Raw genomic sequence first — 110594 nt, forward strand, 5'->3', positions numbered from 1 at the left:
GCGTCGCGCCGAGCAGTGCGGCCATCCCGCCCAAGCCGACCGGCACCGCGCCCTGCATCGCTCGCCCACGCAGCTTGAGCAGCCGCGCCGTGGTTGGCAAATCGATCGCGCCGGCCGCGCACAAAGCGGTATATTCGCCCAGCGAATGGCCAGCGACAAAATCGGCGACCTCAACGATACGGATGCCGCCTTCGCGCTCCAGCACACGCAGCGTGGCAATGGCATTGGCCATGATCGCGGGCTGGCCGTTTTCGGTGAGCGTCAGCTCATCCTCGGGCCCTTCAGTCATCAGCCGGAACAGGCTCTGGCCGATCGCCTCGTCGACTTCCTGGAACACTTCGCGAGCATGCGGGCTAGCGTCGGCCAGCGCCTTGCCCATGCCGACGGCCTGGCTGCCCTGGCCGGGAAAAATGAAAGCGCGCATGGTCTCTCCCTGCTCGGCGCATTGAGCGGGGCTCGTTAGGCGCGGTCGGGCGGGCTGGCAAGCGGCGGGCGGACGAGGAGCATCGTCGGGCTGGGAGAGAACAGGCGATGGCGGAGCGCGCCGGGCACGATTGCTTCAAGGCCTATGGCACGGAGTACGCCGCCGGCGACGGTGGGCGGTGAGGGGTAGCGATCGACGATCGGCCAGCTCGCTGGAGCCTTGCCCTCCTCAACGAGGTGCAGGCCTGTTGCGGGCCCGGGGGCAGCGTTGCGCAGTTTGGCGAAGTTGAGCGGGATCGCGGCGCGGCGCACGGTAACGGGATCGGCCACAATAACGTCTTGCGGATGCTGCGCCGCTGCGATCACCAGCGCCTCGACATCCCAGCGCGGATGGCGGTTGATCAGCGACAGGAAACCGAAATTGACCGCCACGAGTGCTGCCACGATGGCCCACCGCCACCGCGGCGATAGGTGCTCGAGCGACAGCACCACCCACAGTACTGCCGCGACAGCGGGAAGCGTGAAATAGCGCGGATTGAGCACCAGCTTATGGGCCAGCACCGCGACCAGCAAAAAGTCGGTGACCGCCATGGCCGACAGCACGACGAGCGCACTCGGGGCGAGCTTGCTCAGCCGTCGCCCCGCCAATGCACCTGCCGCGATCAACGCCCAGAACAGCAGCCCGAAATCGTCGTTGATCAGCAGCACCAGCAGCGGGTCGATCGCGGGATGGAGGAGGAAATTGCCCTCCAGGTTCGCCGCGCGATCGATATGTTCGTCATGGTGGAACGCAATGTCGTAGCGGCGCAGCGGGTGGCCGGTCATGATGCCCTGGAACAGGGCCTCGGCGCCCAGTACCAACGCGATTCCGATGCTAGCCGCGATGAGCACCTCGCGCCGCACCGGTCGGCCCCATAGGACGACGATTGTCAGTCCAGCTAGCGACAGCACCGCCGTCTCCCGCGACAGGATCGCCAAGCCGAAGCACAGTCCGGCAAGCACCCCCTGCCTCAATCCCGCTCGGCCGGGCGCCGCTTCGCCGAGCAGCCAGGCGCCCGCGATCAGCGCCACGGCTTCGGTCAAATCGATCCCGACGATCGATCCAGCCACCGCTACCATCGGCATCGTGCCGACCAGCAGCGCGGCAATCCACCCGGCTCGCGCGCCTGCCATCCGCCGCGCGAAAAGCGCCACGATGGCGACGAACGCGGTGTACCACAGCAACGCCGTCACCCCGAACGCCGCCATCCCCCGCCCCATCGTCGCCAGCACGCCGGCAAAGGTCAGCATCAACGGAAAGCGCGTCGACCAGTGATTGTCGCCGGCAAAGGGCGGCGCATCGAGCCAATGGATCGCTCCGGTGTAATAGAGCGAGTCGTCCGACGCGATGAATCCCGTCCACCCGATCGCCAGCGCGGCGGCAATCAGCGCCAGCACGCCGATCGGAAACCAGGGTCGGGCGGTTTTGGTCATCGCAGCGGTTGTAGCGAGAACAGGTGCAGCGCCGGTTAACCGGGCAATGCCGCTTGCCTTTTCCCTCGTTTCCGCTAAGGGCGCCGCTTCCGTTGCACGGGCATGCTCTTGCGACGGCATACGAAGACAGACGACAGCCGGAGGGGTCAGCGCATCGGGCGCTGGTCAGCGATCGGCCAAAGATGAGGCAAAACATGGCTCTATACGAGCATGTGTTCCTTGCGCGCCAGGATCTGGCACAAGCGCAAGTGGACGCGCTGGCGGAAACCGCCACCAAGATTATCGAAGACAATCAGGGCAAGGTCGTCAAGACCGAGAGCTGGGGCCTGCGCAGCTTGGCGTACAAGATCGCCAAGAACCGCAAGGCGCATTACGTGATGCTCGAATTCGACGCGCCCGGCGACGTCGTGGCTGAGCTCGAGCGCCAGACCCAGATCAACGAAGACATTATCCGCTACATGACGATCAAGGTCGACGCGCTTGAAGCCGGCCCGTCCGTAATGATGCGCAAGGGCGATCGCGACCGTGAGCGCCGCCGTGACCGCGATGATCGTGGCGACCGGCCTGAGCGTCCGCGCCGTGACCGCGAAGAGATGGAGACCTATTGATGGCCCGCCCGTTTTTCCGCCGCCGCAAGAGCTGCCCCTTCTCCGCCAAGGACGCGCCGCGCATCGATTACAAGGATGTCCGCCTGCTCCAGGGTTTCGTGTCCGAGCGCGGCAAGATCGTGCCGTCGCGCATCACCTCGGTCAGCGCCAAGAAGCAGCGTGAGCTTGCCCAGGCAATCAAGCGCGCCCGCCATCTGGGCTTGCTGCCCTACGTCGTGAAGTAAGGAGCAGGCCCATGGAAGTCATTCTGCTGGAGCGCGTCGAGAAGCTCGGCGCCATTGGCGACGTGGTGAAGGTGAAGGACGGCTTTGCCCGTAACTTCCTGTTGCCGCGCAAGAAGGCGCTGCGTGCCAACGAAGCCAACCGCAAGGTGTTCGAGGCGAACCGTGACCGCATTGTCGCCGAGAATGCCGAGCGTCGCACCCATGCCGAGGCCGAAGCCAAGGCAATCGACGGCGCCACCGTCACGATGATCCGCCAGTCGTCCAACACCGGCCAGCTCTACGGCTCGGTCGCGGTGCGCGACGTGGTCGAGGCGCTTGAGGCTGACGGTCACAAGGTTGCCAAGTCGGCCGTTGTGCTCGACAAGCCGATCAAGACGATCGGCCTGTTCGACGTGAAGGTGGCGCTGCACCCAGAAGTCGCTGTGACGATCAAGGTCAACGTCGCGCGCTCGCCCGAGGAAGCCGAAATGCAGGCCGCGGGCGTCAACGTGATGGAAGCGATGTTCGAAAAGGACGAGGCCGGCTTTACCGAGGATTACGATCCCAATGCCGAGCCCGGTGCGACTGCCGAAGTACCGGCTGGCGACGCCGCCTGATCGATCGACAGATCGTTATGATCAAGAAAGGCTCCGCCACCCGGCGGGGCCTTTTTTGTTAGCGTCGTGCTTTTAGGGAACGACGGTGAACGCCGCCACCATCAGCGCGGCGGGGACTGCCAGGCAGACGATCGGCAAAAACTTGCTCATCGGCTCTCTCCTCGCGGCGAGGGGCGCCGCATAAAGGGTTAACGACCGGCAACGACGAAAGTTGCGTCACCGGGTTAACGCGCGAGCGCGGCTATTTCCTTCCGAATAATTTTTCGATGTCGCCGTGCGCCAGCTTTACCCAGGTCGGGCGACCGTGATTGCACTGGCCGGAATGCGGCGTGACTTCCATTTCGCGGAGCAGCGCGTTCATTTCGGCGACCGAGAGCACGCGGCCGGCGCGGACCGAGCCGTGGCAGGCCATCGTCGCGGCGACATGGTCGAGCCGCTCCTTGAGGCTGAGCGCTTCGTCATAAGCGGCGAGCTCATCGGCGAGGTCGGTGACGAGGCCGTGGATATCGCCTTGCCCCAACGCCGCCGGTACTGCCCGGACCAGCATCGCGCGCGGGCCGAAGCGATCGAGATCGAGGCCGAACTCGGCCAGTTCGGCAGCGCGCGCTTCGAGACGATCGCAGGCGGGCTCATCGAGCTCGACCACTTCGGGCAGCAGCAACGCTTGTGACGCAACGCCGCCATTCGCCATCGCCTTGCGCAGCCGCTCGAGCACCAGCCGCTCATGCGCGGCATGCTGATCGACAATGATCAAGCCGTCGGCGGCTTCGGCGACGATGTAGGTCTTGGCGATCTGCCCGCGCGCGACGCCGAGCGGGAAATCGGTGCGGTCGGGGATGGGGGCTGCTGCGGGTTCGGCGCGGGCTTGTGGGGGTGGCGAGAAGAAGGCGGGACGGCGGTCGTGGACTGTGGGAATCCCCCAGCTGCCATCTCCGCCGCTATTCGTCATGCCAGCGAAAGCTGGCATCTCTGGGGGCGGAGCGTCTGGCCAGCGATCCCAGCTTTCGCTGGGATGACGGGGGTCGTCGGGATGACGAGGGTCGCCGGGATGACGAGGGGGCTCGCTCGTCCACATCGCCATGGCGTCCGCTGCCGGGCGCTGGGCGCTGCGATGGCCGCCCGCGTCGAGCGCGTGGCGCAGGCCGGAGACGATCAGCCCGCGCACCAACGCCGGGTCGCGGAAGCGTACTTCGGTCTTGCCCGGGTGGACGTTCACATCGACTTCGCTCGCCGGCACATCGAGGAACAGCGCCACCACCGCGTGGCGATCGCGCGCCAGCATCTCAGCATAAGCGCCGCGCACCGCGCCGACGAGCAAACGATCCTTCACCGGCCGGCCGTTGACGAACAGATATTGGTGATCGGCAATGCCGCGATTAAAGGTCGGCAAACCCGCAATGCCGCCCAGCCGCAGCCCTTCGCGCGCCAGATCGACCGGCACGCCATTGTCGACCAGCAGCGGATCGACGATCGCGGCGACGCGGTCGGGCAGATTGTCGGTCGCCGCAACGTTGAGCGACAACCGCCCGTCATGCTGAAGGCTGAAGGCGATGTCGGGCCGCGCCATGGCCAGCCGTTTCACCACGTCGAGGCAAGCGGCATATTCCGAGCGCGCGCTGCGCAGGAATTTGCGGCGCGCCGGGACGTTGGCGAACAGCGCCTCGACACGTACCCGCGTGCCGGGCGGGATCGCTGCAGGCCCCTCGCTTGCGAGCGCGCCGTTGTCGACCGTGCGCGCCCAGCCTTCCGCGCCGCGCACCCGGCTCTCGATCGTCAGCCGCGCGACGCTCGCGATCGACGGCAGCGCCTCGCCGCGAAAACCGAGCGTGGTGACCGCTTCGATCGCCTCGTCGGGCAGTTTCGAGGTGGCGTGCCGCTCCAGCGCCAGCGCCATCTCGTCGGGCGCCATCCCGCTGCCATCGTCGGTCACTTCGATCAGCTCGGTGCCGCCCGCAGCCAGCCGCACCGCGATCCGCGACGCGCCCGCGTCGATCGCGTTTTCGACCAGTTCCTTGAGCGCGCTGGCCGGCCTTTCGACCACTTCACCGGCAGCGATACGATTGACGAGATGTTCCGGCAGGCGGCGTATTGACATGGGGGTGACTCTAGACCAAGCGGCGGCATTCCGCGACCCGCGTCATCACATCAAACCAGCATGTGGGGTTCCCTACATTCTGATGACCGGGAGAGGAATAGGCTCGCCGCCGGGACATAAGGGGTAACCGCGGCCAGAGACGGGACGGTAGATGGTTTTTTCGCGGTTTTTCAATTTGATGTCGCACGATATGGCGATCGACCTCGGCACGGCGAACACGGTCGTCTATCTCCGGGGGCGCGGCATTGTCCTCAACGAGCCGTCGGTGGTGGCGGTCGAGACGCTGAACGGCGTTAAGAAAGTCAAGGCGGTCGGTGACGACGCCAAGCTGATGATGGGCAAGACGCCCGAGAGCATTCAGGCGATCCGGCCGCTCCGCGACGGCGTGATCGCGGATATCGACGTCGCTGAGCAGATGATTTCGCACTTCATCCGCAAGGTGCATGGCGGCCAGCGGCGCTTCATGCGCTGGCCGCAGATCGTGATCTGTGTGCCGTCGGGCTCGACCAGCGTTGAGCGTCGCGCAATCCGCGATGCCGCGTCCAATGCCGGCGCCAGCCAGGTTTTCCTGATCGAGGAGCCGATGGCCGCTGCGATCGGCGCTGACATGCCGGTTACCGAACCGATCGGCAGCATGGTTGTCGATATTGGCGGCGGCACGACCGAAGTCGCGGTGCTCTCCTTGCGCGGTCTCGCCTACACCACGTCGGTCCGCGTCGGTGGCGACAAGATGGACGAAGCGATCGTTTCCTATGTCCGCCGCAACCACAATCTGCTGATCGGCGAAGCGACCGCCGAGCGAATCAAGCAGGAAGTCGGCGTCGCCAAGGCGCCGCCGGACGGCATCGGCCAGACGATCCACATCAAGGGCCGCGACCTGGTGAACGGCGTGCCCAAGGAAATCCAGATCAACCAGGGCCAGATCGCCGAGGCGCTGAGCGAGCCGGTCGCGACCATCGTCGAGGGCGTCCGCGTCGCGCTGGAGAACACCGCGCCTGAACTGGCGGCGGACATTGTCGATCAGGGCATCGTGCTGACTGGCGGCGGCGCGCTGCTGCGCGGCATCGATGAAGTGTTGCGCGACGAAACCGGCTTGCCGGTGACGATTGCCGACGATCCGCTGATCTGCGTCGCCCTTGGCACGGGACGCGCGCTGGAAGACCCGGTCTTCCGCGGCGTTCTGCACAGCGCCTAGCCGCGGCAGCGCAGCATGGCGGCGCCCGCCCCTCGCCGCCCGGGATTTTCCCGGCGCGCTCAATGGGGGTTGTTCTGGGGCTATGTCTTCCTGGTGGCCGGCTCGCTGATCGCCGCGGGCATGCTGGCGCTGGCGACGTTCGACCCGAGCACGTTCGGCGCGCTGCGATTGGCGGTGAGCGAAGTGACCGCACCGCTCTCGACCGGTGTCGCGATGGCGGGATCGGCGATCAATTCGACGCCGGCGGTGGTGTCGGACTATTTCCTGGTGCGCACGCGCAACGAAGAGCTGCGCAAAGAAATCGACGACATGCACGCGCTGATCGTGCGGGCGCGCGCGATCTCGGTCGAAAATCGCCGGCTGAAGCGGCTGATGCGCACGTACGATCAGACCGTCGATCCGGTCGCGACGGCGCGGCTGGTGAGTTCGTCGGCGTCGAGCACGCGGCGCTATGCCATCCTCAACGCCGGGTTCCGCCAAGGTGTCCATGCCGGGCAGCCGGTGCGCGGGCCTGATGGGTTGATCGGCCGCATCCTCGAAGCCGGTCCCGATACCGCGCGCGTGCTGCTGCTGGGCGACCCCGAGAGCATCGTGCCTGTCCGCCGCACCCGCGACGGCCTCCCCGCCATCGCGTCGGGCCGTGGCGACGGCCTGCTCGAGATCAAGGCGGCGAACCTCGCCGATGGCAGCTTCAAGGAAGGCGATCTGCTCGTCACCTCGGGCACGGGCGGCATTTACGGCCCCAATATTCCGGTCGCGACGGTGATGAGCCGCACGCGCGACACCGTGCTCGCCAAACCGCTCGAAATCCCCGATTCCTTCGATTACGCGCTGGTGCAGAAAGCCTATCTCCCCGCCGCTGCCGCGCCCGAGCCCAAATCGGACCAGAAGCCGTGAACCAGCGCATCCGCGGCGCCTTTGACGATGACGAACCAACGCTGCTTTATCGGCTGATCCCGGCGCTGTCGGTCATGGCGGGATCGCTGACGACGATCGTGCCCGTGATCGCCGGCATCGGCTTGCTGCCGCCGTTCGGGCTGTTGATGCTGCTTGCCTGGCGCCTCTCGCAAGCCGAAGCGATCGCGATCTGGGCAGCGCCGTTGCTCGGGCTGTTCGACGATCTGGTGAGCGGCCAGCCGACCGGCTGCTCGATGCTGTTGTGGAGCTTGTGCTTCATCGCGTTCGATCTCGTCGACCAACGGCTGGTGTGGCGCGATTTCTGGCAGGATTGGGCGTTGGCAGCCGGCGCCCTCGCCTTTTGCCTCATATTGGGGCGATTGGTGGCAAGTCCGCTCGGCGCGCATGTTGATACCGTACTCCTCGCGCAAATTCTGGTATCATCGCTGCTGTATCCCGTGATCGTCAGGCTCGTTGCCTGGATCGAAAGAACGCGCGACCCGGCATGAACCGCCCGACCAAGATCATTACCGAGGCAAGCCAGTCGTACAGCTTCAGCCGGCGCGCGATCGTGCTCGGCTCGGCGCAGGGCGCGGTCGGGCTGGTGCTGGCGGGGCGGATGGCGTGGCTGTCGATCGCCGAAAATGAGCGTTACCAGACGCTTGCCGAGAGCAATCGCATCAACCTGACGCTGATGCCGCCACGCCGCGGCTGGATCGTCGATCGCCACGGCACGCCGATTGCCAACAACCGCACCGATTTCCGCGTCGACATCATCCCCGATCGGCTCGAGAAAAAGGGCCGAGTGTTGACGCTGCTCCGCTCGATCCTGTCGCTGAGCGAGGAGGATGTCGATCGCATCGAGCTCGACCTGAAGCACGCCGCCGGCTTCCAGCCCGTGCAAGTCGCTGACAATCTCAGCTGGGACCAATATGCTGCGGTCAGTGTCCGCTTGCCCGAGCTGCCCGGCGTTCAGCCCTCGCGCGGCTTTTCGCGCAGCTACCCCACTGGTGCTGCGGTCGCCCACCTGACCGGCTATGTCGGCGTCGCCTCGCCGGAATTGTTCCGCAAGCTGAAGGACCCCCTGCTCGTCACGCCGGGGTTCAAGATCGGTAAGGACGGGCTTGAAAAGGCGCTGGAGCCGCAATTGCGCGGCGTGCCCGGTGCCAAGCGCGTCGAAGTCACGGCCCGCGGCAAATTGGTGCGTGAGCTCGCCAGCCGGCCCGACCGCCCCGGCATGACCCAGCGGCTCACGATCGATGTCGGCCTGCAGGAATATGCAGCGCGGCGCATGGGCACCAATTCGGGCTCGTGCATCGTCTTCGATTGCACCACTGGCGAGATGTTGGCCATGGTCAGCATGCCGGCCTACGACCCCAACAGCTTTTCGGACGGGATCAGCCATTGGGAATGGCAGATGCTGTCCGACAACGACCATGTGCCGCTGATGAACAAGGTGCTGCAGGGGCTTTATCCGCCGGGCTCCACCGTCAAGCCGATGAACGCGCTGGCGTTGCTCCAGGCCGGCGTGAAGCCCGAGGAGCGGATCAATTGCACCGGGGTGCTCCGCGTCGGCACCGGCCAGTTCCACTGCCACAAGCGCCATGGCCATGGCCCGCTCGATATGAAGAACGCGGTCATGCAGAGCTGCGACATCTATTTCTACGAAATGGTGCGCCGGCTCGGCTATGATCATATCGCCCCCGTTGCTCGCGCGATGGGGCTGGGGCAGAAATTCGATCTGCCCTTCTCGTCCCAACGCTTCGGCACCGTGCCCGATTCCGCCTGGAAACAGCGCAAATACAAGGCCGACTGGACCGTCGCCGACTCGCTCAATGCCTCGATCGGCCAGGGCTATGTGCTGGTCAATCCGCTGCAGCTGGCGGTGATGGCCTCGCGCCTCGCCTCGGGCCGCGCGCTGACGCCGACATTGCTGATGGACGAGGTTCACCGCAATGCGCCGTCGATGGGCTTCGATCCTGCGCATATCGCGCTGGTCCGCGAGGCGATGTACGGCGTCGTCAATCTCGGCGGCACGGGCGGCGCGGCGCGGATGCAAGTGCCCGGCGTCGCGCTCGCTGCCAAGACCGGCACCGCGCAGGTGCGCCGCATCACCCAGGCCGAGCGCAATTCGGGCGTGCTGAAGAACGGCCAGCTGCCCTTCAAGCTGCGCGACCATGCGCTGTTCATCTGTTTCGCACCCGCCGACAATCCGCGCTACGCCGCCGCGATCGTGCTCGAACATGGCGGCCACGTTGTCCGCGAACTCGACACGCCGGGCATCGGCCGCGACATCATGACGTATCTGTTCGATCGCGATCGCGCGATGGCAGCGCTGGCCGCCGTCGAGCCGAGCTGGGGCGGCGACATCCGCACACGGATGACGGCCGAAGCAACCGCTTATCGCGCCGCGCAAGCCAAGGTGACCGCGCCAGGCGCCGCCGACGCGACCGAGACCAATGTCGACGCCGCGACCGAATCCGATGCGGTCAACGCGGCGTCCGAAGCGAGCAACGCCACCGCCAGCGAGCTCGCCACCAATTCGAGCGACGGCGGCGTCGCGGCGGATGGCTCGCCCGAGCCGCAGGACGACCCGCGATGAGCGGCTTCAGCGTCGTCCCCGCGCCACTCGCGCAGCTCCCCTGGCGGATCATCCTGCTGGTGCTGGCGATCGGCTGTTTCGGCCTGCTCGTCATGTATTCGGCCGCCGGCGGCAGCTTGCGCCCCTGGGCGTTGCCGCAGGGCATCCGCTTCTTCGCGTTTCTGGCGGGCGCGGTGGTGCTGTCGCGGGTGCGCGAGAGCTTCTGGGCCTCCGCTGCCTTCCCGGCCTATGGCATCCTGGTTTTCCTGCTCGTGCTGGTCGAGGCGATCGGCAGCATTCGCGGCGGTGGGCAACGCTGGCTCGATCTCGGCATCATTCGATTGCAGCCTTCCGAGCTGATGAAGCTCTCCATCCTGCTCGCGCTGGCCCGCTTCTATGAAGTGCTGCCGCCCAACGAAATCCGCCGCTTCGGCGCGATCTGGCCGGCGGCTTTGCTCATCGGCATTCCCGCAGCGCTGGTCATGCACCAGCCCGATCTCGGCACCGCGCTGATGATCTGCGCGGGCGGCGCGGCGGTAATGTTCCTGGCGGGCGTGCCGATCCGGCTGTTCGCGGGTGGCGCGCTGGCGCTGGCGGCGGCGGTGCCGCTTGCGGTGAATTATGTGCTGCACGGTTATCAGCGTAACCGGATCATGACGTTCCTCAACCCCGATCTCGACCCACAAGGCACCGGTTATCATATCAGCCAGTCGAAAATCGCGATCGGATCAGGCGGCATTTTCGGCAAGGGCTTCCTGCACGGCACGCAGAGCCACCTCGATTATCTGCCCGAAGGCCAGACCGACTTTGCCTTCGCGACCATGGCCGAGGAATGGGGGCTGCTCGGCGGCTGTCTGCTGATCCTCGCGTATTTCGCGATCATCATCTGGGGCATCAACGTCGCGCTGCGTGCCCAGAGCCGCTTTGCCCGGCTGGCGGCGGGCGGCATTGCGTCGACGCTGTTCTTCTACGTCTCGATCAACCTGGCCATGGTGATGGGCCTCGCGCCCGTCGTTGGCGTGCCGCTTCCGCTAATCAGCTTTGGCGGATCGTCGCAGATGACGATGCTGCTGTGCCTGGGCATCCTGATGTCGATCGACCGCCAGAACCGCGAGATCGTGCGCTTCTAGCCGAGGCACCAGCAGCGACGCCAGGCCCGCAAAACCCATTTGCAATCGCGCAAAACCGGTGCTAACGGCCCGCTTCCGATCGCGACCCGGCCCTCGCAGCGCCGGCGCCCGCTCCCGGAATGGACGCATAGCTCAGTTGGTAGAGCAGCTGACTCTTAATCAGCGGGTCCTAGGTTCGAGCCCTAGTGCGTCCACCACCTTTTCTGCCGGAATCGTTAGATCTTTCTCCGTCGATCATCGGCTAATGCGACTTGTGCTGACAAGCCATTCCGACAAAACGAGGGCCGACATACGTATCCGCTGTATCGCGATATACCCATTGCGTGTGATACATTACTAGGGCACTTTTGCCTCATTAATTTGGGGAGAGATCATCATGCGCCGCCTTGTCCTAGCCGCTTTGCTTGCCACCACCGCGTCGATCGCCAGCGCCGCGCCGACGCCCAAGGAGCAGCTGATGGTCGCGCCCGCCGGTGCGCGGCATTACACCATCAGCTCGGCCGCCGGGAAGCATGGCGATGTGTGGGCGTGGCAGCTGCCCGACGGGCGGGCGGCCTATCGCATGTCGATGTCGCTGCGCGGCTGGATCACCGAGACCGATGAGGTGGTCACGCTTGACGCCACCAAGCGCCCGGTGAGCTATGTCATTCGCGGCTATACCGACACGGGCGAAGCGACCGAGAATTTCAGCGTCGACAAGGCCGGCATCGCGCATTGGACGACGGTGATCGACAGCGGCGCGGCGCCGTTCGGCGCTAAGCGGTACAACACTTATGGCGGGCCGCCGCTCGCCAATGAGTTCGACATCAACGCGCTGGTTGCGGCCGGCCCCAAGGGTATCGATCTCCTGCCCGGCGGCCATGCGTCGATTTCGGTCGGGCCATCGACGGAGATTCAGGGGCCGCAAGGCGCCAAGACGGTCAAGCTCGCCTTTGCGACCGGCTATGGCTTCACCCCCGCCCCCTTCTGGCTCGATGCCGACAATCATTTCTTCGGCGTCGCCGGCGTCGTCTCGTTCCTGCCCGAAGGCTATGAGGCCAATGGGCAGAAGCTGAAGGAAATCCAGGACAAGGCGACCGCCGACATGGTGCGCGACATTGCGCATCGCTTTCTGACGCCGGCCAATCGCACGGCAACGCTAGTCGATCACGTCCTGCTGTTCGATTCGGTCGCGGGGCAATATCTGCCAGATCGCGCGGTATTGATTGCCGATGGCAAGGTGGCAGCGGTCGGTGCGGGCGGATCGATCGCCGCGCCGGCGGGGGCCACCGTGATCGACGGACACGGCAAGACGCTCACCCCCGGCCTGTGGGACTCGCACCAGCATGTCGGTGACGACTGGAACCTGCTCCAGAATGTCGCGACCGGCATGACCAATTATCGCAGCCCCGGTTCGGCGATCGACGATGCGCTCAGCATCTACAAGCGCCGCGCCTCGGGCGATCTGCTCGCGCCCGACGGCAAGATTTCGGTGATTATCGACCGCAAGGACCCGCTCGCGGCGCAAGGCGCACTGACGGTCAGCTCCGAGCAGGAAACCATCGCCGCGGTCGACAAGATCAAGGCAGCCGGCCTGTGGGGCGCCAAATTCTACACCTCGATGAACCCCGCCTGGATCGCGCCGGGCGCTGCGGAAGCGCACAAGCTCGGCCTGCACGTCCATGGCCATGTGCCCGCCGGCATGCGGCCGCTCGATGCGGTGCGCGCGGGCTATGACGAAGTGACGCACATCAACTTCATCATGATGCAGGCGATGCCGCAGGACGTGGTCGACAAGTCGAACACCGCCGCGCGGCTGGAAGGGCCGGCGAAATACGGCAAGGACGTCGATCTCGATTCGCCGGCGATGACGGCCTTCTACAAGGAGCTCGCCGAACGTCACACGATCATCGACCCGACGCTGACCGTGTGGGAGCCGCTGATGACCTCTGACGGCAGCGCGATCTCGCCCGAATATGCCGATTTCACCGAGGTGTCGCCACCCGCCGTGGTGCGCGGCTGGAAGATCGGCGGCTATCCGCTGTTCGGTGGCCTGACGCGCGACGATTTCCGCAAGAGCTTCGCGAAGATGGTCGGGCTGGTCGGGCGGCTGCATCAAGCCGGCGTGCCGATCGTGGCGGGCACCGACGGCTATGGGCTGGAGCTGGTGCGCGAGTTGGAATTGTATCAGCAGGCGGGGCTGACCAACGCGCAAGCTCTGCAAACCGCGACGATCGTCCCAGCGCATATGACGGGGATGGACGACCGCACCGGGTCGATCGCGGTGGGCAAGACCGCCGACATCATCCTAGTCGATGGCGATGTGTCGCAGAAGCTCGGCAATCTGCGCCACGTCGAGACGGTGTTCCTCGATGGCTACCGTCTCGACGCACAGGCGCTGCGCCAGGCCAGCGGGTTGAGCGGCATGCCGAAATAGCGGGGGAGCGCCCCGCTATTTCCCCTCCACCACCGCGCGCGCGGCATCGAGCCGCGCGGCATAAGCGGTCAGCACTTTGGCGATGCGGCCGGCATAGGCGTTCGCGTCGTCAAAGCGGCGCTCCTCGATCGCCTCGCGCACGCCGGGCAATGTCTTGGCGCCATAGCCGGTGAAGCGGCCCGGCGCGTAGACCATGTTCTTGTACCAAGGCCGGAACGGCAGGCCGGTATCGTCGAGCAGCAGCTGATCGACATCGCGGAGCAGCGCGTTGAGCTTCTCGCGCCGGCTCGCGTCGAGGTCGGCACCATGCTTGGCAAACGCGGCATCGTAGGCGCCCGCGCTGCGCTTCAGGGTCGCGACCGCATTGTCGAGCGCGGCAAACTCGAAATACGGTGTCGTTGGCTTGGCCGGAGGCGCGGCGACCGGGTGGAGCGGATCGCTCGCGGCGCCGAACGCGCCGGCTTCGCGCAGCGCCGCGAGCTTGGCATCCTGCTCGCGCCGCTCGCTCGCCAGACGCTTCACCTCGTCGAGATACGTCCCCACCGTCGTGGCGAAATCGCCGAAGCGCTGCGGCGGCGTATCGGCATCGGCGATGCGCAGCACGACGCGCCCGACCGTCTTTGACAGCACCGTGCCATAAACCAGGCCCGGATCGTCGAACGTCGTCATGTGGTAATAGCTGTCGTAGATCGAGTGATATTCGCCGCCGCTCTGCTCCTCGCCGCCATAAGCAATGTTGAGCGAGGGCAAGCCGAGATGCTGGAGAAACGCCGAATAATCGGAGCCCGAGCCGAGCGCGCCCAACGGCATGTCGCCGCCCTTCTCGGCCGCTTCGAGGGCGGCGCGCGATACATTCTCGCCCTCGGCGGCGCCGGCGCGCGTGCTGGCGCGCAGCCGCTCGAGCACGCTGACCTTGGCTTCGGGATCGGTCACGTCCGCTGCGACCTCGCTGATTAGGTGCTGGAAGTCGTGGCTGCCTTCCGCGCTCAGCGTGCCGCGATGATTGCCGTCGGTGTTGATGTAGATGACTGCCTTGGCCTTCAGCTCGTCGGCATGCGCCTCGGCCCATTCGGTCGAGCCGATCAGGCCCGGCTCTTCGGCATCCCAGCTCGCATAGACGATCGTGCGCGCCGGCCGCCAGCCGCTCTTGGCGAGCTGGCCAAGCGCCTTGGCTTCGGACATCAGCGCGACATTGCCCGACAAGGGATCCTGCGCGCCGAACACCCAGCCGTCATGGTGATTGCCGCGCACCACCCATTGGTCGGGATATTTCGCGCCTTTCATCACCGCGATCACGTCGTAAATGGGTTTGAGCGTCCAGTCGGACTTGACCGCGAGGTGCACCTTCACCGCGCCATCACCGCCGATATGGTACGTGAAGGGCAAGCCGCCGCGCCAGTTATCGGGCACGCGCTCGCCGCCCAATCGGCTGAGCAGCTTCGAGGCATCGCCATAGGACATTGGCAGCACCGGGATTTTGAGGACGACCGGCGAGGTTTCCTTGGTCAGCCGTTGCGCGCCTTCGGTTGCGCCGACGCCGGGGGTCAGCGGATCGCCCGGAAAGGTCGTCATATCCTCGACCGAGCCGCGCTGCACCGCGGTCGAGGGCCGCGAGTCGCCCTTGGGATAGGGGTCGGACGCGCCATAGCCATCCTGCGCCGGGTCCGAATAAATGATACAGCCGACCGCACCATGCTCCTGCGCCAGCTTGGGCTTCAACCCGCGCCAGCCGGCGCCGTAGCGCGCGATGGCGATCTTGCCTTTCACGTCGATGCCGCGCCGCGCGAGCGCTTCATAATCGGCGGGGAGGCCGTAATTCACATAGACAAGGTCGGCGGTGACATCGCCGTCGCCTTGGAACGCGACATAAGGCGGCAGCGCGTTGGCGGTCTTACCCGATGTATCGTCCTCGGGGATCGCCGGCTCCTGCCCGCCCAAGGGAATATGCTCGGGCGCGACCAGCTCGACGGTTGTGGAAATCGGCGTTGGGTAGAGCACCTGGAACGTGTCGATCCGCGCGTCCCAGCCCCAGGATTTGAACAGCGCCAGCATCATCTCGGCATTGGCTTTGTCGTGCGGCGAGCTGACATGATTGGGCTCCGACGTCATCGTCTTGAGCCAGCCCAATTGGTCCTGCGCGCTAATCGCGGCATCGAAGCGCGCTTCGAGCGATTTGCCCGCCGGGGCGGCGGCAACCCCTGCTCCCGCCAGCGCCCCCGCCACCGCCAAAGCCGAAACCGCACCGATCAATTGCCGTACCTGACGCATCGCTGATCCCCTGTTGAACTATTGTTGCTTGTTAAAGGTTAGCCCGCTGCGGGCCGCTCGCGCAACATCGCTGCGAGCGTGGCGACGTCGTCGCCCGCCACGCCCGCCAACCGCGCTTCGAGCTTGCGGAACGCGGCGAGCACCTCGCGCCCCGCTGGTGTCAACCGCGCGCCCCGCCCTGCCCCGCCGCCGGCGGTTGCATCAACGAGCCGATCGCGCCAGCAGCGGTTCATGCTGTCAACGAGCAGCCAGGTCTTGCGATAGCTCATCCCCATGTCGCGCCCGGCAGCCGAAATCGAGCCGGTGCGATCGATCGCTTCGAGCAAATCCGCCTTGCCCGGCCCCATCGCGGCTTCGGCCCCGCACAATATCTGCGCCTTGAGTTTCAACGGCCCGATCTGCATCCTAGCTCTCCCCGCCCAATCGGCACTCGCGACGGCTGACCGCCGTCGATATAGCGCCTTTTCACGCTCGCTATCAGGAAACGTCCATGCCGCTCTATGAAATCAACGGCGTCAGGCCCTTAATCGACCCAGATCGGGTGTGGATCGCACCGAGCGCCGACCTGATCGGCGATGTGCGGCTGGCGGCGGGCGCGAGCGTGTGGTTCGGCGCCTGCATCCGCGCCGACAACACGCCGATCATCGTGGGTGAGGACAGCAACATCCAGGAAGGCGCGATGCTGCATTCCGATCCCGGTGCGCCGCTGACGGTAGGCGCGCGCTGCACGATGGGCCATCACGCGGTGCTCCACGGCTGCACGATCGAGGATGATGTGCTGATCGGCATTGGCGCGATCGTGATGAACCGGGCGGTGATCGGCGCGGGCAGCATCGTCGGTGCGGGCGCGCTGGTGACCGAGGACAAGGTCTTCCCGCCCGCCAGCCTGATCGTCGGCGCGCCCGCCAAGGCGGTGCGGACGCTCGACGCGCAGGCCGCGGCGATGCTGCGCGTGTCGGCCGCGCATTATGTCGAGAAAGCCAACGCCAACCGCACTGGCTTGAAGCGGATCGATTGAGCCAATCAGCCTCCACCCGTCATCCCCGCGCAGGCGGGGATCCATTCGGGCCGCCCGATCTCGCGATGACCAACCGCAGCGGCAATGGATTCCCGCCTTCGCGGGAATGACGGATGGCTATCGACAACATGGACACCAGCGCTGGACAGCCGGATCGGTTGCGGTATGAAACGTGCCCATGAGCCTGCCGCCTTTATTTGATCGCCTGCGCCTGCCCGTCATCGGGTCGCCGCTGTTCATCGTCTCGGGTCCGGAGCTGGTCATCGCCCAGTGCAAGGCGGGGATCGTTGGGTCTTTTCCCGCGCTCAACGCGCGGCCGCAGACGATGCTCGACGAATGGCTTCACCGCATCACCGAAGAGCTTGCCGCGTGGAACCGCGACCATCCCGGCCGGCCGGCGGCGCCTTACGCGGTCAACCAGATCGTCCACAAATCGAACGACCGGCTCGAGCAGGACGTGGCGACCTGCGCCAAATGGCAAGTGCCGATCGTCATCACCTCGCTTGGCGCACGCGAGGATCTCAACACCGCCGTCCATGGCTGGGGCGGCATCACGCTGCACGACATCATCGACAATCGCTTTGCCAAGAAGGCGATCGAGAAAGGCGCGGATGGGCTGATCGCGGTGGCAGCCGGCGCGGGCGGCCATGCCGGGCGCCAATCGCCCTTCGCGCTGATCCAGGAAATCCGCCAGTGGTTCGATGGGCCGCTGGCGCTGTCGGGCTCGATCGCCACGGGTGCGGCGGTGCTGGCGGCCCAAGCGATGGGCGCAGACCTGGGCTATATCGGCTCGGCGTTCATCGCCACCGAAGAAGCCAATGCCGACCAGCCTTATAAGGACGCGATCGTCGCCTCAGGCGCCGCCGACATCGTCTATTCGAGCCTGTTCACGGGCGTGCACGGCAATTACCTGCGCAGCTCGATCGAGGCGGCGGGGCTCGACCCCGACAATCTGCCCGAAGGCGACGTCACCAAGATGAATTTCGCGTCGGGCGGCAACACCAAGGCGAAGGCATGGCGCGACATCTGGGGATCGGGTCAGGGCATCGGCGCCATCGACAAGGTGCAGCCGGTGGCGGCATTGGTCGACAAGCTGGAAGCGGAATATCGCGATGCCCGCGCGGCGCTCGCCGGCAATCGCTGGGCGGGTGCGTTGGGAACGGCGTAAAGGTCTCTATCCTCCCCCCGCCAGGGAGTGCGAGGTTGGATTGCCCCCGGCAATCCAAGCCCATGCCGGGGGGCATGGGCGACCTTGCACGGTGTCGCTGCAGGCGACGGAGGGCGAGGATCCCAACGGCCGCCTCGACAACCTCCCCCTCCGTCACGCTAAAGCGTGCCACCTCCCCCTAGCGGGGGAGGATGGGAGTTTCACAGGCTCCCCGCCAGCCGTTCCAGCATCACCCGCACCGGGCTCGCTTCGGGCACCGGCAGCGTCTGGCCTTCGTCGAGCATCGCGGTGCGGCGGAACAGGTCCATGCTGGTCAGCACCAGTTCGCGTGCCTTGTCGGGCAGCGACTGGACGAGCGCCATGTCGCTTTCGGGTGCGGGACCCAGGCGGCGCGCGGGATCGAGTGCATCGCGCGGCGCCATTTCGCCGGCGGCAACCGCGCGCTGGGTCAACAGCCACGCGATGACGTGCATCAGCCGCGTCGTGACCTTGAGCGACTCGCACGAAAAGCCGACGCGCGCCATCGGCAACAGAGTGTCGCGCTCCGCTCGCCCAGCTTCATCGAAATAAGCGCGCGCCTCGTCGGCAAGCAGCATCGCATCGACGTACAAGGCGTCGATCAGGTGGCGATGCAGTCGCGACTCGGCTTCAATGACCCCCATCCCTTCTCGCTGCCAGAATCAGACGCGGCTGGAAACGGGCGATAACGCTGCCCGATCCCGCGCAGCGTCCCGTATCGGCGCGGTAACCATCTTGTCGTCAGGCAATGATGTCGGGGACGAGCATGTCTTCGAGCAACGCGATCTCATCACGCAGGCGCAGCTTGCGCTTCTTCAGCCGCGCGACTTGCAGCTGGTCGATCGATCCCTGCTCGTCGAGCGCGCCGATAGCGGCATCAAGGTCGCGATGCTCGACCTTGAGCAGCTCGATTCGCTTGGCGATCAGGCGCTCATCCATGGCTTTTTCCTGCGGCCCCGCGCTGCCGAACACAAGGGGGTAGCTTGGCCATCCGGCGCGCAAGCGGATCGCGCGCGCGCGCGCCAGGCCAGCCGCCGCGAATTCACGCCGGGCCGATCCGCGCTAACCAACTTCGCTAGCGACTTTGCTATCGGTTCGTGATTTACTTCACTCACTGGCGGCATTTCCCGCCAGTCAACAGCCAAGGAGGTTTACTCCATGCACAGCGCTCATCTGACGGCTCTTGAAGCCAAGCATGCGCAAATTGACCGACAGATCGCCACCGAATCGCAGCGCCCGCTGCCCGATGCGATCGTGCTGGCTTCGTTGAAAAAGCAGAAACTACGCGTGAAGGAAGCGTTGTTCGCGCAATAGCTTGCCGGTGATCCGGTAAATCGCGCCGACGGCTCGCCCCGAGCGAGCCGCCGGCGATACCGGCAAGATCAGCGGCGCGGCAGGATGGGCTTGACGAAAATCGGCGTCTGCGTGCCCCCGCCAACCGGCTTGCGCGCCATGCGGGGATCGATATCGCGCTCGAACGCGATGCCCACGCGTCCCGCTGCGGCCCAGGCAACGCGGCCCAACACCCAGCCGATGCCGCGCACGTCGATCTCGACCGGCGTACCGATCGCCAGCGGCTCGGTCACTTCCGCCATCAAGCCACCGGCCGACAAGTTGCGCACGCGCACCTGCGTTTCCTCGGTCCGCCCGAACAAGCGGAATTGGGCCATGAGAAACAAGCTGTCCCGCGCCGTGCGCTGCGAAGCGACATCGTCGGCGGGCACGAGCCCATGCGGTTTGCCGTAGAACTGATCCATCTGGCTGCCTGATTTGCTCCGATTTCTACGGGCAATCTAGAACAGAAAATGGTATCCAAAGCCTTACCGATCGCGCCGGATCGGCCGGATTTTCAGTCCTCGCGCGATATTTTTTCCTGCCGCTCGTGGCGTTCCTGCGCTTCGACCGTCATCGTCGCGATCGGCCGGGCTTCCAGGCGACCGAGTGAAATCGGCTCGCCGGTCACTTCGCAATAGCCATATTCGCCTTCGTCGATGCGGCGCAGCGCCGCTTCGATCTTGGCGATCAGCTTGCGCTGACGGTCACGTGTGCGCAGCTCGATCGACCAATCGGTCTCGCTCGATGCGCGATCGGTAAGATCGGCCTCGCGCAGCGATTCTGTCTGCAGCTGCGAGAGCGTGCCTTGCGCTTCCGCAAGGATATCGTCTTTCCATTTCAGCAGCTTGGCGCGAAAATATTCAAGTTGCCGTGGATTCATGAATGGTTCGTCGGGGCTCGGCCGATACCCGTCTTCGGCTTGGAACGCTTCACCCGACACGCTGTCACCCGGCTCGCTGATCTGCTTGTAAACCGACGCCATACCTCTCCCCTCACGTGCCATGTCCGCAGCCGTGGGGGCCGATGACATCGCCGCTCACTGGTCGCGCCTATAGCCACGCGCCCGGCGATCCACAAGCAACCCCGATGCAGGGGCTGCCGGTCATAAAAACTACTCGACTGATGGAGCTTGGCGCGCATTTCCGTCCCACCACGGCACGTTAACCATAAGTCGAGCGATCACTGCCCGCCAAAAAGACCAAAGCATGGTGAATTGATGGTTAACAGCGTTGAACTTAACGCTTTGTTTCGTCCTTTTGCGGATATGAGCACGATTGGCGAACAGCTTTACTCGGCGAGCGCCAACCGGTGAACATGGCGAGAGATTATTAGCATGTCAGTGCGGATGGCCATGGCGAAACTTTGCGCTTGCGCTTGCGGCGGGGCGGTGATCGGCGGCGGCGCCGTGCACCTGACCGAGCGCGCGCGGGCAACAACGCATCATGGCTATACGCATGTCCGCCGAATCGTCACGACCACGACGACAGCGCGGCATCCTGTGTCGCGCGTGCGCCGCGTCGTCACCACGACGACCCGGAGCGCCTGCGCGCCGGCCATTGTGCAATTGACCAGCCAGGGCACCCCCGTTCCGCTTCCCCCCGTTTACAGCGGTGTCGGATCGAGCGGCGAATTCCCGGTGACCGGCAGCGGCGGATCGAGCGGCGCGGTGCTGATCGGCGGTTCGGGCGGCTTTGGCGGATCGAGCGGGTTCTTCGCCGGCGGCTTCTTCGGTGGCGGTGGCGGATCGGGCGGTATCGTCGTTTCCTCGACGACCAGCACCGGCGGCTTTGCCAGCTCGGGCACGTCGTCGGGCACGACCTCCAGCGGCACCTCGAGCGGGACCAGCAGCTCGAGCGGATCGAGCGGCATCAACATCAACATCTCGTCGACCTCGAGCGGCGGCGGCACGTCGAGCTCGACAAGCTCGGGCGGGTCCTCGACCTCGTCGAGCACTGGCGGTTCGAGCACGGGCGGGTCGTCGTCTTCGACCAGCTCGGGCGGCTCCGGCGGATCGGGTGGATCGTCGACCTCGTCGAGCACCGGCGGCTTCTCGTCGGGCAGCACGTCGTCGAGTTCGTCGGGATCGATTTCCTCGGCCAGCGGCGGCTCGGGTGGATCGTCGGGCTTTATCTCCTCGGCGAGCGGCGGCAGCAGCAGCTCGGGCAACGTCTCGTCCTCGTCGAGCGGCAACGTGTCGTCCTCGTCTTCCTCGTCGGGCAATGTGTCGTCATCGGCATCGTCGAGCGGTAACGTCTCGTCGTCCTCGTCGACGTCATCCTCCTCGTCATCGAGCGGCAACATCACCTCGTCGGCGTCGTCCTCGACGAGCAGCTCGTCCTATGGCTCGTCGAGCGCGGGCTGGAGCACGTCGAGCGGCATCACCAGTTCGGGCATGTCGAGCACCTCCAGCGGCGCAACCGGCTCGACCGGCGGCCCGCCCGCCGACGTGCCCGCGCCGCCGATGATGCTGCTGTTCGGCCTGGGGGCGAGCGGCCTGGTCGCCCGCAAGCGGCTGGCGAAGAAGGCGGCGGCGGCGGTCTAACCTTCAAGCGAGTGACGCGGGCTTGCGCGGGGCATTGCGCCTCGCCATAGCCCGTCGCCATGCACGACATCCGTTCCATCCGAAACGATCCCGAAGGTTTTAGGGCTGCGCTGCGGCGTAGGGGGTATGAGCTCGATACATCGGCTCTGGGTCTTCTCGACACGGTGTACCGCAACGTCACCACGGAACTTCAAACCGTCCAAGCCCGTCGAAATGAGATATCTCATGCGATTGGAACAGCGAAGGCGGCCAGAGATGAGCATAAAGCTCAGTCGCTGATGACAGAGGTTGTCGCATTAAAGAGGCAACTGGCTGAGCTGGAGGAAAAGGAGCGACAAGCAGAAGAGAATTTGAGGGATACATTATCTTGGCTCCCTAACCTCCCCCTTGCCGACGTACCCGACGGCGCGGATGAGAACGACAACCTGCTGATCCACGAACGCGGCACCCTGCCCGCCTTCGATTTCACCCCCGCCGAGCACGACGCCATCGGCACCGCGCTCGGCCTCGACTTCGAGACCGGCGTTGCGCTTGCCGGCGCGCGCTTCACGCTGATCCGCGGTGCCGCCGCCAAGCTACACCGCGCGCTCGGCCAATTCATGCTTGACGTGCTGGCCGAAGAGCATGGCTATGAGCAGGTCGTGCCGCCGCTGCTCGTCCGCGACGAAGCCGCGTTCGGCACTGGGCAGCTACCCAAATTCGCCGAGGACCTGTTCAAGACGACCGATGGCCGCTGGCTCATCCCCACCGCCGAAGTCAGTCTGACCAACATCGTCCGTGAGCAAATCCTGCCCGAGGAAGCCCTCCCCCTTCGTTTCACTGCCCTCACCCCCTGTTTCCGCTCCGAAGCAGGTGCTGCGGGCCGCGATACGCGGGGCCTCATCCGCCAGCACCAGTTCGAGAAGGTCGAAATGGTCTCGATCACCACGCCCGACCAGTCCGAAGCCGAGCATGAGCGGATGACCGGGTGCGCGGAGGACATTCTCACACGCCTTGGCCTGCCCTTCCGCCGCATGAAGCTATGCACTGGCGACATGGGCTTCTCCGCCGCCCGCACCTATGACCTCGAAGTCTGGCTGCCCGGTCAGGGCCGCTATCGCGAAATCTCCAGCTGCTCGACCTGCACCGATTTCCAGGCGCGGCGGATGAATGCGCGCTATCGCCCGGCCGAGGAGAAGCAAACGCGCTTCGTCCACACCCTCAACGGCTCGGGCCTCGCGGTCGGCCGCACGCTCGTCGCGGTGATCGAGAATTATCAGCAGAAGGACGGGTCGGTCGCGATCCCCGAAGCGCTGCACCCTTATCTCAAAGGTCTCAACCGGCTGGAGCCTGCGTGATGCGCATCCTGCTCACCAACGACGATGGCGTGAACGCGCGCGGCATGGCGGTGCTGGAAGCGATTGCGCGCGAGCTGTCCGACGACATCACCATCGTCGCGCCGATCGAGGAGCAATCGGGCAAGAGCCGCTCGCTCACCATCACCCAGCCCGTCCGCCTGCGCACGCTCGGCGAGCGGCGCTTCGCCGTCACTGGCACGCCGACCGATGCGGTGATGATGGCACTCGCTCATGTCATGAAGGATGCGCCGCCCGACTTGATCTTGTCGGGCGTCAATCGCGGCGCCAATCTGGGCGAGGATGTGAGCTATTCCGGCACCGTCGCCGCGGCGATGGAAGGCGCGCTCGCCGGCATCCGCTCGATCGCGCTCAGCCAGCGCGAGGCAGTGCGCGGCAGCGGCGACCAGGTCACGTTCGATTGCGCCGAGGCATGGGGCGCCAAGGTGTTGCGGCCGCTGATCGAGGCGCCGCTCGCGCCCCGCAGCCTGGTCAACATCAATTTCCCGCCGGTCGCGCCGGACGAGGTGGTAGGCGTCAAGGTGGTCAGCCAGGGATTGCGCGATTATGGCGGGCTCAAGCTCGTCGAAGGCGTCGATCCGCGCGGCTACCCCTATTTTTGGTACGGCCTGCGCCGCGTCGCGCACACGCCCGCCGCCGACACCGACCTGGAGGCGATCGAGCAGGGCTACGTCACCGTGACGCCGCTCCATCTCGACCTGACACACCGCGACTCGCTTGATATGCTGCGCGGCATCTATCGCTAGCGGGAGGAGCGAGGGGGGATGGCATTGACCGGAAGGAGATTGGCGGGCCTCGCGCTGTCATTGCTGATCGGCGGCTGCATCCCCAATCAGGACTATCAGCCGCCTGACGCCCCGCCCCCGCCCGATCGACCCCAAGGCCGCACCCCCGAGCGCCTCGTCCCGCCCGATTTCGGGCCCGATCGCGGGGATGAGGGCGATCGGTCCGCGCCGCTACCCGCGCCGCGCCAGCCCTGGGAAATGCGTGCGGTCACGCCCGATGCGCAGACGGTTGCCGATGGCGACTATATCGTCCAGCCCGGCGATACCTTGCGCAGCATCTCCGCCACCACCGGCGCCGGATCGGAAGCGATTGCGCGCGCCAACGGCATCGCCCCGCCCTTCGTGATCGCGGTGGGTGAGCGGCTGCGGATCCCCGGCGGACGCTACCACCTCGTCCATGCCGGCGAGACGGGCATTGCCATCGCACGGGCTTATGGCGTGCCCTGGTCGCGGATCGTCGACGCCAATGAGCTGGTCGAGCCCTATGTGCTGCGCGCCGGCATGCGGCTGCTGATCCCCGGTGAGAGCAGCGCGTCGGCTGGCCCGCCGCCGCTCGATCTCGGCAGCGCGACACCCGGAAAAGACGATCGCTCGCTTGGCCTCATCATCGACGACATCGTTACCGGCGGCGAACCCGCGATCACGCCGGGCGAGCGGCCGACGCGCGCCAGGACCTCCCTTGCCCATCTGCCCCCGCCCGATGTGCCGATTTCGACCCCCAGCCATTTCAACGGCGCGTTCACCTGGCCGGTCGACGGCACGGTCGTGAAGCGCTTCGGTCGCGCCAGCACCGGCGAGCGCAATGACGGGATCAAGATCGCCGTCCCGCTCGACACGCCGGTCAAGGCCGCGGCGGACGGCGTGGTCGCTTATACCGGCGATGGCGTCGCGGGCTTGGGCGGGCTCATCATCGTCAAGCATGGCGATGGCTGGACCACGGTCTACGGCCATGCGGCGCGCGTGCTCGTCGAGCGCGGCCAGAGCGTGAAGCGCGGCCAGGTGATCGCGCGATCGGGCGAAACGGGTTTCGCCGACCGGCCCGAGCTGCATTTCGAGCTGCGCAAAGGCCGCACCCCGGTCGATCCGCTGAGCGAGCTGCCGGCGCGCTAACGTTGCGCATTGCCCCCGCTTTGCCCTAAGCGCGGGCGCGTGATGACCAGCTATTCGTCCGATCTGCTGCGCCTGCTCGATGAGCGCGGCTATATCCACCAGCTCACTGATGCGGCGGGGCTGGATGCGCTCGCCGTCAAGCAGGTCGTGCCCGGCTATATCGGGTTCGACGCGACCGCGCCCTCGCTCCATATCGGCAGCCTGGTGCAGATCATGATGCTGCGGCGGCTGCAACAGGCGAGCCACAAGCCGATCGTGGTAATGGGCGGCGGCACGACCAAGGTCGGCGACCCATCCGGCAAAGATGAGAGCCGGCGGTTGCTCGACGATGCCGCCATCCAGGGCAATATCGCCTCGATCCGCCGGGTGTTCGAACGGTTTCTCACCTTCGGCGACGGCCCGACCGACGCGATTATGGTCGACAACGCCGATTGGCTCGACGCGCTCGATTACATCCCGTTCCTGCGCGATGTCGGCCGGCACTTCACCATCAACCGCATGCTGAGCTTCGATTCGGTGCGCCTCAGGCTCGATCGCGAACAGCCGCTGACCTTCCTCGAATTCAATTACATGATCCTCCAGGCTTATGATTTCCTGGAGCTGTCGCGCCGCGTCGCCTGCCGGTTGCAGATGGGCGGATCGGACCAATGGGGCAACATCGTCAACGGCATCGAGCTCACCCGCCGCATCGACGGCACCGAGCTCTACGGCCTGACGACGCCGCTCATCACCACGGCGGATGGCGCCAAGATGGGCAAGACGGCAGCCGGCGCGGTGTGGCTGAACGAAGATCAGCTCTCGGCCTATGATTATTGGCAATTCTGGCGGAACACCGACGATCGCGATGTCGGGCGCTTCCTGCGCCTGTTCACCGATCTGCCGCTCGATGAGATCGCCCGACTGGAAGCGCTCGAAGGCGCCGAGATCAACGACGCCAAGAAGCGCCTTGCCGACGCCGCCACCGCGCTGTGCCGGGGCGATGCTGCCGCTGCCGAAGCAGCAGAGACCGCGCGCAAGACCTTTGAGGAAGGGGCGGCCGGAGATGCCTTGCCGACGCATCAGGTGAGCGGCGGCTCGATCAGCGTGGTCGATGCCCTGGTCGCGCTGGGCCTGGCCGCTTCGAAGGGCGAAGCCCGCCGGCTGATCAAGGGCGGCGGCGCGCGGGTCGAGGGCGAGCGGGTGGAAGATGAAGCGGCGGTCGTGACGCTGACGGACGCACCCGTGCGCGTCTCGGCGGGCAAGAAGCACCATGGGTTGCTGACGCCGTCATAATACCGAGTTTTTCGGCAAACAGCCTTGCCCCTGGGCGACGGGATTTGCGACCGACCGCCAACACTAAACCATCGCAAACACGGCATTAATCACGTCTGTTGCCCACCGCTTCACGGCTCGCCCCCTAGCGTCGCCATGGGCCAGCAAGGGGACCAGCACCATGGCGACGCGGGCCGCGTTGGCGTTTTCCGATGACCGGACCCTCGTCCGCGATGAGGTCCATTACCGCGCCCGCGCGATCGGCAGCGACGGGCACCCGTTCACGCTGCTGATCGTCAATATCTCGGCGATGGGGCTGATGGCGCGGTGCGAGACGCCGATCGCGGTCGATGAACGGCTGCGCGTGGTATTTCCGGTCATCGGCGGGGTGATGGCGCAAGTGCGCTGGTCGCTCGGCGGCCGCATCGGCTGCGAGCTCGATCAGACGATCGCGCTGGCGGATTATTACGAGCTGCTCGCGGTGCTGTTGAAGGGCCGTTGATTACCCCGACCGTAGCAGCGCCACCCCCGCCTCGCGCTCGAACAGATACAGCGCCACCCGCGCCGCTTGCCCGCGCGGCCCATCCAAGCCGCCATCGCGATCGATCAGCAGACGCGCATCGTCATTGGCGATCGGCAGCAGCGTGTTGAGCTGTTCCTCGCTGGCCAACCGAAACCGCATCTCACCCGATTGCCTAGTGCCGAGCAATTCGCCCGCGCCGCGCAGCCGCAAATCCTCCTCGGCGATGCGGAAGCCGTCATTGGTCTCGCGCATCAACGCCAGCCGCGCGCGCGCGGTTTCGCTGAGCGTGTTGCCGCGGATCAGCAGGCAGTTCGACTTGCCGCTCCCCCGCCCCACGCGTCCGCGCAGCTGGTGGAGCTGGGCCAGCCCGAAGCGATCCGCCGCCTCGATCACGATCAGCGTCGCATTGGGCACATCGACGCCGACTTCGATCACCGTCGTCGCGACCAGCACGCCGGTGCGCGCGCCCGCGAACGCCGCCATCACCGCGTCTTTCTCCGGCCCCTTCATTCGGCCATGGACGAGCCCCACCCGGTCCGCGCCAAACCGCGCGCGCAGCACCTCGGCGCGCGCCTCGGCAGCGGCGAGATCGGTCTTTTCGCTCTCCTCGACCAGCGGGCACACCCAATAGGCCTGGCCGCCGTCGCTCAGATGCCGGCCGAGCGCATCGATCACTTCGGGCAAGCGATCCTCGGACACCACGCGCGTCTCGATTGGCTGGCGGCCCGGCGGCATTTCGTCCAACCGGCTGACATCCATCTCGCCATACATGGCGAGCGTCAGCGTGCGCGGGATCGGCGTCGCGGTCATCGCCAGCAGGTGCGGCGGGTGCTGGCCCTTCTCGGTCAGCAGCATCCGTTGTGCCACGCCGAAGCGATGCTGCTCGTCGACGATGACGAGGCCGAGGTCCTTATAGCCGACCGCTTCCTGGAAGATCGCATGCGTGCCGATCAGGATGTCGATCGAGCCATCGGCCAGCCCCATCAGCACGCTCTCCCGCGCCCGACCCTTGTCGCGCCCGGTCAGCACCGCGACGTTGACCGGCAGCCCGGCGAGCAGCGCGCGGACGCTGTCATAATGCTGGCGCGCGAGGATTTCGGTCGGCGCCAGAAACGCGCCTTGTGCGCCCGCTTCGACCGCGATCAGCAGTGCCATCACCGCGACTAGTGTCTTGCCCGAGCCGACATCGCCTTGCAGCAAGCGCAGCATCGGCTGGTGCTGCTGGAGATCGCCCTCGATTTCGGCGATCGACCGCCGCTGCGCGCCTGTCGGCTGATAGGGCAGGTTGAGCATAGCGCGCAGCCGCCCGTCGCCGACGAGCGCCCTGCCCCGCCGCGCGCGGTTGGACGCGCGCACCAGCATCAGGGCGAGTTGATTGGCGAACACCTCGTCATAAGCGAGCCGCTCGCGCGCCTTCATATCGGCGGGGTCGGCATGCGCGCGAGCGAGCGCCTGGCGCCAGGCGGGCCATTCGTGCCGCACGAGCAGACCGGGTTCGATCCACTCCGCCAGCTGTGGCGCGCGCGCGATCGCCTGCTCCGCCATCTGGCCGAGCCGCCGCGAGGTGAGGCCTTCGGACAGCGGATAGATCGCCTCGCGCTCGGGCTGATCGGCGGCCTCGTCGAGCGGCAGGACGTAGTCCGGGTGGACGATCTGCAAATCCTGGCCATAGCTGTCGAGCCGGCCCGAGACACGCCGCGGCTCGCCCAGCGGCAACAGCTTCTTCACCCAGCCGGCATTGCCGCCGAAATAGACCAGCGTGACGTAATTGCCTTGGCGGTCGGTCGCATGCACCCGCATCGGCCCGCGCCCGGCGCTCTGGCGATAATCGACCGGCGTCAACGTGATCGCGATGGTGCGCCCAACATCGCCCACCATCAGCTCGTCGCGCGGGAGCCGATCGATGAACCCCGTCGGCAAGTGGAACGCGACATCGACCGCGCGCCGCAACCCCAGCCGCTCGAGCGGCTTGGCAAGGCCGGGTCCCACGCCCTTCAGCGCGGTCACTTCCGCGAACAATGGATTGAGGATTTCGGGCCGCATGGCTAAGTGGGCTTTACTCGCTGCCGTTCGGGCTGAGCCTGTCGAAGCCCTGCTCTTCTTTAGAAACAAGAACGGCCCTTCGACAAGCTCAGGGCGAACGGGGCGGGATGTTCAGTCAGCCGAGGTGCCTGCAAAGCGCCGTCGGCCAATTGTCGTTGGAGCCGATGGACCGCGAAACCCGATTGAAGCGCCTGGGCTATCGCGCCTGGCATCGTGGCACCAAGGAAGCCGATTTGCTGATCGGCGGCTTTTTCGACGCGCATGCCGCGACCTGGACCGATGCCGAGATCACGCTGTTCGAGGCGCTGCTCGAAGAGCAGAACGTCGACATCATGGCCTGGGCGATGGGCACGCAAGCCGTGCCCGATCGCTGGGCCGGCACGGTGATGGCGGCGCTGAAGACGCTGAATTACGTGCCGATCGCGGAATAGCAGCCAGCCTCTTTCGTCACCCCGGACGTGTTCCGGGGTCCACTCATCAACCCGTACCGTCAGGAGTGAAGCGCGGTAGACCCCGGAACAAGTCCGGGGTGACGGCCTGAAAATAATGACAGACCTCTCCAAAATCCTCTCCGCCAAGACCTCGCTGACGCTGGCCGGCGTGCCATCGGGCTTTCTCCCCTGGCTGCTTGCCGACCTCGCCCGTGCGGCACCGACCCGCGCGGTGTTCATCGCGGCGGACGAGGCGGAGATGCGCGGCATTGCGCAGACCGCGGCCTATTTCGCGCCCGAGATCGAGGTCATCACCTATCCCGCCTGGGACTGCCTGCCCTATGACCGCGCTTCCCCCACGCTGCGGGTGATGGCCGAACGCGTCGCAGCGCTGCACCGCTTGCAGGCGCCGGCGAAAGGCGGTCAGCTCGTCCTCACCACCGCCAATGCCGCCACCCAGCGTACGCTGACGCCGTTCCGCATTCGGCAATTGATCGCCAAACTTGCCCCCGGCGAGCGCATCGGCCGCGATCGGCTGGCGGCGTTGCTCCAGGCCAATGGCTATCTCCGCGTCGAGACGGTCGCCGATGCCGGAGAATTCGCCGTACGCGGGGGGATCGTCGATCTGTTCCCCTCGGGCGAAGAGCAGGGCCTGCGCCTCGATTTCTTCGGCGACGAGATCGAATCGGTCCGCACCTTTGACCCCAGCGATCAGCGCACCACCGGCCGCGTTGACGGCTTCACGCTGCTCCCGGCTTCCGAAGCTTTGCTCGATGAGGACAGCGTCAAGCGCTTCCGCACCCGCTATCGCGAGCGCTTCGGCGCCACCGCGACGGGCGATCCGCTCTATCAGGCGGTGTCCGAGGGGCGGCGGCTGGCCGGCATGGAGCATTGGCTGCCGTTGTTCGAGGATCGGCTGGAAACGCTGTTCGATCATCTCGGCGACGACGCGCTGATCGTGCGTGATACCGGCGTCGCCGCCGCGGTCGAGCAGCGGCTGGAAGCGGTCGAGGATTATTACAGCAACCGCATCCGCGCCGCGACCAGCGACCCGGGCAGTTACCGCCCGCTGATGCCCAACATGCTTTATCTGAGCAGCGAGGAATGGGCCGAGCGGCTGGTATCCTCTCGCGCGCACCTCGCAACCCCGTTCCACGAGCCTGACAGTGCGACCGTACTCGATTTCGGCGTCGACGGCGCTCGCGATTTCGCGCCCGAACGCGCCGGGGCCGAGAATATCTACGAGGCCGTCGTCCGCCATCTCGCCAGCCTGCGCGCGCAAGGCCGAAAGCCGGTGCTGGCGAGCTATTCGCTCGGCTCGCGCGAGCGGCTGGCGGGATTGCTCAAGGAGCACGGCCTGTCCGGCGCGGTGATGGCCGATGGCTGGCAGGACGCGCTGGGCGCGGTCGACCCGACCGCAGCCGGGACGCGCGGGACCTGCGCCCTCATCGTCCTCCCCCTCGATCACGGCTTCACCACCCCCGATGTCGCGTTGCTCACCGAGCAGGACATGCTCGGCGACCGGCTCGTCCGCCGCACCAAGCGGCGCAAATCGGCCGACGCGTTCCTCGCCGAGCTCGCCACCCTCACTCCCGGCGATCTCGTCGTCCATGTCGAGCACGGCATCGGTCGCTATATCGGCCTGACCTCGATTCCCGTCGGCAACGCCCCGCACGATTGCGTCGCGCTCGAATATGCCGGCGGCGACAAGCTCTACGTGCCGGTCGAAAATCTCGACGTCCTCTCGCGCTACGGCAGTGATGAGGGCGCGGCGCTCGACCGGCTCGGCGGCGAGGCGTGGCAGCGGCGCAAGAGCCGGATGAAGGAGCGGATCCGCGAAATCGCCGGCGAGCTGATCGCGATCGCCGCCGAGCGCGCTTTGCGCCCCGGCGAAATCGCCGAGCCCGATGCGAGTGGTTACCCCGCCTTTGTCGATCGCTTCCCGTTCGAGGAAACCGACGATCAGGACCGCGCCATCGCCGATGTGCTGGAAGACCTTGCCGCCGGCAAGCCGATGGACCGCCTCATCGTCGGCGATGTTGGCTTCGGCAAGACCGAGGTCGCGTTGCGCGCCGCCTTCGTCGCGGCGATGGCCGGGCTGCAAGTCGCGGTCGTCTGCCCGACCACGTTGCTCGCGCGCCAACATGCGCAGAATTTCAGCGCGCGGTTCGAGGGCTTCCCGATCCGCATCGGCCGCCTCTCCCGCCTCGTTTCCGCTGCCGAAGCCAAGGCAACACGCGATGGCCTGGCCGACGGCACGATCGACATCGTGATCGGCACCCATGCCGTGCTCGCCAAATCGGTCGAGTTCAAGCGCCTCGGCCTCGTCATCGTCGATGAGGAACAGCGCTTCGGCGTCACCCACAAGGAGCGGCTGAAGGCGCTCAAGACCGATGTCCACGTCCTGACGCTGACCGCCACGCCCATTCCGCGCACGCTGCAAATGGCGATGTCGGGGCTGCGCGAGCTGTCGGTCATCCAGACCCCGCCGGTCGACCGGCTCGCGGTGCGCACTTATGTGATGCCGTGGGACCCGGTCGTCATCCGCGAGGCGTTGCTGCGCGAGCATTATCGCGGCGGCCAGAGCTTCCTCGTCACCCCGCGCGTCGCCGACCTGCCCGATATCGAGGAGTATCTGACCAAGGAAGTGCCCGAGGTCCGCTATGTCGTCGCGCACGGCCAGATGGCGCCAAGCGAGGTCGAGGAGCGGATGTCGGCGTTTTACGACCGCAAGTTCGAGGTGCTGGTGTCGACCACCATCGTCGAAAGCGGGCTCGATATCCCCAGCGCCAACACGATGATCATCCACCGCGCCGATCGCTTCGGCTTGGCCCAGCTCTATCAGCTGCGCGGCCGCGTCGGGCGGGCGAAGACGCGCGCTTATGCCTATATGACGACCCCCAAGGACCGGATCATCACCGAAACCGCCGAGAAGCGGCTGAAAGTGCTGTCAGATCTCGAATCGCTCGGCGCCGGCTTCCAGCTCGCCAGCCACGACCTCGACATTCGCGGCGCGGGCAATCTGCTCGGCGACGAGCAATCGGGACATATCCGCGAAGTCGGCTATGAACTTTATCAGTCGATGCTCGAGGAAGCGATCCTCGAAGCGCGCGCCGGTGGCCTTGCCCAGCGGCCGCGTGATTTCTCGCCGCAGATCACCGTCGATGCGCCGATCCTGATCCCCGACGATTATGTCCCCGATCTCGATCTGCGCATGGGCCTCTATCGCCGCTTGAACGAGATCGACGAGCCCCAGGGCCTCGAAGCGTTCGCCGCCGAGCTGATCGATCGCTTCGGCGCGCTGCCCGATGCGACCGAGAATTTGATCCGCCTGATCGAAGTGAAGCTCCACGCCCGGAAAGCCTGCATCGCCAAGCTCGATGTCGGGCCGAAAGGCGCGCTGGTCAGCTTCCACGACGACCAGCCACCCAATGTCGAGGGCCTGCTCGCTTATGTCGCGCGGCTGGGGGCGATCGCCAAGCTGCGCCCCGACAGCAAGCTCGTCATCGCGCGCGCCTGGGGCGATCCCAAGGAGCGTCTCAATGGCGCGCTGCAACTCGCAAAAGGGCTCGCCAAGGCCGCCGGCTGATTGAATTTGCTTGATGATTCGGAACGTTGTATCCTGCTTTGCACAGGGTTGGAGGGGCTCGAAAGATGCAACCTGCGCTCAACGATCGATGGGGAGCCTTGGCGCGATCGCTGCCGCAGCTGATGCAGGCAGTGTCCATCGATGAGGCGGTTGAGGTCGTCCGCAGCGTCGGCCGCGCGATCACCGGGGCGGATGGCATCGCGATCGTCCGCCGCATCGGCGATCGCAGCGCCTATGTCGCCGAAGACAGCGTCGCCCCGCTTTGGGCCGGGCGCGATTTTCCGCTGAACGAGTGCGTGGCCGGCACGACAATATTGCGCAACCAGCCGATCCTGGTGCCCGATATCGAACGGTCGGACGATGTCCCGCTGAACCTTTACCTCTCTACCTATGTCCGGCGGATGGCGGTTTATCCCTTTGGGCTCGATGAGCCGGTCGGCGCCATCGCTGCCTATTGGCGCAAGTCAGGCCCGATCGAAGATGAAACCGCCACGCTGCTCGGCGCGCTCGCCAAGGCGATGGGCGGGGTGTTCCAGACGCTGTTCATTCTGGAAGAGGCAAAGGAGCAGGCGGCGCGGGGGAAACGGCGGGCGGTGAGTTAGCGCTTTACCGGGCAATCAGCCGCACGAGCTCGTCCGCATCCACCGCCGGGCTGCACAGAAAACCCTGATAATATTGGCAGCCTTCCTTGGCGAGCAGGTCGAGCTGCGTTTCGGTCTCGACCCCTTCCGCAATCACGGTCAGGCCGAGCGCGCGGGCCATGTCGATCACGCCGCGCACCACCACGCGGTCGCGCGGGGAGCCGGCGATATCCTGCGCGAGCTTCTTGTCGATCTTCAGATAATCGAGCGGCAGGGCTTTCAGATAAGCGAGGCTCGAATAGCCGGTGCCGAAATCGTCGATCGCAACGCGCAGCCCCGCAGCGCGCAGCACGCCGAGCAGACGCGCCGCCGCGCCGAGATCGCCGATCAGGCCGCTTTCGGTGATTTCGACGGTCAATCGCCCGCGTGGGAAGCCGCTCGCATCGACCCGATCGAGGAAGATGTCGGCAAAGCCCGGCCGCGCGACATCGGCGGCGGTCAGGTTGATCGCCAGGCGCAACTCGCGCAAGGGCGCCGGCCAGCGCGCTGCCGCGGCCAGCGCCCCGCGCTGGATATGGTCGGAGAGCGCAATGGCGAGCTCGGCGCGCTCGGCGGCGGCGAACAGCGTCTCGGCACCCAGGGCGCCAAAAGCCGAATGCTCCCACCGTACCAGCGCCTCGACGCCGACAATCGCGCCCGTCGCAATCGCGACTTGGGGTTGGAACAGCAGATTGATCTCGTCCTGCGCGATGGCGTGGCGCAGATCGACCGCGAGCGTATCGAGCGAGGCGGCATCGGGTGCGCCGCCGCGGCGCACCACCATCGTCGCGCTGTCGGACGCGCGCGCTTCGGCCAAGGCCTCGCCGGCGCGAGCGAGGAGCGCATCGGCATCATCGCCGGCGCGCGCGGTGGCGAGGCCGATGCGGCAGCCCATCACCACCATCTGCCCGCCGGCGATGAACGGCCGTGCCAGCGCCTCGGCGATGCGGCTGCCGGCCAGCTCGGCCTTCGCCGCCGGTGCCGCCGTCGCCACGACGAAGTCGGCCCCCGTCGTCCGCACGGCGACGAAATCGGGATCCAGGATCGCCGCCGCAGCCTCGTTGATCCGCTGCAATGCGGCGCGGAGCAGCGCGTCGCCCATCGCGCGGCCATAAGTGGTGTTGACGATGTCGAACCGGCTGAGACTGACGATGATCGCGTGGAGTTCGCCCTCGCCCGCTGCCAATCGCTCGCTTAGCCAGTCGCGCGCGCTCGTGGAGTCGCGGCGCAACGTCATTGCGTCCGCAACGAGCGTGCGCGCGGTCGGCACGTCGATCAGCCGCTCGATCAGCCCGTCGATCCGGTCCGCCGCCGCATCATATTGCACGTGCAACGCGAGCCGGCCCAACGCCTCGGTATCGAGCGCGATCGCCGTCGACCCCTGATGCCGCGCCTTGCCGATCGCGCCCAGCACCGCGCGGCGCTGATCGCGCGACAGCCGCGCCAGGGCCGCGCGCGGCGGCGGATCGTCGTCGACCTCGAGCAAGGTCGCGAGCGCGGGCGTCAGCCGCAGCTGCTTGCCGACCAGCCGCCAGCCCAGCGCCATCGCCGGCAGCACGCGGCGACGATCGGGCACGGTGCGCTCGGCATGGCGCGCGGCGAAGCGCAATGCCTCGATCAGCTCGGCCTCGGTATGCGGACTGGCGAGGAAATGCGTCGCGCCGGCATCGAAGAAAGCGCCGATGCGCGGCGTATCAGGCCGGGAGACGAGCACGAGCAACGCTGCGCCCCGCGCCGCCGCACCCTCGCCCAGAACCGCTGTCGCCGCGAGACCATCGCCAAGCGCACCCCGCGCATCGACCACCGCCACGCGCGCGCCGCTGGCCGCAAAACGCTGTGCCGAGGCCTCCGCGCGGCGCGCCGCAACCACTTGCCAGCCGGCGCCCGCCGCAAGCGCCGCAAGCTCGTCACGCTGGCGGAAGGAAAGCAAAAACAAGGGCTCGCCCCCGCCGACCGGCATCTCTGCGGCAACCGGGGGCTTCAGGTCTTCAGGCACCATCGGCCCGGTCTAGGGCGTCTCTCGGCCAGCGGCAACGCCTGCGCGACCAAGCGCGCTCTTGTCTGGCCCCGGCGAAGCGCCTAGCTCAGGCGCACGATGAGCTGCGCTGCTCCCCTGATCGACACTCATGGCCGCACGATCCGCTATCTGCGCGTCTCGGTGACCGACCGGTGCGACTTGCGCTGCCGCTATTGCATGGCGGAGGAAATGACCTTCCTTCCCCGCGCGCAGATCCTGAGCCTGGAGGAACTGGCGCTGATCACCGAGCGCTTTATCGCGCGCGGCGTGACCAAAGTGCGGCTGAGCGGCGGCGAACCACTGGTCCGACGCGACGTAATCGAGCTGGTGCGTCGGCTCGGCCGCCATGTCGGCCACGGCCTCGACGAACTCACCATGACGACCAACGGCACGCGCCTTGCGCAGCATGCCGAGGCGCTGGCCGATGCCGGCATCCGCCGTATCAATGTCAGCCTCGACAGCCGCGATCCGGCAACGTTCCGCCACATCACGCGGCATGGCGATATCGCGCAGGTGCTTGAGGGCATCGCGGCGGCCAAGGCAGCGGGGCTGCGCGTCAAGATCAACATGGTCGCGCTCAACGGCCTCAACGATGGCGAGATCGGCGACATGCTCGCCTGGTGCGCCGACGAGGGCCTCGATCTGTCGCTGATCGAAACCATGCCGCTCGGCCAGATCGACGAGGATCGCGCCGATCGCTTCCTGCCGCTGACCAGGGTCTTTGACGATCTCGCCGCGCGGTTCCCCCTCGTCCGCGACGATCACCGCACCGGCGGCCCGGCGCGTTATTGGCAGGTCGAGGGCAGCGAAACCCGGCTCGGCCTGATCTCGCCGCTCACCGCCAATTTCTGCGACGGCTGCAATCGCGTGCGCCTCACCACCGAGGGCAAGCTCTATATGTGCCTCGGCCATGACGACCAGGTCGACCTGAAGACGGCGCTGCGCAACGAAGGGCTCGCCGCCGTCGATGCGCTGCTCGACGAAGCGATGCGGCTCAAGCCCGCCCGCCACGATTTCTCGGTCGCGCGCGGCGCCGGCCCTGCGGTTAGCCGCCATATGAGCGTTACCGGCGGATGAGGTCGTTCGAGCGCCGCGCGCTGCTCGCGTCGCCCACCGACGCGGCGCATGAAGCGGCGACGGCGTTGCGCGAAACGCATGAATGGGCGCCGCTCGACCAAGCCGATGTCGTCATCGCGCTCGGCGGCGACGGCTTCATGCTGCAGACATTGCACATGATGCTGGAAAGCCGGCGGCCGCCGGTGCCGGTGTTCGGGATGAACCTCGGCACCGTCGGCTTTCTGATGAACGAATTTCGCGACTTCGGCCTCGATCAGCGCCTCGCCATGAGCAAGGCGTTCCAGGTCCGCCCCTTGCGGATGACCGCCGAGACGATCGAGGGCGAAATCCACACGCTGCCCGCGATCAACGAAGTCTCGCTGCTGCGCGAAACCCGCCAGACCGCCAAGCTGGAAGTGACGGTGAACGAGCGCGTCGTGCTGCCAGAATTGGTGTGCGACGGCGCGCTGGTCGCGACGCCGGCGGGATCGACCGCCTATAATTTTTCGGCGCAGGGCCCCATCCTCCCACTCGATTCAGCGCTTATGGCGTTGACGCCGATCAGCCCCTTCCGCCCCCGGCGCTGGCGCGGCGCGATTTTGCCCGACAAAGCGCGCATCTCGTTCCGCGTGCTCGAAGCCGCCAAACGCCCGGTCAGCGCAGTCGCCGATCAGCGCGAGGTGCGCGACGTCGCCCGCATCGATATCGCCAGCGACCGCACGCGGGAACTGACCTTGCTGTTCGACCCCGAACACGCGCTCGACGATCGCATCACGATGGAGCAGTTTTTGGCTTAGGGCGTCCCGGTTCTCCATCGTCGCCCCAGCGAAAGCTGGGGCCGCTCGCCAATTCTCCCGATGCCAAACGACCCCAGCTTGCGCTGGGGTGACGATCGGGCTGCTTCGCCGGGGGCAACGAAACGCCAATGCCCCTTGCCTTCCCGGAAAAGCCGCTGCTATAGGCCGCGCCTCGACGGGCGGTGCGCCGCCCCTTGCCGCCGTTCCCCGATAGCTCAGCGGTAGAGCACTCGACTGTTAATCGAGCGGCCGTTGGTTCGAATCCAACTCGGGGAGCCAGCGCTGGCCGATCACAACGCCCAGAGCGATAATGCCCGATGATGCATGCGCCGATTGCCCCTGAGCGACCCGATCGCCAACGTGCCCCGGCGCCCGGTCCGGTGATCCGCGCGCTGACGCTGCTGATTGCGGTGGCGGCGCTGATCGTGCCTGCCGCGATCGTGCGGTTCATGCCGCGACCCGTGCCGCACTTGCATCACCACGGGCGGCCGCCGAAAGTGGTGCCGCCGACGCAATTGCCTCCGGTCGAGCCGGTAGCCGTCGAGAATCTCAGCCCCGATGACGCGCGCGCGATCAATGCGGCGGTGCCGTTCACCGATCGCGTCGTACCTGCCGCGCGCCCCTTCCGGTTGCAGACCGATCCGGTCGACCATGCCCGCGCGGTCGACTGCCTTGCCGCCGCCGAACTCTACGAAGCCGGTAACGACGCGACCGGCGAGCGCGCGGTGGCGCAAGTCGTGCTCAATCGGCTGCGGCATCCCGCTTTCCCCAAAACCGTTTGCGGCGTCGTCTTCCAGGGGTCGGACCGCAGCACCGGTTGCCAGTTCACCTTCACTTGCGACGGCGCGCTGCAACGCCACGCCTGGTCGGCGCCCGCCTGGACGCGCGCGCGGCTGATCGCCGAAGCAGCGCTGGGCGGCGCCGTGTTCGCGCAGGTCGGCTATGCGACGCATTACCACACCGATTGGGTGGTGCCTTATTGGAGCGCGAGCCTCGACAAGGTCGCCGCGGTGGGCGCGCATCTGTTCTTTCGCTGGACCGGCTGGTGGGGCACGCCCGCCGCGTTCGTCACGCACGCCGGCGGGGCCGAGCCGGCCATCGCGACGCTGGCGCTTTATTCGCCCGCGCATCGCGCCGGGGTACTCGCCGGCGATCTGCTGACGCCCGAGCAGCGCTTGGCACTCGTCAACGGCGCCATCGCCAAGCTGCCGCCGCCGGTCGCAGGGGACGCGAGCAGCTTCCTCGTCACCATCGATGCCGGCATCCCCGCCGCCGATCTGGCGCGGCTCGCGGTGCACAGCTGCGGCGAGCGGTCCTATTGCAAGTTCATGGCGTGGACCTCGACGCGCGAGACGCCGAAACGCCTGCCGCTCGGCTCAGGCCAGATCGCAACGATGGCGTTCAGCTATCTGCGCGATCACGATCATTTCTTCGACAAGATGCTGTGGAATTGCCGCGTCTTCGCCGGCATTCCCAAAGCGCAGTGCATGAAAGCGCAGACGTTTCAGCCGGTGATGCCGGCCGCCGAGCCCGCCGTGCCGATCGCCGAGCCGAAGGCGGCCGATGCGCCTTTGGCGAGCGATGTGGGGAATTCGAGCGGTCGGTGAATGCGCCACCTAAACCCTCTCCCCTTGAGGGAGTTCGGGGTCGGCCATGCCCCCGGCATGGCCTAAACAGCGCGGGGCGCTGTTTACCCCGAACTGGATACGAAGACTTGGCAGCTTGCTGCCTAGTCGGAGTTGGGAGAGGGGTGAATCCCGGCTATCGACGGTCGGAGTGCCCCTCTCCAAGTTTCGCTAAGCGCTAGCGCGCTAAGCTTCACTATCCTCTCCCGCGAGGGGAGAGGAATTGCCTAGCCCCGACGCTTCACGCCGCCCGATCGAACATCTCCGGCGCCAGCGCCATCACCGCATCGGCGCCACCCTCTATCTTGCGACGCAGCGCGCCCGCGTCGGGCAAAATCCGCTCGGCATAATAGCGCGCGGTCAGCAGCTTGGCTTCGAGGAAGCCACGATCGAGCCCCTCGCCGCCTTCGTTCAGCAAGTGCGTCGCCGCCGTCGCCATGCGCAGCCACATCAGGCCAACCGCGACGATGCCCATCAGGTGCATATAGCTGTGCGCGCCGGCGCCGACATTGTCGGGGCTCTTGATGCCGTTCTGGACGAACCAGAGCGTCGCCGCCTGCAGATCGTTGTTCGCCCGCTCCAGCCGCCCGGCGAAATCGGCGAGGCTTTCCACTTGCTTCGCCGCCGCAATCTCTTCGCCGACGATCTTGAACAGCGTCTGCACCGCGCGGCCGCCATTCTGGGCGAGCTTGCGGCCAACGAGGTCCATCGCCTGCACGCCGTTGGTGCCTTCGTAGATCATCGCGATCCGCGCATCGCGGACATATTGCTCCATCCCCCATTCGGCGATGTAGCCATGGCCGCCATAAACCTGCTGCGCGTTGGTCGCGATCTCATAGCCCTTGTCGGTGCCATAGCCCTTGATCACCGGGGTCAGCAGCCCGATCAAATCGGCGGCGAGCTCGCGCTCCGCCTCGGTCGGCGCCTTGTGCTCGAGATCGACCTGGAGCGCGCCCCACAAGCACAGAGCGCGCAACCCCTCGGTCAGCGCCTTGCCTTCCATCAGCATGCGGCGGACATCGGGGTGGACGAACAGCGTGTCGGCCTTTTCGTTCGGCTCCTTGGCACCCGTCAGCGCGCGGCCCTGGCGGCGATCATGCGCGTATTGGACGGCGTTCTGGTAGGCCGTTTCCGCCACCGCCAGCCCCTGCAAGCCCACGCCGAGCCGCGCCGCGTTCATCATGATGAACATCGCGGCGAGGCCCTTCATTTCCTCGCCGACCAGCCAGCCCTTGGCGCCGTCATAATTCATCACGCAGGTCGAATTGCCGTGAATGCCCATCTTGTGCTCGATCGAGCCGCAAGTCACCGCATTGCGCGCGCCCAGCGAGCCATCCGCGTTCACCAGGAACTTGGGCACGACGAACAGCGAAATACCCTTGGTCGAATCGGGCGCGCCCGGCGTCTTGGCCAGCACGAGATGAATGATGTTCTCGGTCAAGTCATGCTCGCCCGACGAGATGAAGATCTTGGTGCCGGTGATCGCGTAAGAGCCATCCGCCTGCGGCTCGGCCTTGGTCTTGATGAGGCCCAGATCGGTACCGCATTGCGGCTCGGTCAGGTTCATCGTGCCGCCCCATTCGCCCGACACCATCTTAGGCACGTACATCGCCTGCTGCTCGGGCGAGCCCTTGACGAGCAGCGCCGCCGTCGCGCCGTGCGTGAGCCCCGGATACATGGCGAAGGCCATGTTGGCCGAGATCATATATTCCTCGAACGCGGTCGACACGACATGCGGCATCGCCTGCCCACCAAATTCCGCCGGCGCGCTCAGCGTCGACCAGCCCTGCTCGACAAACTGGCGATAGGCGTCCTTGAAGCCCTCGGGCGTCGTCACCGAGCCATCGTCGTGCCGCGTGCAGCCCTGCTGATCGCCCGACAGGTTGAGCGGGAACAGCACTTCCGCCACGAACTTGCCGCCCTCATCGAGCACCGCATCGACCACATCGGGCGTCGAGTTCTCGAACCCCGGCAGATTGGCGTAATTGGCGAGACCGACGACATGCTCGAGGATGAAGCGCGTATCGCGGACGGGCGGCGTGTAATTAGGCATGAGTTCCTCTCAATGAGCGGCGCTGATCAACGCTTATCGCGTCAGCGCGCGTGGCGGTCTTGCTCGAGCACGGGCTCCAGCATGGCAATGAAGTGCGACAATTCGTCGATCGCCGCGTCAATGTCTTTCTTCTGCGCGGCGAGCAGCGCGACGCGTTCGCGGCATTTGGCGATGGTCACCTCGCGCTGAACGCGGCGGCCGTCACCGATGTCGTACAGGTCGATCATCTCGCGAATTTCGGCCAGGCTGAACCCGACCCGCTTGCCCCGCAAAATCCAGGCGAGGCGGGCGCGGTCGCGCTCGGTATAGATGCGCGCGGTGCCGCGCCGTTCGGGCGCGATCAGGCCCTCGTCCTCGTAGAAGCGAAGCGCGCGCGCGGTGACGCCGAATTCAGCCGAGAGGTCGGAAATCGAATAGACCTGCCCGTCCGGCTGCGGATCGATCGGCGCATAGGCGGCGACGGGCGTCATACCGCCTTTCTTACGTAACGTTTACGTGAACGTCAAGCGCTCACTCTCACCCTTTATCGTCATGCCGGACCCGTTCCGGCATCCACCGCGCCACTGGCAATGTCGTCAGCCTGGGATGTCCATCGACCGGGATAACCAGCCACCTGAGCCCAGGAAGTGAGGTGGATGCCGGAACAGGTCCGGCATGACGGTTAGAATTTGCGGTCACCCTACCCCCCGCAGAGCAACTTCCCCTTGCCGTTGCGCATCGCCGAGGCTTCCGACAGCGAATTGCTGAGCAGCGCCACGTCGAGCGCGGCGAGCGACGCCCGCCCGGTGCACAGATGCGCGCAGCCGGCGGGCACATTGGGCGGAAAGACGATGCGGTCGCCTTCATAGCGCGCATCGAACTCGCACCCCTCGGCGCCGTCCATCCGCACATGCACCAGATCGCCCGCCCGCGTCGCGGTGCCGCTGCCCGAGCAGCTATGCCCCGGCCCGTAATCGACATACGCGCCGATGCGGAAATCGAGCCGGCCGGGGATCACGCACACCCGATCGGTGTCGCGCGCATAGAGCCCGGTCAGGTCGGTATTGGCGGGATCGGGGATCACGCCGGCGGCAATCGCCGCGCTTTCGAGATCGGGCGCGCTGGAGGCCTTGGCGGTCGGCGCCGATGGCTGCTTGTCCCCGCACGCCGTGAGCAGCGCCAACGCGACGCCCGCCATAACAGCGCCGATCCGCCTCATGGCACCCGCGCCAGCGCGTCGCGCTCCCCGTCCCCGTCGATGCGCCGGAAAAAGCAGCTGCGCGCGCCGGTGTGGCACGCCGGACCCGCCGGATCGGCGATGATCCACACCGCATCCTGATCGCAATCGATGCGGATTTCGGCGACGCGCAGGATGTTGCCCGAGGTCTCGCCCTTCTTCCACAGCCGCCCCCGGCTGCGCGACCAGAACGTCGCCTCCCCGCTCGCCCGCGTCGCGGCAAGCGCCTCGGCGTTCATATGCGCGACCATCAACACCTCCCCCGACGCGCGATCGGTGACGACCGCGGTAATGAGGCCGGCGGCGTCGTAGGCGGGATCGAGGACGAGCGAGGTGTCGCGGGAGGTCATGCGCGGCGGTGTAGCGTGGGGGTATGGGGGGCGGCAAGGTTTGGGGGGGCGCCAGCTTTGCGTCTCAAACAGTCTCGAACCATAGCATCCCGCATTTATGGGCGGTGCCGCGCAGATGCCAAAAAAGAAAAATCAGCGCGAGGCCAGCGGCACCGAGACCCAGTTGTTCTCTCCCCGCTCGTGCAGCAGTCCGAGAAAATCGATTGGCGCAGCGCTTTTTTGCGTAAGTCGCAGACGCACCGGGTGCGCTGGCGTCAGCGCTGCCCCGGAGGGTTGGAGAAAAATACCGTTCGTGACAATGCCATTGTCGAGCCGAACGCCAGCGTTGTATCCGCTGATGTTCATAGAAACGCCCGGTGTTTCCCACCCAACTTCAACCTCGGGGTTGTTGACGAGAGCAACAAACTTCACATTTGGTTCCATCAGATGGGACGCGCGCAGGACGATGTCGATTGCGCCGTCAGGCCCCGCCGAGGCGCTAAAGCTTAGGTTTGAGAACCCGAGGTGCTGGGGCGTAAAGGATGCATCGCCCTGAGTGATGCTTACTATTTGCGCGATTGCAGCCTCGAGGCCAACGGTGTGCATGTCGATGTAAAGCGTCTGCATTAGGATCGGCGGCATCGCGCTGCCGTCAACCCGCACCGGGATGATCCGCGTCTTGCCCTTGGAGGCCGCGTAGAGCGCATTCTGCCACTCCAGCTTGACCATATCGCTCTCAAGACTGGCCTTCGACACGAAGAAGAAGACGAACTCGGGAGCCTCAAGCCCCTTGTTCATCTGGTCGATGATGCCGTCGCCGGGTCGGATTGACCAAGAGTCGTAGAAGACCTGCTCCTTGCCGAAGATGCCGGCCAGTCGAATGGCAACGGCCTCGACCAAGGGCTTGTCGTTGTGATTGTGACTAAGGAAAATTTTGTGCGTCATGAAGCCTCCGCTGATGCTTCGCTAAATAGGGTTCGATAGCGTCCGTTTCACTGTCTGAGCGCCGGCTGATGACACAGTTCGCATCGGAAGGCGCGATGTGCGCGCAGCTCTGGTGCCCCCTCTGTCCTACCGCCCCAACCGATGCCACCCTCCCCCAATGGCGCTCGTCCTGCCTCGTTCCGCCAGCCGTCCGCACCTCGTTCAGCACCGGGAGTGGGCAACAAAGGGGGGACGTAGTGTCAACTTCGTCAACTTCGCTCGCGCCGGCGGGTGCGGGACTCGGGGGTGGGCGGAGCCCGATCGGCGTCTCAAAAGCGCGCGGCTTGGGCGGCATCGGGGCGGCTGGTGGCCCGCGGTCAGTCCCCCATGGTCACTGGGAACATTAGGGAACATTCGCCCACCATCGACCCCTCGCGTTGATGTGACAAATACGCGACAAAGACACATTGCCCCCCTATATGGCGCTCGACTCCTCGATCGAGACCGGCGGCGATGCTCACGACTCACCCATTTGATGACGATAAGCTGCGGGAGGAATGCGGCATTTTCGGCGTGTCCGCCGGCGATGGCGCGGCGGCGCTGGTGGCGCTTGGCCTCCACGCGCTGCAGCATCGCGGGCAGGAAGCCGCCGGCATCACCAGTTTTGACGGCGCGCATTTCCACACCCACCGCGCGATGGGCCATGTCGCCGGCAATTTCGATCGCGACGAGATCATCCGCGCGCTGCCCGGCAATGTCGCCTGCGGCCATGTCCGCTATTCAACGACCGGTGAAACCGCGCTGCGCAACGTCCAGCCGCTTTATGCCGAGCTGCAATCGGGCGGCTTTGCGATCGCGCATAACGGCAACATCTCGAACGCCGCCAAGCTGCGGCGCGAGATGGTGCGGCGCGGCTCGATCTTCCAGTCGACCAGCGATACCGAGACGATCATCCACCTGGTCGCCACCTCCAATTACCGGACATTGCTCGACAAGTTCATCGATGCGCTCAAGCAAGTGGAGGGCGCCTATTCGCTGATCGTGATGACGCCGGAAGGGATGATCGTCTGCCGCGATCCGCTCGGCATTCGCCCGCTGGTGATGGGGCGATTGGACGATACGGTGATCTTCGCGTCGGAAACCGTCGCGCTCGATGTGGTCGGGGCGGAGTTTGTGCGGGCAGTCGAGCCGGGGGAGCTGATCATTGCGCAGGGCTCGGAAATCCGCTCGATCCACCCCTTCGCTGCCCAGCGCCCGCGGCCATGCATTTTCGAATGGGTCTATTTCTCGCGGCCCGATTCGATCGTTGACGAGCAGTCGGTCTATTCGGTGCGCAAGGCGATCGGCGCGCAACTGGCGATCGAATCGCCGGTCGATGCCGATCTCGTCATCCCCGTCCCCGATTCGGGCGTGCCGGCGGCGATTGGCTATGCCCAGCAATCGGGCATCCCGTTCGAGCTCGGCATCATCCGCTCACATTATGTCGGCCGGACTTTCATTCAGCCCGGCGACCAGATCCGCCATTTGGGCGTGAAGCTGAAGCACAATGCCAACCGCGCGTTAATCGAGGGTAAGCGCATCATCCTGATCGACGATTCGATCGTGCGCGGCACCACCTCGCTCAAGATCGTCCAGATGATGCGTGAGGCCGGCGCCGCCGAAATCCATATGCGCATTGCCAGCCCGCCGACCCGGCACAGCTGCTTTTACGGCGTCGACACGCCCGAGCGTGCCAAGCTGCTTGCCGCCAAGCTCGATGTCGGCGGGATGACCGATTTCATCCATGCCGACAGCCTGAATTTCGTCTCGATCGACGGCCTCTACAAAGCGCTCGGCGAGGCGCGGCGCGATGATGGAGCGCCGCGCTATTGTGACGCCTGCTTCACCGGCGACTACCCCACCACGCTGACCGACCAGGACGAATTGACCCCGGTCGACCAGTTTGCCCTGCTCGAAGAGCGCGTCGCCTGATGAGCGATAAGCCATTGACGGGCCAGCTCGCGCTGGTGACGGGTGCGAGCCGGGGCATCGGCGCGGCGACGGCCAAGGCGCTTGGGGCGAAGGGCGCGCATGTCGTGCTCACCGCGCGCACCACCGGCGGACTGGAAGAAGTCGAGGAGGCGATCCACGCCGCCGGCGGCTCGGCGACGATCGCGCCGCTCGATCTGGTCGAGGGCGACGGCATTGCCCGGCTCGCCGATGCGATTGCGGGGCGGTGGCAAGCGCTCGACATATTGGTGCTCAACGCCGCGATCCTGGGCACGCTCGGCCAGGTCGCCGCGATCGAGCAGAAGCAGCTCGCCAAGGTGCTGGCACTCAACGTCAATGCGCAGGTGGCGCTGCTCGGCGCGTTCGACCCGATGCTGCGCAAGTCCGGCAATGCCCGGGTGATCGGCCTGACCAGCAAAGTCGCGCAGACCGCGCGCGCTTATTGGGGCGAATATGCTGCCTCCAAAGCGGCGTTCGAAGTGATGCTGCGCTGTTACGGCGATGAAGTTGCCGGCATCAGCCCCATCCGCGTCGCGTTGGTCGATCCCGGCGCGACCCGCACGGTGATGCGGGCCCGCGCTTACCCGGGCGAGGACCCCGCCTCAGTGAAGGATCCAGAAATCGTTGGCGACCACATCGCCGGGCTGATCCTCCGCGATTTCGAGACGGGACATTACGAGACGATTGGATGAGGGGTTGCGGCACTCGCCGGCGCCTGTCCTACATCCCCGATCTTTGGTAGGGCGCGACAGGCTCTTTCGCATCGCCGCGATGCATCCGCCGCATATCGCTGCTTCACCAGCGTCACCTGCGCGACTTCGATGCCGCCGCCCCGGAAGCCGCCTTCACAATACATGAGATAATAACGCCATAACGCTTGGAAACCGCGATCAAATCGACGCGGTAAATGGCCGTCGGCGATGGCGGCATCGAAGCTGGCGCGCCAGCGACGCAGTGTTTCGGCATAATCGAGCGAAAATGCCGTTTTATCCTGCCATTCCAGCCCGTTGGCCTCGGCAAGCGCGCGGAAACGGCTTTCCGACAACAGCATGCCGCCCGGGAACACATAGGCCTGAATGAAATCGACATTCTCGGCATAAGCCTCGAAAATCGCATCATCGATCGCGATATATTGGATCGCGGCGCGGCCGCCGGGCTTGAGCGAGCGCGCGATCATCTGGAGGTAGGACGGCCAATATTCCTGCCCGACCGCCTCGACCATCTCGATGCTCGCAACGGCATCGTAAACCCCGGTCACATCACGATAATCGGTGAGCGACGCCTCGACACCGGGCAGCGACGCCTTGCTCAGCGCGTCGAACTGCTCCTGCGAAATGGTGATTGCGTGCACGCGCCGCCCAGCCGCCGAGGCAACGCGCGCGAACGATCCCCAACCGCAGCCGATTTCCAGGATGCGCTCGCCGGGTTCGGTCGCGGTGCGCGCCAGGATCGCCTCGAGCTTGCGATGCTGAGCCACCTCGAGCGATTCGCCGGCCCCGGCCGGCACCTCGAACAGCGCGCTCGAATACGCGAGCGTCGGATCGAGCCACACCGAGTAGAAGTCATTGCCCAGATCATAATGGCGATGGATGTTCCGCCGCGCCCCGGCTCGGTTGTTGCGGTTCGCCAGATGCCAGAGCCGGCGCACGCCGCGACCGATGCCGCTCGACCGGCCCGTTCGCCCCAAGGTGCGGCGATTGCGCGAGAAGATCTCGAACAAGGCGACCGGATCGGGGCTCGACCATTCGCCCTTCGACCAGGCGACGTACCAGCCGACCGAGCCACCGCTCGCCAGTCGCAGCAATGCGCGCCAGCTGGCCAGATCGACAACGACGCGCGGCCCCGGTGCGCGCCCGCCAAGCAACCGCTCCTCGCCACCCGGCAAGGTGACGCGCAGCTCGCCCTCGGCGAGGCCACGGTCGATGCGGTCGAGGATACGGTGGCAGAATGGCGCCGTGAGCGCGAGCAACAGACTGCCAAATGTCCGCCCAGAAGCGCGCGATCGCTGGGCGGGCGATTCCGGCTCGGGCAGGATGGCATTCATCTCGGCGCGCTACATGCCCCGAACTTTTGGCGCTGAAAAGTGGGTTTTGTAACGCCGGCTAACTGATGGCGCGCACCGCGGCGAGCGCGCGGTCGCGTGCCTCGCGATGGCCGATCAGCTTGGCGGGATAATCCCGCGGCCGCGCCCCGCTCGCCTCGGGATCGTGGATCCAGGCATCGGGTACCTTGGCCAACTCGGGCACCCATCGGCGGATATAGCCGGCGGCGTCGAATTTCTCGGATTGAGTGAGCGGCGCCATGATGCGGACGAACATGTTGGAATCGACGCCCGTCCCCGCCGTCCACTGCCAATTCACCGCGTTGGAGGCGTAATCGGCATCGACCAGCGTGTCCCAGAACCATTGCTCGCCGCGCCGCCAGTCGATGAGCAGATGCTTGATGAGGAAGGAAGCGGTGATCATCCGCACCCGGTTGTGCATCCAGCCCGTTGCCCAAAGCTGGCGCATGCCGGCGTCGACGATGGGATAGCCGGTGCGGCCCTGTTGCCAGGCGCGCAAGTCGCGATCGGCAGCGGCGCCGTCGCGCCATTGCAGGGCATCGAACGAGGGGCGTGCGTTGCGGCGGCCGTAATCGGGGAATTGCAGGATGACGTTGGCGGCATAATCGCGCCAACCAAGCTCGCCGAGGAAGGTCGCCACCGATCCACCGGCATCAGCCGCGGCATGCCAGGCCTGGGCAGGCGAGATTTCGCCGAAATGCAAATGGGGTGAAAGCCGCGAGGTGCCCTCTACCGAGGGCAAGTTCCGCTGCTCGGCATAAGCGGCGGCGCGCGTGTCGAACGCTTTCAGGCGCCGATGCCCGCCCGCTTCACCGGGCTGCCATTCCTCGAAGCCCGTGGCCCAGTTGGGCTTGGTCGGCAGCAGGTCCCAATCCTCGAGCCGGTCGCTCGCCGGCCAGCTTTCGGGTGCCGGAATTGTGCGCGGCGCGGCGCGGGGATCGGGTGGCGGCATGGCCTCGCTCAGCGCGCGCCAGAAGGGTGTGTAGATTTTGTAAGGCGCGCCGGCGCCAGTGGTGACGCTGCCCGGCGGCGCGAGATAATTGCCGTTGTGAAGGACGAGATCGAGCCGCTTGGCCACCGCGCGCTCGGCATTGCGCCACCAAGGCTCGTAATGGCGAAGCGCGTGGACACGGGTAGCGCCGGTCTCCTCGGCCAGCGCAGCGAGCACCTCGTCGCATTTGCCGCGCCGCAGGATGAGGCGAGAGCCCTTCTCCTCAAGACCTTGCACAAGCGACTTCAGACTGTGATGCAGCCACCACCGCGACGCCCCACCCATCGCATAATGCTTGGGCGTCTCGTCATCGAGAATATAGACCGGTACCACCGGCCCTTCGGCAATCGCCGCCGCCAATGCGGCCTGATCGGCCAAACGCAAGTCGCGCCGCAGCCAGAGGAGCGTGGGTGCCGTCATCCGCGTCGATTAGCGCGGCTCAGCCCTCGCCTGCCATATCGCCAACGGTCCAGGTCTGGCCCTTGGCCACGAGTTTCTGGAGATCAGCGATCTTGCCCTGCGCAGCGCTCTCATTCTGGCTGACCACCGCCGCCTCGAAGGTCGGCTTGGGATCGTCATAGAGCACGCCGAGCGCCATCGGAAACTCGCCGAACGGCAGCTCGACCAGCATGTGCGCGACGGTGCGGTTGGTGACGTCATGGACGATGACGCCCGCCGCTTCCCAGTCACCATCGACCACATCGACGACGATCGGCGTCAGCGTCTTATGGTCGATCGCGATGCCCTTCGAGCCCCCGGCGAACAGCATCGGCTTGCCATTCTCCAGCCAGAGCTGCTGCGTCGCGGCGTTGGTCTTAGCGGTGAACTCCTCGAACACCTCGTCATTATAGACGATGCAATTCTGGTAGATTTCGACGAACGCCGCGCCCTGGTGGTGGTAGGCAGCCTTCAGCACCCCGCCCAGATTCTTGTGGATATCGATCCCGCGCGCGACGAACCGCGCGCCCGCGCCAAGCGCGAAGGCACATGGCTTCACCGGGTGATCGACCGAACCGTAAGGTGTCGAGGGTGACCGCGTCCCCTCGCGGCTGGTCGGCGAATATTGCCCCTTGGTCAGCCCATAAATCTCGTTGTTGAACAACAGGATCTGGCAATTGAGGTTGCGGCGCAGCAAGTGCATCGTGTGGTTGCCGCCGATCGACAGCGCGTCACCGTCGCCGGTGATGATCCACACGTCGAGCTCGGGATTGGCGAGCTTCACCCCCGTCGCCACCGCCGGCGCGCGGCCGTGGATGGTGTGGAAGCCATAGGTCTCCATATAATAAGGGAAGCGCGACGAGCAGCCGATGCCACTGACGAACACGGTGTTTTCCGGCACCGCGCCGATCTCGGGCATGGTGCGCTGCACCGCCTTCAGGATCGCATAGTCGCCGCAGCCGGGACACCAACGCACTTCCTGGTCGGTTTCCCAATCCTTGGGCGTGGTCGGGCGGACGGGGGTCATGTCGTTCATGTTCAAACCTTTCAACGTCATGCCGGCGAAAGCTGGCATCTCTTGCCGCGAGAGACCCCAGCCTTCGCTGGGGTGACGGCTTATGTTGCCAACATGCCCTCAATCGCATCCTCGATCTCGAAGATACGGAAGGGCTGGCCGCTCACCTTGTTGAGTGGCTTGGCGTCAACCAGATACTGATCGCGGAGCAGCGTCTTGAACTGGCCGGTGTTCATCTCGGGCACCAGTACCTTGCCATAGCTCTTGAGCAGCTCGCCCAGATTGGCCGGCAGCGGCCAGATATGGCGGACATGGATGTGGCTGACGCTGAGCCCCTTGCGGCGCGCCCGGCGAACTGCCTGGTGGATGGGGCCATAAGTCGATCCCCAGCCGACGACCGCGAGCTTGCCGCCCGCCTCGCCCAGCGTCACTTCCTGGTCGGGCACCTTGATGCCGAGCACCTTGTTCTGGCGGGTGTCGGTCATCGCCTGATGGTTGGCGGCGCTGTAGTCGATATTGCCGGTGCCCTGCGCCTTTTCGATGCCGCCGATGCGGTGGAGCAGGCCGGGCGTGCCGGGCTTGACCCAGGGCCGCGCGAGCTTGGCGTCACGAGCATAGGGCTTGAAGCCATCGGCCGGCGGTTCTTCGAGGAACGTCACCGGGAAGGGCTCATAACCGCTCATATCAGGCACGCGCCAGGGCTCGGCGGCGTTCTGCATATAGCCGTCGGTCAGCAGCATCACCGGGGTCATATATTGGGTGGCAATGCGCACCGCCTCGATCGCGACGTCGAAGCAATCCGCCGCCGAGCGCGAGGCGATGACGGGCAACGGCGCGTCGCCATTGCGGCCATAGACGGCTTGATAGAGATCGGACTGTTCGGTCTTGGTCGGCAGGCCGGTCGAGGGACCACCGCGTTGGGCATTGACGATGACCAGCGGCAGCTCAGTCATGATCGCCAACCCCATCGCCTCGGTCTTGAGCGCGATGCCTGGGCCCGACGAGCAGGTGACGCCGAGCGACCCGGCATAGGAGGCGCCGAGCGCCGAGGCGATTGCGGCAATCTCGTCCTCGGCCTGGAAGGTCGTGACGCCGAATTCCTTGAACCGCGACAGCGTGTGCAAGATCGCGCTCGCCGGCGTGATCGGATAGCCGCCGAAGAACATCGGCAGTTCGGCGAGGTTCGCGCCCGCCACCAGCCCCAGCGAAATCGCCTCCGCGCCTGTCACGGTGCGATACAGGCCGGGTTCCGCCTCAACCGCGTCGACATGCAGCTGGCGCAAGCGATGCGATCCCAACCCGCTGCCGCCAATCTCCGCCGTCTCGCCATAGGCATGGCCGGCGTTCAGCGCGGCGATATTGGCGTCTGCGAGCACTTGGTTCTGTGCAAATTTGGCCTTGAGCCACTCGATCAGCGGGGCGCGGCTGCGATCGAACATCCACAGCGCCAACCCCAGCGTCCACATATTCTTGCAGCGCAGCGCTTCCTTGTTGCCGAGCCCGAACGCCTTGACCGATTCGAGCGTCAGCGCGCTGATGTCGAACGCGAGCAGCTGCCATTTCGCGAGGCTGCCGTCTTTCAGCGGATTGCTGTCATATTTGGCCTTGGCGAGGTTGCGCTCGGTGAACTCGCCCTCGTCGGCGATGATCAGGCCGCCAGGCTTGAGCTGGTCGACATTCACTTTCAGCGCCGCCGGGTTCATCGCGACGAGCACATCGGGCGCGTCACCGGCGGTTTCGATCTGGGTCGAGCCGAAATTGATCTGGAATGCCGAGACACCGAACAACGTGCCCTGCGGCGCGCGGATTTCGGCGGGGAAATCGGGAAACGTCGCGAGGTCGTTGCCCGCCAGCGCGGTCGACAGCGTGAACTGGCCGCCGGTCAGCTGCATGCCATCGCCCGAGTCGCCGGCGAAACGAACGACGACCGACTCGCCATGGGTGGTTGCATCAACGGGTGAAGGGGGAAGGGTTTTGGTGGCGGTTGCCATAGCGTTCCTGCGCGACGTGATTTGGTGGGGGCCTCTACGCCCGTCGCGCGCGTCACCCAAGCATAAATTACGTCGGCTGTGCGACGGCGGCGGTTTGGGATGTCTCGCCCAGGGTCAGGATAGAGGTGGCATGGCGGCGCGCGACGGCCAGCGTGTCGCGACCGTAGCCGCCACCAAGCGTGCTGGCGAGCGGGACGCCACGCTCCATCGCGAGCCGCATGACCCATTGGTCGCGGCGGATAAGGCCCGCTTCACTCAGCGCCAGGCGTCCGAGCTTGTCGCCCTCGAAGGGATCGACGCCCGCCTGATAGAGGATAATGTCAGGCCGAAACCGATCGACGAGCGGCGGCAGCGTTTCGACGAGCGCGGCCATATAGCCATCGTCATCCACCCCATCTGGCAAGGGCACGTCGAGCGTCGAGCGCGCCTTGCGGACCGGGAAGTTGCGCTCGGCATGGATCGAATAGGTGGCGATATCGGCGCGCCCGGCGGTGAGCGCGGCGGTGCCGTCGCCCTGATGGACATCGCAATCGGCGATCAGCACGCGGGCGACCGTCCCTTCCTCGACCAACCGCACCGCTGCAATGGCGAGATCGTTGAACACGCAATAGCCCGCCCCAGTATCCGCCAGCGCATGATGGCTGCCGCCGGCGCTGTTCGCGGCATAGCCCCACTCGAGCGCGATCCGCGCCGCAAGATACGTCCCACCCGGCACCCGCTGCGCCCGGCGCGCAACCTCGGGCGTCACCGCAAAGCCGATGCGCCGCTCCTTGGCGCGCGGCACGCGCGCTTCGAGCACCTCGGCGACGTAATCGGCGTCGTGCACCGCCTCGATCCACGCGCGCGGCATCAGCTCGGGCTCAACCCATTCGATCGACGCACCGCTGTCGCGCAGCACATCGCGGACCAGGCCGTTCTTGGCCCATTGATAGGGACTGCCCGGCGGGGCGGGTGCGACATAATCAGGGTGATGGACGACGGCGATCATCGCCTTTAGCTAAGCGCAACACCCGCCCCGCGCCAAGGTGCTCAAGGAAAGGATCAAGATGACCGCCCCCCATGTTCGACCCGATGCCCAGGCGTTCCTGGCTTTTCTGGCGGCGTCGCCCGCGGCCCAGCGTCAGCAAATGGCGCCCGCCGAATCGCGGGCGATGTATGTCGCGATGAAGGACATCGTCGATCCGCCGGTCGGTACCTTGGGCGCGATCATCGATGCGATTGTCCCGGGTCCGGCGGGTGACATTCCGGTTCGGTTGTTCGATCCGCGCGAGCAGCGCGAGGCGGGGCCGGCGGTCGTCTTCTTTCACGGCGGTGGCTTCGTCCTCGGCAATATCGAAACGCATGCCAGCTTCTGCGCGGAAATGGCGCGGGTGATGGACCTGCCGGTGATCTCGGTCGACTATCGCCTTGCGCCCGAAAATCCCTGGCCGGCAGCCCCCGACGATTGCGAAGCAGCCGCGCGCTGGGTGGCTGGCAGCCCGGCTGCTCTCGGGCGGACCATCACCGGGCTGGTCTTGTCGGGCGACAGCGCCGGCGGCACGCTCGCCATCGTCACCGCGATGGCGCTGCGCGATGCCCCCGCCGCTGTTCCGGTGATCGCGCAGATGCCGTTTTATCCCGCGGCCGACATGGCGACCGAACACCCGTCTTACAGCGAATTTGCCGAGGGCTTCTTCCTGACCCGCGAAACGATGGACTGGTTCTCAGCCGCTTATCAAGCCGATCTGTCCCACCCGCGCGGCTCGCCGATGGCGGGCGATATTGCCGGGCTTCCGCCCGCCGTGGTCGTCACCGCAAGCCTCGATCCGATCCGCGATCAGGGCCGGGCTTATGCCGCCGCGCTCATCAAGGCGGGCATTCCGACGGTGTTTCAGGAAGCCAAGGGCAATATCCACGGCTTCGCCAATCTGCGCCAGGCAATCGGATCGAGCCAAGCCGATGTCGCCAAGGCGTTCGCGGCGTTGAAACAGGTGATTGCCGCGGCATGAGCGTCGATCCCGCCACCCTGCCCTATCGCCCCTGCGCGGGGCTGATGATCATCAACGGCGAGGGGCGCATCTTTGTCGGGCGGCGGATCGATCAGAAGGTGGAGGCATGGCAGCTCCCGCAGGGCGGCATCGACGATGGCGAAGATGCTACCACCGCCGCCTGGCGCGAGCTGACCGAGGAAACCGGGATAACCAGCGACCATGCCGAGCTGATCGCCGAAGCGCCGGGCGACTATTTCTATGATCTGCCGCCAGAACTGATCGGCCGCGCCTGGCACGGGCGCTATCGCGGCCAACGGATGCGGTGGTTCTTGTTCCGCTTCACCGGCAGTGACGCCGACATCGACCTCGCCACCCATCATCAGGAATTCTCGGCCTGGCGCTGGGCTGACCGGCACGAGGTCCTAGCGCTCGCGGTGGCCTTCAAGCGCGACCTGTACGCAGAGGTAATGGCCGCTTTTGCCGATCATCTGAGCCCGGCCTGACGCCTTTCGGTTTGCACGCCAAGCGGCTAGGGCGACGCCATGACCAATCTTTCGACCATCGAGCGCGACGCGATTGCCGGAATCGATGGCAGTGCAATGCTCGATCAGGTGCTTACCTGGGTCGCGGTCAACAGCGGCACGCGCAATCTTGCCGGGCTGGCGACGATGGCGCGGTTGCTCGCCGATGCGTTCGGGGCGTTGCCGGGTGAGATCGCGCTTGTCCCGGCGGCTCCGGTCGACACCGTTACGAGCGCGGGGCACGTCGAGCCGCTCGCGCATGGCGATCATCTCAGCCTCACGGTGCGGCCCGATGCGCCGATACAATTGCTCCTGACCGGGCACATGGACACCGTGTTCGCGGCGGATCACCCGTTCCAGACCGCCCGCTGGCTCGACAATGGCCATCTCAATGCGCCCGGCGCGGCGGACATGAAGGGGGGCATCGCCGTGATGCTTGCCGCGCTCAAGGCTGTTGAGGCGACGCCGCTCGCCCCGCGCTTGGGCTATCGCGTGATTCTCAATTCGGATGAAGAGACGGGTTCGCTCTCGTCATCCGCGCTGATCGCCGAGGCGGCACTAGGGCGCACCGCAGCGCTCACCTACGAACCCGCCCTGCCCGATGGCACGCTCGCCGGCGCGCGTGGCGGCACCGGCAATTTCTCGATCGTTATCCACGGTCGCGCCGCGCATGCCGGCCGCAATCCCGAGGATGGGCGCAATGCCATCGTCGCTGTCGCCGACCTCGCATTGCGCCTCGCCGCGCTAATCGGCCCTGATCTGTCGGTCAATCCGGCGCGGATCGATGGCGGTGGCCCGAACAATATCGTTCCCGATCTCGCCGTGTTGCGCGTCAACTTTCGCCCGAAATCGCCCGAGGCCATTGCTCGCGCCGATGCGGCGATCAACGCCGCCATCGCCACCGTTGCTGCCGAGCACGACGTCTCGATCCACCGCCACGGCACCTTCAACCGCCCGCCCAAGCCGATCGATGCCGGCGCCGCCAAATTATTCGATCTCGTCAAACAAGCCGGCGCTGACCTCGGCCTTGCCATTGGCTGGCGCGACACCGGCGGCGTGTGCGACGGCAATAACATCGCCGCCTGCGGCATTCCCGTGGTCGACACGATGGGTGCGCGCGGCGGCGCGATCCACTCGGCGGACGAATTCCTGATTCCCGAAAGCCTCGCCGAGCGAGCCGCGCTGTCGGCCGTTACCATTCTGCGTATCGCCGAGAAGGGCGGGCTATGACCTTCCGCATCCGCGCCGCGCGCGACAGCGATCTGCAGCATCTCTATGAAATGGCCAAGCTGACCGGCGGGGGCTTCACCAACCTCCCTGCCGATCGCCGCGCGCTCGAGGCCAAGCTCGATCGGTGCCGCGACGCCTTTGCACGCGATGGCGAGGGCGTGACCGACGAGCTGTTCGTGCTGATCTTGGAGAATGCCGAGACCGGTGAGGTGCGCGGTACTTGCCAGATTTTCACCCAGGTCGGCCAGCGCCACCCCTTCTACAGCTATCGCATGGGCGTGCTGACTCAGCACAGCCAGGTGCTCGATCGCACCTTCCGCGCCGAGATGCTTTCGCTGACCACCGATCTCGAGGGATCGAGCGAAGTCGGTGGCCTGTTCCTCCACCCCGGCGAGCGCGCCGGGGGCTTGGGCATGCTGCTCGCGCGCAGCCGCTATCTGTTCATCGCGATGCACCGTGCGCGCTTTGCCGATCGCATCCTGGCGGAGCTGCGCGGGATTATCGATGAGAGCGGTGGATCGCCCTTCTGGGATGGCCTCGCCGGGCGTTTTTTCGGCATGGATTTCCAGGATGCCGACCAGTTCAACGCCGTTCATGGCCATCAATTCATCGCCGATCTGTTCCCCAAGCACCCGATCTACACCGCGATGCTGTCGGAAAGCGCGCGCGCCGCGATCGGCAAGCCACATCCATCGGGTCGCGCCGCGATGCGGATGCTTGAGACCGAAGGCTTTCGCTTCGACAATTATATCGACATTTTCGACGGCGGCCCGACGATGACCGCGCGCGTTGACGAGGTGCGATCAGTGGCGCAGGCGCGGCGCGACCGCATCGTCTCGGTCGATAGCGATGGCGGCAGCGATGCACTGTTCGCCGCCGGACGGCTGGGCGATTTCCGCGCGGCGTTCGGCAAGCTGCGGCCGGTCGAAGGCCAAGGCGTCGCCATCGACGCCGCTACCGCTAAGGCGCTTGGCGTCGGACCGGATGACGAGGTGTGGCATGTCGGCCGCTTCTGATCGTCTCATTGAGATCAATTTCGACGGTCTGATCGGGCCCAGCCATAATTATGCGGGTCTGAGCCCGGGCAATCTGGCCGCGACCAACCATGCCGGCCAGACCTCGCACCCGCGCGCTGCGGCGCTGCAGGGCATCGCCAAGATGCGAGCGAACATCGCGCTGGGGCTGACGCAAGGCATCCTGCTGCCGCACGCAAGGCCCGATCATCGCTGGCTGGAGCGGTTACACCTGAATTACACCGACGCTGACCGGGTGCTGCAGGCGCAGGCGCTCTCTGCCTCGGCAATGTGGGCAGCCAATGCCGCGACCGTTTCGCCCGCGCCCGATACTACCGACGGCAGCTGCCACCTCTCCGTCGCCAATCTCGGCACGATGCCGCATCGCAGCCACGAATGGCCGGGCACGCTGGCGCAGTTGCGCGTCGCGTTCGCTAACGCTGCCTTTGCGGTCCACGAACCGGTCCCCGCGCCGTTCGGCGATGAGGGCGCTGCCAATCACATGCGGCTCTGCGCCAGGCATGGCGAGCCGGGGGTCGAAATATTCGTTTATGGCGTCAGCGGCGGCGCTTTCCCGGCGCGGCAGCACCGCCGTGCCAGCGAAGCTGTCGCACGCGCACACCGACTCGATCCGGCGCGCACGCTGTTTGTCGAGCAATCGGAAGAAGCGATCGCCGCCGGGGCCTTTCACAACGACGTCGTCGCCGTCGCCAACGAACGCGTGTTGCTCGCGCACGAGCGCGCCTTTGCCGACAAGGACCGCTTCTACGCTGACGTGCGCGGGCTGCTGCCCGAGGTCGAGATCATCGAAGTACCGGAATCGGCAGTCAGCCTCGCGGACGCGATCCAATCCTATCTCTTCAACGCGCAACTGGTGACCTTGCCCGATGGCACCATGGCGCTAGTCTTGCCCGAAGAAGCCCGAGCCAACACTACCGTCTGGCACTGGTTGCAGGGGCTGGTTGCCGGCAATGGCCCGATCCGCAGGCTGGAAGTCGTCGACGTGCGAGAATCGATGTCGAATGGCGGCGGGCCGGCCTGCCTGCGGCTGCGCGTCGTTGCCGACCCTGCGACAATCGACCCGCGCTTCCTGGTCGACCATGGCAAGCTCGATCGCCTCGCCGGGATCGTCGAAGCGCATTGGCCCGAGGCGATCCATTCGGACCAGATCGGCGACCCTGCGCTCATTACCCAGATCGAAGGCGCGCGCCGCGCCTTGCTCACCGCGCTCGATCTTGTCGGGTTAATTGACACTTAACCTTGTTTGTTAAGACGAAACCACGCGTTTCCGCGATTGGCCCGTGGCTTGCTTAATTCCTGGTCATGATCCGCAATCTCGCCAAGCTGTTCATCATCAAGTCCAAGTTCGAGGCGTTTCTGGTCATTTATGGCCTCGGCACCGGCGCAGTCGAGCGCGGTGTCCATTATCTCCACCAATATCCCGGCATTGGCGGCAAGATGCTGTTCTGCCTTACGCCGGTCGCGGTGTTCATGGCCGGCGCGCGCATCCTCGATTCGCTCGAGCGCGAGCGCGCGGGGCCGTGAAAGCGACTATTCCCGCTTCGCCCTGTCACAGGATAAGTTGATGGCAACGTCGCGCGCGCGCATTATGTGACGCGACAATGACGGTCGCCCTCACGCACCTGCAACGACTCGAAGCCGAAAGCATCCACATCCTGCGCGAAGTGGTGGCGGAGGCCGAGCGCCCGGTGATGCTCTATTCGGTCGGCAAGGATTCGGCGGTGATGCTGCATCTGGCGCGCAAGGCCTTTTATCCCGCGCCGCCGCCCTTCCCGCTGCTCCATGTCGACACGACCTGGAAATTCCAGGCGATGTACAAGCTTCGCGAGAAAGCCGCGCTGGAAGCGGGCATGGAGTTGATCGTCCACCAGAACCCCGAGGCAAAGGCGCAGGGCATCAACCCGTTCGACCATGGTCCGCTCCACACCGATATGTGGAAGACGCAGGGTTTGAAGCAGGCGCTCGACCAGCACGGCTTCGATGTCGCGTTCGGTGGCGCGCGGCGCGACGAGGAGAAAAGCCGCGCCAAGGAGCGCGTCTTCAGCTTCCGCTCGGCCAATCATCAGTGGGACCCGCGCCAGCAGCGCCCCGAGCTGTGGAACCACTACAACACCCGCAAGAACAAGGGCGAGAGCATCCGCGTCTTCCCGATCTCCAACTGGACCGAGCTCGACATCTGGCAATATATCATGGCCGAGGGGATCGAGATCGTGCCGCTCTATTTCGCCGCGCCGCGCCCGACGGTCGAGCGCGACGGGCTGATCCTGATGGTCGATGACGATCGTTTTCGGTTCGAGCCCGGCGAGCAGCCTGTCGAACGCTGGGTGCGCTTCCGCACGCTCGGCTGCTATCCGCTCACCGGCGGCGTCGAAAGCCGGGCGACGACGTTGAGCGAAGTGATCCAGGAAACGCTGCTGACGACCACCTCCGAACGCCAAGGTCGCGCGATCGACCATGATCAGGCGGCGAGCATGGAGAAAAAGAAGCGCGAGGGGTATTTTTGATGGGCAGCTGCCTCACTCGTCATCCCAGCGAACGCTTGGATCGCTTGCGGCAACAGGCATCGCGAATTGGCATGCGGCCCCAGCTTTCGCTGGGGCGACGGGTTGCGCTGGCAGCAAGCGATCCCAGCTTTCGCTGGGATGACGGGATTAGCGCATGACCACCTACCGCCCCGACGCGCTGGTCGCCGCTGATATCGACGCGTACCTTGCCCTTCATCAGCAGAAATCGCTGCTGCGCTTTATCACCTGCGGGTCGGTCGACGACGGTAAATCGACGCTGATCGGGCGCCTTCTCTACGACTCGAAGATGATCTTCGAAGATCAACTCGCCGCGCTCGAAGCCGACTCGAGACGCGCCGGTACACAGGGGCAGGAGATCGATTTCGCGCTGCTCGTCGACGGCCTCGCCGCCGAACGCGAACAGGGCATCACCATCGACGTCGCTTATCGCTTCTTCGCGACAGAAAAGCGCAAATTCATCGTCGCCGATACGCCGGGGCACGAGCAATATACCCGCAACATGGTGACCGGCGCGTCGACCGCCGACCTCGCCGTCATCCTCATCGATGCGCGCAAGGGCGTGCTCACCCAGACGCGGCGGCACAGCTACCTCGTCAAGCTGATCGGCATTCGCCATGTCGTGCTGGCGGTGAACAAGATGGACCTGGTCAATTACGCGCAGGACACGTTCGACGAGATCGTCGCCGATTATGCCGCGTTCGCCCGCGAAATTGGCATCGATCGCTTCACGGCGATCCCGTTGTCGGGCTTCAAAGGCGATAATGTCGCGGCGCGATCATCGGCTATGCCGTGGTACACCGGGCCGAGCCTGATCGAACATCTCGAAAGCGTCGAGGTTGCCACGACCGCGCGGGCCGACGGGCCGTTCCGCATGGCGGTGCAATGGGTGAACCGGCCCAATCTCGATTTCCGGGGGTTTGCCGGGCTGATCACCAGCGGCACCGTTCGTCCCGGCGACAAGGTCCGCATCCTGCCATCGGGGCGACTGACCGATGTCGCCCGGATCGTGACGATGGACGGCGATTTGCACGAGGCGGTTGCAGGCCAGTCGGTCACGCTGACGCTCGCCGACGAAGTCGATTGCGCGCGCGGCGATGTGATTGCGGCGGCCGCCTCCCCACCCCAATCCTCCGATCAATTCGCGGCAATGCTGGTGTGGATGGCCGACGCGCCGCTGCTGCCCAATCGTTCCTATTTGCTCAAGCTTGGCACGCAGACGGTCGGCGCCAGCGTCAAGCCACCCGAGTACGCGATCGATGTCAACACGCTGCAACGGATGCCGGCGCGCACGCTCGAGCTCAACGATATCGGTCTGGTCGAACTCTACACCGATCGCCCGGTGGTCTTCGAACCCTATGCCGACGATCCGGCGCTGGGCGGCTTCACCCTGATCGACCGGCAATCGAACGCCACCGTCGCTGCGGGCATGATCCGCAACGCGCTGCGTCGTGCCCAGAATGTCCATTGGCAAGCGACCGATGTCAGCCGCGACGCGCATGCCCGGCAAAAGGGCCAGCAAGCCAAAGTGCTGTGGTTCACCGGCCTGTCGGGCTCGGGCAAATCGACGATCGCCAACCTTGTCGAGCAGAAGCTCTATGCGATGGGCCGGCACAGCTTCCTGCTCGATGGCGACAATATCCGCCACGGCCTCAACAAGGATCTCGGTTTCAGCGATGCCGACCGCGTCGAGAATATCCGCCGCGTGGGCGAAGTCGCCAAGCTGATGACCGATGCCGGCCTGATCGTGCTCACCGCCTTCATCTCGCCGTTCCGCGCTGAGCGCGAGATGGTGCGCGCGATGTTGCCACCGGGTGATTTCGTCGAGATTTTCGTCGATACGCCGATCGAGATTGCCGAAGCGCGCGATGTGAAGGGCCTGTATCGCAAGGCGCGGGCTGGCGAAATCGCGAGCTTCACCGGCATCACCAGCCCCTATGAGCGACCGGTCAATCCCGAATTCCACATCGACACCACGCTCGAAAGCGCCGAAGATGCCGCCAATCGGATCGTCGAGCATATCGTCGGCGTGTGGAGCTACAATCTTTGACCGACGCCGAACTTGCCCGGGCAATCGCCGCTGAGGCGGGGACGCTGTTGCGGGACATTCTTGCCTCGGGCTGCGCGGCTGGCGAGCGCGGCGATCGGGGCGATCGCGAAGCCAATAACCTCATCATCGATCGCTTGCGCGCGGCACGGCCCGACGATTTCATCCTGTCCGAAGAAGCCAAGGACGATCGCCGGCGATGTGCCGCGCGCCGCGTCTGGATCGTCGATCCGCTCGACGGCACGCGCGAATATGCGAGCGGCATCGACGAGTGGGCCGTGCATATCGGGCTAGCGATCAATGGCGTGCCCAGCGTCGGCGCTGTCGCGCTCCCCGCACAGGGCAAGGTCTTTGCGACGGACGACCCGCCGCGCTTGCCCCAATGCCGCACCGCGCGCCCGCGCATCGTCGTCAGCCGCAGCCGTGCACCGGCAATCGTGGCGCGGGTGGCAGAAGAACTCGACGCGGAATTGATCGCGATGGGGTCCGCCGGCGTAAAAGCCATGGCGGTGGTCGAGGGCCTCGCCGACATCTATCTTCATGATGGCGGCCAATATGAGTGGGACAATTGCGCGCCCGCCGCTGTTGCGCTCGCGGCGGGCCTGCACGCCTCGCGGATCGACGGCAGCGCGCTCAGCTATAATTGCGAGGACCCGTTCCTGCCTGACTTGCTGATCTGCCAGCCGGCCTGGGCGCCGCGCGTGCTCGCAGCGCTTGCCGACGCCGTCCCGCCCGGGGACAGCGCTGTCCAGCGCGAAGGTTGATTGTTTCGGCCAGTTTGGCGCTTTAGAGAGCATCGTTGAGCGCTGCGCGGTGCTTGTTTGCGCGCTCGGGTATGGGGAGAAATATCGTGCGGGTGTTCGGCAGCTTGTACATGCTGCTGGCGGCGATTTCGCTGCTGATCCTGTCGGGCGCGGCTGCCCTGCTGATTTCGGCGGTGCTTTACCTGCTTGGCCTGTATCTCCCCGCACAAAGCGATACGCCCGCCGGCATGGAATTCCTGCGCGCCATGATCGTGATCATCGGCGCGACGCTGGGCATTGCGCTGGTGCTGTCGCTGGTCTTCACCCGCTTTATTGCGGCGCAATGGACGAGGCCGCAGCGGCGGCTCTATGCGGCAAGCGTGCAAGTCGCGGATGGCAATTTTAACGCCGATTTCACCGAGTCCGGCCCGATCGAGACCGCGCTCACCATGCGCAATCTGGGCCGGATCGCGCGCTCGTTCGATCGCGTCGAAACCGCGCGGCGGAGCTTCCTCGTCGGCATCGCGCAGGAATTGCAGGCGCCGGTGCGGACGGTGTGCGATCGGCTCGCCGAATTGCATGAGCGCGGCACCGACATTTCGCAGGCCGAATTGCTGACGATCAGCGATGACGTGCAGCGGCTGGTCGAAATGGCCGACGATCTTCACGCCGTCGCGCTGGCTGATCTCGGCCGGTTGCCGGTCACCTTCGGGCCGGTCGATCCGTGCGCGCTCATCCACAATGCGATGTGGGCCAACCGTCGCCGCGCCGAGGCTGCCGGCGTACACCTGACGACGGCGGCGCTGCCGACATCGACGATCATCGTGAAATGGGATGGTCCGCGTATCGAACAGTTGTTCACCGCGCTGATCGATAACAGCCTGCATTACACGCCCCGGGGCGGCGAGATCTCGCTGGGCCTGGAAGGCAGCCGCAATGCGTGGCGGCTGATTATCGACGACAGCGCCCCTGGCGTGGATGTCGACTTGGCGCAGCGCCTTTTCGAGCCCTTTTATCGCACGGCGCACGCCACCGGCGAAACGGGCACCAGCTCAGGCCTGGGACTGGCGACTGCGCAAGCGATCGTCGAGGCGCATCACGGTCGCATCGAAGCGGGCGTTTCGCCGCTGGGTGGCTTGCGCGTGACGGTCATCCTGCCGGGCACGCCGCCCACCGCCTAGCTCGCGCTGCGCCAGCGCCGCCGCCCCCAGACCAGGCTGCTGGTGCCGCCGAAGTTGAACACCGCGCTCATCACCGCGCCGGCGACACCCGCGATCGACCAGCTGGCATGCTCCTCAACCGCGAGATTGGCGACGCCGATGTTGGCGATTGCGCCGATCGAACAGATGATGGCGAACACGACCAGGCCGCCGACAAAATCCATGCCCGTCAGCCGGCGATCTCGATACGTGAACTCGTTGTTGACGGCATAATTGAACACGATCGCGACGAGCAGCGCCGCGACTTGTGCCGGCAGAAAATTGAGCTTGAGCCCGATCAAGGCCGAGAGCACCAGCAGGTGGACGATCAGGCCGAGGCCGCCAACCAGCGCGAACAGCACGAAGCGCGGCGAGACAAGGCCACGGCTCAGCTTCTCGATCAGCAGGAACGCGAATTCGGCAATCACCATCGGGCTGATCTTGCTGTCCCCCGCGCGGCGATTGCGGAAGGTGTAGGGGACATCGACGACCTTGAGCTTGCCGGGATAGGACGCCAGCAGATCGAGCAGGATTTTGAAGCCCTGGTTCGACAGATTGTAGATCGAGGCGGCGAACACGTCACGCCGCGCCATGAAGAAGCCGCTCATCGGATCGGTCGTACGATTGCCGATCAATGCGCGGGCGATGCGGGTAGCAAAACTGCTCATGCGCACCCGTCGCTCGTCCCACTCCCCGGTGCCACCGCCCAGCGCATAGCGCGTGCCGACTGCAACATCGGCGCCCGCGGCGATGGCGGCGTACATGGCGGGCAGAATGGTTTCGTCATGCTGAAAGTCGGCATCCATCACCGCGATCACCGCGCCGTTCGCCGCCATTGCGCCTTCGATCACGGCAGAGGCCAGGCCGCGACGGCCGACACGCCGCAGGCAGCGCACGCGCGGATCGGTCATCGCGATACGGCCGACTTCCTCCCAGGTGCGATCCGGGCTGTCATCGTCGACAATCAGGATTTCCCAAGCAATATCGCCCAACGCCGCGCCGACGGCCGCGACCAGCGGCGCGATGTTGGCGCGCTCGTTATAGCTCGGCACGACGAGCGACAGCTCGGGTGTGGCGAGATGGGGTAATGATATTGGCGCGGCGCTCTCAAGCATTGCACCGCGGCCTAACAGCCGCGTTGGCACCTGACCAGACGTAGCGCTTTGGCGAGCTTACGAGTTCAGGTGCGCAGTCCCAGCCTGACGATCGCAGCGACAACCCCAAGCGCCAACACGCTCGCCGCCCAGATGCCGACCATCCACAGCAGCCGCTGCCAGAGGGGCGCCGCCGCCATCAATGATATCCCTGCGTGCCCACCTTGCCGCGAAACACCCAATAGGCCCAGGCGGTATAGGTGAGGATCACCGGCAGGATGATGAGCGCGCCGACGAGCATGAACAGCTGGCTCTGCGGCGGGGCGGCAGCGTCCCAGATCGTCACCGATCGCGGCACGACATAGGGGTAGATGCTGATCCCCAGCCCGAGATAGCCGAGCAGGAACAGCGCCAGCGCGAGCACGAACGGCAGGCGCTCGCCTTCGCGGCGCAGGCTGAAGAAAAACGCGACCGCAACCAGCGCTACGAGCAGCGGCACCTGTGCGGTCAGCAAGATGCCCGGAAAGGCGAACCAGCGGCGCCAATAATCGAACGCCAGAAACGGCGTCGCCGCACTGACCGCCGCCAGCATCACCAGCGTGGCAAGCCCGAGCCACAGCGCCCAGCGCCGGGCCTTGTACTGCGCCGAGCCTTCCGTTTTCCAGTTGAGCCAGGTCGCGCCGAGCAGCGCATAACCGGCAACGACTGACACGCCAGTCAGCAGGCTGAACGGGCTCAGCCAGTCGAGCCAGCCGCCGGCATAGGCATCATCGACGACCTTGATCCCTTGCAGGATCGCGCCCAGCGTTATCCCCTGCGCCAGCGCCGCCACGGTCGAGCCCAATGTGAACGCCACATCCCATAGCGGCCGGTGATTGGGATCGCGCCAGCGGAACTCGAACGCCACGCCCCGCAGCACCAGCCCGAGCAGCATCGCGATCATCAGCGGGTAGGTCGCGGGCAGGATGATCGCATAAGCGAGCGGAAACGCCGCGAGGAGGCCGCCGCCGCCCATCACCAGCCAGGTCTCGTTGCCGTCCCATACCGGCGCGATCGAGTTGATCGCCTGATCGCGCTCCTCGCCCACCCCAAACAATGGAAACAGGATGCCGATGCCGAGATCAAAGCCGTCCATCACGACATAAGCGAACACCGCAAAGCCGATGATGACGGCCCAGACGATGGTGAGATCGATGCTCATCCGCTTTACTCCGCCGGCGCCAGCACCGCGCCCAGGCCAGGCGCCGGCGTAATCCCTGCCGCGCGCTGCGGCTGGTGCGGCGGCTCGGGCTCACCGGCTTCGGGCGGCTTCGCCATCAGACGCAGCAGATACCAGGTCCCCGCCCCGAACGCGAAGAAGTAGACGAGCACGAAGGCGACCAGGGATGCGGCAACCGCCGGCGCGCCAAGCGGCGAGTGCGACTGCGCCGTCTCCAGCAACCCATAGACGGTGTAGGGTTGGCGACCGACTTCGGTGGTCGTCCATCCCGCCAGCACCGCAACAAAGCCCGATGGTCCCATCACGACAGCGGCGCGATGCAGCCACAGCCAGTCGTAAAGCTTCCCACGCGATCGGGCGAGCAGGCTCCACAGCCCCAGCCCGAGCATCGCAAAGCCCAGCCCGACCATGATCCGGAACGACCAGAATACGATCGCCACGGGCGGCCATTTCTCGCGCGGATAATCGGTGAGCCCCGGCAATGGCGCTTTAGGATCGTGCTTGAGGATCAGCGAGCCCATCTGCGGAATGGCGATTTCGCCCTTAACGCGCGCCTCCTGGTCGCTTGGCAGGCCGAACAGCACCAGCGGCGCACCATTGGGGCTGGGGTGATAATCACCCTCCATTGCGAGCACCTTGGCGGGCTGGTGCTCAAGCGTATTGAGCCCATGCGCATCGCCGGCAAGAATTTGGATCGGCGCGACGAGCGCGGCCATCCACATCGCCATCGAGAACATCTTGCGCGCGCCTGGGTTCTTGCGATCCTGGAGCAGATGCCACGCGCCCACCGCGCCCACCACCAGCGAAGTGGTCAGATAGGCGCCGATCACCGTGTGGATCAGGCGATAGGGAAAGCTTGGGTTGAAGATGATCGTCAGCCACGATGCCGCCGGTACGAATTGCCCCTTGGCGTTGATCGCGAAGCCCACCGGCGTCTGCATCCAGCTGTTGACCGCGATGATCCACGTCGCCGACACCAGCGTGCCCAGTGCGACCATGCACGTCGCAAAGAAGTGCAATCCGCGGCCCACCTTCGAGATGCCGAACAGCATCACGCCCAGGAAGCCCGCTTCCAGGAAGAACGCCGTCAACACTTCATACGCCATCAGCGGCCCGATCACCGGGCCGGCCTTGGTCGAGAAGACCGACCAGTTGGTGCCGAACTGGTACGACATCACCAGCCCCGACACGACGCCCATGCCGAACGCGACCGCGAAGATCTTGAGCCAGTAGCGATAGAGATTGGCGTAAACGCCGCGCCCCGTCCGCAGCCACATTCCTTCGAGCACCATCAGATAGCTCGCCAGCCCGATCGAGAAAGCGGGGAAAATGAAGTGGAACGAGACGGTGAACGCGAATTGCGCGCGCGCCAGGGTGACCGCGTCCATCATGCCGCTCCTCCTGCATCCTTCGCGCGCCGGCGCCCACCGAGCGACGCAACCTTGCCCTTGAACTCCAGCACATTGACCACGCCGCGCCCGAGCGACAGCAGCCGCATCAGGCTCTGGTTGTCGAGCTTCTGCACGTCATCCGCCCAGCCGGTCAGCAAGTCGATCAGGTCGTGCATCTCGCGCATCTTCGCCTGAGCATGCTTTTCCTCGGGCGATGCCGGCGTTTCGAGGATGATGTCGCGCAACAGTGACAATGTCGGGTCAACCTCGCGCTTGCGGCGTTCTTCGGCGAGGATGCGCAGGATTTGCCAGAGATCATCGGGCGTCTCGATATAGTCGCGGCGATCGCCCGGCATGTGGCGCTTGCGGATCAGCCGCCACGCTTCGAGCTCCTTCAACCCCATGCTCACGTTGGAGCGCGACATGCCCAGCGCCTCGGCAATCTCGTCGGCGATCAGCGGGCGATCCGAGAGATAGAGCAGCGCATAAATCTGCCCGACGGTGCGATTGACGCCCCAGCGGCTGCCCATTTCGCCGAAATGGAGCACGAAACGCTGCACCAGGGTCGGGAGATCAGCCATGTCACGATCTCTTCACGGGTTTCAGTATTTCCTGAAACTTCTAGATCAAAATCGACGCAATGTCCATACCGCGATGCGTAGCGGAGCCCCGTGAAATGGTTATCAAACATAACGGTGATCGGTGGCGGAGAGGGTGGGATTCGAACCCACGGTACCCGTGAAGGCACAACGGTTTTCGAGACCGTCCCAATCGACCACTCTGGCACCTCTCCGCTTGGTCGAGGATCGCGCCCGGCAAAGGCTGCGGGCGGCGGTCGAGCGCGCGCCTCTAGCTCAAAGGCCTTGCCCGCACAAGCACCCGCTTGTCAGCGGCGACAATGCCATTAGATTTGGTCCATGAGCAAAGCCCTGCAACCCGGTTCCGCCGGGAACGACACCCCCGCCCCGCCGCCCGTCGCACATGCCCAATTCGCGATCGGCGATGTCGTGCGGCACCGCCATTTCGACTTTCGCGGCGTGATTTTCGACGTCGACCCGGTCTTCGCCAACAGCGAGGAATGGTATGCAGCGATCCCGGCCGAGGTGCGCCCGCGCAAGGACCAGCCCTTTTACCACCTGCTCGCGCAGAATGCCGAGTCGAGCTATGTGGCCTATGTCAGCCAGCAGAATCTGGTGCATGACGACAGCGAAGAACCGATCGAGCATCCGGCGATCGACGGGCTGTTCAGCGATTATGCCGATGGCCGCTATCTACTGCGCCGCGAGCACCGCCACTAAGGCCATCCCTGTGCAAAGCAGCGCAATCCCGGTTGACAGGCACGCGCGCTTCGCCTAGCTGGCCGGACTTTCCCGCGCCGGTAATTGCCGAGCGCGGGGTTATCGTTTGAAAGAGTGATAAAAGCCATGTTCGCAGTCGTGCGCACGGGCGGCAAGCAATATCGCGTTGCCGCAGGAGACAAGATCGTTGTCGAGAAGATCGATGGCGAGGCCGGCGAAGCCGTAACGCTCGGCGACGTGCTGCTCGCCGGCGAAGGCAGCGAGCTGAAGCCCGTTGCCGGCCTGACCGTGGCGGCCGAGATCGTCGCGCAGGCGAAGGGCGAGAAGGTCATTATCTTCAAGAAGCGCCGCCGCCACAATTATCGCCGCAAGAACGGCCACCGCCAGCAGCACACGATCCTGAAGATCGTCGCGATTGGCGCGGCTGAGAAGAAGGCCAAGGCCAAGAAGGCCGATGCCGCGCCCGTGGAGGCGGAAACCGCCCCCGCCGAGGCCGCCCAGGCCTGAACTGCAACCAGATTTCGAGGAAGAGACAATGGCACATAAGAAAGCAGGCGGCTCCTCGCGCAACGGTCGCGATTCGGCAGGCCGTCGCCTGGGCGTGAAGAAGTTCGGCGGGCAGGAAGTCGTCGCCGGCAACATTCTGGTGCGCCAGCGCGGCACCAAATTCTATCCGGGCCGCAATGTCGGGCTTGGCAAGGATCACACGCTGTTCGCGCTCGTCGACGGTCGCGTGACCTTCCATTCGGGCAAACTCGGCCGAACCTTCTGTTCGGTCGACGCGATGGCAATCGCGGCCGAATAACATCGGGCAGCCAGCCGGGTTGCCCAGCGGGCGACCCGAAGGGTCCGGCACAAACCGGACGATCGCACAAGGGAGACGGGTCAGCCCGCCTCCCTTTTTTCTTTTGCTCCCTCAATCAGTTCTGTCGCGTTTCCGTCATCCAGACGTGCCAACGCGACAGCACGCGCCAACGAGGAGAGACTGCGATGTTCGCCCGAACGCAACGGTTGACGCTGCGCCCGCTATGGATGGAGGACGCCGAGGCAATCACCCAGGCGATCGCTCATGAGGCGGTCGTCTACAAGCTCGCCCGCGTGCCCTGGCCCTATCGCCTGGACGACGCGCGCGCCTGGCTTGGCCGCGCGCCGCAACCGGGCGAAGCGACGCTCGCGGTTTTGGCGCATGAAGGCGCCGCACGGCCGCGCCTGATCGGCGTGATCGGCATCCACCCAGAAGGCGATGGCCATGAGTTCGGCTATTGGTTGACGCCGTCCGCCTGGGGGCGCGGCTATGCGACCGAAGCTGGGCGCGCGATGCTGGGCATAGCGCGGCATGCGATGGGGCTTCGCGAACTCCGCTCGAGCCATTTCGTCGACAATCCCGCCAGCGCGCGCGTGCTGTGCAAGCTTGGCTTCCGGCCGAGCGGCGAACCGGTGTCGCGCTTTTGCCTGGCGAGCGGCGATGAACGCCCGAGCGTGCCCCTGGCGATCGACTTGCTGGCAGAAGCGCAAACGCCGACCGACGCAGACTGTCGCCACGCCGCTTGATCCCCCGATGAGCAACCGGACCGGCGTGTCCGGTTGCTTTTGCAGCCGATTCCTCGCAACAGAATGCCGCGCGCTGAGCTTCGCGCGCTGATCAAGGTTATCGAATACACAGTGCCGCCCGTTCGCAAGCGCCTCAGTCCCGATGAATCCCGCGATGCCGCGCTTGAAGCTGCCCGCGCCCTGCTGGTCGAGCATGGCCCGCAAGCCGTTACGCTGAAGGCAGTGGCGGCGCGGATCGGGCGGACGCACGCCAATCTGCTTCACCATTTCGGCTCGGCGGAAGGGCTGCAGAAAGCGCTGATCGCGCGCATGGCGGAGTCGATCGTTCACACCATCGAACCGGCGGTGGTGAAAGCGCGCTCGACCGATCAGGACCCGCACGAGATCGTCGACCTCACCTTCGATGCCTTCGGGCGCGGCGGTGCCGGCGCGCTGGCGAGCTGGATGATCCTTTCGGGCAATGAGGATGCGCTCGACCCGATCCTCGAAGCAATTCACAATCTTGTCGATCGCTTGTCCGAAGACCATCAGAACCCCGATGTGTCGATCCACGAGCTGACACTCAGCCTGGTGCTGACCGCACTCGGCGACGCGCTGCTTGGCCGCCCAATGGCCAAGGCGCTTGGCCTGCCCGCCACCACCGCGCGCGAGCTTGCGGCGCGGCAGCTGGCCGCCGGCGCGGTCAAAGAGCGGGCATAGCGCCATGCATTTCCTCGATCAGGCGAAGATCTTCGTGCGCTCGGGCGCCGGCGGGCCTGGCGCGGTCAGCTTTCGGCGTGAGAAATTCATCGAATATGGCGGGCCCGATGGCGGCAATGGCGGCAAGGGCGGCGACATCGTGTTCGAAGCGGTCGCGGGCCTCAATACGCTGATCGATTTCCGCTACACCCAGCATTTCCGTGCCCCGCGCGGCATGGGCGGCGCGGGCTCCAATCGCACCGGCGCGGGCGGCGATGATCTGCTGATCAAAGTGCCGGTCGGCACTCAGGTGCTGTCCGAAGACAAGGAACAAGTGCTGCTCGACTTCACCAAGCCCGGCGATCGCGCCGTGCTGTTCCGTGGCGGCGATGGCGGACGCGGCAATGCGAGCTACAAGTCCAGCACCAACCGCGCGCCGCGACAGCACGGCACCGGCTGGCCGGGCGAGGAAGCTTGGGTGTGGCTCCGACTGAAGCTGCTCGCTGACGCCGGATTAGTCGGGCTGCCCAATGCCGGCAAATCGACCTTCATCAACGCGACGACCAACGCCAAGGCCAAGGTTGGCGATTACCCCTTCACCACGACGCGTCCCCAGCTCGGTGTCGTGAAGCATGGCGGCCGTGAGTTCGTGCTCGCCGACATCCCCGGGCTGATCGAGGGCGCGGCGGAAGGCGCCGGTATTGGCGACCGCTTCCTCGGCCATATCGAACGCTGCCAGGTGCTGCTCCACCTTGTGGATGCAACCGCGGATAACCCTGTGGATAACTGGCGGATCGTGCGGGGAGAACTCGACGCCTATGGCGCGGGCCTGACCGACAAGCGTGAGATCATCGGCCTCAACAAGATCGACGCGCTCGATCCAGCCGATGTCAAGAAACTCGCGACCAAGCTGAAGCGCGCGAGCAAGGCCGAGATTATGCCGCTCTCCGGCGCGAGCGGCGACGGCATCCCCGCTGTGCTCGACCGACTGCTCGACGCGATTGCGCCAAGCGCCGCCGCCAGCGCCTTTGCACCCGACGATCCCGAAGTGCCGGTCGAATGGTCGCCGATCTGATCGCGCCGCGCGGCTTTCACGCCAGCATGCTGGCGATGGATGGCGGCATGATGCTCTATTGGACGATCGCGACGCTGGCGTGCGCCGGCATCCTCCACCTGCCGCCGGCGGCGATGTACCAGGGCTATGTCGATCCGGTGATCGATGCGTGGAACTGGTCGTTCGCGCCGCTCGACCTTGGGTTCTCGACGCTCGGTCTGATCAGCGTCGCGCTTTTACGGCGGCGAAATGCGCTGTGGAAACACGTCGCCCTGCTGTCGCTGGCGCTGGCCTTTTGCGCCGGCCTGATGGCGATTTCGTTCTGGGCACTGCGCGGCGATTGCACCTTGAGCTGGTGGCTCCCCAATTTGCTGCTGATCGCTGTTCCAGCGCGCCTGATCATCCTGCTTATCGGCAAGCCCGAGAAAGATGCTGCCTAGTTGGTGTTCGGGCCGCGCTACGATGCGGGCCATTGGCGCGGGCGCGCATAGCGATTAACGCCCATCGCTGATGGTTCTGTTCCCGCCCTCCACTTGCCCGCGCCTGATCGTCAAGGTCGGCTCGGCGCTGCTCGTCGATGAGGCGGGCTCGGTGCGGACCGAATGGCTGGCGGGGCTGGTGGGCGAAATTGCCGATCGCATGGCGGTAGGCCAGCAGATCGCGGTCGTCTCATCAGGCGCCATCGCGCTCGGCGCGCGGCGGCTGGCGCTGGCCAAAGGTGGCCGCGCGAGCCTCGAGGATGCGCAGGCGGCCGCCGCCGTCGGCCAGATCGCGCTCAGCCAGACCTGGGCGTCATTGCTCGGCGCGGAAGGCCTGACCGCCGCGCAGATGCTGGTGACGCTCGACGATCTCGAGGATCGCCGCCGTTATCTCAACGCCAGCGCAACGCTCGATCGGCTATTGAGCCTGAAGGTCGTGCCGATCATCAACGAGAATGACTCGGTCGCGACCGCCGAAATCCGCTTCGGCGACAATGACCGGCTGGCGGCGCGGGTCGGCCAGGCGGCGGCGGCGCAGGGCGTGGTGCTGCTGTCAGACGTCGATGGCCTGTACGATCGCAACCCGGCGCTGCCCGGCGCGACGCATATTGCCGAGGTCGAGCGCATCGACGCGACGATCGAGGCAATGGCGGATAGCGGCTCGGGCTCGGGGATGGGCTCGGGCGGCATGGTCTCCAAGCTGGCGGCAGCGAAGATCGCGTGCGGCGCGGGCGTTGCGCTGGCGATTGCCTCGGGGCGGGTCGAGCGGCCTCTGGCGCTATCGGCGTTGACATCGGCGCGCCACACGCTGTTCCTGCCCGAAAAGCGCGCGCGCGCCCGCAAGGCCTGGCTTGCCGGGCGATTGACCGCGCGCGGATCGATCATCGTCGATGCCGGCGCCGCCGCCGCGCTGATCGAGGGCAAGAGCCTGCTCGCCGCCGGCGCTATCGCGGTGCAGGGCGTGTTCTTCCGCGGCGATCCGGTGACGATCGAAGGGCCCGCCGGGCCGATCGCTCGCGGCTTGAGCGAATATGACGCGATCGACGCGCAGCGCCTGCTCGGCAAGCGCAGCGACGAGCATGGCGCGATCCTGGGCTACGCGCCGCGCTCGGCGCTCGTCCACCGTGATCATCTGGTGCTGCTGTGAAGCTCGCGATCACCGGCGGCACCGGTTTTGTCGGCAAAAGGCTAGTGGATCTCGCGGTTGACGCCGGGCACGAAGTCGCCGCGCTGACCCGGCGTCCGCAGCTTGACCGCGCTGGCGTGCGGTGGATCGAAGGCGCGCTCGATGGGCCGCCCGCCCTCGCCGGGCTGGTCACCAGCGCCGATGCCGTCATCCACGTCGCCGGCGTCGTCAACGCGCCCGATCGCGACGGCTTTTCGCGCGGCAATATTGACGGAACGCGGGCGATGATCGACGCGGCAAGTGCGGCACGCATCCGGCGCTTTATCCTAGTCAGTTCGCTCGCCGCGCGTGAGCCGGGACTCTCCAACTATGGCTGGTCGAAAGTCGAAGCCGAGAAGCTCGTCACCGCCACCCCGCTCGATTGGACCGTCGTCCGCCCGCCTGCCGTCTATGGCCCCGGCGACATGGAAATGCGCGACACCTTCCGCGCCGCCAAGCTGGGACTCGCGCTGATGCCGCCGCCGGGACGGATATCCGTGATCCATGTCGACGATCTCGCCCGGCTGCTGCTCGCCCTCGCCGAAAGCCCGCCGGAACCGACCATCTTCGAACCCGATGACGGCACGCCCGGCGGCTGGAGCCATCGCGATTTCCTCGCCCGCGCGATCGGCGAAGCCGTCGGCACCCGCCCGCTCGCTCTCGCCCTGCCCCGCCCGCTGCTGATGCTCGCCGCCCTTGCCGACCGGCTGTTCCGCGGCGAGCACGCCAAACTCACCCCCGATCGCGTCGGCTATATGTGCCACCCCGATTGGGTATCCGACCCCGACAAGGCCCCGCCTCCTGCTCTTTGGCAACCGCGCATCGCGACCCGCGAGGGCCTTGCCCAGACGGCGGCATGGTATCGCGCGAATGGCCTGCTATAGAATCGCCGGATTGGCGCCGCATTTGCCTGCCACGCCACCGCAAGACGACCAACAGGGACTGACATGAGCGACCGCGCCGAGACGTACGATACCGTGACCGGGCTGATCCAGCCGTTCAACAAGAAAGGCGTCGCGCTCACTGATGCGACTACCTTTCAGCATGATCTGGAGTGGGACAGCCTGACGGTGCTCGATTTCGTCGCCAATGTCGAAGACGAGTTCGACATCATCATCACGATGAACATGCAGGCGGAAATCGAAACGGTCGGCCAGCTGGTCGACGCGGTCGTGAAGCTCAAGGGGTAAACCAGTGACCGATGCCCTCGCCACCGCCGACGCGCTGCCGCTCGACCCGCCCTTCGTCGCGCCCGAGCAGGATTTGCTGAGCAAGTTCGACCCGCTGATCGCCGAGCGCCAGATGCTGATCGACAGCGGCGTGCGCGATCCGTTCGGCATCGTGATGGACGAAGTGAAATCGCCGACCGTCGCGATCATCCGCGGCAAGGAAACGATCCTGCTCGGCACGTACAATTACATGGGCATGACCTTCGACCCCGACGTCATCCAGGCGGGCAAGGAAGCGCTCGACAAGTTCGGCTCCGGCACCAATGGCAGCCGCATGCTCAACGGCACCTTCCGCGACCATGTTGAGGCGGAAGAGGCGCTGAAAGAGTTCTACGGCGCCTCATCGGCCATGGTGTTCTCGACCGGTTATCAGGCCAATCTCGGCATCATCGCGACGCTCGCCGGCAAGGGCGAGTACGTCATCCTCGACGCCGACAGCCACGCGTCCATCTATGATGGCTGCGCGATGGGCAACGCCGAGATCGTCCGCTTCCGCCACAATTCGGTCGAGGATCTGGACAAGCGCTTGGGCCGCCTGCCCGCCAATGCCGGCAAGCTCGTCGTCCTCGAAGGCGTCTATTCGATGCTCGGCGATATCGCCCCGCTGAAAGAGATGGTCGCGATCGCGAAGAAGCATGGCGCGATGGTGCTGGTCGACGAAGCGCATTCGATGGGCTTTTTCGGCGCCCATGGCCGCGGCGTTTATGAAGACCAGGGGCTCGAAGGTCAGGTCGATTTCATCATCGGCACCTTCTCCAAGTCGGTCGGCACGGTTGGCGGCTTCTGCATCTCGAACCACCCGAAGTTCGAAGCGGTGCGCATGGCGTGTCGGCCCTATATCTTCACCGCCTCGCTGCCGCCGTCGGTCGTGGCCACCGCCGCCACCTCGATCCGCAAGCTGATGCACGCCCACAACAAGCGCGCGCATCTTTGGGAGAATGCTCGGCGGCTGCACGGTGGGCTGAAAGCCATGGGCTTCAAGCTCGGCACCGACACGCCGCAATCCGCGATCATTGCGGTGATCCTCAACGATCAAATACAGGCCGTCGCGATGTGGGATGCGCTGCTCCGGGCAGGGCTCTACGTCAACATGGCGCGGCCCCCCGCGACGCCGGCCGGCACCTTCCTGCTGCGCTGCTCGCTCTGCGCCGAGCACACCACCGAGCAGATCGACCAGGTGCTGGCGATGTTCCAGGCAGCCGGTGAGGCGACCAGGGTAATCGGCTAGCACATACAGCGCTTTTCTTGGCGTTGTCGGCGCGTTAGGGATAGCGCGACATGAGCGACACCGACCCTTCGCCGTTTATTTCGGCCCGGGAAACGGGGTGGCGCTCGGTCATGCTGGCGCTGACGGCAATACTCGGCATCGCAGTGCTGGTTGCCTTGGTCGCGACGCTCAACGAAGCCAACCGCCAGCGCGACCGCGCCCTGGCCCTGCAAGCGCATAGTTTCCAGGTAATGATCCTCGTCCGCACCCTCGCCACCACGATGGCGGAAGCGGAGGCGTCGCTCGGCCGTTACGTGATCAGCGGCAGCGGCGATAAGCAGTTGGGGCAAATCTACAGCGAGCAATGGAGCCAGGCGAGCGACCAGATCAACCAATTGCGTGAGCTTACCGTCGACAACCGGGCGCAAACCGCCAAGATTGACGCGCTGCGGCGTGCTTATGCCGAACGCAGCAACGAATTGACCACCATTGCGCTCAGCACGCGCTACGCCAAAAACCAGCAAGCGCTGTCGCTCTTTTATCGGGCGCGGCAGTCGCCATCGCTATCGCGTATCCGCGAACTGCTCGAGGAAATTATCGATCGCGAACGCGCGCTGCTCGCCGCGCGAACCAACGACGCGATGCACTCGGTCGACAGCCAGAGCCAGGTCGCGCGCGTGCTGATCGGGTTCGGCGTGGCGATCGTGTTGGGCGCCATCGCGCTCGGCTGGCTGACCATCCAGGCGTTCGGTCAACGCGCCATGGCACGCGCAGAGGTCGAAGCCGAGCGCGAGCGATCGCACGAGCTTGAGCGCGCCGTCGCCGCCGCCACCGCCGAACTGCGCCACGAAGCCGCCGAACGCGCTGCCGCAGTGGAGCAGCTCCGCCAAATCCAGAAGATGGAAGCGGTCGGGCAACTGACTGGCGGCATTGCGCATGATTTCAATAATATGCTGGCGGTTGTTCTCGGCGGCTTGGAACTGGCGCGACGACGGCTGACCGACAAAGATGCCGCGACGCGCCATGTCGAGAATGCGACCGAAGGCGCCAAACGCGCTATCGCGCTCACCCGCCGCTTGCTGGCGTTCTCGCGCGCCGAAGCGCTGTTGCCCGAGGCGATCGATGCGAGCGACCTTATCTCGGGCATGTCCGACTTGCTCGATCGCACGCTGGGCGGCGCGATCGTCGTCGATCGCCGCGCCGGCAATGGCGACTGGCTGATCTGGGCGGACCGCCACCAGCTCGAAAACGCGCTGCTCAACCTCGCCGTCAATGCCCGTGACGCCATGGAAGGCCGCGGCACGCTCACCTTTGCAACCGGCAGCGCCACGCTGAAAGCCAATGCGATCGGCGAATGCGCTGCGGGCGATTATGTGACGGTCGCCGTTACCGACACCGGCTGCGGCATGACGCCGGAGGTGCTCGAGCGCGTGTTCGAGCCGTTTTTCACGACCAAGCCGATCGGCAAAGGCACGGGCCTCGGCCTCAGCCAGATTTTCGCGTTCGTTCGCCAATCGGACGGCGAGATCACGATGGAATCGACCCCGGGCGTCGGCACGACCGTCACGCTCTACCTCCCCCGCTATCGCGGCGAGGCGCCTTCAGCGCCCGCGCCCGACGTGGTGACCCTGCCCACGCAGCCCGAACCTGCCGAGACGGCGGGCTACGACGTCCTCGTCGTCGAGGATGATCCGCGCGTCCTCAACGCCACCTTGGCGGCGCTGCAGGAGTTGGGTCATCGGCCGATTGCCTGCGGCGATCCGCTGGCCGCGCTCGCCATGGCCGAAGCGGCCGAGCGGCTCGATCTCGTGCTCTCGGACGTGCGCATGCCCGGCAAGACCGGCCCAGAGGTCATCGCCGAGCTTACCCCGCGCTTCCCCGATATCGCCGTGCTGTTCGTCACCGGTTTTACCGGTGACGCTGGCAGCCACGAATTCGATGGCCATATTGTCCTTCGCAAGCCCTTCACTATTGCCGGCCTTGCGCGCGCCATCGATGACGCCATGGCGGCGCACCGCGCCCGCAGAGTCGCCGCGTAGATTTTCGTGGCACCTGCGCAAAGCCAGCGATATAGCCGCGCGGCACGGCACGCTCTCCCGCCGCGCTTCTAGTCCCGGACCATGCCGCTGCGCCTTACTGCCATCGATCGCTACATGGCCCGGCTGATCGCGGTACCGCTGATCGCAAACCTGGTGGTCGCGGCGATGCTGCTGGTGCTCGACCGCATCCGCATCCTGCTGCAGTTCGTGGCCGAAGAAGGCGGGCCGGTCAGCGTCGTTTGGCGGATGCTCGCCAATCTGCTGCCCGAATATCTCGGCCTCGGCATCCCCATCGGCCTGTTGCTTGGTGTGCTGCTCGCTTTCCGGCGGCTGGCGACCAATTCCGAGCTCGATGTGATGCGCGCGGTCGGCATCAGCTATGTGCGGCTGTTGCGCGTACCATACATGTTCGCGCTCGGGCTCGCGCTCATCAATCTCGCGATCGTCGGCTTCGTCCAGCCTTATGCGCGCTATTATTATGAAGGGCTGCGCTTCGAGCTGCGCACCGGCGCGCTCGGCGCTTCGATCAAGGTCGGCGAGTTCACCCGCTTCCCCAATGGTGCGACGGTCCGCATCGAGCAGAGCCGCGACGAAGGGCGCGACCTGCGCGGCATCTTCGTGCATTCCTCGGACGGCAAGGGCGGCAGCCTGTCGGTCACCGCCGAGCGCGGCCAGTTCTTCGCGACCGACAATCCCGACGAGATCATCTTCCGCCTCACCAATGGCGTGTTGATCCGCACCGAACATGGGGTCACGTCACCACGCACCTTGCGTTTCAGCTCGAACGATTTGCCGATTCCGCTGCCCAAATATGAGAATTTCCGCGCCCGCGGCGGCAATAATCTCGAGCTCACTTTGCCCCAGCTCGCCCGGATAGGCCGCGACGAAAACGCAACGCCCGAAATGCGCTATTCCAGCCGCGCTGCTTTCCACTTCCGTTTGGCGGAAGTCGCGACGATGTTTCTGCTGCCGCTGCTTGGGCTGGCGCTTGGCGTGCCGCCCAAAAGGTCGACCTCGGGCCTGGGCATCTTCCTCGCGATTGTGATGATCGTGACTTACCATAAGATCAATGAATATGGTCAGGCAGTCGGTGGGCTCGGCAAGATCGATCCGTTCTTCGCGCTCTGGGTCCCGTTCGCGATTTTCGCCGCGATCGTGCTCTGGATGTTCCGGACAATCGCGTTCGTGCCGGGCGGTCAGCCGATCGGCGGGCTGGAGCGCGCGGTGGCGCGGCTCGGCAAGTTGTTCCGCCGCATTCTGCCCAAGCGCCGGGAGGCACTGGCCTGATGCAGGCAAGCTTTTTCCCCTCGCGCACGGTGTCGCTCTACATGGCGCGGATGCTGCTGACGCGCACATTCGCGATCATCGTCCTGCTCGTGCTGGTGCTGCAGACGCTTGACGCACTATCGGAATCGGGGCGCATCCTCGCGCATCCCGGCAACGGCCAGGATGATGTGTGGCGCTACATTTCGCTCCGCGCCCCGGGCATCGCCCAGCAATTCCTGCCCTTTTCGGTGCTCGGCGCGGCGCTGTTCACGATGAGCACGCTCAACCATAACAGCGAGGTCATCGCCCTCAAGGCAGCGGGGCTTTCGGCGCATCAGGTCCTCGCGCCGTTGATCGCGGCAAGCATGATCGTTGCGGCGGTATCGTTCGGCTTCAATGAGCTGGTCGCGGTGCCCGCGACCGCGACGCTCGATGAATGGAAGAAGGTCGAATACGGTCCGCTGCCGGTCGATCATGGCGATCGGCTCAACGTCTGGGTCCGCGACGGCGACGATCTGGTCAATGTCGAGCAGGTGCGTGGCCGCGGCGACAAGGCCCGGCTGACCAACGTTACCGTCTTCTACCGCGCGCATGGCACGCTCGCCTCGATCATTACTGCGCCCAGCGCCGTTCACGAGGGCGGCGGCTGGCGCATTCCGGGCGGCACGCAGTTTGACATCGCCACGAGCAGGCTGGTGCGGATCGGGTCGCGGATCGTGGCACCGGGCGTGCGACCCGATCAGGTAACGCTCGCCTCGGTCGATGCCGATGGCGAGACATTCGGCGAACTGCGCGCGGCGATCCACGATCTCGCCGATGCCGGTCGCCCGACCAAGGCACTGGAAGGCTCGTTGTGGCACAAGCTTGCCGCGCCGATTTCGTGCATCCTGATGCCGCTGCTCGCCTCGGTCGCGGCGTTCGGCCTGGCACGATCGGGCCGGCTGCTGCTCCGCGCGGTGATCGGCATGGCGTTGGGCTTCGCGTATTTCGTCGCCGACAGTTTCGCGCTGGCGATGGGCAATCTCGGCGCTTATCCGCCGTTACTGGCGGCTTGGGCGCCGTTCCTGCTGTTCCTGCTGATCGGCGAACTCGTGCTCATCCGCACCGAAGAGTGATCAGACCGGCGTTGCGCGGCCCGAATTGCTGACCAGCCGCGCGACCAGCCCCGTCAGGCTGCGATAATTGGCGCGGTGATAAGGCGAGTCCGGCGCCAGGTCCGCCGACAGCCGCCGATGCGCTTCCGCCAGCGCATGATAGGGCAAGCCCGGCAACAGATGGTGGAGCGCATGGTAGCGCAAGCCGACCGGCGCCCAAAGCAGTGGCAGCGCGCCCGGCGGCGGCACGTTGACCGAGTCGAGATATTGCGCCGTCTGGGTCAACACCTCGCCCTCATTCTCCCACAAATGCGCAACGAGCGTGCGGACCTGGTTGATCACCATCACCCCCGAGGCGACGCCGATGAACATCAGGAACGCCTTGAGCGGCACGATGCCGGCAATCGTCAGCGACACAAGAGCAATCGCCCAGACACTCGCGCCCGCTGCCTGCCAGCGCCATTGCCGCGCCAGCTCGCCCTCAGGCGCGCGTCGGCGGAACGACGGGTTGATCGACAAGGCCGAATAGCGCGCCACCACCATCTCGCGCACGCCAGGGAACACCACGGCCAAGGGCGACAACACCCCAAAGCGCACGATCATCGCAATCGGCGCGAGTGCGGCAACGACGACGAACACGGGCACGCTCCAGGGCTTCATTAAGGCGAGCGGCAGATATTCGGGGTCTTCCGCCGTGCCATAGCGGGTGCGGGCATGGTGCAGGCTGTGGACCCCTTCATACATGAACGACGGGATCATCTGCGGCACGCCGACCAGCGCATTCCAGCCGAAGCGGAACCACGGCACCGAGGCGTGGCGGATGTGGGTCAGTTCGTGAATGAAGCTCCCCGCGCGATACAGCGCCAGGATCGACACGACGATGGCCGCCGCCATCACCCAAAGGTTGCTCCCCACAATCGCCACCGCCAGCGCACCATAGCCCAGCGCGCACGACAGCAGCAGATCGGTCCAATACACCCAGGGCTTGGGCGGATTGAGATCGCGCGTCAGTTCGGCGGCGGCGCGGAGCATCGCCATATCATCGGCGATCCGCACTGGCTTGGGCGCAGCGGCGGGGGCATCACGCGCATCGGTGCGGGCAGAGAGGGAAACAGCGGCGGTCATGGTCATCCTATAGCCCGGAAATAGTGGCTTTATGGTGGCACGCCAAGCCACCGACGTTGATCTTGCGCAAAGCCGGTGCGCTTGGCACAGCGAGACAAGCGCGTGTCACCGCGCCGACATTTGAGGGGGATTATCGCCTTGGCCAACGCTCCGCTTGCGATTCAGCCGGTTACCACCAAGGCCGACATCAAGACCTTTATCGATCTCGCCTATCAGCTCAACGCCGGCGATCCCAATTGGGTGCCGCCGCTCCGCCAAGAAGCTGCCGGCACGATCGACCCTAAGAAAAACGGCTGGTTCAGCCATGCCCGCGCGCAGATGTTCCTCGCGACGCGCGGCGGGCTCCCGGTCGGGCGCATTTCCGCGCATATCGACACGCTGGCGCTCGACATGGCGCCCGAGCAAGGCTTTGGCCCCGGCACCGGCTTTTGGGGCATGCTCGACGCGGCGGACGAAAATGCCGCGCATGCGCTGATCAAGGCGGCCGAGGACTGGCTGCGCGGCCAGGGGATGACGCGCGCGCTCGGGCCGGTCAGCCTGTCGATCTGGGAAGAGCCGGGCCTGCTCATCAAGGGCCACGACCACCCGCCGACGCTGATGATGGGGCACCATCTGCCGCGCTACCAGGCGTGGATTGAGGCGGCGGGGTATCAGAGGGTCAAGCAGCTTTACACCTATGAGCTTGATATCTCGAAAGAGTTCCCACCGATTGTGCAGCGCATCGTCGCCAATGGCGAGAAGAACCCGCGCATCCGTATCCGCGAAGTCGACAAGTCGCGTTTTGCCGACGAAGCCAAGCTGATCATCGCCATCCTCAACGATGCCTGGTCGGATAATTGGGGCTTCGTGCCGCTCACTCAGCCCGAGCTTGACGATGTCAGCACCAAGCTCAAACCCATCGTGTTCAACGACCTGATCCGTATCGCCGAGCTGGACGGCGAGCCGGTCGCGTTCATGATCACGCTGCCGGACTTGAACGAGGCGATCAAGCCGCTCAACGGCAAGCTCTTTCCGTTCGGCTGGGCCAAGCTGCTGCTCTGGCTGCGCAAACCCCGCGTCCGCACGATGCGCGTGCCGCTGATGGGCGTCGTCAAGAAGCTGCAGGCCTCGCGGATGGCGAGCCAGCTTGCTTTCATGATGATCGAATATATCCGCCGCGCCTCGGTGAGCAATTACGGCGCGACGCGGGGCGAGATCGGCTGGATCCTGGAAGACAATCAGGGGATGGTCGCGATTGCTGACGCGATCGACAGCCATGTCAACCGGGTGTACCGGATCTACGCCAAGGCGATTTGAGGGGGATAAGGGCGGCTAGGCCTTAAATGCGCTCGACTTACTCGTCACCCCGGCCTTGAGCCGGGGTCCCGCTGTTATTCAGCGCTTGAAGAAGCGGGACCCCGGGTCAGGCCCCGGGGTGACGCGAAAAGCGGAAAGCACTGCTCAGCTGCTCTTGAACCCGATCCGCCGGTGCGTGCCGTCGCAATAGGGTTTGTTCGCCGATCCACCGCAGCGGCACAGCCAAGTCTTGGTGACGCGATCGAACGTCCGCCCGGTGCCCGCGCACAGCTCGAGATTGCCGGTCACTTCCAGCGGGCCGTCGGTCTGCGGATCGACATGGAGCACCCCACCCCGCTCGGCGAGCGGCTGCGAGTCCTTGGTCGCGGGTTCGCCCGTCGCCTGGAAATGGATGGCATTGTGGCTGCCGTCGCAGAACGGCTTGTTCTTGGACGCCCCGCAGCGACACAAGGTCGCGCGATAACCGATCGGCTGGCCGTCGAGCAGCAGCTCGGCGCGAAAGCCGATCGGGCCATTTTCGCGCAATTGCACCAGATTGATCGGCGGTGCCGCTTCCTCCCGCCCGCCATCGTGGCGGCGATAGCCGATCGCACCCGAGGGGCACATATGCGCAACCGTCACCAGCTCCTCGGTAGTCGCGGCGTTGGGATCGATCCACGGCCCCTCGACATTCGCCTTGAACACCGCCGGCTGCGACAGCACGCAATGCCGCGCATGGATGCAGCGCTCGCCATCGAACACCAGGTCGATCGCCACGCCGGGGATGATTTCCTTGCCGTCCTCGCCCGGCTGCGGCGTCGGTGGCGTGGAAGCAGGAGGGGTCGCCATGGCAGGCTCCGGTTGTGAGGGGGCGGCAGGGGCGGCTTCGGTCTTGGCGCGCGAGGCGAGCTGCACTTGGCCCAGCCGCCCGGCAAGGCGATCGAGCGCGTCGGCGGCGGCGCTCGCGGTCGGTGCGGCGGCATCATGCACATCGGCGATGACTCGCCCGCGCGTCGCCATATCGGTCAGCCGCTCGGCGAGCACGGCGATCGCGCCTTGCTCGGGCGGCAGCGCCGCCATCGAGCGCAGCGTCGCGAAACTTAAGCCCGCGTTGCAGCCGGGCGCATCAGCGTTCGCGGGGAGCCGGGTCAATTCCTCGGCGATCGGCGTCATGATCCGCATCAGCTCAATCGCCGCGTCGACCAGCGCGCGCTGCGCCCCAGCGTCCACCCCGGCATAGCTCAGCGCCAGGCACCGCACGGCATGCGCATAGACCGCGTTACCGAGATCGACGAGGCTCGCGGCCGGCTCCTGATTGACCCATAGCCGGCCCTCGGGCGTCGGCGGCCGGCGCATCACCGGATTATTCGCGGCAGGCCGCCCCGGCGCAAAATCGGGTCGGGCGGCGAGCAACGCCTGATATTCCGAGCGAATGCCGAGGAAACGTTGGTAATGCGAGCGCTCCTCGCCCGCCGCCGAGCCCTCACCCTGACGAACAATCGCCTCGATCGCCTCGCACGCACTTTTCACGCAACGCACGACGGTCAGGTTGGGCAAGCGCACCACGTCGGGGCTTAGCTGATGGCAGGGATCGCCGACGAACAGCGCGTCCTCACCCATCTTCTCCGCCAGCGCGCGAATGCCGTCTTCTATCGAGGCATAAAGCTGGCCGACCGTCGTATAATCCATTGTCGCCTGCATCAGCCGGTCGGGCGCCATCGCGCGGACATAGTGGCGGTCGGGCGCGAAGCCTTCGCCATCGGCGATGTCGATCGTCTCCGGGCGCTCGAGATAGATGAAATGGTCGAGCGTCTGGACGTTGAACGGCGCCAGCCGCACCACCACGCCGGCGGGGTGATAGCCGGGCGCGACGGGGAAATTCTGCCGGCCATAATGCGCCGGCGCGCCAAGTGCGGAAAGGATGTTGGAGACGATCGCAAGATGCGCCATCTCCTCGATCGCGACGTCAAGGATTTCGCCCCGCCAGCGCCGGATCGCGTCAAGCTCGGCCGCGCTAACCCCTTCCGAGACATCGCTCTTCAGGCTGAACATCGCGTAGAGATAGCAGCACATCAGATTGTGCTCGATCTCGGCGGCCTCGAACAGGATGCCCCATAATTGCTCGCGCGAGGCGGGAATGGGGCGTTGATCGGTCATGAAGTCCGTCCGTCAGGGTTTTGCGGGGGAGTCGGCAGCGCCATCCTTAGCATGATCGGGCGCGAGGCGCTCGGGCTTTGGCGCCCCTTCCCAACCGCCGCCCAACGCCTTGAAAACGCTGATCTGCGCGTCGGCGAGAGCCGCGTCCGACGCAGCGCGCGCGGCACGGGCGCCGACCCGCGTCGATTCTGCCGAGATCAGCTGGAGGAAGCTGTCGGAACCGGCATCGAAGCGCAGGCGGGAGAGCCGTGCTGCCTCGCTGCTCGCGCTCTCCGCGCGCAGCAGCACCGCGTTGCGATCAAGCTGGCCGGAATAGCGCGCGAGCGCCTGCTCGCTGTCGGTGAGCGCGGTCAACACCGCCTTGTCGAACTTGGCAAGGCTCGCATCGGCATCGGCGCGCGCTTCGCGCACCCGCGCGCGGGCCTGCGTCTGGTTGGGGAAGGTCCAGCTGATCAGCGGGCCGAACGAATAGCGCACCGCGCTCGGCTGGAACAACTGGCTGCCGCGCGTGCCATAAGCGTTCACATTCCCCATCAGCGTGATCTTGGGGTAGAGATCAGCGATCGCGACGCCAACGCGCGCGGTGTCCGCTGCCAGCGTGCGTTCTGCAGCGCGCACATCAGGCCGGCGGGCGATCAACGCCGCGCCATCGCCCGCCGGGACCGGCTGGCTGAGCCGGGGCGGGGCGGTGCAGCGCGATGCATCGGCATCGACTTCCTCAGGCGGGCGACCCGTGAGCGTCGCCAGCGCATAGAGCGACGCCCGCTGCTCGGCCTCAAAACCCGGCACCTGCGCCTGGGCCTGCGCGAGCAGCGAATCCGCGCGTTCATAATCCGCCTTGGTCTCGCGCCCGGCGGTGAACAGCTTGTTGGTCAGGTCGAGCGTCTTCTGCTGAAGATCGACATTATCCTTCGCTACCGCCAGCTGCGCGGCGTTGCTGCAGGCCGAGAAATACGCCCGCGCCGTCTCCGCCGCGACCGACACGCGCGAGGCATCGAGCTCGGCCGCCGCCGCTTCGGTATCGCCGCGCGCTGCCTGGATCGCGCGCGTCACGCCGCCGAACAGATCGACTTCGTACGATGCATCGAAGCCGAGCTGGAACAAGTCGAACTGGAAGGTCTGGACATTGCCACCGCCGCCGCCAAAAGCTGCAGCACTAGCGCTGTTGCTCTGCTCGCGCTGATATTGCGCGGACACGTTGGTCGTCGGCAGCCGCGCGCCGCGCTGCGCGCTCAGCACCGCGCGCGCCTTGGCGAGGTTGGCGGCGGCGACGCGGATATCGGTGTTGTTGGTCAGTGCCTCGCGGACCAGCCGGTCGAGCACCGGGTCATTATACATCCGCCACCATTGGTCGAGCCCGGCCGCCGTCGCCGACGATGAGCCGGCACCCCCGGCTTCTTTCAGCGACCCCGATGCCGACGCCGGCTCCTGGGGACGATGATAATTCGGCCCAACGACACAGCCGGTGAGCGGCAGTGCGGCCGCGAGCACCGCGATCAGCAACCCGCGCGTCATGCCGCCGTCTCCCCGCCGCGCCGGCGTTTGATCCAGGCCGAGACTCTGTCGCCAGCCGTCCGGCTGATGACGTAGAAGCTCGGCGTGAACAGCAAGCCGAAGGTCGTCACCCCGATCATCCCGAAGAACACTGCGACGCCGAGCGCGCGACGCATCTCGGCGCCAGGCCCGGTGCCGATGACGAGCGGCAAAGTGCCCAGGATGAACGCGATCGACGTCATCAAAATCGGCCGCAGGCGCTGCGCCGCGGCATGCTCGGCCGCCTCGCGCAATGCCATGCCGGCATCCTCGTTGGCTTTCGCAAATTCGACGATCAGAATCGCGTTCTTCGCTGCCAGCCCGATCAGCACGACCAACCCGATTTGCGTGAGGATATTATTGTCCATCCCCATCAGATTGACGCCGACAATCGCCGCCAACAGGCACATCGGTACGATCAGGATCACCGCGAAGGGCAGCACCACGCTCTCATAATTCGCCGCGAGCAGCAGGAAGACGAACAGCACCGCCAAGCCAAAGGCGATGATGCCGGTATTGCCCGCCTGTTGCTGCTGGAAGGCGAGCTCGGTCCATTCATAGCTCATGCCGGCGGGCAGGATTTCCTTGGCCATCTTGTCGAGCGTCGCCAGGCTCTGGCCCGAGGAATAGCCAGGCGCGGTATCGCCTTGCAGCTCGGCTGAGGGGTAGAGATTATAGCGCACGACGCGGTACGGCCCGCTCTGGTTCTTGAGCGTCATCACTGCATCCATCGGCACCATCGCGCCCGATGCAGATCGCGTGCGCAATCGCCCGACATCGCCCGCTTCGTCGCGATACGGCGCATCGGCCTGCGCGGTGACGCGATACGTGCGGCCGAGATAATTGAAATCGTTGATGTAGGTGGAGCCGAGATACGTGCCGAGGGTGTGGAAGATATTCTCCACTGGCACGCCCAATTGTTCCGCGCGCGGCCGGTCGATATCGGCGTACAGGCGCGGCGTGCGGACATTGAAGGTGGTGAAGGTGCTGGCCAGACCCGGCGTCTGGTTGGCCTTCATCATCATCGCGAAGGCAGCGCCTTCCAGCGTCGGATAGCCCTGGTTCTGCCGATCCTCGATCAGCATCTTCCAGCCGCCCCCCGTGCCAATGCCGCGCACCGGTGGCGGCGGGATGACGAGCAGCACGCCATCGGTAATCGGCCCGAACGCCTTGCGCAGCTCATTGGCGACCTGATCGGCGCCTTCGCGCTGGTCGCGCGGCTTCATCGCGACAAACATTGCGGCGGTGTTGGGCGCGTTGGTCAACGTCGCGCCGTCGAGCCCCGCGAACGCCACCGTGCCGGCCGTCGCCTTGTTGTTGAGCGCGATGCCCTGCGCGCGCTGCAGCACTTCGGTGGTGCGCTGGAGCGACGAGCCCGGCGGCAATTGCACGGCGACGATCAGATAGCCCTGGTCCTGCGCCGGGATGAAGCCCGTCGGCGTCGCGCTGAACCGCCAACCGGTGAGCCCGATCAGCACCGCATAGCAGACCAGCACCACGCCCAGCGTCCGCACCGCGCGCGCAGTCAACCGGCCATACCGCTCGCCCAGATTGTCGAAGCCACGGTTGAATCCGCGCGTGAAGCGCCCCGGCAAACCGCGCAGGCCCGCCGGCGGTTCCTTCTCCGCCTCATGATCCTTGGGCTTCAGCACCAAAGCCGCCAGCGCCGGCGACAAGGTCAACGACACGAATGCCGAGATGGCGGTCGCCGACACGATCGTCAGCGCGAACTGGCGATAGAATTGCCCCGAAATGCCCGGAATGAAGCTCGTCGGGATGAACACCCCGCACAGCACCAGCGCGATCGCGACCAGCGCGCCCGAAACCTCGTCCATCGTCTGGTGCGCGGCGTCCTTGGGCGAGAGGTGCTTTTCCTCCATCAACCGCTCGATATTCTCGACGACGACGATCGCATCGTCGACGACGATGCCGATCGCTAGCACCATGCCGAACAGCGACAGGTTGTTGATCGAGAAACCGAATGCCGCGAGCACCGCGAACGAGCCCAGCAGCGACACCGGGATCGCCACGATCGGGATGATCGCCGCGCGCCAGCTCTGCAGGAACAGCAGCACCACGAATGCGACGAGCAGCAGCGCCTCGAACAATGTGCGCTGCACTTCCTCGATCGAGGCCTGGATATATTCGGTCGGGTTGTACGGGATGGCGTAGGTCATCCCCGGCGGAAAGCTGAGCGAGCTGTGGTGGATTTCGTCCTTCACTGCCTGCGCCGTCAGCAGCGCGTTCGATCCGGGCAGCTGGGTGATGCAGACCGCGGTGGTCGGCTGGTTGGAGAAGAACGGGTTGATCGTATAGTCCTGCGCGCCGAGCTCGACCCGAGCGATATCGCGCACCCGGGTCAGCCGGCCCTGGTCGTCGCGCTTGATGATGATGTCGGCGAACTGGTCGGGCGTCGTCAGCCGGCCTTGCGTCTGGATGCCGAGCTGGAACGCCGTGCCGCCGCGATTGAACGGCGGCTGGCCGACCGAACCGACCGCGACCTGGGCGTTCTGGTTGCGGATTGCAGTGGTGATCTCGTCGACCGTCAGGTTGCGCGCGGCGGCGAGATCGGGGTCGATCCAGATCCGCATGTCATAATCGCGCGCGCCGAAAATACGCGCGTCGCCCACGCCCTGGATGCGCGTCAGCCGATCGATCAGTTGGGTCGTCGCATAGTTGGAGATATATTGCTGGCTCAAAGACTTGTCGGGCGAGAACAGCGTCGCGCAGAGCAGGATGTCGGGCGAATTTTTCTTCACCGTCACGCCGATCTGGCGGACTTCCTCGGGCAAGCGCGGCTCGGCAGTGGCGACGCGGTTCTGCACCAGCACCTGCGCCTGATCGACATTGGTGCCCTGCTTGAACGTCACCGTGATCGCGAGCGCGCCGTCACCCGTTGCCGAGGAGGACATGTAGATCATGTTCTCGACGCCGTTGATCGATTCCTCGAGCGGCGCAGCGACCGTTTCCGCCAGCGTCTCGGCGGTAGCGCCGGGGTAATTTGCCGTCACCACCACCGTCGGCGGGGCGATTTCGGGATATTGCGCCACCGGCAGGCCGGGATAGGCCACCAGCCCGAACACGACGATCAGGATCGACAGCACCGCCGCGAAAATCGGGCGGTCGATGAAGAAATGCGGAAAGCGCATCTTATTGCGCCGGCTGCGCTTCAGCGGACGGTGGCGTCGTCACGGGTTGTGCGCTCGGCGAAGTATCGGCGGCGCGTGGCGTGATCTTCGACATCCGCGCCTGCACCGGCATGCCCGGCTGCAACCGCGTCAAGCCGTTGATGACGACATGGTCGCTCGGCGCGAGCCCTTCCTTCACCACGCGCAGGCCCTCCACGGGCGGCCCGGTCACCACCGGCCGCGGCGCGACCTTGCCATCCTGCCCGACGACATAGACGAGCTTGCGCGTCTGATCGGTGATGATCGCCTAATCGGGCACCAGCATCGCGTGATAGGTCCCCGATCCGAGCAACCGCGCGCGGCCGAACAGGCCCGGCGTCAGGAAACCATCGGGATTGTCGACTACGGCATGCGCACGGATCGTGCCCGAATTGGGGTCGATCGCGTTATCGACGAAATCCATATGGCCGTGCCAGCGATAGCCGGTCTCGTCGGCGAGCTGGATCTCGATCGGATTGGGGTGATCGCGCGAGGATTTGCGCTGGCCCGACTTATCCTGGCGCAGATATTTAAGATAAAAGGCTTCGGCGCCGTCGAACGAGAACCAGATGGGGTTGATCGACACGACGCGAGTCAGCACGGTCTGGCCATCGGCGACCAGATTGCCCCGGCTCGCCTTGCGATCGGAGACCCGGCCCGAAATCGGCGAACGGATGACGGTGAAGCCCAGATTGAGGTTGGCATTGGTCACCGCCGCGCGCGCGGCCTGCACATCGGCGGCGGCCGATCGCGCATTGGCTTCCTTCGTTTCGTATTCTTCCTTGCTTACAGCCTGCGCGGCGAGCAGCGTCTTGGCGCGGGCAAGCTCCGTGCGCGCGTTGATGTCGCTGGCCTGCGCCTTGGCGAGCTGCGCGCGTGCCTGCTCGAGCGCGGCGCGATAGGGGCGCTGGTCGATGATGAACAGCGGCTGGCCTTTGCCGACGCGCTGGCCATCGGCGAACAACACCCGATCGATCTCGCCCGATACGCGCGGACGCACTTCGACATCCTGCGGCGCTTCGAACCGGCCGATATACTCGTCCCAATCGACGATATCGCGCTGCAGCGGGGTGGCGACGGTCACTTGCGTCGGTGGCGGTGGCGGCGGCCCGCCGCGCGAACAGCCCGCGACGGCCAAGGTCAATCCGATCAGGGTCAATCCGATCAGGGTCAATCCGATCAGGCCCGGGCGGATCGGTGGCGTGGCGTAACCGTGCATGGGGCCCCTGATATGAAGGGCATCAGCGCCGCGCCGACCACGTCGGGCCGATCATCGATGCCACCCCTGTACTACCACTTAGGTGCGAGCGCTCACGATATATTGCAAGAGGAACATTGGGGATTTTTCGCGAGCTTGCCCTAAAGCACGTAGCAGATCGATATAGTGCCCCAAAAGCCTCGATTGCGCGCGATTGTCATTGTCGACACAATCGGCATGCTCCTCCGTGGGAAGGCTGTGTCGATGATCTACATCCTGCTCAACCTTGTGCCGATTCTGCTGGCGACGCTCGCCGGATTGGCGGTCGGCGCGCTGTGGCTATGGATCGCCGGGCTGCGGCTCCCCGGCCTTGTGGCGACGATAACGATCACGGCGGCGGAATTCTGGTTCGCCGCGATCCTGGCGGGCGCGCTCATCCTGGCGCCGCCCAAGGCCAGCCCCTGGGTGATGGCGATCGGCAGCGCGGTCGTCATCTGGATCGGCTTCGTGGCACCGGCGACGATCGTCACCCACGCCGCGCGCCGTGCTGGCGTCGGCACCGCCCTGCTCGATTGCCTCCATTGGCTCGCCTTGATGGTGGTGCAGGCACTGGTCCTGAAAAGCATCGGCCTGGTTCCGCCGCCGGTCTGAGCGGGGCGATCAGTCGTTACCGGCTGATTTGGGCTGGCGATAATGATTGGCGCGGATGTTGTCGGCGGCGAGCCGCGCCGTCTCGTCCACCCGCGCCGCCCGCGTTTCGGGGCGCTTGGCCGACGCGATCCATTCGAGGATGAGGCGCTTGGACGAACGCGGAAATGCTTCGAAATGCTCCGCCGCGGCGGGGTAAGAGGCGAGCGCCGCCGCTAAATCATCGGGTTTTGTCAGCGTCTCGACCGCATCAAGCTTATCCCACGCCCCGCTCGCCTTCGCACGGTCGATCGCAGCAAGCCCGAGCGGCGTCATCAACCCCGCTTCGATCAGCCGAGCCACCTTCTCCTTGTTGACGCGCGACCAGCCGCTGTCCGCCTGGCGCGGCGCGATCAAGTGCATCGATCGCCGATCGTCGAGCGCGCGGGGCAAGCTGTCGACCCAGCCGAAGCACAGCAATTCGTCGACCATATCGGCATAAGCCAGATAGCGATCGCCCGATGCCTTTTTGCCGGTGACCAGCCACACCGCGCCACTGGTCGCCGCATGCCGAGTAAGCCATTCGCGCAGCTCGGCGCGGTTGGCGACTTCTACCTTGGGACGATCCTCTTGCGCCACGGCGGCGGCTCTCCCCAGTTCTGTTCCTCAGTCGCTTACGCCGCTCTTGCCTCCCGCCGCCAATACGGCAATGCAAGCCCCGCAACCCGGGGAGAAGCCTATGTCGATCATGTCGGACCGCTGGATTCGCGCGCAGGCGCAGGCGCATGGCATGATCGAGCCCTTCGTCGAAAGCCAGCGGCGCGATGGCTGCATCAGTTATGGGCTATCGTCGTACGGCTATGACGCGCGGGTGGCGGACGAGTTCAAGATTTTCACCAATGTCGACAGCGCGGTGGTCGATCCCAAGGATTTCGCCGCGAACAGCTTTGTCGATCGCAAGACCGATGTCTGCGTCATCCCGCCCAACAGCTTTGCACTCGCCCGCACGGTCGAATATTTCCGGGTGCCACGCGACGTGCTCGTCATCTGCCTCGGCAAATCGACTTATGCGCGGTGCGGCATCATTGTGAACGTCACCCCGCTCGAGCCCGGCTGGGAAGGCCATGTCACGCTCGAATTCTCCAACACCACGCCGCTGCCGGCCAAAATCTATGCCAATGAAGGCGCCTGCCAGTTCCTGTTCCTGCAAGGCAACGAGCCCTGCGAGACAAGCTATGCCGATCGCGCCGGCAAATATATGGGCCAGCGCGGCGTGACGCTGCCGCGGTTGTGATCCGGGTAATAAAGGCGACAAGTTTCCGGCTTGGGCTGAGATAGAGTTGATCTCTAGCAACTCCAGCTCATCGTCACCCCGGCTCTCTGCTTCTTCGTCGCCCCGGGCTTGACCCGGGGTCCCGCTTCTTTGACCGCTAGATTTTAGCGGTACCCCGGCTCAAGGGCGGGGTGACGAGATGACCCAACCCTGCGCCCCCACCGCGCCTACGAAAAAGGCGGCCCCTCGCTACGAGGAACCGCCCCATCTCGATCATCCTCGCCCGAGCGAGGCTTTCGCGATCAGAAGTCGCGCGCGTATTGCTCGTTGCCGACGAAGCCCAGCTTCGACACGCCGGAGCGCTTCACGACTGCCAGCACGCGATCGACCACCTCGAACCGCGCATTGCGGTCGGGCTGGAAGTGCAGTTCCGGCTCAGGGTTGAGGCGCGTCGTCTGGTCGAGATACTGACGCAGCGTCAGATCGTCGACCGGCGTGCCGTTCCACGACACGATACCGGCAGGATCGATGCCGATCGTGTTCTTGTCGGGCTCGACCGGGGGCTTCACCTGGTTCGGGTTGTTCTGCGGCAGATCAACCTTCACCGCGTGCGTCTGCGGAGGGATGGTGATGATGAACATGATGAGGAGCACCAGCATGACGTCGATCAACGGCGTCGTGTTGATGTCCATCATCGGTTCACCGTCATCGGAACCGCCACTGATTGCCATGTCTTAACTCTCCTGAAACCAGTCGCCGCGACGTTAAGCTAGATCAGCCGTGGCCAGATCAGCTGGCAACGTCGTTGGCCGGCGGCTGCGAAATAAAGCCGACCTTGATGAAGCCTGCGCGCTGCATCGTGTAGATCGTGCCGCCGATGCAGTGATACGGCGTATCCACGTCGCCACGAATATGCACTTCAGGCAATTCGAGCCCGGCAGCATTGGGGCCGCCCTGACGGTCGATTTCCGCTTTCAGCTTCTTGACCGCGCGATCGAACAATTCCTCGTTCGTGACCGGCGCCATGCCCCAATAGACCTGGCACTCGCCCCCCGGGCCACCGCGCACCGAAAGCGCGACGTTTTCGGGCTTGGTCGTGGTCGGGTCGAAGCGAACGTCGGGCAGCTTGAGCTGAACGTTCTGCACGACGACCGGAACGGTGATCAAGAAGATGATGAGCAGAACCAACATGACGTCCACGAGAGGCGTCGTGTTGATGTCCGACATCGGTTTTTCGGTGGAATCGCCACCTGCACTAATCGCCATCGCGAACTATCCTATCTGCATCCATCGGCCAGGCTCCGAGTGGAGCCTGGAGCGTGCGGGCAGGCCGGGCGCCACACCAACGGCGTGCGCCGGGCCTGCCCACATGTCCGATCAAGCGGCCGGCTTGGCAGGGGCAGCAGCCTTGGCAGCCTTGCCGGTCGGCGCCGGGCGAACCGCGCCGTTCGACGCGAGATAGCCAAGCACGTCGTTCGAGAAGGCCGACAGGTCTTCCGCGATCGCCTTGTTGCGGCGCTGCAGCCAGTTATAGGCCAGCACCGCCGGCACGGCGACGACGAGACCGAGCGCGGTCATGATGAGCGCCTCACCGACCGGACCTGCGACCTTGTCGATCGAGGCCTGACCAGCGGCACCGATCGCGATCAGCGCGCGGTAAATGCCGAGCACGGTGCCGAACAGGCCGATGAACGGCGCCGTCGCGCCGACCGTGGCGAGGAACGCCAAGCCGCCGTTGAGCGACGAGTTGATCGACGCTTCCGAGCGCGCGAGCGAGCCGTGCAGCCAGTCATGCGCTTCGACCGGGTCGGTCAACCGCGTGTGCTGCTCCTGCGCCGCAAGACCGTCATCGACGATCTGCTTGTACGCGGAGTTCTTCTCGAGCTTGGCCGAAGCCTCGCGCAGATTGTTCGCGTTCCAGAAGCCCTGGCGGACGCGCTTGCCCTGCGAGATCACCTTGTTCTGCTCGATGAGCTTGGTGAACAGGATGTAGAGCGAGAAGAACAGGAACAGCGCGAGCGTGATTGCGACGCTGTACGAGATAACGCCGCCCTGGTTCAGCGCGTTGAAGAAACCATACTGTTCGGCCGCGGTCTTGGCGCCGGCGCCAGCTGCAAGGATGGTGGTGAGCATTTCGGTTCTTTCCTCGTCAAAATCTTGTTTGCGACAACATCAATTGGTCGATTTGCGCAAGGCCGGGAAGCTCAGCCACCCGGCCCAACGCGGTACGGATGGGTTATTCGTCCTTCAACTGCCAACGCACCGGCGGCAAGCGAAGTTCGGATGCGATCGGATTGCCGGCATCGTCCTGCGCTGGCCTGAACCGGCCAAAGCGCTGGGCGAGCCTGCACGTCGTATCGTCGAGGTCCTGATTGCCGCTCGAAGAGACGACCCTGCACCCTGATACGCGCCCATCCGCGCCGATTGAAAGCAACACGCCCACGCGTCCTTCAATCGACGCCTTCTTGGCGGCAGGCGGATAATAGTCCTGCGAGAACCAGTCCTGATAGCTGCCCTTCGCCTGGGCGCCCTTCGCCAGATGCGGCGCCGGCGGTGCCGGCGGTGGGGCCGGCGGCGCGGGCGGCGCTGGCGTGTAGGCCGGCGGCGCGATAGGCGTCGTATTGATCACGACCGGCGACTGCTGCTGGATCACCACGGCGGCGGGCGGCGTGACGACCGGCGGCGGCTGGAGCGGCTGATCCGGCGGCGGCGGCGGCGGCGGCTGGTCCGGCGGCGGCGGCGGCGGCGGCGCCACGTCGAACGTGTTCAGCTTTTCCTGCGCCTTCTTGACGAAATTCTGCGCCAAGCCGGTGATGAAAGCATAGGCCAGCGCGCCTTGAAGGATTGCCACGATGATGATCGCGACCAGCCGGCTGCCGCTGTTATTGCGGTCTGCGTAAGCCATTCAGGTACGTAACTCCCATATCTTTTGGCATATTGCCCGCCCCGATCGTTCCATAACGTCCGACCGGCAGCATGGCGCGATGAGCCACGTTGTCCGAACTCACTCGCCCTAGTCTCTATCGCCAGCTTTTGGATGACGCAAACGCTTTGTCGGGCAGCCCTGTCGTAGCGGCATCGCATGGCAATTTTATTGCTGTATGATTGGCCCGTGATCGACTAATCGCCGTCGCCATGCGCTCCTCCCCTTGCATCCGTTGCGCGACGTCCGCGCTGTTGTTGGTCGCGGCTGGTGGAGGGTTACCCTTCACACCCACCGCTAGCGCGCAACGCGCCACGGCGCCAGTGGTTGCCTCGGCACCGGCCGCGCCGGCGCCAAGCTATGCGGATATCGCTGATCTGATTGTGAAATCGCCGGTGATTGCCGATGTCACCATCCATGCGGTGCAAAAGGTCAAGCCGCGTGATGCGGTGGGCGTGAAGCCGGGCAAGCAGCGCCTGCTGGTCACCGCCACGCTCAACAATCTGCTGCGTGGCACCCAGGCATTGCCCAAGGAAATTCAGTATCTGATCGACGTGCCGAGCGATGCCAAGGGACACATCCCCAAGCTCAAAAAACAGCGCGTGCTCGCGTTCGGGCGTCCTGTCTCGGGACAATCCGACCAGATCCAGCTGACCGGCGACAATTCGCAGCAGCCATGGAACCCAGCGCTTGATACGACGACCCGTCATATCACCGCCGAGGTGGTCGATCCCGCCGCGCCGCCTGAAGTGACCGGCATCGGCAATGCGTTTCACGTGCCGGGCGCGCTGCCAGGTGAGGGCGAAACGCAGCTGTTCCTCTCCACTACGGATGGCCGCCCGGTGTCGATCAGCGTGTTGAGCCGACCCGGCCAGCCCAAAAGCTGGTCAGTGGCGCTGAGCGAAATCGTCGACGAATCGGCCAAGGCGCCGGCGAGGGATACATTGCTGTGGTACCGGCTCGCCTGCTTCCTGCCGCGCGCACTGCCCGCTGCGGCGCTTGCCAGCAACGATGAGGGCAACGCCGCTGCCGCTCGCGAAGATTATCGCTTCGTGCTGCAATCGCTCGGCGCGTGCGGGCGGACGATCGCGGCGCCCTGAGCTCAGTTGCCGGGCGCGCGGCGGTTGCGTGTCAGCGTGATGCCGATCGATTCGCCGGCCTCGGCAATGGCGAGCTTGACAATCTTCACCGTCACGCGCCGCACCCGCTTGTCCTGCAGGAACAGCGTTTCGCAGATATGGTCGGCGACGCCTTCGATCAGCGTGAAATGCACGCCCTCGGGTAGCGCGGTCGTCGCGGCATGCTTCAGGTCGAGATAATTCTTCGAATCGGCCAGCCGCGTGTCGGGCGCGAAATGGCGCGGGCAATCAAGCTCGGCGGTGATCGAAATGCGGAGCGGCTGCGGCAGATGCGTCTCTTCGGAATAGATGCCGGTCAGCACCGGCACTTCGAGATTGTGCAGTTCCAGAAGCAATTGATCGTCCAAGCGCGCGGCCCTTTCTTTGGCGAGGCCCATAGCAAATTGGCGCGAGCGCGAAAGCGGCTTGCGCGCCGGCGCAGTGACGCTAAGGCGCGACGCCCGTTTCGAACCGCTTGGACCGCCGTTGACGACCATTGCCCTCACCCCGCTCGACAGCGTCGCGCCCAAAGCGATCGAGGCATTGCTCGATCGCGCGTTCGGCACCGATCGGCACGGGCGGACGGCGTATCGCTTGCGCGCCGGGACGAGCGCGATCGGCGCCCTCTCTTTCGCGGCAATCGACGGCACCGGCCGCTTGCTCGGCTCGATACAATGCTGGCCGGTCGAGTTTCTGGGCGATGACGGGCGACGCGTGCCCATGGTGATGGTCGGCCCCGTCGCGGTCGATCCCGAGGTCCAGCGCGGCGGCATCGGCCACCGGCTGATGGCAACGATGCTCGCCGCTGCTGCCGCCAACGGGTGCGACGCGCTGATGCTGATCGGCGATCCCGATTATTATGGCCGCTTCTTCGGCTTCACCGATGAGAAGACGGCGCTGTGGCGGATCGACGGCCCGGTCGAGCGCCACCGCCTGCTCGCGCGCGGTGCTGGCGTGCCCGGAGGCGCGGGCATCATCCGCCCTGCCGTCACCGGGTGACGCGCGGAACGCTTTACCCCGCGCACCCGCTGCCCTAACCCGCTGCCATGCCGATGGCGCCCTTCCCCGATCTCAGCAGCTTGTCGCTCGCCGATATCGCTCGGCTGGTGGAGGACCAGCGCTTGCCGCCGGTCGAGCAATGGAACCCTGCGCATTGCGGCCATAGCGGCATGCGCATCGCGCGCGACGGCACCTGGTTCCACGAACGCTCACCGATCGGGCGGATCAACATGGTGCGGCTGTTCTCGACCGTGCTGCGGCGTGAGGCTGACGGCAGCTATGTGCTGGTGACGCCGGTCGAAAAGCTCGACATCGATGTCGAGGATGCACCGTTCTTGGCGGTCGAGATGAAGGCGGCAGGCAGTGGCCGGGAAGCGCGGCTCGCTTTCCGCCTCAACACCGGCGATCTCGTCACTGCCGGCCCCGATCATCGCCTGCGTTTCGCCGAAACGGCCGACGGGCCCCGCCCCTATCTCCATGTTCGCGGCGGCCTAGAAGCGCTTGTCGCGCGACCGATCTATTACGACCTCGCCGAACTCGCGCTCGCCGGCAACGATCAGCCCCCCGGCATCTGGAGCGACGGCGCCTTTTTCCCGATCGAGCCAAGCGCATGACGCTCGCCGAGCGGCTGGGGGCAGCGTTGACCGCCGGCATGGCCGAGGCGGCGCCAGTGCTGCCCGGCGACCATGTCGATCTCGCCGGCCTGCCGTTCGATCAGGTGACCGCTGCCGCCGTGCTGGTGCCGGTCACCGATCGTGCCGAGCCCGGCGTGATCCTGACGCAGCGCCCCGACACGATGCGCCGCCACGCCGGCCAAGTGGCTTTCCCCGGCGGCCGCGTCGATCCCGGTGACGATGGCGCGGTCGCGGCGGCGCTGCGCGAGGCGCAGGAGGAAATCGCGCTGCCGCCGTCGCAGGTCACCGTGGTCGGCATCACCGACGCTTATCGGACGGTCACCGGCTATGAAGTCACGCCGGTCGTTGGCGTTGTGACACCCGATATCGTGCTGGTGCCGAGCGCCGACGAGGTTGCCGCGGTGTTCGAGGTGCCGCTCGCTTTCCTGCTCGATCCCGCCAATCACCGCCGCGTCGCCCGCGAATGGCAGGGACGCGAGCGGCATTATTATGAGATCCTCTGGCAGGACCGGCGCATCTGGGGTGCGACGGCGGCGATGATCGTCAACCTGTCGCTGCGGCTCAAGGGCTTCGCATGAGCGCCCGCCGCCTGCCCGACGCGCCATGGCGCCACCGCGAGGGGCTAGCAACGCTGGCCGACGCGCTCGATATGGCGGGCGGCGCGACGCGCTTCGTCGGCGGCGCAGTGCGCGATACGCTGCTCGGCGGCGCTGTCACCGATATCGATCTTGCGACCCGCCTGGCTCCCGACGAGGTGATCGAGCGATTAAAAGCGGCAACCATCCGTTCGGTGCCGACCGGCCTCGCCCACGGCACCGTCACTGCCGTGCTGCCGAGCGGGCCGGTCGAGGTCACAACGCTGCGCCGCGACGTTTCCACCGATGGCCGCCACGCCACCATCGCCTTTACCGATGACTGGCGCGAGGACGCGATGCGCCGCGACTTCACCATCAACGCGCTCTACGCCGATCACCCCTCGGGCGACATTCACGATTATTTCGGCGGGCTCGATGATCTGGCGGCCGGCGTCGTGCGCTTCATCGGCGATCCGTATCAGCGCATTGCCGAGGATCATTTACGCATCCTCCGCTTCTTCCGCTTCCATGCCCGATTCGGCACCACGATAGACGTGGTCGGCCTTGCCGCCTGCACCGATCGCGCCCGCGATTTGATGGCCTTGTCGCGCGAGCGCATCGCCAGCGAACTCACCCGCCTGCTGGTCGCGAAGAACGCGGTGCCCGTCGTCGCGCTGATGGTCGAACGCGGCATCTTCCTCCCCGTGCTGCCCGAGATCGATCAGGGCGGCGCTGACCGGCTCGCGCGGCTTGCGCAGGCGGAGCAAGCCGCAGCGATCGAGCCCAACGCCATCCGTCGGCTCGCCGCCTTGCTCCCCGCTGACCCCGCCATCGCCGATAACGTCGCCGCACGGCTCAAGCTCTCGAATGCCGATCGCAAGCGGCTAGCGCACGCGGTCTCGGCACCCGATGAGACCAACCCGCGCGCGCTTGCCTATCGCGTCGGCGCCGAAAGCGCGGTCGACCAATTGCTGCTCGCCGGGCGTGTCGATGACGCGCGGGAAATCCAAGGCTGGCAGCCACCGCGCCTGCCGATCAGCGGCGGCGCGATCGTCGCGCGCGGCATCGATAAGGGACCCCAAGTCGCGCGGCTGTTGCGCGCGGTCGAGGATCAATGGGTCGCGGAAGGGTTCCCCGACGCCGAGCGTCTGACCGCCATCGTCGACGCCGCTGTCGCCGCGGCACGGCGCGATTCGACCAGCTGATACGCCGCGTCCGCCGTCAATGGCGGCGCGTAGAGATAGCCCTGGCCATAAGCACAGCCGAGCGCGGCCAGCGTCTGCGCCAATTCCTGCGTTTCGATGCCCTCAGCGCAAGCGCGCAGCCCTAATGCCTGCGCCAATGAGAGAATCGCGCGAACAATCGCGATCTTGTCACGGTCGGCCAGCATCCCGGTCACGAAGCTACGGTCAATCTTGAGCAAATCGATCGGCAGCTTCTGCAAATAAGCGAGGTTGGAATAGCCCGTGCCGAAATCGTCCATCGCGATCTTCGCGCCCAGGTCCTTCAACGCGTGCATGGTGCGGCCGATCGTGTCGCCTTCGCTCACCAGCGCGCTTTCAGTCAGTTCGAGCGTGAAGCGATCGCCGCTCAGCTTGTGCGTCGCCAGCGCCCGCTCGACCACCGCGACGATGTCGTCGCGCTGCAGCTGGATCGCCGAGACATTGACGGTGAGGCCCACGCCGAACGACCCGCCATAAGCGCTGTCCCACGCCGCGATTGTCCGCGCGGCTTCATCGATCGCCCAGCGGCCAAGCGGCACGATCAGCCCCGATTCCTCGGCGACGCGGATAAAGTCCTGCGGTGGAATATCGACCCCGTCCTCGGTCGACCACCGCGCTAGGGCCTCGAATTTCAGGATATCGCCCGATGCGAGATCCCAGATCGGCTGATAGGCAAGCGTCAGCGCGCGGTTTTCGATCGCGCGCCGCAGCTCGGTCTCGAGGCCGAATTGCTCGCGTGCCTGATCATGCGCCCGGCTTTGATAAATCTCGACCAGCCCGCTCGTCTTGGCGCGCTTGACCGAAAACTGGGCGTGGCGAACGAGGTCCTCGGGATCGGCGATATCCTCGGCACCGAACGCGACGCCGATCGAGCACGACACGCGGATTTCATAGTCGGAAAGCTGGAACGGCAGCGCCAGCGCGCCCTGGATGCGGCGCGCGACATGGTCGGCATCGCCCGGCCCATCGTCGAGCGTCATCAATATGCCGAATTCGTCGCCGCCGGTGCGCGCCAGCACGTCGCGCGCGCGCAGCGCCCCTTTCAGCCGGCGCGCGACGGTAATCAACAGCTCGTCGCCCACCATCGATCCCAGGCATGCGTTGATCCGCGCGAAGCGGGCGAGATCGACGATCAGCACGGCATAGTTCGACCGATCAGCATCGGGCGCGCCGAACGTGGTTTCGAGCACATCGCTAAAGCCGGCGCGATTGGGCAAGCCCGACAGACTGTCGGTCAGCATTTCGCGGCGCAGATTGCGCTCGGTGCGGCGTTCGGCGGTCTGGTCGACCAGGCTGAGCAGGAACCGCCCGCCCGATTTGATCTTGAGCCGTGCGAGCGACACCATGAAGTGCCGCCGCTCGACCGCATCGCCCCATTGCCACTGGAATTCCTCGCTCAGCTGGTCGCTGGCGATAAAGGCGCGGATGCGATCCCCCAATTGCGCCACGATCGGCGATCCCGGTGCCGACGGACCAAGCCCGGTCGCATCGAACGCGCGGTTGGCACCGACAAAGCCGATGCTGCCGTCGTCGCGTAAGATCATCAGCGCCGCAGCAACGGGAAGCAGCCCGATCGCGCGGACGGCGAGCGCCTGCGGCGTTCCCGCCCGAACAGCCCCGGCGACGCGCGCGCGCGGCTCGCGCGCCCTGGCAACGGCTGGCGGCGTGGCGCCTTGAGACCGGAACAGTGACAGCATTGTCAGCCGGCTTAGCGGCAGAGGGTTAATTCGCTCTGAATTGGCCCGATCGCCCAGCGGCTTGGCGCCAAAGCGATGCCTGCAGCGTCAGAACTTGTTGTCGCGCGGGAAGCCGGTCGGCGGCATCCGCCCGGCCGCACCGCGCGCCGCGCGCCATGGCGTCAAGTCGGTCTCGCTGCGCGTGCGACCGCTCTCGCCACCCATTGCCCAGCTCAGCCCTTGTGCGAACACGAAGGTCTTGGCGTCGGCAAGACCGCCGTCGCGATAGCGCTGCAACTGCACTCCCTGCCCTCGCGCCAGCTCGGCGACCTCGGACAGCGGAAAGACGAGCAATTTGCGGTTGTCGCCAATCACCGCGACATAATCGTCGACCGGCGCGATCGGCCGCACGATGCGCAGCTTGGCATTGAGGCGCGGCGTGACCACCGTCTTGCCCTTGCGCGTCTCGGCAATGACGTCGGCCACCTTGACGATGAAGCCGCGCCCGTCGCTCGCCGCGACCAGCAGCTTCTCCGCCGCGCTCGCCGGCAACAGCGCGGTGATGCCGACCTCGCCTTCCAGGTCGATCATCAGCCGTACCGGCTCGCCGAACCCGCGCCCGCCCGGCAGCTTGTCCGCCGCCAGCGTGTAGAAGCGGCCATTTTCCGCCGCGAGCAGCAATTTATCGGTCGTCTGCGCATGAAAGGCAAAGCCCGGCCCGTCGCCTTCCTTGAACTTCAGCGCCTCAGCCGAGGCCAGCTCGATATGCCCCTTCATCGCCCTGATCCAGCCGCGCTGCGACAGGATGACGGTAATCGGCTCGCGCTCGATCATCGCTTCAAGCGGGATTTCCTTGACCGGCCCGGCCTCGGCGATCGTCGTTCGTCGCTTGCCGAGCGCGGTTTCGGGGCCATAGCGATCGAGCAGCTTGCCCAGATCCTTCTTCATCCGCGTCTTCTGCCGCGCATCGGAACCGAGCAACGCCTCCAGCCCCTCGCGCTCGGCAGTCAGGTCGTCGCGCTCGCGGCGCAGCTCCATCTCCTCCAGCTTGCGCAAGCTGCGCAACCGCATGTTGAGGATCGCTTCGGCCTGCCGATCGGTCAGCTCGAACTCCGCGATCATCACCGGCTTGGGCTCGTCCTCGGTGCGGATGATCTCGATCACGCGATCGAGATTGAGGAAAGCGATGATATAGCCATCGACCAGCTCCAGCCGATCCGCGATTTTGCCGAGCCGGAAGCGCGTGCGCCGCTGGAGCACGATGAACTGATGCTCGATCCACGCCACCAGCGCCTGGCGCAGGCTCATCACCCGCGGTGTCCGTTGCGCATCGAGCACGTTGAGGTTGAGCGAAAACCGCGTCTCCAGGTCAGACAAGCGGAACAGGCTTTCCATCAGCGTATCGGCGTCCACCGTCCGCGCGCGCGGTTCCAGCACGATGCGCACCTCGGCATCCGATTCATCGCGCACATCGGCCAGGATCGGTAGCTTCTTGTCGTTGACGATCGCTGCAATCGCCTCGATCAGCTTGCCCTTCTGCACGCCATAGGGAATCTCGGTAACCACCGCGACCCAGGTGCCGCGCCCCTGATCCTCGACATGCCAGCGCGACCGCACCCGGAAGCCGCCGCGCCCGGTCGCATAGGCTTCCGCAATCGCCGCTGGGCTGTCGACCACCAGACCGCCGGTCGGGAAATCCGGCCCCTGCACAAAGCCCAGCATCGCAGCATCATCGGCCTTGGGATTGTCGATCAGGTGGATGGCGGCGTTGATCAGCTCGGCGGCGTTGTGCGGCGGGATGCTCGTCGCCATGCCGACCGCGATCCCCGCCGCGCCGTTCGCCAGCAGATTGGGGAACAGGCCGGGGAACAGCTCCGGCTCTTCATCCTCGCCATTATAGGTCGCGCGATAATCGGCGCCGTCATCGTCGAGCCCGTCCATCAGGTCGATCGCGACCTGGGTCAGCCGCGCTTCGGTGTAGCGATAGGCCGCCGCGTTATCACCATCGATGTTGCCGAAATTGCCCTGCCCGTCGACAAGCGGATAGCGCAGCGCGAAATCCTGGGCGAGGCGGACCATCGCGTCATAGACCGAGGCATCGCCATGCGGGTGATATTTGCCGATCACGTCACCCACGACGCGCGCCGACTTCTTATACGCCTGCGCCGGATCGAGCCGCAGCAGCCGCATCGCCCATAACAGCCGCCGATGCACCGGCTTCAACCCATCGCGCACATCAGGCAGCGACCGCGCAGTGATGGTGGACAGCGCATAAACGAGGTAGCGCTCTGACAGTGCGCTATCGAACGGCGCGTCGAAAATGCCGATGGGGGGCTCGGGCACGGCAGGCGGGTCGATCAGGTCGGTCATTGTCCGCTCGCGATTAGCAGCGCGATATCGCGCTGGCGAGAGGTTGTACGGTCGATTAGGCTGGGTTGATGATCCGTCTTGCCTTGGCCTTGGGTTTCGTCGCAGCAGGGACGACCATGACTGCCGATCCGCCGCATTTGCTCACCTGGGCCGAGCTCACCAGCCGCCCGCGCCCGGCGCGCGACGCAGTGCTGCGTTATGGCACGGAGCCTTATCAGCAGGTCGATCTGTGGCTCCCCAAAGGCCCCGGGCTGCATCCGGTCGTCGTGATGGTCCATGGCGGCTGCTGGCAGACCGCGATCGCCGACCGGACGCTGATGGACTGGATCGCCGATGATCTCCGCCGGCACGGCATTGCGGTGTGGAACATCGATTATCGCGGCGTCGATCGGCCAGGCGCAGGCTATCCGGGCACCTTCGCCGATGTGGCGGCAGCGGCGGACATGCTGCGCGACGTGGCGCCGCGTTATCATCTCGACCCGCACCGGGTCGTCGCGGTCGGGCATTCGGCCGGCGGGCATCTCGCTTTGTGGCTGGCGGCGCGGCATCGGCTGCCACGATCGAGCGCGCTGTGGTCGACGGATCCGTTGCCGATCAAAGCGGTCGTCAGCCTGGGCGGCTTGCCCGACCTGGAAGCGACCGCGGCGAGCCCGGACAATGGCTGCGGCACCGAGGTGGTCGCGCGGCTCACCGGCGCAGCGACGGCGGCGCACCCGGACGTGTTCGCCGATACCTCGGTGCCGCGCCTGTTGCCGCTCGGCGTGCCGCAGCATCTGGTGAATGGCGCGCTCGACCGGATCATCCCGGCGCGGATGGCGCCAGCTTATGTGAAAGCGGCGCGCGCGGCGGGCGATGTCGCGACGCTCGATACGGTTGAGGATACCGGGCACGCCGAGCTGGTGGCGCCCGAGACGCGCGCCTGGGCCGTCGCGCGGCAACGCATCACGGAGGCGCTGAAGTGATGATGCTGGACGAGGCGCGCGCTCTCGACGCCGCCGATCCACTGCGCGGCTTTCGCGACCGGTTCGCGCTGCCCGAAGGCGTGATCTACCTCGACGGCAATTCGCTCGGCCCTCTGCCCCGCGCGACACCGGGCGCGGTAACCGATCTGGTCGAGCGGCAATGGGGCGAGCGGTTGATCCGCGGCTGGAACGAGGGCTGGATCGAAGCGCCGCAGCGCATCGGCGACAAGATCGCCCGGCTGGTCGGCGCAGCCCCGGGCGAAGTGATCGCCTGCGATTCGACCTCGGCCAACTTGTACAAGCTGATCGTCGCCGCGCTGCGCCTCGATCCGGCGCGGACTGAGGTCGTGACCGAGCTCGGCAATTTCCCGACCGATCTCCACATCGCCGAAGGCGCCGTGGCGAGCGTGCCGGGCGCGAGACTGAAGGCGGTGCGGCGCGGCGATCTGGCCGAAGCGATCGGGCCCAAGACCGCGCTGCTGCTGCTCACCCATGTCCATTACAAGACCGCCGAGCGGTTCGACATGGCCGAGTGGACCGCGCGGGCGCATGCAGCCGGGGCGCTGGTGCTGTGGGATTTGAGCCATTCCGCCGGTGCGGTGAACATCGATCTCAACGCCTGCAATGTCGATGTCGCGGTCGGCTGTGGGTATAAATATCTGAATGGCGGTCCCGGCGCGCCGGCCTATCAGTTCGTCGCCAAGCGCTGGCAGGATCGGCTGCACAACCCGATCTCGGGCTGGATGGGCCATGCTCGGCCGTTCGATTTCACTGATGGCTATGCACCGGCGCCCGGCATCCGCCGCTGGCTGGCGGGCACGCCGGTGATCACGGCGATGGCCGCGCTGGAGAGCGGCGTCGATGTGATGCTCAGCGCCGACATGGCGCTGATCGAAGCCAAGAGCGCCGCCCTGTTCCGCGCGATGGCCGCCATCGGCGACGCGCTTGGCTTGGAATGCGTCTCCCCGCGCGATCCGGCGCAGCGCGGCAGCCACATCGCCTTCCGCCATCCCCATGCCTACGCGCTCTGCCAGGCACTGATCGCCGAGGGCGTGATCGGCGATTTCCGCGATCCCGACATCGTCCGCTTCGGCCTGACGCCGCTCTATCTGCGCTTCGAGGATATTGCCCGCGCCGGCATGATCCTCGCCGATATCCTCGCCGACCGTCGCTATCTCCGCCCTGATTTCGCCGAGCGCCGCGCAGTCACCTGAGCGCCTCCAGTGATTGCGCGGACACCAGCCATCCGATATAGCGTCAGCTTTCCTGCCCCGGCCAGCCTTGCGTCGCCGCACGAGCTGTTCGGGGCAAATCGCTTTTTTACATGAAGGGTTCGCCGACATGGCACGCCGCCGCCAGATCTACGAAGGCAAGGCCAAGATCCTCTATGAGGGCCCCGAGCCGGGCACGCTGATCCAGTATTTCAAGGACGACGCGACGGCCTTCAACGCCCAGAAAAAGGGCACGATCAACGGCAAGGGCGTGCTCAACAACCGCATTTCCGAGCATGTCTTTACGCTGCTCGCCAATATCGGCGTGCCGACGCACTTCATCCGCCGCCTCAACATGCGCGAGCAGTTGATCCGCCAGGTCGAGATCATCCCGATCGAAGTGGTGGTGCGCAACGTCGCGGCGGGCTCGCTCAGCACCCGGCTGGGGATCGAGGAAGGCACGCAGCTGCCGCGCACGATCATCGAATATTATTACAAGGATGACGCGCTCGGTGATCCGATGATCACCGAAGAGCATATCGCCGCGTTTGGCTGGGCAAGCCAGGAAGAAATGCACGATATCGCCGACATGGCGATCCGCGTAAACGACTTTTTATCAGGCCTGTTCGCGGGGATCGGCATCCGGCTTGTCGACTTCAAGCTCGAATTCGGCCGCATCTGGGACAATGATTATGCCCGCGTCATCCTGGCGGACGAAATCAGCCCCGATGGCTGCCGACTGTGGGACATGACGACGGGCGAAAAGCTCGACAAGGATCGCTTCCGCCGCGACTTGGGCGGCGAAATGGAAGCCTATCAGGAAGTCGCGCGGCGGCTGGGCCTGTTGCCCGAAGGCGCCGAGAACGCCGTTCTCGACCTGGAGAGCCACCGGCTGCGGCGCGGCAAATAAGGGCGATCAGCCCTTTGCCTTCAGCCCGCAGATGATCCCGAAGACGAAGCAGCTGAACAGCGCCAGCTGAATGCGCCCCTGCGTATCCTCCCAGCCGAAATATTGCTGGCCAAAAGCGAACAGGGCGATGAACAAGGCCAATGCCAGTCCGGCCATAACGCGGTCCTTTCCGGTCGTGCCCGCCGACACACGCGAGCTTGGCCGAAGCTATGCCCGGTCGGTAAACGAGTGATGAAGGTTGCGGCGAGCCGAGTGGCGCGGCATAGGCGGCCTCAGCACTCCCTTCGACCAACAACCGGGCCCGCGCATGAAACTCCGCATTTTCGTCACCCTGAAAAACGGCGTGCTCGACCCGCAGGGCAAGGCGATCGAAAAGGCGCTGGGCGGCCTGGGCTTTTCGGGCATCAATGACGTGCGCGCCGGCAAGCTGATCGAGCTCGATGTCGACGATACGGTTGACGATGCGCAGATCAACGAGATGTGCCGCAAGCTGCTCGCCAATACCGTGATCGAGAATTACCGGGTTGAGCGAGCATCGCCAGAAAAAGTGGGAACCGGTTTTTCGTCCGGCGATGCGACCACGAAGGAAAGTGTATGAAAACGGCCGTCATCGTCTTCCCCGGTTCCAACTGCGATCGCGACATGGCGGTCGCGCTTGAGGCAGTCACGGGCAGCAAGCCGCACATGGTGTGGCACGGCGAGACGGCGCTGCCAGATGGCATCGGCCTCATCACGGTGCCCGGCGGGTTCAGCTACGGCGATTATCTGCGCTGCGGGGCGATTGCGGCGCGGTCGGCAATCATGCCGGCGGTGGTCGCTGCGGCCGAGCGCGGCGCGCCTATCGTCGGCGTTTGCAACGGCTTTCAAGTGCTGACCGAAATCGGCCTGCTGCCCGGCGCGCTCCTGCGCAATGCCGGGCTCGATTTCGTGTGTCGCGATGTCGCGCTGTCGGTCGCCAACGCTCAGACGACCTTCACCAGCCGCTATGAAGCGGGCGAGACGATCACCGTGCCCGTCGCGCACCATGACGGTAACTACTTCGCCGATGCCGATACGCTCGACCGGCTCGAAGGCGAAGGCCGCGTCGCCTTCCGCTATGCCGAGCCCGTCAACGGCTCCGCCCGCGATATCGCCGGCGTCGTCAATGCCGCCAGCAATGTGCTCGGCATGATGCCCCACCCTGAACGCCGTATCGAAGCCGCGCATGGCGGCAGCGATGGCCGCCGCCTGTTCGAGGGGCTGCTGGAAGTGGTCGGCGCTTGACGACCCACTCGGACCCGCTCGGCTGCGGCGATTGCCCGGTTCGCGACCTGGCAATCTGTAGTGGACTTGAGGAACAGGAACGCCTGGCGCTGGCACGGCTGGGTCTGAAGCGGCATTATCGGCGTGGCGAGCTGATCTTCGCGAGCGGCGACGAGTCCGTGGCCTGCGCCACGCTCGTTGCGGGCGCCGTCAAGCTGTCGCGCTGCGATCGCGACGGGGTTGAGCGCACCATTGCGCTCTTGCAGCCGTCAAGCATGTTAGCGCGCCTCTTCGCGGCGGATATCGACAGCGATGCCGTTGCGCTCACGGACAGCGAGTTGTGCGTCTTCCCACGCAGCCTGGTCGAAAGCGAGATGCGGAGCCACCCGGGGTTCATGGAGCGCATCCTGCAGGCAACAACCGCGCAGCTAGCGTCGGCGCGCGACATGCTTGATTTGGTCGGACGCCGGTCAGCGCGTGCCAAGGTCGCAGGTCTGTTGCTGGTACTGGCCGATGAAGTCGACACAGCATCGCCATCGGCGAACCGAGAATTCGTGTTGCCACTGACCCGCGGTGAGATGGCGACCTTGCTCGGCCTGACGATCGAGACGGTCAGTCGCCAGCTAACGGGGTTCGAACGGGATGGCACCATCGAGCGCCGTGGGTTGAAATCGATCGCGATCCTCAACCCATCGGCGTTGCGCGCCGCTGCCGATTGATCGGCTCAGGCGAAGGCGTGGATCAGCGCCACCGCCAACCCCCAGATGATCAGCATTGCCGGCATGATCATCACTTGCGCGATCGCGGCGGTCGCAGCGACATGCCCCGTCGCGCAAACAATGCCGTCTCGCTGAAAATCTCCCCAGGTCTGGGCGGTTCCCGAAGCGGGGGCGACATGCGCCCATAATCCCGGCACGACCAGCGCGGCACCCAGCAAAATGGCAAAGATCGCAAAGGGAATAGCCAGTTCCGGGTCGGCAAATGCGCTCCACATAATCCCGAGAAAGACGAAGAACCCGGCAAACATGCCGATGTGGAGGATCGGCGGCAAATCGAACACATGCGGCGTGCGGCCATTGCTCAGCGCCTGGCTAGGCTCGGCAATGGCAGGTGACGCTTCAGGTGCAAAGCTGGCGGCGCGATACTGAAACGACATGGTCTGCTCCTTCGCTCAACGTCTGTGGAGCAACCCTGTCAAATCCAGCCGTCATCCGCTTTGATCCCGATCAAACCGCCGTCGCTTGCGCCTAGACCCCCACATGGAACGGCGAAAAGTCTGTTCCTCGATCGAACACTTCGACGCCCTCCGCCCGCTTCAGGAACCCGACCACCGCATATGTCACCGGCGTCAGCAGCACTTCCCAGCTCACCTTGAGGACGAACTGGCTCAGCATCACCGCCAGCATCGCGCCGACCGGCCAATCGGGTAGGCCGTAAAAGGCAAGCGGGTAGAAGACGAGGCTGTCCGCGCCCTCCCCCACGATCGTGCTGCCCACGGTGCGCGTCCAGAGCATCTTGCCATCGGTCAGGATCTTCATCTTGGCCAGCACATAGCTGTTGAGGAAGTCGCCGACCCAGAAGGCGCACAGCGACGCAAAGGCGATCCGCCCGCCGATGCCGACGCTGATGTAAGGGAATGTCTTCACCCAATGCGGCGGCAGACCGAAGACATATTCATATTGCGGCTGGCCGGTCCAGTCGGCCGCGGGCGGTAGCGCGACGACGGTCCATTCCATCACCACCAGGAACGCCAGCGCGACAAAGCCCACCCAGATCACGCGGCGCGCGCGGGCATAGCCGTAAACCTCGGTCAGCACGTCGTCGAGCAGGTAGGACAGCGGGAAGAACAGAATACCCGCGCCAAACGGCCATGCGCCATATCCGGGCAGGTCAATCACCGCGCGCTTGCCGGCCCCCACCACGTTCGAGAGCACCAGGATGACGACGAGCGCCGTCATCATGATGTCGTAATAGCGGAATTGCGCGCCGCGCGTGTCGATCGCGTTAACTTGCTTTAAGCGCATGCCACCCCCATTGGTTCTTGGTCCTATGTCATATCGACGTTTCGCGGGCGCACAATCCGCGCTAACAGCCGTAGCGCGCGCGCCCGTAGCTCAGATGGATAGAGCACGAGACTTCTAATCTTGAGGCCGCAGGTTCGACTCCTG

General features: G+C 65.6%; 107 protein-coding genes, 3 tRNA genes and 1 pseudogene (1 of these 111 cut by a window edge). 66 read left to right on the forward strand and 45 right to left on the reverse strand.

Annotated elements, in window-relative coordinates:
* Positions 1 to 424, reverse strand: partial view of an ACP S-malonyltransferase gene (gene fabD, locus ACLB0R_RS15605; protein WP_416644268.1) — the 5' end (the start) only. 512 nt of this gene lie to the left of the window's left edge; 424 of the gene's 936 nt are visible here — the first part of the coding sequence; it begins with the start codon at positions 422 to 424; the stop codon falls past the left edge of the window.
* A 35-nt stretch (positions 425 to 459) separates the two neighbouring features.
* On the reverse strand, positions 460 to 1896 hold the full coding sequence (locus ACLB0R_RS15610) for an ArnT family glycosyltransferase (RefSeq protein ID WP_416644269.1): 1437 nt from the start codon (positions 1894 to 1896) through the stop codon (positions 460 to 462).
* Between the two features lie 194 nt (positions 1897 to 2090).
* On the opposite strand from ACLB0R_RS15610, the gene rpsF reads away from it, so the two are divergent.
* The 3 genes from rpsF to rplI are packed head-to-tail and all read left to right on the forward strand — an operon-like array spanning position 2091 to position 3324.
* Positions 2091 to 2504 (forward strand): 30S ribosomal protein S6, encoded by a 414-nt coding sequence (gene rpsF, locus ACLB0R_RS15615; RefSeq protein WP_416644270.1) that lies wholly within the window; start codon positions 2091 to 2093, stop codon positions 2502 to 2504.
* A complete protein-coding gene (gene rpsR / locus ACLB0R_RS15620) occupies positions 2504 to 2728 on the forward strand; it encodes a 30S ribosomal protein S18 (RefSeq protein WP_007403456.1) in 225 nt (74 codons plus the stop codon). The genes rpsF and rpsR overlap by 1 nt, the downstream gene beginning before the upstream one ends.
* Before the next feature lie 11 nt (positions 2729 to 2739).
* Positions 2740 to 3324, forward strand: a complete 585-nt coding sequence (gene rplI, locus ACLB0R_RS15625) for a 50S ribosomal protein L9 (protein WP_416644271.1) — start codon at positions 2740 to 2742, stop codon at positions 3322 to 3324.
* Between the two features lie 241 nt (positions 3325 to 3565).
* On the opposite strand, the gene mutL is transcribed toward rplI, so the two are convergent.
* Positions 3566 to 5419, reverse strand: a complete 1854-nt coding sequence (mutL, locus tag ACLB0R_RS15630) for a DNA mismatch repair endonuclease MutL (protein WP_416644272.1) — start codon at positions 5417 to 5419, stop codon at positions 3566 to 3568.
* A 151-nt stretch (positions 5420 to 5570) separates the two neighbouring features.
* On the opposite strand from mutL, the gene ACLB0R_RS15635 reads away from it, so the two are divergent.
* From ACLB0R_RS15635 to ACLB0R_RS15665, 7 genes are all read left to right on the forward strand, one after another.
* Complete coding sequence (locus ACLB0R_RS15635) at positions 5571 to 6614, forward strand: rod shape-determining protein (RefSeq protein WP_416644273.1); 1044 nt, start codon at positions 5571 to 5573, stop codon at positions 6612 to 6614.
* A 15-nt stretch (positions 6615 to 6629) separates the two neighbouring features.
* Positions 6630 to 7511: a rod shape-determining protein MreC gene (gene mreC, locus ACLB0R_RS15640; RefSeq protein WP_416644274.1), complete on the forward strand. Its 882-nt coding sequence runs from the start codon at positions 6630 to 6632 to the stop codon at positions 7509 to 7511.
* Entirely contained in the window at positions 7508 to 8020 is a 513-nt protein-coding gene (gene mreD / locus ACLB0R_RS15645) for a rod shape-determining protein MreD (RefSeq protein WP_416644275.1), read from the forward strand. The genes mreC and mreD overlap by 4 nt, the downstream gene beginning before the upstream one ends.
* On the forward strand, positions 8017 to 10113 hold the full coding sequence (gene mrdA / locus ACLB0R_RS15650) for a penicillin-binding protein 2 (RefSeq protein WP_416644276.1): 2097 nt from the start codon (positions 8017 to 8019) through the stop codon (positions 10111 to 10113). Before mreD ends, mrdA begins: the two co-directional genes overlap by 4 nt.
* Positions 10110 to 11222, forward strand: coding sequence for a rod shape-determining protein RodA (rodA, locus tag ACLB0R_RS15655; protein ID WP_416644277.1), 1113 nt, complete (start codon positions 10110 to 10112; stop codon positions 11220 to 11222). Before mrdA ends, rodA begins: the two co-directional genes overlap by 4 nt.
* 121 nt (positions 11223 to 11343) lie before the next feature.
* Positions 11344 to 11419: transfer RNA gene (locus tag ACLB0R_RS15660), tRNA-Lys, on the forward strand.
* A 179-nt stretch (positions 11420 to 11598) separates the two neighbouring features.
* Positions 11599 to 13638 carry an amidohydrolase family protein gene (locus ACLB0R_RS15665; RefSeq protein WP_416644278.1) on the forward strand — a complete coding sequence of 680 codons (2040 nt, stop codon included), beginning with the start codon at positions 11599 to 11601 and terminating at the stop codon, positions 13636 to 13638.
* 15 nt (positions 13639 to 13653) lie between these two features.
* Here ACLB0R_RS15665 and ACLB0R_RS15670 read toward each other — a convergent pair whose 3' ends face one another.
* Together ACLB0R_RS15670 and ACLB0R_RS15675 are read right to left on the reverse strand one after the other, a co-directional pair.
* The gene (locus ACLB0R_RS15670; protein ID WP_416644279.1) at positions 13654 to 15906 is read right to left on the reverse strand and encodes a transferrin receptor-like dimerization domain-containing protein; all 2253 of its coding nucleotides are present in this window, start codon (positions 15904 to 15906) and stop codon (positions 13654 to 13656) included.
* 38 nt (positions 15907 to 15944) lie between these two features.
* On the reverse strand, positions 15945 to 16310 hold the full coding sequence (locus ACLB0R_RS15675) for a winged helix-turn-helix domain-containing protein (protein ID WP_416644280.1): 366 nt from the start codon (positions 16308 to 16310) through the stop codon (positions 15945 to 15947).
* An 86-nt stretch (positions 16311 to 16396) separates the two neighbouring features.
* Between ACLB0R_RS15675 and ACLB0R_RS15680 the strand changes: the two genes are divergently transcribed.
* The gene (locus ACLB0R_RS15680; RefSeq protein WP_416644281.1) at positions 16397 to 16924 is read left to right on the forward strand and encodes a gamma carbonic anhydrase family protein; all 528 of its coding nucleotides are present in this window, start codon (positions 16397 to 16399) and stop codon (positions 16922 to 16924) included.
* Between the two features lie 178 nt (positions 16925 to 17102).
* Positions 17103 to 18092: an NAD(P)H-dependent flavin oxidoreductase gene (locus ACLB0R_RS15685; protein WP_416644282.1), complete on the forward strand. Its 990-nt coding sequence runs from the start codon at positions 17103 to 17105 to the stop codon at positions 18090 to 18092.
* A 200-nt stretch (positions 18093 to 18292) separates the two neighbouring features.
* Here the strand turns inward: ACLB0R_RS15685 and ACLB0R_RS15690 are convergent, their stop codons facing one another.
* Together ACLB0R_RS15690 and ACLB0R_RS15695 are read right to left on the reverse strand one after the other, a co-directional pair.
* Complete coding sequence (locus ACLB0R_RS15690; RefSeq protein ID WP_416644283.1) at positions 18293 to 18754, reverse strand: DUF1465 family protein; 462 nt, start codon at positions 18752 to 18754, stop codon at positions 18293 to 18295.
* Positions 18755 to 18851: 97 nt separating this feature from the next.
* A complete protein-coding gene (locus ACLB0R_RS15695) occupies positions 18852 to 19049 on the reverse strand; it encodes a YdcH family protein (RefSeq protein ID WP_416644284.1) in 198 nt (65 codons plus the stop codon).
* 219 nt (positions 19050 to 19268) lie between these two features.
* Here ACLB0R_RS15695 and ACLB0R_RS15700 point away from each other — a divergent pair, with 219 nt between their 5' ends.
* A complete protein-coding gene (locus tag ACLB0R_RS15700; RefSeq protein ID WP_416644285.1) occupies positions 19269 to 19424 on the forward strand; it encodes a YdcH family protein in 156 nt (51 codons plus the stop codon).
* A gap of 68 nt (positions 19425 to 19492) precedes the next feature.
* On the opposite strand, the gene ACLB0R_RS15705 is transcribed toward ACLB0R_RS15700, so the two are convergent.
* From ACLB0R_RS15705 to ACLB0R_RS15715, 3 genes are all read right to left on the reverse strand, one after another.
* Complete coding sequence (locus ACLB0R_RS15705; protein WP_416644286.1) at positions 19493 to 19867, reverse strand: PilZ domain-containing protein; 375 nt, start codon at positions 19865 to 19867, stop codon at positions 19493 to 19495.
* Between the two features lie 92 nt (positions 19868 to 19959).
* Positions 19960 to 20325 (reverse strand): RNA polymerase-binding protein DksA, encoded by a 366-nt coding sequence (dksA, locus tag ACLB0R_RS15710; RefSeq protein WP_416644377.1) that lies wholly within the window; start codon positions 20323 to 20325, stop codon positions 19960 to 19962.
* A gap of 722 nt (positions 20326 to 21047) precedes the next feature.
* Complete coding sequence (locus ACLB0R_RS15715; protein WP_416644378.1) at positions 21048 to 21746, reverse strand: hypothetical protein; 699 nt, start codon at positions 21744 to 21746, stop codon at positions 21048 to 21050.
* A gap of 91 nt (positions 21747 to 21837) precedes the next feature.
* On the opposite strand from ACLB0R_RS15715, the gene ACLB0R_RS15720 reads away from it, so the two are divergent.
* The 6 genes from ACLB0R_RS15720 to ACLB0R_RS15745 all read left to right on the forward strand — a co-directional run bounded on the left by ACLB0R_RS15720 (position 21838) and on the right by ACLB0R_RS15745 (position 26990).
* Entirely contained in the window at positions 21838 to 21987 is a 150-nt protein-coding gene (locus tag ACLB0R_RS15720; protein ID WP_416644287.1) for a PEP-CTERM sorting domain-containing protein, read from the forward strand.
* Between the two features lie 59 nt (positions 21988 to 22046).
* Entirely contained in the window at positions 22047 to 23324 is a 1278-nt protein-coding gene (gene serS / locus ACLB0R_RS15725) for a serine--tRNA ligase (protein ID WP_416644288.1), read from the forward strand.
* Entirely contained in the window at positions 23324 to 24088 is a 765-nt protein-coding gene (gene surE / locus ACLB0R_RS15730; protein ID WP_416644289.1) for a 5'/3'-nucleotidase SurE, read from the forward strand. Before serS ends, surE begins: the two co-directional genes overlap by 1 nt.
* 18 nt (positions 24089 to 24106) lie before the next feature.
* Positions 24107 to 25237 (forward strand): peptidoglycan DD-metalloendopeptidase family protein, encoded by a 1131-nt coding sequence (locus ACLB0R_RS15735; protein ID WP_416644290.1) that lies wholly within the window; start codon positions 24107 to 24109, stop codon positions 25235 to 25237.
* A gap of 42 nt (positions 25238 to 25279) precedes the next feature.
* Entirely contained in the window at positions 25280 to 26509 is a 1230-nt protein-coding gene (gene tyrS, locus ACLB0R_RS15740; RefSeq protein WP_416644379.1) for a tyrosine--tRNA ligase, read from the forward strand.
* A gap of 160 nt (positions 26510 to 26669) precedes the next feature.
* Positions 26670 to 26990 (forward strand): PilZ domain-containing protein, encoded by a 321-nt coding sequence (locus ACLB0R_RS15745; protein ID WP_416644291.1) that lies wholly within the window; start codon positions 26670 to 26672, stop codon positions 26988 to 26990.
* Here the strand turns inward: ACLB0R_RS15745 and recG are convergent, their stop codons facing one another.
* Positions 26991 to 29054, reverse strand: coding sequence for an ATP-dependent DNA helicase RecG (gene recG / locus ACLB0R_RS15750; RefSeq protein ID WP_416644292.1), 2064 nt, complete (start codon positions 29052 to 29054; stop codon positions 26991 to 26993).
* Between the two features lie 164 nt (positions 29055 to 29218).
* Between recG and ACLB0R_RS15755 the strand changes: the two genes are divergently transcribed.
* The 3 genes from ACLB0R_RS15755 to ACLB0R_RS15765 all read left to right on the forward strand — a co-directional run bounded on the left by ACLB0R_RS15755 (position 29219) and on the right by ACLB0R_RS15765 (position 33676).
* Positions 29219 to 29485, forward strand: a complete 267-nt coding sequence (locus ACLB0R_RS15755) for a succinate dehydrogenase assembly factor 2 (protein WP_416644293.1) — start codon at positions 29219 to 29221, stop codon at positions 29483 to 29485.
* Positions 29486 to 29600: 115 nt separating this feature from the next.
* Entirely contained in the window at positions 29601 to 33074 is a 3474-nt protein-coding gene (gene mfd, locus ACLB0R_RS15760; RefSeq protein ID WP_416644294.1) for a transcription-repair coupling factor, read from the forward strand.
* Positions 33075 to 33172: 98 nt separating this feature from the next.
* The gene (locus ACLB0R_RS15765) at positions 33173 to 33676 is read left to right on the forward strand and encodes a GAF domain-containing protein (RefSeq protein ID WP_434953871.1); all 504 of its coding nucleotides are present in this window, start codon (positions 33173 to 33175) and stop codon (positions 33674 to 33676) included.
* A 4-nt stretch (positions 33677 to 33680) separates the two neighbouring features.
* Here the strand turns inward: ACLB0R_RS15765 and ACLB0R_RS15770 are convergent, their stop codons facing one another.
* Positions 33681 to 35693: a putative bifunctional diguanylate cyclase/phosphodiesterase gene (locus tag ACLB0R_RS15770; protein WP_416644296.1), complete on the reverse strand. Its 2013-nt coding sequence runs from the start codon at positions 35691 to 35693 to the stop codon at positions 33681 to 33683.
* A 96-nt stretch (positions 35694 to 35789) separates the two neighbouring features.
* Between ACLB0R_RS15770 and moaA the strand changes: the two genes are divergently transcribed.
* The 4 genes from moaA (at position 35790) to ACLB0R_RS15790 (ending at position 39171) form a co-directional block, all read left to right on the forward strand.
* Complete coding sequence (gene moaA, locus ACLB0R_RS15775) at positions 35790 to 36788, forward strand: GTP 3',8-cyclase MoaA (protein ID WP_416644297.1); 999 nt, start codon at positions 35790 to 35792, stop codon at positions 36786 to 36788.
* Entirely contained in the window at positions 36785 to 37564 is a 780-nt protein-coding gene (locus tag ACLB0R_RS15780) for an NAD kinase (protein WP_416644298.1), read from the forward strand. Before moaA ends, ACLB0R_RS15780 begins: the two co-directional genes overlap by 4 nt.
* A gap of 204 nt (positions 37565 to 37768) precedes the next feature.
* Positions 37769 to 37843: transfer RNA gene (locus ACLB0R_RS15785), tRNA-Asn, on the forward strand.
* Positions 37844 to 37881: 38 nt separating this feature from the next.
* Positions 37882 to 39171 (forward strand): cell wall hydrolase, encoded by a 1290-nt coding sequence (locus ACLB0R_RS15790; RefSeq protein WP_416644299.1) that lies wholly within the window; start codon positions 37882 to 37884, stop codon positions 39169 to 39171.
* Between the two features lie 259 nt (positions 39172 to 39430).
* Here ACLB0R_RS15790 and ACLB0R_RS15795 read toward each other — a convergent pair whose 3' ends face one another.
* The 5 genes from ACLB0R_RS15795 to ACLB0R_RS15815 form a co-directional block, all read right to left on the reverse strand.
* A complete protein-coding gene (locus ACLB0R_RS15795; protein WP_416644300.1) occupies positions 39431 to 41242 on the reverse strand; it encodes an acyl-CoA dehydrogenase C-terminal domain-containing protein in 1812 nt (603 codons plus the stop codon).
* Positions 41243 to 41283: 41 nt separating this feature from the next.
* Positions 41284 to 41712, reverse strand: a complete 429-nt coding sequence (locus ACLB0R_RS15800; RefSeq protein WP_416644301.1) for a MerR family transcriptional regulator — start codon at positions 41710 to 41712, stop codon at positions 41284 to 41286.
* A gap of 209 nt (positions 41713 to 41921) precedes the next feature.
* A complete protein-coding gene (locus ACLB0R_RS15805; RefSeq protein WP_416644302.1) occupies positions 41922 to 42440 on the reverse strand; it encodes a hypothetical protein in 519 nt (172 codons plus the stop codon).
* Positions 42437 to 42808, reverse strand: coding sequence for a phosphoribosyl-AMP cyclohydrolase (hisI, locus tag ACLB0R_RS15810; RefSeq protein WP_416644303.1), 372 nt, complete (start codon positions 42806 to 42808; stop codon positions 42437 to 42439). Before hisI ends, ACLB0R_RS15805 begins: the two co-directional genes overlap by 4 nt.
* A gap of 132 nt (positions 42809 to 42940) precedes the next feature.
* Positions 42941 to 43732 (reverse strand): toll/interleukin-1 receptor domain-containing protein, encoded by a 792-nt coding sequence (locus ACLB0R_RS15815; protein ID WP_416644304.1) that lies wholly within the window; start codon positions 43730 to 43732, stop codon positions 42941 to 42943.
* Positions 43733 to 44224: 492 nt separating this feature from the next.
* On the opposite strand from ACLB0R_RS15815, the gene purF reads away from it, so the two are divergent.
* On the forward strand, positions 44225 to 45682 hold the full coding sequence (gene purF, locus ACLB0R_RS15820; protein ID WP_416644305.1) for an amidophosphoribosyltransferase: 1458 nt from the start codon (positions 44225 to 44227) through the stop codon (positions 45680 to 45682).
* Positions 45682 to 46392 (forward strand): SDR family NAD(P)-dependent oxidoreductase, encoded by a 711-nt coding sequence (locus tag ACLB0R_RS15825; RefSeq protein ID WP_416644306.1) that lies wholly within the window; start codon positions 45682 to 45684, stop codon positions 46390 to 46392. The genes purF and ACLB0R_RS15825 overlap by 1 nt, the downstream gene beginning before the upstream one ends.
* Here ACLB0R_RS15825 and ACLB0R_RS15830 read toward each other — a convergent pair.
* The 5 genes from ACLB0R_RS15830 to ACLB0R_RS15850 form a co-directional block, all read right to left on the reverse strand.
* On the reverse strand, positions 46374 to 47744 hold the full coding sequence (locus ACLB0R_RS15830) for a class I SAM-dependent methyltransferase (protein ID WP_416644307.1): 1371 nt from the start codon (positions 47742 to 47744) through the stop codon (positions 46374 to 46376). The genes ACLB0R_RS15825 and ACLB0R_RS15830 overlap by 19 nt on opposite strands.
* A gap of 58 nt (positions 47745 to 47802) precedes the next feature.
* Positions 47803 to 49173, reverse strand: a complete 1371-nt coding sequence (locus tag ACLB0R_RS15835) for a cryptochrome/photolyase family protein (protein ID WP_416644308.1) — start codon at positions 49171 to 49173, stop codon at positions 47803 to 47805.
* Positions 49174 to 49192: 19 nt separating this feature from the next.
* Complete coding sequence (locus ACLB0R_RS15840) at positions 49193 to 50227, reverse strand: 2-oxoacid:ferredoxin oxidoreductase subunit beta (RefSeq protein WP_416644309.1); 1035 nt, start codon at positions 50225 to 50227, stop codon at positions 49193 to 49195.
* An 80-nt stretch (positions 50228 to 50307) separates the two neighbouring features.
* Positions 50308 to 52197, reverse strand: a complete 1890-nt coding sequence (locus ACLB0R_RS15845; protein WP_416644310.1) for a 2-oxoacid:acceptor oxidoreductase subunit alpha — start codon at positions 52195 to 52197, stop codon at positions 50308 to 50310.
* Positions 52198 to 52264: 67 nt separating this feature from the next.
* A complete protein-coding gene (locus ACLB0R_RS15850; protein ID WP_416644311.1) occupies positions 52265 to 53185 on the reverse strand; it encodes a histone deacetylase family protein in 921 nt (306 codons plus the stop codon).
* Positions 53186 to 53243: 58 nt separating this feature from the next.
* On the opposite strand from ACLB0R_RS15850, the gene ACLB0R_RS15855 reads away from it, so the two are divergent.
* The 10 genes from ACLB0R_RS15855 (at position 53244) to ACLB0R_RS15900 (ending at position 63445) form a co-directional block, all read left to right on the forward strand.
* The gene (locus ACLB0R_RS15855) at positions 53244 to 54185 is read left to right on the forward strand and encodes an alpha/beta hydrolase (RefSeq protein WP_416644312.1); all 942 of its coding nucleotides are present in this window, start codon (positions 53244 to 53246) and stop codon (positions 54183 to 54185) included.
* Positions 54182 to 54670, forward strand: a complete 489-nt coding sequence (locus ACLB0R_RS15860; protein ID WP_416644313.1) for an RNA pyrophosphohydrolase — start codon at positions 54182 to 54184, stop codon at positions 54668 to 54670. Before ACLB0R_RS15855 ends, ACLB0R_RS15860 begins: the two co-directional genes overlap by 4 nt.
* A 39-nt stretch (positions 54671 to 54709) precedes the next feature.
* The gene (locus ACLB0R_RS15865) at positions 54710 to 55918 is read left to right on the forward strand and encodes a hydrolase (RefSeq protein WP_416644314.1); all 1209 of its coding nucleotides are present in this window, start codon (positions 54710 to 54712) and stop codon (positions 55916 to 55918) included.
* Positions 55915 to 56934: an arginine N-succinyltransferase gene (locus ACLB0R_RS15870; protein WP_416644315.1), complete on the forward strand. Its 1020-nt coding sequence runs from the start codon at positions 55915 to 55917 to the stop codon at positions 56932 to 56934. The genes ACLB0R_RS15865 and ACLB0R_RS15870 overlap by 4 nt, the downstream gene beginning before the upstream one ends.
* Positions 56918 to 58189 (forward strand): N-succinylarginine dihydrolase, encoded by a 1272-nt coding sequence (locus tag ACLB0R_RS15875; RefSeq protein WP_416644316.1) that lies wholly within the window; start codon positions 56918 to 56920, stop codon positions 58187 to 58189. Before ACLB0R_RS15870 ends, ACLB0R_RS15875 begins: the two co-directional genes overlap by 17 nt.
* 65 nt (positions 58190 to 58254) lie before the next feature.
* Positions 58255 to 58476 carry a hypothetical protein gene (locus ACLB0R_RS15880; RefSeq protein ID WP_416644317.1) on the forward strand — a complete coding sequence of 74 codons (222 nt, stop codon included), beginning with the start codon at positions 58255 to 58257 and terminating at the stop codon, positions 58474 to 58476.
* A 77-nt stretch (positions 58477 to 58553) separates the two neighbouring features.
* The gene (gene cysD, locus ACLB0R_RS15885; RefSeq protein ID WP_416644318.1) at positions 58554 to 59456 is read left to right on the forward strand and encodes a sulfate adenylyltransferase subunit CysD; all 903 of its coding nucleotides are present in this window, start codon (positions 58554 to 58556) and stop codon (positions 59454 to 59456) included.
* Positions 59457 to 59610: 154 nt separating this feature from the next.
* On the forward strand, positions 59611 to 61524 hold the full coding sequence (cysN, locus tag ACLB0R_RS15890; RefSeq protein ID WP_416644319.1) for a sulfate adenylyltransferase subunit CysN: 1914 nt from the start codon (positions 59611 to 59613) through the stop codon (positions 61522 to 61524).
* A complete protein-coding gene (locus ACLB0R_RS15895; protein ID WP_416644320.1) occupies positions 61521 to 62285 on the forward strand; it encodes a 3'(2'),5'-bisphosphate nucleotidase CysQ in 765 nt (254 codons plus the stop codon). Before cysN ends, ACLB0R_RS15895 begins: the two co-directional genes overlap by 4 nt.
* Before the next feature lie 71 nt (positions 62286 to 62356).
* Positions 62357 to 63445 (forward strand): ATP-binding protein, encoded by a 1089-nt coding sequence (locus ACLB0R_RS15900; protein ID WP_416644321.1) that lies wholly within the window; start codon positions 62357 to 62359, stop codon positions 63443 to 63445.
* On the opposite strand, the gene ACLB0R_RS15905 is transcribed toward ACLB0R_RS15900, so the two are convergent.
* The 6 genes from ACLB0R_RS15905 to ACLB0R_RS15930 form a co-directional block, all read right to left on the reverse strand.
* Positions 63442 to 64578, reverse strand: coding sequence for a glycosyltransferase (locus ACLB0R_RS15905; protein WP_416644322.1), 1137 nt, complete (start codon positions 64576 to 64578; stop codon positions 63442 to 63444). The genes ACLB0R_RS15900 and ACLB0R_RS15905 overlap by 4 nt on opposite strands.
* Positions 64579 to 64643: 65 nt before the next feature.
* The gene (locus ACLB0R_RS15910) at positions 64644 to 64757 is read right to left on the reverse strand and encodes a DUF2474 domain-containing protein (RefSeq protein ID WP_416644323.1); all 114 of its coding nucleotides are present in this window, start codon (positions 64755 to 64757) and stop codon (positions 64644 to 64646) included.
* Positions 64757 to 65758, reverse strand: coding sequence for a cytochrome d ubiquinol oxidase subunit II (gene cydB / locus ACLB0R_RS15915; protein WP_416644324.1), 1002 nt, complete (start codon positions 65756 to 65758; stop codon positions 64757 to 64759). The genes ACLB0R_RS15910 and cydB overlap by 1 nt, the downstream gene beginning before the upstream one ends.
* A gap of 5 nt (positions 65759 to 65763) precedes the next feature.
* The gene (locus ACLB0R_RS15920) at positions 65764 to 67164 is read right to left on the reverse strand and encodes a cytochrome ubiquinol oxidase subunit I (protein ID WP_416644325.1); all 1401 of its coding nucleotides are present in this window, start codon (positions 67162 to 67164) and stop codon (positions 65764 to 65766) included.
* A complete protein-coding gene (locus ACLB0R_RS15925) occupies positions 67164 to 67748 on the reverse strand; it encodes a GbsR/MarR family transcriptional regulator (protein WP_416644326.1) in 585 nt (194 codons plus the stop codon). The genes ACLB0R_RS15920 and ACLB0R_RS15925 overlap by 1 nt, the downstream gene beginning before the upstream one ends.
* A gap of 122 nt (positions 67749 to 67870) precedes the next feature.
* Positions 67871 to 67960 (reverse strand) — tRNA-Ser (locus tag ACLB0R_RS15930).
* Between the two features lie 124 nt (positions 67961 to 68084).
* Between ACLB0R_RS15930 and hspQ the strand changes: the two genes are divergently transcribed.
* The 14 genes from hspQ (at position 68085) to lptG (ending at position 80248) form a co-directional block, all read left to right on the forward strand.
* Positions 68085 to 68465 carry a heat shock protein HspQ gene (gene hspQ / locus ACLB0R_RS15935; RefSeq protein ID WP_416644327.1) on the forward strand — a complete coding sequence of 127 codons (381 nt, stop codon included), beginning with the start codon at positions 68085 to 68087 and terminating at the stop codon, positions 68463 to 68465.
* Positions 68466 to 68591: 126 nt separating this feature from the next.
* A complete protein-coding gene (gene rplU, locus ACLB0R_RS15940) occupies positions 68592 to 68972 on the forward strand; it encodes a 50S ribosomal protein L21 (RefSeq protein ID WP_416644328.1) in 381 nt (126 codons plus the stop codon).
* A gap of 28 nt (positions 68973 to 69000) precedes the next feature.
* A complete protein-coding gene (gene rpmA / locus ACLB0R_RS15945; protein WP_416644329.1) occupies positions 69001 to 69270 on the forward strand; it encodes a 50S ribosomal protein L27 in 270 nt (89 codons plus the stop codon).
* 185 nt (positions 69271 to 69455) lie between these two features.
* Positions 69456 to 70016 (forward strand): GNAT family N-acetyltransferase, encoded by a 561-nt coding sequence (locus ACLB0R_RS15950; RefSeq protein ID WP_416644330.1) that lies wholly within the window; start codon positions 69456 to 69458, stop codon positions 70014 to 70016.
* Positions 70017 to 70079: 63 nt separating this feature from the next.
* On the forward strand, positions 70080 to 70715 hold the full coding sequence (locus ACLB0R_RS15955; RefSeq protein ID WP_416644331.1) for a TetR/AcrR family transcriptional regulator: 636 nt from the start codon (positions 70080 to 70082) through the stop codon (positions 70713 to 70715).
* 4 nt (positions 70716 to 70719) lie between these two features.
* Positions 70720 to 71769, forward strand: a complete 1050-nt coding sequence (gene obgE, locus ACLB0R_RS15960) for a GTPase ObgE (protein WP_416644332.1) — start codon at positions 70720 to 70722, stop codon at positions 71767 to 71769.
* Positions 71754 to 72188 (forward strand): DUF5360 family protein, encoded by a 435-nt coding sequence (locus ACLB0R_RS15965; protein WP_416644333.1) that lies wholly within the window; start codon positions 71754 to 71756, stop codon positions 72186 to 72188. Before obgE ends, ACLB0R_RS15965 begins: the two co-directional genes overlap by 16 nt.
* 70 nt (positions 72189 to 72258) lie before the next feature.
* Positions 72259 to 73374 (forward strand): glutamate 5-kinase, encoded by a 1116-nt coding sequence (proB, locus tag ACLB0R_RS15970; protein ID WP_416644334.1) that lies wholly within the window; start codon positions 72259 to 72261, stop codon positions 73372 to 73374.
* Positions 73371 to 74276 carry an NAD-dependent epimerase/dehydratase family protein gene (locus ACLB0R_RS15975; RefSeq protein ID WP_416644335.1) on the forward strand — a complete coding sequence of 302 codons (906 nt, stop codon included), beginning with the start codon at positions 73371 to 73373 and terminating at the stop codon, positions 74274 to 74276. The genes proB and ACLB0R_RS15975 overlap by 4 nt, the downstream gene beginning before the upstream one ends.
* 63 nt (positions 74277 to 74339) lie before the next feature.
* Positions 74340 to 74582: an acyl carrier protein gene (locus ACLB0R_RS15980; protein WP_416644336.1), complete on the forward strand. Its 243-nt coding sequence runs from the start codon at positions 74340 to 74342 to the stop codon at positions 74580 to 74582.
* Positions 74583 to 74586: 4 nt separating this feature from the next.
* Complete coding sequence (gene spt / locus ACLB0R_RS15985) at positions 74587 to 75849, forward strand: serine palmitoyltransferase (RefSeq protein ID WP_416644337.1); 1263 nt, start codon at positions 74587 to 74589, stop codon at positions 75847 to 75849.
* 50 nt (positions 75850 to 75899) lie between these two features.
* A complete protein-coding gene (locus ACLB0R_RS15990) occupies positions 75900 to 77867 on the forward strand; it encodes an ATP-binding protein (RefSeq protein ID WP_416644338.1) in 1968 nt (655 codons plus the stop codon).
* Between the two features lie 114 nt (positions 77868 to 77981).
* Positions 77982 to 79154, forward strand: a complete 1173-nt coding sequence (lptF, locus tag ACLB0R_RS15995) for an LPS export ABC transporter permease LptF (protein WP_416644380.1) — start codon at positions 77982 to 77984, stop codon at positions 79152 to 79154.
* Positions 79154 to 80248 carry an LPS export ABC transporter permease LptG gene (gene lptG, locus ACLB0R_RS16000; RefSeq protein WP_416644339.1) on the forward strand — a complete coding sequence of 365 codons (1095 nt, stop codon included), beginning with the start codon at positions 79154 to 79156 and terminating at the stop codon, positions 80246 to 80248. Before lptF ends, lptG begins: the two co-directional genes overlap by 1 nt.
* On the opposite strand, the gene ACLB0R_RS16005 is transcribed toward lptG, so the two are convergent.
* Positions 80249 to 81352, reverse strand: coding sequence for a fatty acid desaturase family protein (locus ACLB0R_RS16005; protein WP_416644340.1), 1104 nt, complete (start codon positions 81350 to 81352; stop codon positions 80249 to 80251). It abuts the gene before it with no gap.
* A gap of 138 nt (positions 81353 to 81490) precedes the next feature.
* Here ACLB0R_RS16005 and ACLB0R_RS16010 point away from each other — a divergent pair, with 138 nt between their 5' ends.
* Complete coding sequence (locus tag ACLB0R_RS16010) at positions 81491 to 82648, forward strand: N-acetyltransferase (RefSeq protein ID WP_416644341.1); 1158 nt, start codon at positions 81491 to 81493, stop codon at positions 82646 to 82648.
* Positions 82649 to 82792: 144 nt separating this feature from the next.
* Here the strand turns inward: ACLB0R_RS16010 and ACLB0R_RS16015 are convergent, their stop codons facing one another.
* The 5 genes from ACLB0R_RS16015 to ACLB0R_RS16035 all read right to left on the reverse strand — a co-directional run bounded on the left by ACLB0R_RS16015 (position 82793) and on the right by ACLB0R_RS16035 (position 90703).
* Positions 82793 to 84784: a ferritin-like domain-containing protein gene (locus ACLB0R_RS16015; protein ID WP_434953872.1), complete on the reverse strand. Its 1992-nt coding sequence runs from the start codon at positions 84782 to 84784 to the stop codon at positions 82793 to 82795.
* Between the two features lie 12 nt (positions 84785 to 84796).
* On the reverse strand, positions 84797 to 86299 hold the full coding sequence (locus ACLB0R_RS16020; protein WP_416644342.1) for an efflux transporter outer membrane subunit: 1503 nt from the start codon (positions 86297 to 86299) through the stop codon (positions 84797 to 84799).
* Positions 86296 to 89466 (reverse strand): efflux RND transporter permease subunit, encoded by a 3171-nt coding sequence (locus ACLB0R_RS16025; protein ID WP_416644343.1) that lies wholly within the window; start codon positions 89464 to 89466, stop codon positions 86296 to 86298. Before ACLB0R_RS16025 ends, ACLB0R_RS16020 begins: the two co-directional genes overlap by 4 nt.
* Position 89467: 1 nt before the next feature.
* Positions 89468 to 89677 carry a hypothetical protein gene (locus tag ACLB0R_RS16030; RefSeq protein ID WP_416644344.1) on the reverse strand — a complete coding sequence of 70 codons (210 nt, stop codon included), beginning with the start codon at positions 89675 to 89677 and terminating at the stop codon, positions 89468 to 89470.
* 75 nt (positions 89678 to 89752) lie between these two features.
* Positions 89753 to 90703 carry an efflux RND transporter periplasmic adaptor subunit gene (locus tag ACLB0R_RS16035; protein ID WP_416644345.1) on the reverse strand — a complete coding sequence of 317 codons (951 nt, stop codon included), beginning with the start codon at positions 90701 to 90703 and terminating at the stop codon, positions 89753 to 89755.
* A gap of 216 nt (positions 90704 to 90919) precedes the next feature.
* Between ACLB0R_RS16035 and ACLB0R_RS16040 the strand changes: the two genes are divergently transcribed.
* Positions 90920 to 91333, forward strand: a complete 414-nt coding sequence (locus ACLB0R_RS16040) for a hypothetical protein (RefSeq protein WP_434953873.1) — start codon at positions 90920 to 90922, stop codon at positions 91331 to 91333.
* 9 nt (positions 91334 to 91342) lie between these two features.
* Here ACLB0R_RS16040 and ACLB0R_RS16045 read toward each other — a convergent pair whose 3' ends face one another.
* Positions 91343 to 91948: a YdeI/OmpD-associated family protein gene (locus ACLB0R_RS16045; RefSeq protein WP_416644347.1), complete on the reverse strand. Its 606-nt coding sequence runs from the start codon at positions 91946 to 91948 to the stop codon at positions 91343 to 91345.
* Between the two features lie 100 nt (positions 91949 to 92048).
* Between ACLB0R_RS16045 and dcd the strand changes: the two genes are divergently transcribed.
* The gene (gene dcd, locus ACLB0R_RS16050; protein ID WP_416644348.1) at positions 92049 to 92603 is read left to right on the forward strand and encodes a dCTP deaminase; all 555 of its coding nucleotides are present in this window, start codon (positions 92049 to 92051) and stop codon (positions 92601 to 92603) included.
* A 281-nt stretch (positions 92604 to 92884) separates the two neighbouring features.
* On the opposite strand, the gene ACLB0R_RS16055 is transcribed toward dcd, so the two are convergent.
* The 4 genes from ACLB0R_RS16055 to ACLB0R_RS16070 all read right to left on the reverse strand — a co-directional run bounded on the left by ACLB0R_RS16055 (position 92885) and on the right by ACLB0R_RS16070 (position 95487).
* Positions 92885 to 93313 (reverse strand): ExbD/TolR family protein, encoded by a 429-nt coding sequence (locus ACLB0R_RS16055; protein WP_416644349.1) that lies wholly within the window; start codon positions 93311 to 93313, stop codon positions 92885 to 92887.
* A 58-nt stretch (positions 93314 to 93371) separates the two neighbouring features.
* Complete coding sequence (locus ACLB0R_RS16060) at positions 93372 to 93848, reverse strand: ExbD/TolR family protein (RefSeq protein ID WP_416644350.1); 477 nt, start codon at positions 93846 to 93848, stop codon at positions 93372 to 93374.
* 111 nt (positions 93849 to 93959) lie between these two features.
* Positions 93960 to 94715 carry a MotA/TolQ/ExbB proton channel family protein gene (locus ACLB0R_RS16065; RefSeq protein WP_416644351.1) on the reverse strand — a complete coding sequence of 252 codons (756 nt, stop codon included), beginning with the start codon at positions 94713 to 94715 and terminating at the stop codon, positions 93960 to 93962.
* A gap of 103 nt (positions 94716 to 94818) precedes the next feature.
* A complete protein-coding gene (locus tag ACLB0R_RS16070; protein ID WP_416644352.1) occupies positions 94819 to 95487 on the reverse strand; it encodes an energy transducer TonB in 669 nt (222 codons plus the stop codon).
* A 341-nt stretch (positions 95488 to 95828) separates the two neighbouring features.
* Between ACLB0R_RS16070 and ACLB0R_RS16075 the strand changes: the two genes are divergently transcribed.
* Complete coding sequence (locus tag ACLB0R_RS16075; protein ID WP_416644353.1) at positions 95829 to 96605, forward strand: hypothetical protein; 777 nt, start codon at positions 95829 to 95831, stop codon at positions 96603 to 96605.
* 2 nt (positions 96606 to 96607) lie between these two features.
* Here ACLB0R_RS16075 and ACLB0R_RS16080 read toward each other — a convergent pair whose 3' ends face one another.
* Positions 96608 to 96991 (reverse strand): dihydroneopterin aldolase, encoded by a 384-nt coding sequence (locus ACLB0R_RS16080; protein WP_416644354.1) that lies wholly within the window; start codon positions 96989 to 96991, stop codon positions 96608 to 96610.
* Positions 96992 to 97118: 127 nt separating this feature from the next.
* On the opposite strand from ACLB0R_RS16080, the gene ACLB0R_RS16085 reads away from it, so the two are divergent.
* From ACLB0R_RS16085 to ACLB0R_RS16100, 4 genes are read left to right on the forward strand one after another with little or no spacing between them, the layout of a single operon-like run.
* Positions 97119 to 97622 carry a GNAT family N-acetyltransferase gene (locus ACLB0R_RS16085; protein ID WP_416644382.1) on the forward strand — a complete coding sequence of 168 codons (504 nt, stop codon included), beginning with the start codon at positions 97119 to 97121 and terminating at the stop codon, positions 97620 to 97622.
* Positions 97623 to 97669: 47 nt separating this feature from the next.
* Positions 97670 to 98236 (forward strand): DUF1285 domain-containing protein, encoded by a 567-nt coding sequence (locus tag ACLB0R_RS16090; RefSeq protein ID WP_416644355.1) that lies wholly within the window; start codon positions 97670 to 97672, stop codon positions 98234 to 98236.
* Entirely contained in the window at positions 98233 to 98835 is a 603-nt protein-coding gene (locus ACLB0R_RS16095; RefSeq protein ID WP_416644356.1) for a CoA pyrophosphatase, read from the forward strand. The genes ACLB0R_RS16090 and ACLB0R_RS16095 overlap by 4 nt, the downstream gene beginning before the upstream one ends.
* A complete protein-coding gene (locus ACLB0R_RS16100) occupies positions 98832 to 100037 on the forward strand; it encodes a CCA tRNA nucleotidyltransferase (protein WP_416644357.1) in 1206 nt (401 codons plus the stop codon). The genes ACLB0R_RS16095 and ACLB0R_RS16100 overlap by 4 nt, the downstream gene beginning before the upstream one ends.
* Here the strand turns inward: ACLB0R_RS16100 and ACLB0R_RS16105 are convergent.
* On the reverse strand, positions 99944 to 101752 hold the full coding sequence (locus ACLB0R_RS16105; RefSeq protein WP_416644358.1) for a putative bifunctional diguanylate cyclase/phosphodiesterase: 1809 nt from the start codon (positions 101750 to 101752) through the stop codon (positions 99944 to 99946). The genes ACLB0R_RS16100 and ACLB0R_RS16105 overlap by 94 nt on opposite strands.
* Before the next feature lie 87 nt (positions 101753 to 101839).
* Complete coding sequence (gene parC / locus ACLB0R_RS16110; RefSeq protein ID WP_416644359.1) at positions 101840 to 104101, reverse strand: DNA topoisomerase IV subunit A; 2262 nt, start codon at positions 104099 to 104101, stop codon at positions 101840 to 101842.
* Between the two features lie 68 nt (positions 104102 to 104169).
* On the opposite strand from parC, the gene ACLB0R_RS16115 reads away from it, so the two are divergent.
* From ACLB0R_RS16115 to purC, 3 genes are all read left to right on the forward strand, one after another.
* Positions 104170 to 105063, forward strand: a complete 894-nt coding sequence (locus tag ACLB0R_RS16115; RefSeq protein WP_416644360.1) for an alpha/beta hydrolase — start codon at positions 104170 to 104172, stop codon at positions 105061 to 105063.
* On the forward strand, positions 105063 to 106277 hold the full coding sequence (gene kynU / locus ACLB0R_RS16120; RefSeq protein ID WP_416644361.1) for a kynureninase: 1215 nt from the start codon (positions 105063 to 105065) through the stop codon (positions 106275 to 106277). The genes ACLB0R_RS16115 and kynU overlap by 1 nt, the downstream gene beginning before the upstream one ends.
* Positions 106278 to 106404: 127 nt before the next feature.
* A complete protein-coding gene (gene purC, locus ACLB0R_RS16125; RefSeq protein ID WP_416644362.1) occupies positions 106405 to 107184 on the forward strand; it encodes a phosphoribosylaminoimidazolesuccinocarboxamide synthase in 780 nt (259 codons plus the stop codon).
* A 6-nt stretch (positions 107185 to 107190) separates the two neighbouring features.
* Here purC and ACLB0R_RS16130 read toward each other — a convergent pair whose 3' ends face one another.
* Entirely contained in the window at positions 107191 to 107340 is a 150-nt protein-coding gene (locus tag ACLB0R_RS16130) for a hypothetical protein (RefSeq protein ID WP_416644363.1), read from the reverse strand.
* Positions 107341 to 107491: 151 nt separating this feature from the next.
* Here ACLB0R_RS16130 and purS point away from each other — a divergent pair.
* The 3 genes and pseudogenes from purS to ACLB0R_RS16145 all read left to right on the forward strand — a co-directional run.
* A pseudogene (purS, locus tag ACLB0R_RS16135) lies at positions 107492 to 107719 on the forward strand (phosphoribosylformylglycinamidine synthase subunit PurS); the annotation flags it as partial.
* Between the two features lie 59 nt (positions 107720 to 107778).
* Entirely contained in the window at positions 107779 to 108447 is a 669-nt protein-coding gene (gene purQ, locus ACLB0R_RS16140) for a phosphoribosylformylglycinamidine synthase subunit PurQ (RefSeq protein ID WP_416644364.1), read from the forward strand.
* A complete protein-coding gene (locus tag ACLB0R_RS16145) occupies positions 108444 to 109145 on the forward strand; it encodes a Crp/Fnr family transcriptional regulator (RefSeq protein WP_416644365.1) in 702 nt (233 codons plus the stop codon). The genes purQ and ACLB0R_RS16145 overlap by 4 nt, the downstream gene beginning before the upstream one ends.
* Positions 109146 to 109150: 5 nt before the next feature.
* On the opposite strand, the gene ACLB0R_RS16150 is transcribed toward ACLB0R_RS16145, so the two are convergent.
* Together ACLB0R_RS16150 and ACLB0R_RS16155 are read right to left on the reverse strand one after the other, a co-directional pair.
* Entirely contained in the window at positions 109151 to 109582 is a 432-nt protein-coding gene (locus tag ACLB0R_RS16150; protein ID WP_416644366.1) for a hypothetical protein, read from the reverse strand.
* 91 nt (positions 109583 to 109673) lie between these two features.
* A complete protein-coding gene (locus tag ACLB0R_RS16155) occupies positions 109674 to 110450 on the reverse strand; it encodes a queuosine precursor transporter (RefSeq protein WP_416644367.1) in 777 nt (258 codons plus the stop codon).
* Between the last annotated feature and the right edge of the window lie 144 nt (positions 110451 to 110594).

This window comes from Sphingomonas sp. GlSt437 (assembly GCF_048015635.2).
Classification (GTDB): domain Bacteria; phylum Pseudomonadota; class Alphaproteobacteria; order Sphingomonadales; family Sphingomonadaceae; genus Sphingomonas.

Bases quoted from the DNA above. Each gene is read 5' to 3' on its own strand.
- ACLB0R_RS15610 (WP_416644269.1), bottom strand. From the start codon at position 1,896: ATGACCAAAACCGCCCGACCCTGGTTTCCGATCGGCGTGCTGGCGCTG.
- rpsF (WP_416644270.1), top strand. From the start codon at position 2,091: ATGGCTCTATACGAGCATGTGTTCCTTGCGCGCCAGGATCTGGCACAA.
- rpsR (WP_007403456.1), top strand. From the start codon at position 2,504: ATGGCCCGCCCGTTTTTCCGCCGCCGCAAGAGCTGCCCCTTCTCCGCC.
- rplI (WP_416644271.1), top strand. From the start codon at position 2,740: ATGGAAGTCATTCTGCTGGAGCGCGTCGAGAAGCTCGGCGCCATTGGC.
- mutL (WP_416644272.1), bottom strand. From the start codon at position 5,419: ATGTCAATACGCCGCCTGCCGGAACATCTCGTCAATCGTATCGCTGCC.
- ACLB0R_RS15635 (WP_416644273.1), top strand. From the start codon at position 5,571: ATGGTTTTTTCGCGGTTTTTCAATTTGATGTCGCACGATATGGCGATC.
- mreC (WP_416644274.1), top strand. From the start codon at position 6,630: ATGGCGGCGCCCGCCCCTCGCCGCCCGGGATTTTCCCGGCGCGCTCAA.
- mrdA (WP_416644276.1), top strand. From the start codon at position 8,017: ATGAACCGCCCGACCAAGATCATTACCGAGGCAAGCCAGTCGTACAGC.
- rodA (WP_416644277.1), top strand. From the start codon at position 10,110: ATGAGCGGCTTCAGCGTCGTCCCCGCGCCACTCGCGCAGCTCCCCTGG.
- ACLB0R_RS15665 (WP_416644278.1), top strand. From the start codon at position 11,599: ATGCGCCGCCTTGTCCTAGCCGCTTTGCTTGCCACCACCGCGTCGATC.
- ACLB0R_RS15670 (WP_416644279.1), bottom strand. From the start codon at position 15,906: ATGCGTCAGGTACGGCAATTGATCGGTGCGGTTTCGGCTTTGGCGGTG.
- ACLB0R_RS15675 (WP_416644280.1), bottom strand. From the start codon at position 16,310: ATGCAGATCGGGCCGTTGAAACTCAAGGCGCAGATATTGTGCGGGGCC.
- ACLB0R_RS15680 (WP_416644281.1), top strand. From the start codon at position 16,397: ATGCCGCTCTATGAAATCAACGGCGTCAGGCCCTTAATCGACCCAGAT.
- ACLB0R_RS15685 (WP_416644282.1), top strand. From the start codon at position 17,103: ATGAGCCTGCCGCCTTTATTTGATCGCCTGCGCCTGCCCGTCATCGGG.
- ACLB0R_RS15690 (WP_416644283.1), bottom strand. From the start codon at position 18,754: ATGGGGGTCATTGAAGCCGAGTCGCGACTGCATCGCCACCTGATCGAC.
- ACLB0R_RS15695 (WP_416644284.1), bottom strand. From the start codon at position 19,049: ATGGATGAGCGCCTGATCGCCAAGCGAATCGAGCTGCTCAAGGTCGAG.
- ACLB0R_RS15700 (WP_416644285.1), top strand. From the start codon at position 19,269: ATGCACAGCGCTCATCTGACGGCTCTTGAAGCCAAGCATGCGCAAATT.
- ACLB0R_RS15705 (WP_416644286.1), bottom strand. From the start codon at position 19,867: ATGGATCAGTTCTACGGCAAACCGCATGGGCTCGTGCCCGCCGACGAT.
- dksA (WP_416644377.1), bottom strand. From the start codon at position 20,325: ATGAATCCACGGCAACTTGAATATTTTCGCGCCAAGCTGCTGAAATGG.
- ACLB0R_RS15715 (WP_416644378.1), bottom strand. From the start codon at position 21,746: ATGTTGCCGCTCGATGACGAGGAGGATGACGTCGACGAGGACGACGAG.
- ACLB0R_RS15720 (WP_416644287.1), top strand. From the start codon at position 21,838: ATGTCGAGCACCTCCAGCGGCGCAACCGGCTCGACCGGCGGCCCGCCC.
- serS (WP_416644288.1), top strand. From the start codon at position 22,047: ATGCACGACATCCGTTCCATCCGAAACGATCCCGAAGGTTTTAGGGCT.
- surE (WP_416644289.1), top strand. From the start codon at position 23,324: ATGCGCATCCTGCTCACCAACGACGATGGCGTGAACGCGCGCGGCATG.
- ACLB0R_RS15735 (WP_416644290.1), top strand. From the start codon at position 24,107: ATGGCATTGACCGGAAGGAGATTGGCGGGCCTCGCGCTGTCATTGCTG.
- tyrS (WP_416644379.1), top strand. From the start codon at position 25,280: ATGACCAGCTATTCGTCCGATCTGCTGCGCCTGCTCGATGAGCGCGGC.
- ACLB0R_RS15745 (WP_416644291.1), top strand. From the start codon at position 26,670: ATGGCGACGCGGGCCGCGTTGGCGTTTTCCGATGACCGGACCCTCGTC.
- recG (WP_416644292.1), bottom strand. From the start codon at position 29,054: ATGCGGCCCGAAATCCTCAATCCATTGTTCGCGGAAGTGACCGCGCTG.
- ACLB0R_RS15755 (WP_416644293.1), top strand. From the start codon at position 29,219: ATGGACCGCGAAACCCGATTGAAGCGCCTGGGCTATCGCGCCTGGCAT.
- mfd (WP_416644294.1), top strand. From the start codon at position 29,601: ATGACAGACCTCTCCAAAATCCTCTCCGCCAAGACCTCGCTGACGCTG.
- ACLB0R_RS15770 (WP_416644296.1), bottom strand. From the start codon at position 35,693: ATGGTGCCTGAAGACCTGAAGCCCCCGGTTGCCGCAGAGATGCCGGTC.
- moaA (WP_416644297.1), top strand. From the start codon at position 35,790: ATGAGCTGCGCTGCTCCCCTGATCGACACTCATGGCCGCACGATCCGC.
- ACLB0R_RS15780 (WP_416644298.1), top strand. From the start codon at position 36,785: ATGAGGTCGTTCGAGCGCCGCGCGCTGCTCGCGTCGCCCACCGACGCG.
- ACLB0R_RS15790 (WP_416644299.1), top strand. From the start codon at position 37,882: ATGATGCATGCGCCGATTGCCCCTGAGCGACCCGATCGCCAACGTGCC.
- ACLB0R_RS15795 (WP_416644300.1), bottom strand. From the start codon at position 41,242: ATGCCTAATTACACGCCGCCCGTCCGCGATACGCGCTTCATCCTCGAG.
- ACLB0R_RS15800 (WP_416644301.1), bottom strand. From the start codon at position 41,712: ATGACGCCCGTCGCCGCCTATGCGCCGATCGATCCGCAGCCGGACGGG.
- ACLB0R_RS15805 (WP_416644302.1), bottom strand. From the start codon at position 42,440: ATGAGGCGGATCGGCGCTGTTATGGCGGGCGTCGCGTTGGCGCTGCTC.
- hisI (WP_416644303.1), bottom strand. From the start codon at position 42,808: ATGACCTCCCGCGACACCTCGCTCGTCCTCGATCCCGCCTACGACGCC.
- ACLB0R_RS15815 (WP_416644304.1), bottom strand. From the start codon at position 43,732: ATGACGCACAAAATTTTCCTTAGTCACAATCACAACGACAAGCCCTTG.
- purF (WP_416644305.1), top strand. From the start codon at position 44,225: ATGCTCACGACTCACCCATTTGATGACGATAAGCTGCGGGAGGAATGC.
- ACLB0R_RS15825 (WP_416644306.1), top strand. From the start codon at position 45,682: ATGAGCGATAAGCCATTGACGGGCCAGCTCGCGCTGGTGACGGGTGCG.
- ACLB0R_RS15830 (WP_416644307.1), bottom strand. From the start codon at position 47,744: ATGAATGCCATCCTGCCCGAGCCGGAATCGCCCGCCCAGCGATCGCGC.
- ACLB0R_RS15835 (WP_416644308.1), bottom strand. From the start codon at position 49,173: ATGACGGCACCCACGCTCCTCTGGCTGCGGCGCGACTTGCGTTTGGCC.
- ACLB0R_RS15840 (WP_416644309.1), bottom strand. From the start codon at position 50,227: ATGAACGACATGACCCCCGTCCGCCCGACCACGCCCAAGGATTGGGAA.
- ACLB0R_RS15845 (WP_416644310.1), bottom strand. From the start codon at position 52,197: ATGGCAACCGCCACCAAAACCCTTCCCCCTTCACCCGTTGATGCAACC.
- ACLB0R_RS15850 (WP_416644311.1), bottom strand. From the start codon at position 53,185: ATGATCGCCGTCGTCCATCACCCTGATTATGTCGCACCCGCCCCGCCG.
- ACLB0R_RS15855 (WP_416644312.1), top strand. From the start codon at position 53,244: ATGACCGCCCCCCATGTTCGACCCGATGCCCAGGCGTTCCTGGCTTTT.
- ACLB0R_RS15860 (WP_416644313.1), top strand. From the start codon at position 54,182: ATGAGCGTCGATCCCGCCACCCTGCCCTATCGCCCCTGCGCGGGGCTG.
- ACLB0R_RS15865 (WP_416644314.1), top strand. From the start codon at position 54,710: ATGACCAATCTTTCGACCATCGAGCGCGACGCGATTGCCGGAATCGAT.
- ACLB0R_RS15870 (WP_416644315.1), top strand. From the start codon at position 55,915: ATGACCTTCCGCATCCGCGCCGCGCGCGACAGCGATCTGCAGCATCTC.
- ACLB0R_RS15875 (WP_416644316.1), top strand. From the start codon at position 56,918: ATGTCGGCCGCTTCTGATCGTCTCATTGAGATCAATTTCGACGGTCTG.
- ACLB0R_RS15880 (WP_416644317.1), top strand. From the start codon at position 58,255: ATGATCCGCAATCTCGCCAAGCTGTTCATCATCAAGTCCAAGTTCGAG.
- cysD (WP_416644318.1), top strand. From the start codon at position 58,554: ATGACGGTCGCCCTCACGCACCTGCAACGACTCGAAGCCGAAAGCATC.
- cysN (WP_416644319.1), top strand. From the start codon at position 59,611: ATGACCACCTACCGCCCCGACGCGCTGGTCGCCGCTGATATCGACGCG.
- ACLB0R_RS15900 (WP_416644321.1), top strand. From the start codon at position 62,357: ATGGGGAGAAATATCGTGCGGGTGTTCGGCAGCTTGTACATGCTGCTG.
- ACLB0R_RS15905 (WP_416644322.1), bottom strand. From the start codon at position 64,578: ATGCTTGAGAGCGCCGCGCCAATATCATTACCCCATCTCGCCACACCC.
- ACLB0R_RS15910 (WP_416644323.1), bottom strand. From the start codon at position 64,757: ATGGCGGCGGCGCCCCTCTGGCAGCGGCTGCTGTGGATGGTCGGCATC.
- cydB (WP_416644324.1), bottom strand. From the start codon at position 65,758: ATGAGCATCGATCTCACCATCGTCTGGGCCGTCATCATCGGCTTTGCG.
- ACLB0R_RS15920 (WP_416644325.1), bottom strand. From the start codon at position 67,164: ATGGACGCGGTCACCCTGGCGCGCGCGCAATTCGCGTTCACCGTCTCG.
- ACLB0R_RS15925 (WP_416644326.1), bottom strand. From the start codon at position 67,748: ATGGCTGATCTCCCGACCCTGGTGCAGCGTTTCGTGCTCCATTTCGGC.
- hspQ (WP_416644327.1), top strand. From the start codon at position 68,085: ATGAGCAAAGCCCTGCAACCCGGTTCCGCCGGGAACGACACCCCCGCC.
- rplU (WP_416644328.1), top strand. From the start codon at position 68,592: ATGTTCGCAGTCGTGCGCACGGGCGGCAAGCAATATCGCGTTGCCGCA.
- rpmA (WP_416644329.1), top strand. From the start codon at position 69,001: ATGGCACATAAGAAAGCAGGCGGCTCCTCGCGCAACGGTCGCGATTCG.
- ACLB0R_RS15950 (WP_416644330.1), top strand. From the start codon at position 69,456: ATGTTCGCCCGAACGCAACGGTTGACGCTGCGCCCGCTATGGATGGAG.
- ACLB0R_RS15955 (WP_416644331.1), top strand. From the start codon at position 70,080: ATGCCGCGCGCTGAGCTTCGCGCGCTGATCAAGGTTATCGAATACACA.
- obgE (WP_416644332.1), top strand. From the start codon at position 70,720: ATGCATTTCCTCGATCAGGCGAAGATCTTCGTGCGCTCGGGCGCCGGC.
- ACLB0R_RS15965 (WP_416644333.1), top strand. From the start codon at position 71,754: ATGGTCGCCGATCTGATCGCGCCGCGCGGCTTTCACGCCAGCATGCTG.
- proB (WP_416644334.1), top strand. From the start codon at position 72,259: ATGGTTCTGTTCCCGCCCTCCACTTGCCCGCGCCTGATCGTCAAGGTC.
- ACLB0R_RS15980 (WP_416644336.1), top strand. From the start codon at position 74,340: ATGAGCGACCGCGCCGAGACGTACGATACCGTGACCGGGCTGATCCAG.
- ACLB0R_RS15990 (WP_416644338.1), top strand. From the start codon at position 75,900: ATGAGCGACACCGACCCTTCGCCGTTTATTTCGGCCCGGGAAACGGGG.
- lptF (WP_416644380.1), top strand. From the start codon at position 77,982: ATGGCCCGGCTGATCGCGGTACCGCTGATCGCAAACCTGGTGGTCGCG.
- lptG (WP_416644339.1), top strand. From the start codon at position 79,154: ATGCAGGCAAGCTTTTTCCCCTCGCGCACGGTGTCGCTCTACATGGCG.
- ACLB0R_RS16005 (WP_416644340.1), bottom strand. From the start codon at position 81,352: ATGACCGCCGCTGTTTCCCTCTCTGCCCGCACCGATGCGCGTGATGCC.
- ACLB0R_RS16015 (WP_434953872.1), bottom strand. From the start codon at position 84,784: ATGACCGATCAACGCCCCATTCCCGCCTCGCGCGAGCAATTATGGGGC.
- ACLB0R_RS16020 (WP_416644342.1), bottom strand. From the start codon at position 86,299: ATGACGCGCGGGTTGCTGATCGCGGTGCTCGCGGCCGCACTGCCGCTC.
- ACLB0R_RS16025 (WP_416644343.1), bottom strand. From the start codon at position 89,466: ATGCGCTTTCCGCATTTCTTCATCGACCGCCCGATTTTCGCGGCGGTG.
- ACLB0R_RS16035 (WP_416644345.1), bottom strand. From the start codon at position 90,703: ATGCACGGTTACGCCACGCCACCGATCCGCCCGGGCCTGATCGGATTG.
- ACLB0R_RS16040 (WP_434953873.1), top strand. From the start codon at position 90,920: ATGCTCCTCCGTGGGAAGGCTGTGTCGATGATCTACATCCTGCTCAAC.
- dcd (WP_416644348.1), top strand. From the start codon at position 92,049: ATGTCGATCATGTCGGACCGCTGGATTCGCGCGCAGGCGCAGGCGCAT.
- ACLB0R_RS16055 (WP_416644349.1), bottom strand. From the start codon at position 93,313: ATGGCAATCAGTGGCGGTTCCGATGACGGTGAACCGATGATGGACATC.
- ACLB0R_RS16060 (WP_416644350.1), bottom strand. From the start codon at position 93,848: ATGGCGATTAGTGCAGGTGGCGATTCCACCGAAAAACCGATGTCGGAC.
- ACLB0R_RS16065 (WP_416644351.1), bottom strand. From the start codon at position 94,715: ATGCTCACCACCATCCTTGCAGCTGGCGCCGGCGCCAAGACCGCGGCC.
- ACLB0R_RS16070 (WP_416644352.1), bottom strand. From the start codon at position 95,487: ATGGCTTACGCAGACCGCAATAACAGCGGCAGCCGGCTGGTCGCGATC.
- ACLB0R_RS16090 (WP_416644355.1), top strand. From the start codon at position 97,670: ATGCCGATGGCGCCCTTCCCCGATCTCAGCAGCTTGTCGCTCGCCGAT.
- ACLB0R_RS16095 (WP_416644356.1), top strand. From the start codon at position 98,233: ATGACGCTCGCCGAGCGGCTGGGGGCAGCGTTGACCGCCGGCATGGCC.
- ACLB0R_RS16100 (WP_416644357.1), top strand. From the start codon at position 98,832: ATGAGCGCCCGCCGCCTGCCCGACGCGCCATGGCGCCACCGCGAGGGG.
- ACLB0R_RS16105 (WP_416644358.1), bottom strand. From the start codon at position 101,752: ATGCTGTCACTGTTCCGGTCTCAAGGCGCCACGCCGCCAGCCGTTGCC.
- parC (WP_416644359.1), bottom strand. From the start codon at position 104,101: ATGACCGACCTGATCGACCCGCCTGCCGTGCCCGAGCCCCCCATCGGC.
- ACLB0R_RS16115 (WP_416644360.1), top strand. From the start codon at position 104,170: ATGATCCGTCTTGCCTTGGCCTTGGGTTTCGTCGCAGCAGGGACGACC.
- kynU (WP_416644361.1), top strand. From the start codon at position 105,063: ATGATGCTGGACGAGGCGCGCGCTCTCGACGCCGCCGATCCACTGCGC.
- purC (WP_416644362.1), top strand. From the start codon at position 106,405: ATGGCACGCCGCCGCCAGATCTACGAAGGCAAGGCCAAGATCCTCTAT.
- ACLB0R_RS16130 (WP_416644363.1), bottom strand. From the start codon at position 107,340: ATGGCCGGACTGGCATTGGCCTTGTTCATCGCCCTGTTCGCTTTTGGC.
- purQ (WP_416644364.1), top strand. From the start codon at position 107,779: ATGAAAACGGCCGTCATCGTCTTCCCCGGTTCCAACTGCGATCGCGAC.
- ACLB0R_RS16150 (WP_416644366.1), bottom strand. From the start codon at position 109,582: ATGTCGTTTCAGTATCGCGCCGCCAGCTTTGCACCTGAAGCGTCACCT.
- ACLB0R_RS16155 (WP_416644367.1), bottom strand. From the start codon at position 110,450: ATGCGCTTAAAGCAAGTTAACGCGATCGACACGCGCGGCGCGCAATTC.